This is a genomic window from Streptomyces sp. NPDC014907 (genome assembly GCF_055562975.1).
This window is the reverse complement of the sequence record NZ_JBVHEG010000004.1, coordinates 1-85,442: the sequence shown is the minus strand read 5'-3', so window position 1 is coordinate 85,442 and position 85,442 is coordinate 1. Positions and strand designations below refer to the sequence as shown.

Annotated in this window: 71 protein-coding genes and 1 pseudogene; 29 read left to right on the top strand and 43 right to left on the bottom strand. The window is 74.8% G+C overall.

Annotated features, from left to right (window positions below; genetic code table 11):
* The first annotated feature begins 204 nt into the window (after positions 1 to 204).
* Positions 205 to 1,152 (top strand): LysR family transcriptional regulator, encoded by a 948-nt coding sequence (locus ACZ3IL_RS12605; RefSeq protein ID WP_467389451.1) that lies wholly within the window; start codon positions 205 to 207, stop codon positions 1,150 to 1,152.
* A 161-nt stretch (positions 1,153 to 1,313) separates the two neighbouring features.
* The gene (locus ACZ3IL_RS12600; RefSeq protein ID WP_467389449.1) at positions 1,314 to 2,684 is read left to right on the top strand and encodes a carbohydrate-binding protein; all 1,371 of its coding nucleotides are present in this window, start codon (positions 1,314 to 1,316) and stop codon (positions 2,682 to 2,684) included.
* An 85-nt stretch (positions 2,685 to 2,769) separates the two neighbouring features.
* Here ACZ3IL_RS12600 and ACZ3IL_RS12595 read toward each other — a convergent pair whose 3' ends face one another.
* From ACZ3IL_RS12595 to ACZ3IL_RS12580, 4 genes are all read right to left on the bottom strand, one after another.
* On the bottom strand, positions 2,770 to 4,173 hold the full coding sequence (locus ACZ3IL_RS12595) for a GH1 family beta-glucosidase (protein WP_467389447.1): 1,404 nt from the start codon (positions 4,171 to 4,173) through the stop codon (positions 2,770 to 2,772).
* 54 nt (positions 4,174 to 4,227) lie between these two features.
* Complete coding sequence (locus tag ACZ3IL_RS12590) at positions 4,228 to 5,148, bottom strand: carbohydrate ABC transporter permease (RefSeq protein ID WP_467389445.1); 921 nt, start codon at positions 5,146 to 5,148, stop codon at positions 4,228 to 4,230.
* Complete coding sequence (locus ACZ3IL_RS12585; protein ID WP_467389443.1) at positions 5,145 to 6,110, bottom strand: carbohydrate ABC transporter permease; 966 nt, start codon at positions 6,108 to 6,110, stop codon at positions 5,145 to 5,147. The genes ACZ3IL_RS12590 and ACZ3IL_RS12585 overlap by 4 nt, the downstream gene beginning before the upstream one ends.
* Positions 6,111 to 6,192: 82 nt before the next feature.
* On the bottom strand, positions 6,193 to 7,497 hold the full coding sequence (locus ACZ3IL_RS12580; protein WP_467389440.1) for an ABC transporter substrate-binding protein: 1,305 nt from the start codon (positions 7,495 to 7,497) through the stop codon (positions 6,193 to 6,195).
* A 308-nt stretch (positions 7,498 to 7,805) separates the two neighbouring features.
* Between ACZ3IL_RS12580 and ACZ3IL_RS12575 the strand changes: the two genes are divergently transcribed.
* Positions 7,806 to 10,577 (top strand): glycosyl hydrolase, encoded by a 2,772-nt coding sequence (locus tag ACZ3IL_RS12575; protein WP_467389438.1) that lies wholly within the window; start codon positions 7,806 to 7,808, stop codon positions 10,575 to 10,577.
* Positions 10,578 to 10,643: 66 nt separating this feature from the next.
* On the opposite strand, the gene ACZ3IL_RS12570 is transcribed toward ACZ3IL_RS12575, so the two are convergent.
* The 3 genes from ACZ3IL_RS12570 to ACZ3IL_RS12560 form a co-directional block, all read right to left on the bottom strand.
* Complete coding sequence (locus ACZ3IL_RS12570) at positions 10,644 to 11,669, bottom strand: LacI family DNA-binding transcriptional regulator (RefSeq protein WP_467389436.1); 1,026 nt, start codon at positions 11,667 to 11,669, stop codon at positions 10,644 to 10,646.
* A gap of 779 nt (positions 11,670 to 12,448) precedes the next feature.
* Positions 12,449 to 13,273, bottom strand: coding sequence for a CbtA family protein (locus ACZ3IL_RS12565; protein WP_467389434.1), 825 nt, complete (start codon positions 13,271 to 13,273; stop codon positions 12,449 to 12,451).
* A 14-nt stretch (positions 13,274 to 13,287) separates the two neighbouring features.
* Positions 13,288 to 13,515, bottom strand: coding sequence for a CbtB domain-containing protein (locus ACZ3IL_RS12560; RefSeq protein ID WP_467389432.1), 228 nt, complete (start codon positions 13,513 to 13,515; stop codon positions 13,288 to 13,290).
* Positions 13,516 to 13,799: 284 nt separating this feature from the next.
* On the opposite strand from ACZ3IL_RS12560, the gene ACZ3IL_RS12555 reads away from it, so the two are divergent.
* A complete protein-coding gene (locus ACZ3IL_RS12555; RefSeq protein ID WP_467389430.1) occupies positions 13,800 to 14,390 on the top strand; it encodes a histidine phosphatase family protein in 591 nt (196 codons plus the stop codon).
* A 44-nt stretch (positions 14,391 to 14,434) separates the two neighbouring features.
* Here ACZ3IL_RS12555 and ACZ3IL_RS12550 read toward each other — a convergent pair whose 3' ends face one another.
* The 3 genes from ACZ3IL_RS12550 to ACZ3IL_RS12540 are packed head-to-tail and all read right to left on the bottom strand — an operon-like array spanning position 14,435 to position 17,612.
* Complete coding sequence (locus ACZ3IL_RS12550; protein WP_467389428.1) at positions 14,435 to 15,514, bottom strand: FecCD family ABC transporter permease; 1,080 nt, start codon at positions 15,512 to 15,514, stop codon at positions 14,435 to 14,437.
* Positions 15,511 to 16,545 (bottom strand): FecCD family ABC transporter permease, encoded by a 1,035-nt coding sequence (locus tag ACZ3IL_RS12545; RefSeq protein WP_467389427.1) that lies wholly within the window; start codon positions 16,543 to 16,545, stop codon positions 15,511 to 15,513. Before ACZ3IL_RS12545 ends, ACZ3IL_RS12550 begins: the two co-directional genes overlap by 4 nt.
* 14 nt (positions 16,546 to 16,559) lie before the next feature.
* Positions 16,560 to 17,612, bottom strand: a complete 1,053-nt coding sequence (locus ACZ3IL_RS12540) for an iron-siderophore ABC transporter substrate-binding protein (protein WP_467389426.1) — start codon at positions 17,610 to 17,612, stop codon at positions 16,560 to 16,562.
* 340 nt (positions 17,613 to 17,952) lie between these two features.
* On the opposite strand from ACZ3IL_RS12540, the gene ACZ3IL_RS12535 reads away from it, so the two are divergent.
* The gene (locus tag ACZ3IL_RS12535) at positions 17,953 to 19,941 is read left to right on the top strand and encodes a SpoIIE family protein phosphatase (RefSeq protein ID WP_467389424.1); all 1,989 of its coding nucleotides are present in this window, start codon (positions 17,953 to 17,955) and stop codon (positions 19,939 to 19,941) included.
* Positions 19,942 to 20,253: 312 nt separating this feature from the next.
* Positions 20,254 to 20,544, top strand: coding sequence for a hypothetical protein (locus ACZ3IL_RS12530; protein ID WP_467389423.1), 291 nt, complete (start codon positions 20,254 to 20,256; stop codon positions 20,542 to 20,544).
* A 20-nt stretch (positions 20,545 to 20,564) separates the two neighbouring features.
* On the opposite strand, the gene ACZ3IL_RS12525 is transcribed toward ACZ3IL_RS12530, so the two are convergent.
* Positions 20,565 to 21,323 carry a hypothetical protein gene (locus ACZ3IL_RS12525; RefSeq protein ID WP_467389421.1) on the bottom strand — a complete coding sequence of 253 codons (759 nt, stop codon included), beginning with the start codon at positions 21,321 to 21,323 and terminating at the stop codon, positions 20,565 to 20,567.
* 208 nt (positions 21,324 to 21,531) lie between these two features.
* Entirely contained in the window at positions 21,532 to 22,290 is a 759-nt protein-coding gene (locus ACZ3IL_RS12520; protein WP_467389419.1) for a beta-glucanase, read from the bottom strand.
* Positions 22,291 to 22,668: 378 nt separating this feature from the next.
* On the opposite strand from ACZ3IL_RS12520, the gene ACZ3IL_RS12515 reads away from it, so the two are divergent.
* From ACZ3IL_RS12515 to ACZ3IL_RS12500, 4 genes and pseudogenes are all read left to right on the top strand, one after another.
* Positions 22,669 to 23,709 carry an NAD(P)-dependent alcohol dehydrogenase gene (locus tag ACZ3IL_RS12515; protein WP_467389417.1) on the top strand — a complete coding sequence of 347 codons (1,041 nt, stop codon included), beginning with the start codon at positions 22,669 to 22,671 and terminating at the stop codon, positions 23,707 to 23,709.
* A gap of 98 nt (positions 23,710 to 23,807) precedes the next feature.
* Positions 23,808 to 24,052: pseudogene (locus ACZ3IL_RS12510) on the top strand (VOC family protein); the annotation flags it as partial.
* A 73-nt stretch (positions 24,053 to 24,125) separates the two neighbouring features.
* A complete protein-coding gene (locus ACZ3IL_RS12505) occupies positions 24,126 to 25,148 on the top strand; it encodes a phosphotransferase family protein (protein WP_467389415.1) in 1,023 nt (340 codons plus the stop codon).
* A gap of 238 nt (positions 25,149 to 25,386) precedes the next feature.
* A complete protein-coding gene (locus ACZ3IL_RS12500; RefSeq protein ID WP_467390452.1) occupies positions 25,387 to 27,048 on the top strand; it encodes a BCCT family transporter in 1,662 nt (553 codons plus the stop codon).
* 124 nt (positions 27,049 to 27,172) lie between these two features.
* Here ACZ3IL_RS12500 and trpS read toward each other — a convergent pair whose 3' ends face one another.
* The 9 genes from trpS to ACZ3IL_RS12455 all read right to left on the bottom strand — a co-directional run bounded on the left by trpS (position 27,173) and on the right by ACZ3IL_RS12455 (position 36,435).
* Positions 27,173 to 28,267: a tryptophan--tRNA ligase gene (gene trpS / locus ACZ3IL_RS12495; RefSeq protein ID WP_467389413.1), complete on the bottom strand. Its 1,095-nt coding sequence runs from the start codon at positions 28,265 to 28,267 to the stop codon at positions 27,173 to 27,175.
* A gap of 218 nt (positions 28,268 to 28,485) precedes the next feature.
* Positions 28,486 to 29,730: a cytochrome P450 family protein gene (locus ACZ3IL_RS12490; protein WP_467389411.1), complete on the bottom strand. Its 1,245-nt coding sequence runs from the start codon at positions 29,728 to 29,730 to the stop codon at positions 28,486 to 28,488.
* Positions 29,727 to 30,956 carry a cytochrome P450 gene (locus ACZ3IL_RS12485; RefSeq protein ID WP_467389409.1) on the bottom strand — a complete coding sequence of 410 codons (1,230 nt, stop codon included), beginning with the start codon at positions 30,954 to 30,956 and terminating at the stop codon, positions 29,727 to 29,729. Before ACZ3IL_RS12485 ends, ACZ3IL_RS12490 begins: the two co-directional genes overlap by 4 nt.
* Positions 30,953 to 31,576 carry a GTP-binding protein gene (locus ACZ3IL_RS12480; protein ID WP_467389407.1) on the bottom strand — a complete coding sequence of 208 codons (624 nt, stop codon included), beginning with the start codon at positions 31,574 to 31,576 and terminating at the stop codon, positions 30,953 to 30,955. The genes ACZ3IL_RS12485 and ACZ3IL_RS12480 overlap by 4 nt, the downstream gene beginning before the upstream one ends.
* On the bottom strand, positions 31,557 to 31,910 hold the full coding sequence (locus ACZ3IL_RS12475; protein WP_388695347.1) for a DUF742 domain-containing protein: 354 nt from the start codon (positions 31,908 to 31,910) through the stop codon (positions 31,557 to 31,559). Before ACZ3IL_RS12475 ends, ACZ3IL_RS12480 begins: the two co-directional genes overlap by 20 nt.
* Positions 31,907 to 32,308 carry a roadblock/LC7 domain-containing protein gene (locus tag ACZ3IL_RS12470; RefSeq protein ID WP_388695349.1) on the bottom strand — a complete coding sequence of 134 codons (402 nt, stop codon included), beginning with the start codon at positions 32,306 to 32,308 and terminating at the stop codon, positions 31,907 to 31,909. Before ACZ3IL_RS12470 ends, ACZ3IL_RS12475 begins: the two co-directional genes overlap by 4 nt.
* Positions 32,308 to 33,909, bottom strand: a complete 1,602-nt coding sequence (locus tag ACZ3IL_RS12465) for a sensor histidine kinase (protein ID WP_467389403.1) — start codon at positions 33,907 to 33,909, stop codon at positions 32,308 to 32,310. Before ACZ3IL_RS12465 ends, ACZ3IL_RS12470 begins: the two co-directional genes overlap by 1 nt.
* 472 nt (positions 33,910 to 34,381) lie before the next feature.
* On the bottom strand, positions 34,382 to 35,104 hold the full coding sequence (locus ACZ3IL_RS12460; protein ID WP_467389402.1) for a VOC family protein: 723 nt from the start codon (positions 35,102 to 35,104) through the stop codon (positions 34,382 to 34,384).
* Positions 35,105 to 35,262: 158 nt separating this feature from the next.
* On the bottom strand, positions 35,263 to 36,435 hold the full coding sequence (locus ACZ3IL_RS12455) for a PP2C family protein-serine/threonine phosphatase (protein WP_467389401.1): 1,173 nt from the start codon (positions 36,433 to 36,435) through the stop codon (positions 35,263 to 35,265).
* A 50-nt stretch (positions 36,436 to 36,485) separates the two neighbouring features.
* On the opposite strand from ACZ3IL_RS12455, the gene ACZ3IL_RS12450 reads away from it, so the two are divergent.
* Positions 36,486 to 36,995: a MarR family transcriptional regulator gene (locus tag ACZ3IL_RS12450; RefSeq protein ID WP_467389400.1), complete on the top strand. Its 510-nt coding sequence runs from the start codon at positions 36,486 to 36,488 to the stop codon at positions 36,993 to 36,995.
* Between the two features lie 583 nt (positions 36,996 to 37,578).
* Positions 37,579 to 39,345, top strand: coding sequence for a PP2C family protein-serine/threonine phosphatase (locus ACZ3IL_RS12445; protein WP_467389398.1), 1,767 nt, complete (start codon positions 37,579 to 37,581; stop codon positions 39,343 to 39,345).
* A gap of 124 nt (positions 39,346 to 39,469) precedes the next feature.
* On the opposite strand, the gene ACZ3IL_RS12440 is transcribed toward ACZ3IL_RS12445, so the two are convergent.
* From ACZ3IL_RS12440 to ACZ3IL_RS12425, 4 genes are all read right to left on the bottom strand, one after another.
* Positions 39,470 to 41,281, bottom strand: a complete 1,812-nt coding sequence (locus ACZ3IL_RS12440) for an ATP-binding SpoIIE family protein phosphatase (RefSeq protein WP_467389396.1) — start codon at positions 41,279 to 41,281, stop codon at positions 39,470 to 39,472.
* Between the two features lie 194 nt (positions 41,282 to 41,475).
* Positions 41,476 to 43,038 carry a mucoidy inhibitor MuiA family protein gene (locus ACZ3IL_RS12435; protein ID WP_467389394.1) on the bottom strand — a complete coding sequence of 521 codons (1,563 nt, stop codon included), beginning with the start codon at positions 43,036 to 43,038 and terminating at the stop codon, positions 41,476 to 41,478.
* A gap of 5 nt (positions 43,039 to 43,043) precedes the next feature.
* Positions 43,044 to 45,125: a DUF4139 domain-containing protein gene (locus ACZ3IL_RS12430; RefSeq protein WP_467389393.1), complete on the bottom strand. Its 2,082-nt coding sequence runs from the start codon at positions 45,123 to 45,125 to the stop codon at positions 43,044 to 43,046.
* Positions 45,126 to 45,205: 80 nt separating this feature from the next.
* Positions 45,206 to 47,425 (bottom strand): alpha-N-acetylglucosaminidase, encoded by a 2,220-nt coding sequence (locus ACZ3IL_RS12425; RefSeq protein ID WP_467389391.1) that lies wholly within the window; start codon positions 47,423 to 47,425, stop codon positions 45,206 to 45,208.
* Positions 47,426 to 47,806: 381 nt separating this feature from the next.
* Between ACZ3IL_RS12425 and ACZ3IL_RS12420 the strand changes: the two genes are divergently transcribed.
* Positions 47,807 to 48,928 carry a chitinase gene (locus ACZ3IL_RS12420; RefSeq protein WP_467389389.1) on the top strand — a complete coding sequence of 374 codons (1,122 nt, stop codon included), beginning with the start codon at positions 47,807 to 47,809 and terminating at the stop codon, positions 48,926 to 48,928.
* A gap of 747 nt (positions 48,929 to 49,675) precedes the next feature.
* Here ACZ3IL_RS12420 and crcB (ACZ3IL_RS12415) read toward each other — a convergent pair.
* The 6 genes from crcB (ACZ3IL_RS12415) to ACZ3IL_RS12390 form a co-directional block, all read right to left on the bottom strand.
* The gene (gene crcB / locus ACZ3IL_RS12415) at positions 49,676 to 50,053 is read right to left on the bottom strand and encodes a fluoride efflux transporter CrcB (RefSeq protein ID WP_467389387.1); all 378 of its coding nucleotides are present in this window, start codon (positions 50,051 to 50,053) and stop codon (positions 49,676 to 49,678) included.
* Between the two features lie 124 nt (positions 50,054 to 50,177).
* Entirely contained in the window at positions 50,178 to 50,672 is a 495-nt protein-coding gene (crcB, locus tag ACZ3IL_RS12410) for a fluoride efflux transporter CrcB (protein WP_467389385.1), read from the bottom strand.
* A gap of 204 nt (positions 50,673 to 50,876) precedes the next feature.
* Positions 50,877 to 52,031, bottom strand: coding sequence for a S1 family peptidase (locus ACZ3IL_RS12405; protein ID WP_467389383.1), 1,155 nt, complete (start codon positions 52,029 to 52,031; stop codon positions 50,877 to 50,879).
* 248 nt (positions 52,032 to 52,279) lie between these two features.
* A complete protein-coding gene (locus ACZ3IL_RS12400) occupies positions 52,280 to 53,308 on the bottom strand; it encodes a sporulation protein (RefSeq protein ID WP_467389381.1) in 1,029 nt (342 codons plus the stop codon).
* Positions 53,309 to 53,521: 213 nt separating this feature from the next.
* Entirely contained in the window at positions 53,522 to 55,114 is a 1,593-nt protein-coding gene (locus tag ACZ3IL_RS12395) for an MFS transporter (protein WP_467389379.1), read from the bottom strand.
* Between the two features lie 193 nt (positions 55,115 to 55,307).
* Positions 55,308 to 55,781: a MarR family winged helix-turn-helix transcriptional regulator gene (locus ACZ3IL_RS12390; RefSeq protein WP_467389377.1), complete on the bottom strand. Its 474-nt coding sequence runs from the start codon at positions 55,779 to 55,781 to the stop codon at positions 55,308 to 55,310.
* A gap of 426 nt (positions 55,782 to 56,207) precedes the next feature.
* On the opposite strand from ACZ3IL_RS12390, the gene ACZ3IL_RS12385 reads away from it, so the two are divergent.
* Complete coding sequence (locus ACZ3IL_RS12385; RefSeq protein ID WP_467389375.1) at positions 56,208 to 58,481, top strand: catalase; 2,274 nt, start codon at positions 56,208 to 56,210, stop codon at positions 58,479 to 58,481.
* A 428-nt stretch (positions 58,482 to 58,909) separates the two neighbouring features.
* A complete protein-coding gene (locus ACZ3IL_RS12380; RefSeq protein WP_467389373.1) occupies positions 58,910 to 60,124 on the top strand; it encodes a S8 family peptidase in 1,215 nt (404 codons plus the stop codon).
* 145 nt (positions 60,125 to 60,269) lie between these two features.
* On the opposite strand, the gene ACZ3IL_RS12375 is transcribed toward ACZ3IL_RS12380, so the two are convergent.
* Both ACZ3IL_RS12375 and ACZ3IL_RS12370 read right to left on the bottom strand, forming a co-directional pair.
* Entirely contained in the window at positions 60,270 to 61,355 is a 1,086-nt protein-coding gene (locus tag ACZ3IL_RS12375) for an SRPBCC family protein (protein WP_467389371.1), read from the bottom strand.
* A 3-nt stretch (positions 61,356 to 61,358) separates the two neighbouring features.
* Positions 61,359 to 62,297 (bottom strand): histone protein, encoded by a 939-nt coding sequence (locus tag ACZ3IL_RS12370; RefSeq protein ID WP_467389369.1) that lies wholly within the window; start codon positions 62,295 to 62,297, stop codon positions 61,359 to 61,361.
* A 204-nt stretch (positions 62,298 to 62,501) separates the two neighbouring features.
* On the opposite strand from ACZ3IL_RS12370, the gene ACZ3IL_RS12365 reads away from it, so the two are divergent.
* From ACZ3IL_RS12365 to ACZ3IL_RS12330, 8 genes are read left to right on the top strand one after another with little or no spacing between them, the layout of a single operon-like run.
* Positions 62,502 to 62,870: a gas vesicle protein GvpO gene (locus tag ACZ3IL_RS12365; protein ID WP_467389367.1), complete on the top strand. Its 369-nt coding sequence runs from the start codon at positions 62,502 to 62,504 to the stop codon at positions 62,868 to 62,870.
* 27 nt (positions 62,871 to 62,897) lie between these two features.
* Positions 62,898 to 63,368, top strand: a complete 471-nt coding sequence (locus ACZ3IL_RS12360; RefSeq protein ID WP_467389365.1) for a gas vesicle structural protein GvpA — start codon at positions 62,898 to 62,900, stop codon at positions 63,366 to 63,368.
* A gap of 5 nt (positions 63,369 to 63,373) precedes the next feature.
* Positions 63,374 to 64,090, top strand: a complete 717-nt coding sequence (locus ACZ3IL_RS12355) for a GvpL/GvpF family gas vesicle protein (protein WP_467389363.1) — start codon at positions 63,374 to 63,376, stop codon at positions 64,088 to 64,090.
* A 51-nt stretch (positions 64,091 to 64,141) separates the two neighbouring features.
* Positions 64,142 to 64,390: a gas vesicle protein GvpG gene (locus ACZ3IL_RS12350; protein WP_467389361.1), complete on the top strand. Its 249-nt coding sequence runs from the start codon at positions 64,142 to 64,144 to the stop codon at positions 64,388 to 64,390.
* A gap of 45 nt (positions 64,391 to 64,435) precedes the next feature.
* On the top strand, positions 64,436 to 64,861 hold the full coding sequence (locus ACZ3IL_RS12345; RefSeq protein WP_467389359.1) for a gas vesicle protein: 426 nt from the start codon (positions 64,436 to 64,438) through the stop codon (positions 64,859 to 64,861).
* Positions 64,858 to 65,829: a GvpL/GvpF family gas vesicle protein gene (locus ACZ3IL_RS12340; RefSeq protein WP_467389357.1), complete on the top strand. Its 972-nt coding sequence runs from the start codon at positions 64,858 to 64,860 to the stop codon at positions 65,827 to 65,829. Before ACZ3IL_RS12345 ends, ACZ3IL_RS12340 begins: the two co-directional genes overlap by 4 nt.
* Complete coding sequence (locus ACZ3IL_RS12335) at positions 65,826 to 66,041, top strand: gas vesicle protein (protein WP_467389355.1); 216 nt, start codon at positions 65,826 to 65,828, stop codon at positions 66,039 to 66,041. Before ACZ3IL_RS12340 ends, ACZ3IL_RS12335 begins: the two co-directional genes overlap by 4 nt.
* Positions 66,038 to 66,460, top strand: a complete 423-nt coding sequence (locus ACZ3IL_RS12330) for a gas vesicle protein K (RefSeq protein WP_467389353.1) — start codon at positions 66,038 to 66,040, stop codon at positions 66,458 to 66,460. Before ACZ3IL_RS12335 ends, ACZ3IL_RS12330 begins: the two co-directional genes overlap by 4 nt.
* Positions 66,461 to 66,779: 319 nt before the next feature.
* Here the strand turns inward: ACZ3IL_RS12330 and ACZ3IL_RS12325 are convergent, their stop codons facing one another.
* From ACZ3IL_RS12325 to ACZ3IL_RS12315, 3 genes are all read right to left on the bottom strand, one after another.
* Complete coding sequence (locus ACZ3IL_RS12325) at positions 66,780 to 67,331, bottom strand: YciI family protein (protein WP_467389351.1); 552 nt, start codon at positions 67,329 to 67,331, stop codon at positions 66,780 to 66,782.
* Between the two features lie 233 nt (positions 67,332 to 67,564).
* On the bottom strand, positions 67,565 to 68,353 hold the full coding sequence (locus ACZ3IL_RS12320; protein WP_467389349.1) for a PepSY domain-containing protein: 789 nt from the start codon (positions 68,351 to 68,353) through the stop codon (positions 67,565 to 67,567).
* A gap of 167 nt (positions 68,354 to 68,520) precedes the next feature.
* Positions 68,521 to 69,039: a DUF6328 family protein gene (locus ACZ3IL_RS12315; RefSeq protein ID WP_467389347.1), complete on the bottom strand. Its 519-nt coding sequence runs from the start codon at positions 69,037 to 69,039 to the stop codon at positions 68,521 to 68,523.
* 248 nt (positions 69,040 to 69,287) lie between these two features.
* On the opposite strand from ACZ3IL_RS12315, the gene ACZ3IL_RS12310 reads away from it, so the two are divergent.
* Entirely contained in the window at positions 69,288 to 70,514 is a 1,227-nt protein-coding gene (locus ACZ3IL_RS12310) for a PP2C family protein-serine/threonine phosphatase (protein ID WP_467389345.1), read from the top strand.
* A 320-nt stretch (positions 70,515 to 70,834) separates the two neighbouring features.
* Here the strand turns inward: ACZ3IL_RS12310 and ACZ3IL_RS12305 are convergent, their stop codons facing one another.
* Together ACZ3IL_RS12305 and ACZ3IL_RS12300 are read right to left on the bottom strand one after the other, a co-directional pair.
* Positions 70,835 to 71,821, bottom strand: a complete 987-nt coding sequence (locus ACZ3IL_RS12305; RefSeq protein ID WP_467389343.1) for a glutathione S-transferase family protein — start codon at positions 71,819 to 71,821, stop codon at positions 70,835 to 70,837.
* 79 nt (positions 71,822 to 71,900) lie between these two features.
* The gene (locus ACZ3IL_RS12300) at positions 71,901 to 72,707 is read right to left on the bottom strand and encodes an alpha/beta fold hydrolase (protein WP_467389341.1); all 807 of its coding nucleotides are present in this window, start codon (positions 72,705 to 72,707) and stop codon (positions 71,901 to 71,903) included.
* 172 nt (positions 72,708 to 72,879) lie between these two features.
* On the opposite strand from ACZ3IL_RS12300, the gene ACZ3IL_RS12295 reads away from it, so the two are divergent.
* Positions 72,880 to 73,710: a DUF1206 domain-containing protein gene (locus ACZ3IL_RS12295; RefSeq protein ID WP_467389339.1), complete on the top strand. Its 831-nt coding sequence runs from the start codon at positions 72,880 to 72,882 to the stop codon at positions 73,708 to 73,710.
* A 114-nt stretch (positions 73,711 to 73,824) separates the two neighbouring features.
* Here ACZ3IL_RS12295 and ACZ3IL_RS12290 read toward each other — a convergent pair whose 3' ends face one another.
* Entirely contained in the window at positions 73,825 to 74,778 is a 954-nt protein-coding gene (locus ACZ3IL_RS12290; protein WP_467389337.1) for a terpene synthase family protein, read from the bottom strand.
* Between the two features lie 715 nt (positions 74,779 to 75,493).
* On the opposite strand from ACZ3IL_RS12290, the gene ACZ3IL_RS12285 reads away from it, so the two are divergent.
* Positions 75,494 to 76,189, top strand: coding sequence for a hypothetical protein (locus ACZ3IL_RS12285; RefSeq protein ID WP_467389336.1), 696 nt, complete (start codon positions 75,494 to 75,496; stop codon positions 76,187 to 76,189).
* Here ACZ3IL_RS12285 and ACZ3IL_RS12280 read toward each other — a convergent pair.
* Both ACZ3IL_RS12280 and ACZ3IL_RS12275 read right to left on the bottom strand, forming a co-directional pair.
* Positions 76,182 to 77,501 carry an SWIM zinc finger family protein gene (locus ACZ3IL_RS12280; RefSeq protein ID WP_467389334.1) on the bottom strand — a complete coding sequence of 440 codons (1,320 nt, stop codon included), beginning with the start codon at positions 77,499 to 77,501 and terminating at the stop codon, positions 76,182 to 76,184. The two genes, ACZ3IL_RS12285 and ACZ3IL_RS12280, sit on opposite strands and share 8 nt — an antisense overlap.
* Complete coding sequence (locus ACZ3IL_RS12275; protein ID WP_467389332.1) at positions 77,498 to 80,515, bottom strand: SNF2-related protein; 3,018 nt, start codon at positions 80,513 to 80,515, stop codon at positions 77,498 to 77,500. The genes ACZ3IL_RS12280 and ACZ3IL_RS12275 overlap by 4 nt, the downstream gene beginning before the upstream one ends.
* Before the next feature lie 289 nt (positions 80,516 to 80,804).
* Between ACZ3IL_RS12275 and ACZ3IL_RS12270 the strand changes: the two genes are divergently transcribed.
* A complete protein-coding gene (locus ACZ3IL_RS12270; RefSeq protein ID WP_467389330.1) occupies positions 80,805 to 81,893 on the top strand; it encodes an acyl-CoA desaturase in 1,089 nt (362 codons plus the stop codon).
* Between the two features lie 87 nt (positions 81,894 to 81,980).
* Positions 81,981 to 82,526, top strand: coding sequence for an MOSC domain-containing protein (locus ACZ3IL_RS12265; RefSeq protein WP_467389328.1), 546 nt, complete (start codon positions 81,981 to 81,983; stop codon positions 82,524 to 82,526).
* Positions 82,527 to 82,538: 12 nt separating this feature from the next.
* On the opposite strand, the gene ACZ3IL_RS12260 is transcribed toward ACZ3IL_RS12265, so the two are convergent.
* Positions 82,539 to 83,909 carry a tannase/feruloyl esterase family alpha/beta hydrolase gene (locus tag ACZ3IL_RS12260; protein ID WP_467389326.1) on the bottom strand — a complete coding sequence of 457 codons (1,371 nt, stop codon included), beginning with the start codon at positions 83,907 to 83,909 and terminating at the stop codon, positions 82,539 to 82,541.
* Between the two features lie 185 nt (positions 83,910 to 84,094).
* Between ACZ3IL_RS12260 and ACZ3IL_RS12255 the strand changes: the two genes are divergently transcribed.
* Positions 84,095 to 84,691, top strand: coding sequence for an HD domain-containing protein (locus tag ACZ3IL_RS12255; protein ID WP_467389324.1), 597 nt, complete (start codon positions 84,095 to 84,097; stop codon positions 84,689 to 84,691).
* A gap of 329 nt (positions 84,692 to 85,020) precedes the next feature.
* Here ACZ3IL_RS12255 and ACZ3IL_RS12250 read toward each other — a convergent pair whose 3' ends face one another.
* Complete coding sequence (locus ACZ3IL_RS12250; protein WP_467389322.1) at positions 85,021 to 85,281, bottom strand: hypothetical protein; 261 nt, start codon at positions 85,279 to 85,281, stop codon at positions 85,021 to 85,023.
* Positions 85,282 to 85,442 lie beyond the last annotated feature (161 nt).

Below are 85,442 nucleotides of genomic sequence, written 5' to 3'. Positions count from 1 at the left end.
CGGGTCCCCGCCCGCCGGGCCCCGGCGGGCGGGGGGGGGGCGGGCCGCCGGCGGTGCGGGGGGGGGGGGGGGGGGGGGGCCCCCCCCCCCCCCCCCGGGCGGGGGGGCCCCCGCCCGGGGGAGCCGCGAAGCGGTCTTCCGTTCCGGGACGGCCGCACGGTCGCTGGTCTGGACCTCTCGCGCGCGGGACGCCAAGCTCTCCGTATGGACTTGGAGTTGAGGCACCTCAAGACGATCCGGGCCATCGCGGACGCGGGGAGTCTCACCCGTGCCGCCACCACGCTCGGACTCGCTCAGCCCGCCCTCAGCGCCCAGCTCAAGAGGATCGAACGCGCCCTGGGCGGAACGCTCTTCGAGCGGGGCCGGGAGGGCGTACGGACCACGGCCCTCGGGGACCTCGTCCTCGAACGCGCCCGTGTGGTGCTGCCCGCCGTGTGCGAACTCCAGGAGGAGGCCGTGCGGTTCGCGCGCGACGGCGCCGAGGGCTACCGGCTCGGCGGCACGCACGGACCGCTCCTCGGCGGCCTCGTCGACCGGCTCGCGCGCACCGACCCCGGCGCGTCCGTGACCACGTACACCTCCTGGTCGGAACGCGAGATCGCGGGCGGAGTGGCGGCGGGCCGGCTCGACTTCGCCCTGGTCGGGGTCTGCGGCGAGAGCGGCCCGCCCGAAGCGGGGCGGCTGGCCTGGACGGAGGTCGCCCGCGATCCCGTGTACGTGATGCTGGCGACCGGCCACCCGCTGGCCCCCCGCGCCGAGGTCGGCCTGGCCGAACTGGCGGCGGAGGCCTGGACCGACGTGCCCGGCGACGGCTGCTTCGGCGACTGCTTCGCCGCCGCGTGCGTACGGGCCGGCTTCACCCCGGCCCGCGTGTACGAGACGGACACCGCCTCCTGCGCGCACCTGGTGCGGGTCGGCCGGGCCGCCGGCCTGTGCCGGGCCACCTTCCCCGCGACCCCCGGCATCGTGACCCGCCCCCTCGCCGGTACGCCGCTGGTCTGGCGGCACCTGCTCGGCTGGCACCCCGAGGGGCGCGCGGCCGGCCGGGCCGCCGCCGTGCTCCACCACACCCGGGCCGCCCACGCGGAGGCCCTGGCCCACAGCGCGGGCCGCACACCGGCCCCGGCGCCCCGGGAGGACGGACCCCGCTGACGCGCCGGGGAGACCGGTCCAGCCCCTCCCGGCCCCCGCTCCTCCCGGCATCGGCCGGCCCGGCCATAACGCCGTGGCAGGGGCCGTCTGGCAACTGCCGCCCTCCCGGCGCGGTCCCTACGGTTTCGGCAGATCCCCACCGCCAACCGAGGAGACTCCCCATGCTCCGACGACACGCCCGCACGGCGTGTACCGTGCTGGCCGCCGCCGGCCTGGCACTGGCCGGCCTCCAGGCCGGTTCCGCCACCGCGGCCCCGCACGACGAGGACCGCGTCCCCACCGTCCGAACGGCCGCCGACGCCCTCGGTGCCGCCTCCGCGCAGCCCGAACTCCTCCACGCCATGCGGCGCGACCTGGGCCTCACCCGCGCCCAGGCCGAGAACCGCCTCGCCAACGAGGCCGAGGCCGGCGCCAGGGCCGCGGCGCTCCGCCAGGACCTGGGCACCGCCTTCGCCGGCGCCTGGGTGGAGGGCGCCGAGTCCGGCACCCTGACCGTGGCCACCACCCGCGCCGCCGACGCGGCCGCGATACGGGCCTCGGGCGCGAACGCCCGGGTCGTGACGCACGGACTGGCCGTCCTGGAGCGGGCCAAGGAGGCCCTGGACCGGGCCGCCACCGCCGACGCCCCGGTCCGCTACGTCGACGTCCGCGCCAACGTCCTCGTCGTCGAGGAGGCGCGGGCCGGAGCCGGTGCGCGGCTCGTCGCGGCCACCGGCGTCCCGCGCGGCCTGGTGAAGGTGGTCCGCACCGCCGGGGCGCCCCGCCCGCTGTACGACCTCCGGGGCGGCGACGCGTACTACATGAACGGCAGCGGGCGCTGCTCCGTCGGCTTCCCGGTCACCAAGGGCACCACGCAGGGCTTCGCCACGGCCGGCCACTGCGGCCGCGCCGGCACCACCACCAGCGGCTTCAACCAGGTCGCCCAGGGCACCTTCCAGGCGTCGGTCTTCCCCGGCAACGACATGGCCTGGGTCGCCGCCAACTCCAGCTGGACCGCCACCCCGTACGTGAAGGGCGCGGGCGGTGCCAACGTCCAGGTGACCGGTTCGGTCCTCCAGCCCGTCGGCTCCTCCGTGTGCCGCTCCGGGTCGACCACCGGCTGGCACTGCGGCACCGTGCAGCAGCACAACACCAGCGTCACCTACCCGGAGGGCACCATCTCCGGCGTCACCCGCACGACCGTCTGCGCCGAGCCTGGCGACTCCGGCGGCTCGTACATCTCCGGCAGCCAGGCGCAGGGCGTGACCTCGGGCGGCTCCGGCACCTGCTCCAGCGGCGGCACGACCTACTTCCAGCCGCTGAACCCGATCCTCCAGAACTACGGCCTGACCCTGAGGACCACCACCGACCCGGGCCCCGGCCCCGGTCCCGGCCCCGAGCCGGAGCCGGGCGGCACGTGGGCGGCGGGCAAGGTCTACGCGGCCGGTGACACCGTCACCTACGGCGGCGCCACCTACCGCTGCCTCCAGGGCCACCAGGCCCAGGCCGGCTGGGAGCCGTCCGGCGTCCCCGCCCTGTGGCAGCGCGTGTGACGGGGGAACCGCCCCCGCGGTGACCGGGGGTGCCACGGCTCCGAGGGGGCGCCGCGGCACCCCCTCCCGCCGTGCCCCGCGGCCGTCAGACCTCCGTGAGACCGCCCCGGGCGATCACCTCCGCGTACCAGCGGGCGCTGTCCTTCGGCGTCCGCCGCTGCGTCGCGAAGTCCACGTGGACGATGCCGAACCGCTTGCTGTAGCCGTACGCCCACTCGAAGTTGTCCAGGAGCGACCACAGGAAGTAGCCCCGCACGTCCGCCCCGCCCTCCAGGGCCCTGTGCACCGCCGTCAGGTGCGCGCGCAGGTACGCCACCCGCTCCGGGTCCTTCACGTTCCCCGACGGGTCGGCGTAGTCGTCGTACGCCGCGCCGTTCTCCGTGATCACCAGCGGCACGCCGGGCAGTTCGTCCCGCAGCCGGACGAGCAGCTCGTGCAGCCCGTCCGCGTCCACCGGCCAGTCCATGGCGGTGCGCGGCCCCGGCGCCGGCACGAAGCGCACGTGCCGCTCCGCGCCCGCCCACGGCGACGGCGACCCGGAGGTGCCCGCCGCGACCACGGACGGGGTGTAGTAGTTGATGCCCAGCGAGTCGAGCGGCGCCGCCGCCGTCTCCAGGTCGCCGTCCCGCACGAACGACCAGTCCGTGACCTCCGCCGTGTCGCGGACCAGGTCCTCCGGGAGCCGCCCGTGGAAGACCGGGTCCAGGAAGATCCGGTTGCCGACCGCGTCGATCCGCCGGGCCGCGTCCAGGTCCCCGGGCGTCTGCGTGAGGGCCCGTACGGCGTGCAGGTTGAGGGTCAGGGACACCTCGGCCGACCCGGGCAGCGCCCCGCGCAGGGCCCGCGCCCCCAGGCCGTGCGCCAGGTTGAGGTGGTGGGCGGCGCGCAGCGCGGCCAGGTCGTCGGTGCGGCCCGGGGCGTGCACGCCGTTGCCGTAGCCCAGGAAGGCGGCGCACCACGGCTCGTTGAGCGTGGTCCAGGTCGCCACCCGGTCGCCGAGGGCGTCCGCCATGATGCCCGCGTACTCGGCGAAGCGGTACGCGGTGTCCCGGTGCGGCCAGCCGCCCGCGTCCTCCAGCTCCTGCGGCAGGTCCCAGTGGTAGAGCGTCGCCACCGGCCGGATGCCGGCCTCCAGGAGGGCGTCGGTCAGCCGCCGGTAGAAGTCCAGGCCCTTGCGCACGGCCGGGCCCCGTCCGGTGGGCTGGACCCGGGGCCAGGCGATCGAGAAGCGGTAGTCGGTCACGCCGAGCCGGCGCATCAGGGCGACGTCCTCGTCGAGCCGGTGGTAGTGGTCGGCGGCGATGTCGCCGGTGTCGCCGTTGCGGACCTTGCCCGGCGTGCGGCTGAAGGTGTCCCAGATGGACGGCGTGCGGCCGTCCTCGGCGGCGGCCCCCTCGATCTGGTAGGCGGCCGTGGCGGTGCCCCAGCGGAAGCCCTCGGGGAAACGGAGCGTGGTCGTCGGTTCGGTGCGGGCGTCGAGCGCGGTCATGGGGTGGGAACTCCCTGGGGTGAGGCGTACGGAGGAGGAAGGGGGGAGGGGTGGTCAGCCCTTGACCGCGCCCTGCATGATGCCGCCGACGATCTGCCGGCCGAGCAGCCCGAAGACGAGGAGCACCGGCAGGGTGCCGAGCAGGGTGCCCGCCATGATCACGGACTGGTCGTGGACGTAGCCGCCGCCGAGCTGGCGCAGCGCGACCTGGACGGTGGGCTCGGAGGAGGTGAGGGCGACGACGGGCCAGAAGAAGTCGTTCCACGACGCCATGAAGGTCAGCAGGCCGAGCACGGCCATGCCGGGCCGGGCGACCGGCACGACGATCGACCGGAAGATCCTGGCGGTGGACGCGCCGTCGACCCGCGCCGCCTCGATCAGCTCGTCCGGCAGCGACTGCGCCAGGTACTGGCGCATGAAGAACACGCCGAACGCGGAGACCAGGCCCGGCAGGATCACCGACTGGAGCTGGTTCACCCAGCCGAGTTCGGCGATCAGCAGGAACAGCGGGATCACCCCCAGCTGCGGCGGGATCATCATGGTGCCGACGGTGATCGCGAGCAGCGCGCCCCGGCCCCTGAAACGGAGCTTGGCGAAGGCGAAACCGGCCAGGGTGCAGCACAGGACGGTGCCGAGGGTGACCGAACCGGAGACGATCAGCGAGTTGAGCAGCGCCCTGCCGATGTCCGCCTCTTCGAGGACCGCCCCGAAGTTCTCGATCAGGTTCGGCCCCGGCAGCAGCGCCGGGGGCACCTGGGCCAGTTCGGCGTTGGAGCGGCTCGCGGCGACGATCGTCCAGTAGAACGGGAACGCCGAGATCAGCACGGCGACGATCAGGACGCCGTACGCCAGCGGTCCGGCGTGCAGGGTGCGGCCCGCCCGCGGGGCTCCCCGGCGGGGCGCCCGGCCGGGGGCGGGGGCGGGAGGGACGGCCGGGGGCGCGGCGGACGCGGGCGGGGCGGTCGGCGCGGTCATCGGCCGGCCTCCTTGCGGGAACGGCGGCGCGCGATCAGGGCGTTGACCCCGACCAGCACCACGATGAGCAGGAACATCACCCAGGCGATGGCGGCGGCCCGGCCCAGGTGGAAGAAGCCCCAGCCCTGCTCGTACAGGTAGAGGCCGAGCGTCTGGTACTGGTGCGAGATGCCGCCCGAGACCGACCCCTCGAGCAGCAGCGGCTCGCCGAACAGCTGGGTCGCCCCGATCGTGGAGACGATGACGGTGAACACGATGGTGGGCCGCAGGCCGGGCAGCGTGACGTGGAGGAACTGGCGCCACCGCGAGGCGCCGTCCATCGCGGCCGCCTCGTACAGCTCGTCGGGGATCGACTGCATGCCGGCCAGGTAGATCAGCGCGTTGTAGCCGGTCCAGCGCCAGACGACGACCGTCGAGACGGCGATCTGCGAGGCCACCGTCCCGTTCTGCCAGTCGACGGGGTCGACGCCGACCAGGCCGAGCGCGTAGTTGACCAGTCCGAAGTCCCGCCCGAAGAGCTGGGCGAAGACGAGGGTGGCGGCGGCGACCGAGGTCGCGTACGGCAGGAGGACCGCCGTGCGCAGGAAGGTCCGGCCGCGCATCCGGTAGTTCAGCAGGTGGGCGAGGCCGAGGGCCATGACGAGCTGCGGCACGGTGGAGAGCAGGCCGATGGTGAAGGTGTTGCGCAGCGAGACCCAGAAGTACGCGTCCCCGAAGAGCGCGGTGTAGTTGCCCAGGCCGCGCCACTCCATGTCGCCGGGCGTCTGGAGCTCCACCCGGTACAGCGAGACGAAGGCCGTGTAGAGCAGCGGGAAGAGGCCGAAGGCGGCGAAGAGGGTGAAGAAGGGGGCGATGTAGGCGTACGGGGAGAGCTTCCGCCAGGTCCGCCGGGCGGGGCCCGGCCGCCGGGGCGGCGGGGGCGGTCCCGGCCGGGCCGGCGTCTCGGTTGCGGTGAGGGTCACGGTGCGGCCCTTCGGTGTGGGGTCGGGCGGGGAACGGGACCGCGCCGGACGGGCGCCCGGGGGCGCCCGTCCGCCGGCGGGGTCAGCCGATGGTGTTCTCCACGCCCTTCCGGGCGTTCTCCCAGGCCTTCTCGGGCGGGGTGCCCTTGCGCTCGACCTCGCTCAGCGCGTTGGTGATCTGCTGGGCGATGTTCTGGTCGTGGACGCCGAGCACCTGGACCGGGGCCGCCTTCGCCGCCTCGCCGAAGATCTTGCCGATGGGGGCGTCGGAGAAGAACGCGTCCTTCGCGCCGGCGACCTTCTCGATGGCGCCGGTGGAGGAGGGGAAGTTGCCCTGCTTCTGGAAGAGCCTGGTCTGCTGCTCGGGGGCGGTGAGCCACTTGACCAGCTCGTACGCCTCCTTCTTGTGCTTCGCGGCCTTCGGCACGGCCAGGTAGGAGCCGCCCCAGTTGCCGGCGCCGCCGGGCAGCTTGGCCACGTCCCACTTGCCCTTGCCGGCCTCACCGGCCTGGCCCTTGATGTAGCCGAGCATCCAGGCGGGGCACGGCATGGTGGCGAAGGAGCCGGCGGAGAAGGCCTGGTTCCACTGCGGGGACCACTGGTCGAGCTTGGCGCTCAGTCCGGCGTCCGCGGCCCGGACGGCGTGGTCCCAGGCGGAGCGCAGGGCGGGGTTCCGCTCCCAGATCAGCTTTCCGGAGGCGTCGTAGTAGCGCTCCTTCTCCTGGCCGATCATGATCGAGTAGAGGCTGCCGACGCTGTCGAGCCAGGCGCTCCTGGCGGGGGCCTTCGCCTTGTACTGCTTGCCGAGGTCCAGGTAGCCGTCCCAGGTGGCCCACTTCTTCGCGAGCTCCTCGCGGTCGGTGGGCAGCCCGGCCCGTTCGAAGAGGTCGGTGCGGTAGCACATGGCCTCCGGGCCGACGTCCGTGCCGAGGCCGAGGATCTCGCCCCCCTTGCCGGTCGCGGCGGCCCACTTGGCCGGGGCGAACTGCTCCTTCAGGGAGTCCGCCCCGTACTTCCTCAGGTCCTCGAAGCGGTCGGCCTGCTGCTGGGTGACGGAGGCGATGCGGCCCACCTCGATGCCCTGCACGTCGGCGAGGCCGGCGTTCCCGGCGAGCCGGGTCTGCAGGGACTTCCAGTAGTCGGCCTCGTCCTCGGTGTCCGTCTGCTTGACGGTCACGCCGGGGTGGAGCTTCTCGTACTCGGCGTAGAGCCCGGCCTCCTTGTACCCGAAGGAACCGAAGAGGTCGACGGTGATCGTGACCTTCCCTCCCGCGCCGTCCGAGGACGCGCCGTCCTTCGATCCGCCGCAGGCGGCGAGCAGGGCGCCGGCGAGTGTGACCGCGCCCAGGCGGACGACGGCTCTCTTGGCGGCTCGGGCGATGGGCATGGGAAGCCTCCCTTGGCTCCGGAACGGGTGACAGTGCTTGAGAGCGCTCTCACGCATGCGGAGGGAGCGTGCCCCCGGTCCGGTCCATCCGTCAAGCCTCGAAGGCGTAACGGACGAGAAGTGCCCTGACGGCGCGGCTGTGTTCAACCTCTTGACATGCCCGTTTCGCGGGTTCTACGTTTCCGACATTCTGAGAGCGCTCTCAGTCATTTCGGACCCTCGGCTCCCGACCTCTCGAACGCCGCCCTCCCCCCTCAGGGCGTCCCCCTCCGAGCTCCATCCGTCGCGACGACATGAGGTGCCCCTCCATGCCTTCCCCCCGCACCCGGCCCGCCGCAGTGCTGGCCCTGGTCACCGCCCTCGCCGCCGTGGGACTGGGCCCCGCCGCCGTCCCCGCGACCGCGGCCACCGTCCCGGCGGGCGCCGGAAGCTACTCCGACGTCCGCCCCGCCGGCACCTCCGGGCCCACCACCGACACCGGGACCCCGGTCACCCCCAAGGTCACCGCCGCCGCCCAGGGCAAGCCGGTCCCCACCAACGACTGGTGGTCCTCCCTCGCCTTCCAGCGCTACGGGGGCAACCCGTACTCCACCCCGATGTACGGCCACCCGCTCACCTATCAGGCCGTCGCCGGCGGCCTGGAGGTCGGCTACCCCACCAGCCCCGCGATCGTCGGCGACGGCCGCCAGTACGAGTTCGCCCACAAACGCGACCTCACCCTCGGCCTCACCGGCCTCAACTCGCCCGACACCAGGGCCGACGCCTGGTCCGACTGGACCGTCACCCCCTACTGGTCCGACGGCACCCGCACCCTGCGCACCACCATCGGCCACGGCCTCCCCTTCGTGTACGCCAGGGGCACCGGCGGCGACGCCCGGATCACCACCGCCCAGACGCCCACCGTCTTCGCCGACCAGGGCAACGTCCTCGGCATCACCGTCGCCGGCCACCACTACGCCCTCTTCGGGCCCACCGGCAGCGACTGGAACGTCTCCGGCACCACCGTCACCGCCGGGCTCGGCGGCCGGGACTACTTCTCCGTCGCCGTCCTGCCCTCCACCGACGCGCTCGCCACGTACCGCGCGTACGCCTACAGCTTCGTCACCGGCTCCACGGTGAACTGGAGCTACGACGCCGGCACCGTCCGCGCCACCTACAGCCTCACCACCGAGGCCAAGGAGGGCACCGAGCGCGGCACCCTCCAGGCGCTCTACCGCCACCAGTGGCTGCACACCACCGACCCGCTCACCCCCTACACGTACGTCTCGCCCCGGGGCACCATGAAGGTCCGCGCGGCGGCCTCCTTCACCACCGTCCAGAAGGCCGCCGCCACCCTCCCCGGCCTGCCCGGCGGCGGCATCGACCCGGCCCGCCTGCGCGGCCACCTCAACGAGGTCGCGAACTCCTCCGACCCGTTCTCCGGTGCCGTCGACACGTACTGGACCGGCAAGGCCCTGGGCAAACTCGCCCAGCTCGTGCCCCTCGCCGACCAGATCGGCGAGGGCGCGATCCGCGACAAGCTGCTCGGCCTCCTCAAGGGCCGGCTCCAGGAGTGGTTCACGGCGGGCGGTGCCAACGAGTTCTCGTACGACAGGGTCTGGAAGACCCTCACCGGCTACCCGGCCTCCTACGGCAGCGACACCGAACTCAACGACCACCACTTCCACTACGGCTACTACGTGTACGCGGCCGCGATCGTCGCCCAGTACGACCCGGCCTGGGCCGCCGACTCCGCCTGGGGCACCATGGTGAGGACCCTGGTCCGCGACACCGCCAACCCCAGCCGCACCGACGGCGCCTTCCCCTTCCTGCGCGGCTTCGACGTCTACGCCGGACACAGCTGGGCCAGCGGCCACCAGGGCTTCGCCGCCGGCAACAACCAGGAGTCCTCCTCCGAGTCGACCAACCTCAGCGCCGCCCTCGTCCTGTGGGGCTCCGCCACCGGCGACACCTCCCTGCGCGACCTCGGCACGTACCTCCTGACCACCGAGGCCGAGGCCGTCGCCCAGTACTGGTTCGACGCCGACCAGCAGGTCTTCCCCGGCTCCTTCGCGCACGACACCGTCGGCATGGTGTGGGGCAGCGGCGGCGCCTACTCCACCTGGTGGACCGCCAACCCCGAGGAGATCCACGGCATCAACGTCCTGCCCGTGACCAGCGGCGGTTCGCTCCACCTCGGCGGCCGCAAGGACGCGATCCGGCGCAACATCGCCGAGATGGAGCGCGAGAACGGCGGCCCCGCCGTCGAGTGGCGCGACGTCCTCTGGGAGTTCCAGTCCCTCGCCGACCCCGGCGCCGCCAAGGCCAAGTGGGACGCGGGCAACGCCGGATACACCCCGGAGGCGGGCGAGTCCAGGGCCCACACCTACCACTGGATCACCGCGCTCGACGCGCTCGGCGCCCCCGACGCCACCGTCACCGGATCGATCCCCACCTCCGCCGTCCTCGCCAAGGGCACCACGCGCACCTACGTGGCCCACAACTACGCTTCGACCGCCCGCACGGTGACCTTCTCCGACGGCAAGTCCCTGACCGTCCCGGCGCGTTCCACCGCCACCGGCAACGGGACGGGCGGCACCGACCCCGGCCCCGGACCGTCCACCGGCAACACCTTCCAGCTCCGCACCGGCGGCACGCTCACCACGGCCACCGGAGCCACCGAGAGCAGCGACACCATCGCCTCGGCCCAGGGCGCCAACCACGACGGCACCCCGTACCGGCCGCTCGTCTACGAGGCGAGGAACGTGAACGGCACGCTCCGGGCGGGCGGTTCGACCGCCTTCCGGCTCCAGGTGGACGCCGGCACCGCCGTCGGCCTCGGCCAGCAGGCCCGGATCAGCTACGACCTCACCGGCGACGGCACCTTCGACCGCACGGAGACGTACCAGTACTTCGCCACGGACCCGGTGACGGGCTGGGAGGAGTACGCCCAGACCCGGGGCCTGAAGTCCGCCACCGGCACCCTCGGCGACCTGCGGGGCGGGACGGTGCGCCTGGAGGTCTGGAGCGCCATCGGCAACGGCGACTCACGGCTCCGGACGGGCACGGACCGGTCCGTGGTGGTCATCCCGTACGACTGATCCCTCGGGGGCTGCGGCGGCGGGCCCGGGCGACGCGCCCGGGCCCGCCGTCTCCCGTGCGGGCGCTCAGGCGGACGCGCGGCGGACCAGCGAGGTCGGGGTGATCACCGAGCCCGGGATCTCGCGCCCCGTCCCGTCGAGCAGCCGCATCAGGAGCTTCACCATCAGCCGGCCCATGCCCTCGATGTCCTGGTGCACGGTGGTCAGGGCCGGGGAGGTGCTGCCGGCCACCGAGGCCATGTCGTCGAAGCCGACGACCGCCACGTCCTCCGGCACCCGCACCCCGCGCTCCCGCAGGGTGCGCAGGGCGCCCGACGCCATCAGGTCGTTGGCGACGAACACCCCGTCGACGTCCGGCCTCCGGTCGAGCAGCTCCGCCATGGCGCGCGCGCCGCTCTCCTCGGTGAAGTCGCCCGCGCACAGCAGCGCGGGGTCGGCGTCGATCAGGACGTCCCGGTAGCCGTTCATCCGGTCGATCGCCGAGGTCTGGTCGGCGGGGCCCGAGATGTGGGCGACGTTCCGGCGCCCGAGGCCCACCAGGTGGCGCACCGCCTCCCGGGCGCCGCCCCGGTTGTCGCAGTCGACGAAGGGCACGGCCGGATCGGTGCCCGGGGCGGGCCGCCCGCCGACGACCACCGGAATCCGCGCTCCCCCGATCACCGCCGGCAGGGCGTCGTCGCTGTGCAGCGAGAACGCGAGCGCGCCGTCGACGTGCCCCCCGCCCAGGTAACGGGCGATCCGCTCGTGGTCCCCCGGCCCCTCCACCCACAGCAGCACCAGCTGGGAATCGTGCGCCGTCAGCTCGCGGTTGATGCCCCGCACCTGCTGTTCGAAGAAGGGGTCGGAGAAGATCCGGAACTCGGGCTCCGCGATGATCACGGCGACGGCGCCGTTGCGCCGGGTGACCAGGGTGCGGGCCGCGTGGTTGGGGACGTAGCCGAGTTCCTCCACGGCCCTGCGCACCTTCTCGGCCAGGGGCGCGCGCACGCCCGCGCCCCCGTTGACGACCCGGGAGGCCGTGGCGCGGGACACGCCGGCGCGCGCGGCGACGGCTTCCAGCGTGGGGCGGGGCCCCGTGGTCTGCTCGGGCAAGGCGGGCGCTCCTCGGCTGGGTCGGCTGGGCGGGCGCGCGCGGCGTGCGGACGCGGGGCGCGCGAGGGGGAGTTCGGACGGGGCGTGCGGGGTGCCGGGCGGCGTGGTGCGGGGGTGGTGCGGGGGTGGTGCGGTGCGGGTGTGTGGGGTGCGGGACGTGTGGGGCCTGCGGGACGGGACGGGACGGGCGGTGCGGGTGTCCGCGGGGATCAGGATATCTGTAGCCCCCACCTTCTGAGAGCGCTCCCAAATCCGGGGGCGCCCCGCACGCCCGGAAAACCCCGTCGCCCCTCCTCGGCGCCCCGACCGCCGTCGGGCCCCGCGACGTGTGACTCAGCGACAGGGCACCGGGCCCGGGACCCGGGGGGCGGGGATGGAACCCGCCGCGCCGGCCGTGGACACGCACGCCGGCAAGCGGCCTCCGCCCGCGTCCGGTTCGTACGCCGGGGCCGACCGGCCCGCGCCTTCGTCGCCGCGCCCGCCCACGAGGACCCCGCCGCGCGGGGGCGTGCCGGGGAACGGGTCCGCGGGCCGGCGTGCGCTCCGCCCGCACGGTCGCGGAGAAAGGTGCGGAGAACGGCGCGGCGGACGGTACGGCGGACGGGGGCCGGGCCCGCGGGCCGGCCGGAGGGAGCGCGACGGGCCACCACCGGCTGTGCCGCGAACCGGACCCGGCCGGCCGTCGTCGGCCGGCCCCGGACCCGGCCGGACGGTCCCGGAACCGGTGAAGCCGGCGGTCCCCCTCCCCGCCGGGGAGGGGGACCGCCGGCCTCGGTGGTTCAGCCGGTGATCGTGGTACCGGCCCGGGACGGGACCTCCGCGCCGTCGGCGCGAACGGCGAGCGCCTTCTCGGCGAGGACGCCGAAGACGATCGCGAACGCCGTCCACAGCACGGCCTGGACGCCGAGCGACGCCATCCGGAACTCCCACAGCAGCTCGGCCGGGAAGGTCGCGGCGACCGCGTCGTCGTTCGCCGGCAGGACCACGAAGGCGATGCCCGTCACGGCGGCGAAGCCGAGCCCGGCCGCCAGGCTCGCGTTCCAGTTGCCCAGCCGTGGCGCGAGGCGACGCCCGGCGATCACCGCGGCGGTGCCGAGGAGCACGCTGAGCAGGATCATCAGGAAGAACAGGGCGGTGCGCTTCCCGATGGTGTCGGGGTTGCCGACGGCCGGCGGGGTCGCCGGGTACTTGAGGAACGGCACGAGGTAGACGGTGGTGAAGGCCGCGGCCGCCGTCAGGGCCGCGGTCGCCCGGGGACCGAACCGGCCGACGCGGCCGAGCGCGAAGGAGAACGCGAGCGCGGCGATGCCGCCCAGCGCGACCCCGTACACCAGGACGCCGGTGGCCAGGCCGAAGGTGGACTGCGCGGAACGGCCGATCCCCTCCTCCTCTTCCGCCGCGGCGGCTCCCGCGCCGCCGTGGTCACCGTGTCCGGTGTGCCCGGCGTGCGCCGCCTCCCGCGCGGCCTGCGCCTCCTCCACGGCGATGGAGCCGTTCACGGAGGGCTCACCGCCCACATAGGCGGCGGCGAAGGCGAACAGGGCGGCCACGAGCCCCGCGAGCATGCCGCGGACGAGCAGGGTCCTCACCGTCGAGGCGTGCACGCGCGCGTCGCCCCTCAGTGGCACGGGAAGCCGAGCAGGTGACGCCCGTCGTGCACCCACTCGTGCACGTCGGAGCCCGCGAAGAGGGAGGTGGCCCCCTGCTCCGCGCCCACGAAGTACAGCGCGATCAGCGCGAGGAGGCCGGCGAAGAAGGCCCAGGGCAGCACCGCCCGCACGGGCAGCGGGGCCGGTACGGCGGCGGAAGGGGGGGAGACGGCGGCGGAGACGGCGGCTTCGGCCATGGTGGAACCTCCTGAGGGAACTCGCGTCCCGGTCGGTGGTGCAGGACGACGGTCCACGGGTCTGACTCGCCGTGACGTCCCGGGGACGCCTCGGCATACAGTGGCGCGACCGTGCCGGGTTCCCACCGGGCTTCCGTATCGCCGTCGTCACGTTGTTCAGATGTCGCCCGACGGTACCGCGTGGCATGAACATTGTTAAGGGCGTGAGGCCCGGATCACTTCCGCGCCCCGCGCGGAACGGGACGCCCGCCCGCTCCGCGCCGCCCCCACCGGGAAGGAACCCGATGACAGTCCGGCTGACCCTGGTCCCGCCCGCCGCGAACGAGGCGCTGCGCGAGGTCCGGTTCGACGACGACGGCCCCCTCGACGCGGCGGGACTCGCCCGCGCCGAGGCCGCCGCGACCGCCGTCGGCCCCTCCCCGCGCGCGTACGCCTCGCCCTCCGCGCGCTGCCTCGCCACCGCGCGTGCCCTCGGCCTGCGGGCGGAACCGGTGGACGCCCTCGCCGGCTGCGCCGTGGGACGGTGGCGGGGACGGACCCTGGCGGACGTCGCCGCCACCGAGGGGGACGCGCTCGCCTCCTGGCTGTCCGACCCGGCGGCGGCGCCGCACGGCGGGGAGTCCCTGCGGGACCTGCGCGTCCGGGTCGGCGCCTGGCTCGACGCCCTCCGGGAGGGCACGGGACGCGTCACGGCCGTCGTCGAACCCGACGTCGTCCGCGCGGCGCTGGTCCACGCCCTCGGGGTGCCGGACGGAACGGCCCCGCGCCTGGACGTCCGCCCCCTGACGGCCGTGCACCTCAGCGGCCGGGGCGGGCGCTGGAACCTGCGGGTCGGGGAGCCCCTCGGACCGGGGACGCCCCCCGGACGGCGTTAGAGGGGACCGCCCGGCGGCCCCCTCCGGCGTCGCGCGCGTCCGTCTCAGACGGGCCGCTTCCACTCCCGCAGCAGCAGGTAGCCCAGGTACGCCCCTCCGACGGCCATCGTGTAGAGGCCGACCGGGAGGTCGTCGAAGAACGGCGACTGCTGGGCCGCGAGGTCCGCGAGCACCAGGAGCAGGGCGCCGAGCAGGGTCGACATGACCAGCTGCGGCCCGCCGCCGCGGGTGACCCGCTTGGCGATCTGCGGCGCCGTCAGGGAGACGAAGGCGATCGGCCCGGCCACGCCGACCGCGCCGGCGGACAGGACGATCGACAGGGCGACCGCCGCCGTCGCCGTCCTGGCGGGGCGGGCGCCCAGACCGGTGGAGAGGTCGTCGCCCATCTCGCCGACGCTCAGCGGCCGCGCCAGGAGCGCCGCGAGCGGCAGGCAGACGAGCAGGACGGCCCAGATGACCGTCGCGTCCTCCCAGGAGCGGGCGGAGAGGCTGCCGTTGATGTACGCGGTCAGGGCGCTCGCCTTGTCGCGCTCGACGGCGTAGACCACGTACTGGGTCAGGGCCGTCGACATCGCGGCCACGCCGATGCCGGCCACGACCAGACGTCCCGGGTGGCGGAACCCGGTCCCGGTGGAGACGTACACGAGCCCCATGGCGGCGACCGCGCCCAGCAGGGCGCCGGCGGGCACCGGCACGGTGCCGGGGAGGAAGAGCGCGGCGGCAGCGGCCCCCGCGCCGGAACCGGCGCCGAGCCCGATCACGTCGGGGCTGCCCAGCGGATTGCGGGTGACCGACTGGAACAGCGCCCCGGACAGGCCGAAGGCCGCGCCGGTGGCGACGGCCACCACGAGCCGGGGGCCGCGCAGCCGGTTCAGGACGAAGGCGTTCTTGCCCGTGGCCCCGCCCGTGAGCGCCGACGGCAGATCGGCCGGGTCGATGCCCAGCCTGCCCATCGAGAGCGTCGCCACGGCCGCCCCCAGGAGCAGCAGCACCGACACCGCGGCGGCGATCAGCGAGGAACGGCGCACGGGCATCGCGATCCGGGGGCCGATCCGCACGAGGACGCGCCCCGCCGGGCGCGACGGCGTCACGGCCGGGCTTCCGGCCCGTTCGGCGGTCTTCATGCCGCTCCCCTCATGCGACGGACGGCGAAGAGCAGGGCGGGCGCGCCCGTGAACGCGGTCACGACGCCGACCATCAGCTCCTGCGGGCGCAGCAGGACCCGGCCGGCGACGTCGGCGAAGAGCAGCAGCGTGGGCCCCGCGAGCGCGGTGAAGAGGATCTGCATCCGGAAGTCGGCGCCCACCAGGGCCCGGACCAGGTGCGGGACGGCGAGCCCGACGAAGGCGATGGGCCCCACCGCCGCCGTGGCGGCCGCGCTGAGCAGCGTCGCGGCGAGCAGGCCGGCGCCCTTGACCCGGGCGGGGCTGATGCCGAGCGAGGCGGCCTTGTCGTCGCCCAGCGCCATGGCGTTGAGGCCGGGAGCGAGGAGGACGGCGAGGAGGAGCCCGGCCGCGGCGAACGGCAGCACCGCCCAGAGGGCGTCGAAACCGCGCCCGCCGAGCGCGCCCACCACCCAGTAGCGGTACGTGTCGAAGACCTTCGGCCGGGACAGCGCGACGGCCTGGATGAACGCGGCGAGGACCGCGGAGAGCACCGCGCCGGCGAGCACGAGCCGCACCGGACTGCTCCCTCCGCCGGCCGTGCCGACGAGGTGGACGAGGACGCCGGTCGCCAGGGCGCCGGCGAGCGCCCACCAGATGGTCTCCCGCTGCCCGGACGCGCCGAGGAACGCGGTGGCGGCGACGATGCTCGCGGACGCGCCCGCGTTGATGCCGAGGAGCCCCGGCTCGGCGAGCGGATTGCGGGTGATGCCCTGCATCAGGGTGCCGGCCAGCCCGAGGCAGAGGCCCGCGAGCACACCGAGCGCGGTGCGCGGGAAGCGGCTCTCGACGACGGTACGGGTGTAGTCGTCGGCGTCGCCGGTGACGACCCGCAGGACGTCGGCCGCGGACGTCGGCCTGCTGCCGAACATCACGCTGGCGAGCAGGGCCAGGGCGAGCAGGACCAGGCACAGGACGGCGGCTGTGAGGTACCGGGCGGGACCCCGCCGTGCCGCGGCGGGGTCCTGTCCGGTCCGGGAGAGTGTGGTCACGCCGGAATCCGCTGTTACTTCCCGGCCTTGGCGACGGCCTTGTCGATCATCGGCAGGTAGCGCTCGATGCTGTACGGCACCGTCAGCGGGTTGATCATCGAGGAGGCGGTGACGAACGGGGTGTCATGGCTGTAGACCAGCGCGCCCTTCTTCACGGCGGGGATGGCCGCGTACAGCGGCTGGGCCTCGACCGTCTTGCGGGACTTCTCGTCCATGTAGAAGGTGAAGGCGATGTCGCTGTTCGCGAGCTTGTTGGCGTTCTCCAGGCCGATCAGGGCGGAGTCGGTGCCCTCGGTCTCCTTGAAGGTGTTCACCACCGGGTCGACCTTGAGGCCCAGCTTGGAGACCATCGCGACGCGCTGCTCCTCGGGCTTGAAGACGCCGAGGGTGCCGGGGCCGGTGTTGTAGATGTACGAGAACGTGACGTTCTTGTAGCCGGGGCGGGAGGCGGCCGCGTCGGCGAGCTGCTTGTCGATCTTCGCCTCCAGCTCCTTGGCCTTCTCCGGCAGGCCGAGCGCCTTCGAGACGATCTCGATCTGCTGGTCCCAGTTCGTGCTCCACGCCTTCTCGGGGTAGGCGACGGTCGGCGCGATGTCCTTGAGGATGTCGTACTGCTTCTGCGTGATGCCGGACCAGGGGGCCAGGATGACGTCGGGCTCGAGCTCGGTGATGGCCTCGATGTCGAGCTCCTCGCCGCCCTTGAACTGCTTGGGGAGCTTCGCGCCGGACTTCGTCACGGCCTCGTGGACCCAGGGGAGGTAGCCGGTCTTGTCGCTGCCCCAGGGGTACTCCTCGATGCCGACCGGGACGATGCCGAGGGCGATGGCGGTCTCCGCGGAGCCCTGGCCGAGGGTGACGACGCGCCGGGGCCTGTCCTTGATGACGGCCTCGCCGAGGGCGCTCTTGAGGGTGACGGGGAACGCGCCCGCGGAAGCGCCGGAGGCCGGGCCCGCGGCGTCGTCCTTCCCGGTGTCCGCACCGCACCCGGTCGCCATGAGGCCGAGCGAGACCGCGGCGGCGCCCGCCACGAGAACGCGGCGGCGGAGGGGGGTGAACAGAGAAGGCATGGTGGTTCCTTGTCTCCGGGCAGAGGTGTGCTGACGCCGCGTCCGGGCCCCTGGGCGTGGTCACACGGGGACGACGGCCGTCGCGAACGATTGTTAGGTGAGCCTAACCTATCTGTTTCGTGGCTGGTCGCCGGGGTCCGGGCATCTGGGGGCGCGGGGACGCCGGGTCCACGCGAACGGGGGAGCCGCCCGGGTGGCGCGCGTCCCCGCCGCGCGTTCCCCTGGAGGATGCGGAGAAGGTGCCGGAGAGACGAAAGGCGTACGGGGTGATCGCAGCGGAACGCCGGCGGACCGACGGAAGGCCGGGTCTTCCGCCGGTCCGCGCGGGAAGGGGCGCGCGATGAGCCCGGCCAGGGCCCTGGACCCGAAGCTGTTCGACGCCACCGTGGCGGCGGTCGCGCTGTTCTCGGGCCGCGACCACGTGCTGGTCTACATCAACGCGGCGTACGAGAGGATGCTCGGCGCCCGCCCCCTGAACAGGCCCGCCCGGGAGGCCTACCCGGAGCCGGCCTCCGAGCGCTTCCTGTCCGTCCTGGACGACGTCTTCACCACCGGGCGCCCCCGCCAGCTCACCGACTCCGTCCTGCCCGTCCCCGGCGGGACGGAAGGCGTCCGGCACTTCGTCTCCTCCTGCACCCCCGTCACCACCCCGGCCGGGGACGGAGTCCTGGTCGTGACGCTGGAGACCACCGCGGAGACCCGGGCGCTCCAGCGCTTCGAGGCCGTGGTGACGGCCGTCTCGCAGATGGTGTGGGTGGTGCACGCGGACGGCCCCGTCGAGGAGATCGTCCCGGGCTGGGAGAAGCTGACCGGAAGTCCTCTGCCCGAGCGGGAGGGCGAGGACATGTACTCCTACCTCCACCCCCGGGACCGGGAAGCGCTCATCCGCGGCTGGCGCGCGGCGGTCGTCCGGCGGCCTCCCGAGATCTACCAGAACACCTTCCGGCTCCGGACGGCCGACGGCTCCTACCGCCACATGGCCGTGCGCTGCGTCCCCATCGTGCGGGACGGCCGTGCCGAGGAATGGGTCGCCGCGATCGTCGACGTGGAGGACACCTGGGGTGTCGAGCTGCGCGAACACCTCCTCGCCCGGGTGGCACAGGCCTCGGGCGGAAGCCTGGACGCGGCGTTCGCCGTGGTGGTGGAGTCGGTCGTGCCCGAACTCGCCGACGCCTGCGTGATCCTGCTGCTCTCCCACGAGGAGTGGCCGCTGCCGGAGAACGCCACCGTCACGGCCCGGCGGATCGCCTCCGCCACCCGCCCGGGCCTCCCGCCCCCGCCCGCCCCGATGGGGCAGGCCGTCACGCTCACCCCGACCGTGCGGGAGGTGCTGGAGAGCCGCCGTCCGAAGACGTTCCGGTTGTCCCCGGCCGGCCGCGTGCCGGCCGGTCTGGTGCCGGAGGTCACCGAACGGTGGCTCACGGCGGTCGGCGCCACGAGCATGACGCTCGTGCCCCTGGCCGTCGACGACATCGTCCTCGGCTACGCCACCACCGCCACCAGCGGGGACACCCCCGTTCCCGGGCCCGCCGACACCGAACTGCTGCGCGAGGTCCTCCATTACGCCCAGCGGCCCGTCCGCAGGGTCCTCGACCTCCAGCAGGCCCGCCGCGCCGCGTTGCGCCTCCAGCGCGCCCAGCTCACCCGGCCGCCCTCCGTGCCCGGGGCGAGCCTGGTCGCCCGCTATCAGCCGGCCAGTTCGGCCAACGAGATCGGTGGCGACTGGTACGACGCCATCACGCTTCCCGACGGCACGCTCGTCCTCGACATCGGCGACGTCGCGGGCCACGACCTCACCGCCGCCACCGTCATGGGCCAGCTGCGCAGCATGCTGCGCGGTCTCGCCTGGAACAAGGGACCCGACTGCACGCCGGCGGCCGTGCTCTCCATGCTCGACGACGCCGCCGAAGGCCTCGACGTCGGCTCCTTCACCACCGCCGTCCACACCCATCTGCGCCGGCGGCCGGACGGCACCTGGCGGATGACCTGGTCCAACGCCGGGCACCCGCCGCCCCTGCTCGTGCCCGCCGACGGCGAGCCCCGTTTCCTCGTCGGCGGCGGGGAGGACCCGCCGCTCTGCGTGGTCCCGGAGGTCCCCCGGACGACCCACACGCACACCCTGGTCCCCGGCGACACCCTCCTGCACTACACCGACGGCCTCATCGAGACCCCGGGCACCTCGCTCGACGAGGGACAGGCGCGCCTCCTGGAGGCGGCGGCGCTCCACCGTGACGCCGGTCTGCCCGATCTGCTCCGCCTCCTGCAGGACCTCTCCGACCACCGCGACGACACCGCCATGATCGCCTTCCGCGCGGAACCGTCCGGCTGACCGGCGCACCGCGCCGGGGCCGGGCGGGCGGGGAGGGGCCGGACCGCGCCGGCGGTGGCGCGGAGTGTCCCCGACCCCGTGGGGCACCGGTCCTGTTTCCGCTGCGAGTCACCCGAATGCCGCGTTCCCCTTCGAGGGAAGGCGTCGTTGAGGGGATGTGACATCGGCAGTCCCCTTTTTATTCGAATGTGATGCCTTCGGGTTTCTGTCCGTGATGTCGCTTCCGTCTCGATCGAGTCCCACCCCGTGGCGGCTCTCCCCGGCGTGCCCCGCGGGCACGGCGGGAAGGGCCGTGGACAACAGGAGGAAAGCATGTACGAAGGAACTGTTCCTCTCGAGGACTTCCTCAACACCATGAACCGTTTGCAGGCCGACTTCGAGCGGCGCCTCGGGGGCATCGAGCGCGCCGTCCTGGCGGCGCCCCCGCGTCACGCGCGCGTGCGGGAAGGGGCGGCCTCCGCGCCGGCCTGGCGGGTGGCCGACGCGCACCGGCCCCTCGGTCTCGAAGCCATCTGGACCGACGCCCGCCGGGGTGCGACGGCGCGGGCCGGCGGCGCGGAGGAGTCGTTCCCCGGCACCCGCCCGGACGCCTTCGCCGACTAGCGGCGGTTCAGAGGAAACGTTCACCTGCGCCCGTCGGCCGGGGCGGGCCGGGCCTGCGCGTCCCAGGCCCTCGTCAGTCCGTCCAGCCACGCGGGCGGCAGTTCGGCGGCGTCCCACTCCTCGTGGAGGGCGGTGGGCGCCACCGCGAGCCGTTCCAGGACGGCGAGGCTGGTGGGGGAGTGGACGAGGGTGTACCGGCCGTGGATCGCGATGGCGCTGCCCGGACCGTACTCGGCGTACAGCCGTTCCAGGCGCTCCCGGTGGACGGTGGCGAACTCCGTCAACCGGCCGGCGTAACGGGACCGCTGACGGGGGCTCATCGTGCCGAGGACGGCGGTGAGCACCTGCTCGGAGACCTCCGGGTCGAGGTCGGAGACATCGGTGAAGGAGAGGTAGAGCGGAGTGACCGCCACCTTGGTCCGTTCCACCTCCGTCCGCCCCACGGGGGAACGGTCGTCGGGGGAGTCGGCGGCGGGACCGGCGGCGACGGCGTGCCGGAGGGCCCGTTCGGCGATGTCGCCGAGCTCGCCGGTCACGGCCCGGATCCCGTCGCGCCACCCGGCGGCATAGGACCCGTCCCTCCCGCCGGGAACGTCCCTCCCGGCTCCGGCGACCTCCTCGCACGCCAGGGCCAGGGCCCCCGCCTCGACGAACCCGATCAGCTCCTCCGCGTCGCCGGACCACACGCCCGCCCGGGCGAGGAGCTGGAGGAGCGTTCTCCTCGCGTTGAGGACGCTGACCGCGTCGAGTCGCTGCCGTCCTTCTTCGGCGGTGGTCATGGAGTCCTCCTCGTCGTACGGGCGGCGCGGTACGGGTGCGCGGAACGCTCCGTTCGAGCCTACGCAACTCCCGTCCCCCCGACGCGCGCCTACCCTCGGCGACGCGCCCCGACGCCCCGTCCGCCGTCCCCAGGAAGGCCGTCCGCCGTTCCGGGGGAAGGGCCCCGCCGCTCACCGGTCACCGCCCGCCGCGCGGTCCGGCGGCGTGTCAGCCGCGGTACACGCGCAACTCCGTCACCTCGTACGACATCTCCGACGCGCCGGGGTCGGGCGCCGGGTGATAACGGCCCGCGCAGACCGAGAGGTTCACGATGAGGTGGGCCCGCCAGGAACGCCCCACCCCGCGGCGGTCGTCGAAGACCCGGGCGCCGTTCACCCACCACACCACGGACCGGGCCCCGAACTCGACCCGGAGGTCGACCCACGCCCCCGGCCGGACGGCCGGGTCCCGGAAGTAGTGGTGGCGCCCCCGCACCCGGTTCGACAGCTCCAGCAGGTCCGGGTTGTCGGGGTGGTACTCGAAGACGTCGACCTCCTGGCCGCCGTCGAGCCACGTCCAGATCGCCGGCCAGGCGCCGGTCTCCTCCGGCAGCCGCACCCGCGCCTCCAGGACGTCGCCCGCCCGCAGGAGGAACCCCTCGGGGCTCCCCTCGGTCGTGAGCAGTCCGGAGTCCCAGTACCCGTCGGACCTGCGGGTCGCGCGGAAGAGCCCGCTGCGGCTGTACGCGGGATCGTCCGTGAGGTGGTCGAGCTTGTTGTCGCCCGGGTTGGTCGGTCCTCCGCCGGGATACGCCCACGAGCGGCCGGCGACCCACTGCTCGGTGGACGAGAAGTCCGCGTCCAGGACGAGGTTCCTGGGGGGCCGTGCCTGGCCGGGCACCCCCGCCCCCGGTTCCGCGGGCGGCCCCGTGCCGGGCCCGGACCCGCCACCGCGTCGCAGCAACCGGTCGAAGAAGTCGGACAGCATGGCTCACTCCCTTCGCTCGGGCACCCGTCGGCCCAGGGGTGATGTGCCCCGCCGGACCACGCGTAACCACGGAGAGTCACATCGTGGCGACAACTCGTCACCGCCGTCCGTCGTGTTTCGACGGGGCCGTCCGGTGGTTTCCGTGACGGGCCCGCCGGACCGTCGCCCGTGGAGGGGCTCCGCCGGGCCGCCCTCCAGGCCCCCGGCCGCCCACCCGGCCGCCCGCGTCGCGGCAGGGCACGGCGCTGTCGCTCTCACCGGGACGGCGGCGCTCGACCCGGCATCCCAGGGGGTAGGCATCGAGGCCGTCGGCCCCGGCCGCATCGACACCCCCTCCCCGCCGGACCACCGGAACGAACGAAGGACGAAGGCAACGTCATGAAGGCACTCCAGTACCGCGCGGTCGGCGCCCCGCCCGAGGTCGTCACCGTCCCCGACCCGGAGCCCGGCCCCGGGCAGGTGCTCCTGAAGGTCACCGCCGCCGGCGTCTGCCACTCCGACATCGCCGTCATGAGCTGGTCCGCCGGCCAACTGCCCTTCCCGCTGCCCCTGACCCTCGGGCACGAGGGCGTCGGGACCGTCGAGGCGCTGGGCGCCGGTGCCGAGGGGTTCGCCGTCGGCGACTCCGTCGCCGTCTACGGCCCCTGGGGCTGCGGCACCTGCCACACGTGCGCGCAGGGCAAGGAGAACTACTGTCTGCGGGCCGCCGGACTGGGCATCATGCCGCCCGGCCTGGGCGCCCCCGGCGCCATCGCCGAGTACATGGTCGTGGACAGCCCCCGCCACCTCGTCCCGCTGGGCGACCTCGACCCCGTGCGGGCCGCGCCGCTCACGGACGCCGGCCTCACCCCGTACCACGCCCTCAAGCGGTCGCTCCCGAAGCTGGTCCCCGGCAGCACCGCCGTCGTCATCGGCACGGGCGGGCTCGGTCACATCGCCATCCAGCTGCTGCGCGCCATGACCGCGGCCCGGGTCGTGGCCCTGGACGTCACCGAGGAGAAGCTGTCCCTCGCCCGCTCGGTCGGCGCGCACGAGACGGTGCTCTCCGACGCGTCGGCGGCCACCAGGGTCCGCGAACTGACCGGCGGCCGCGGCGCGGAGGTCGTCCTCGACTTCGTGGGCGCCGGGCCGACGGCGACCGCGGCGGGGGCGATGGCCGCGATCGAGGGCGACGTCACGATCGTCGGCCTCGGCGGAGGGTCCCTCCCCGTCGGCTTCGGCTCCCCGGCGTACGAGGTCTCCGTGGCCTCCCCGTACTGGGGCAGCCGGGCCGAGCTGATCGAAGTGCTCGACCTGGCCCGCGCCGGGGCCGTCGACGTCCACGTGGAGCGGTACGGCCTGGACGAGGCGCCCGAGGCGTACGAGAGGCTGCACGGGGGACGCGTCGACGGGCGGGCGGTCATCCTGCCCAACGGCTGACCGCACCGCTCCGCCGGCCGGGAGGGAGGGACCGCCGGCCGGCAGGGGCCGGTGCCGGGGCGCCGACGGGCACGGGACCGGGGAGGACACACCGCCCCGACGGCGTACTGATCCAGTTCGCCGGGCCCCGGTGGAGATCCAGGTGCAGCACTGCGCCTTCCTGGTCGACGACGAACTGTTCGACCGGGCGTACGGCCGCCTCCGCGAGCGGGGCGTCGAGCACCGGGCCGACCCGCGGATGCGGCGGCCCGGCGAGACGAACACCGGACACGGCGGCCGCGGTGTCTGCTTCAAGGACCCCGCGAGCCGCGCCGGGGAGCTGATCACCCGCCCCTACCTGTAGTCCCGCCGGCACCGGGGGCGCGCCCGCGCATATTCGGGTGCGTCCCTCCCGCCTCCGGTGGTGGGATCGGAGCATGCGACACGAGACATCCATGACCGTCGACCGGGGACAGTTCGCGGACGCGGTCACCCCCTGGGAGGAAGAGGACTGGCGCGCGGACGCCCTCGCGTGGGCGGAACGGGCGCTCGGCCGCCACGGCCTGCGCGAGACCGGCCCCCGCGAGGTCAGGGTCCGGCCCTGGTCGATCCTCGTCCGCTTCCGGACCGGGACGGGGGAGCGCGACGCGGTCTGGTTCAAGGCCGGGGCACCGGACAACGCCTTCGAGGCGGCCCTCGGCGACGCCCTCGCGCAGTGGGTCCCCGACCACGTCGTCACCCCGCTGGCGGTCGACGCCGAACGGGGCTGGTCCCTCCTCCCCGACGGAGGCCCCCTCTTCCGGCACGTCCTGGACGCGGGCGACGCCGGCCCGGACTCCTGGACCCGGGCGCTCGCCCAGTACGCGCGGATGCAGCGGGCGCTGACCCCGCACGCGGACCGCATGAGCGCCCTGGGCGTGCCCGGTGCCCGCACCGCCGAACTCCCGCGCCTCTTCGACGGCCTCGTCGCGGACAACCCCGCCCTGGCCCCCTCCGCCCGCCGCGCCCTCGTCGCCCGGCGCCCCCGCCTGCTCGACTGGTGCGCGGAGCTCGACGCGTACGGCATCCCGGACTCCCTCGACCACAGCGACCTCCACGACGGGCAGGTGCTCACCCCCGCCCCCGGCCGGTTCACCTTCTTCGACTGGGGGGACGCCGCCGTCGGCCACCCCTTCGGCAGCCTCCTGGTGCCGGCCCGGGCCGTCCGCGAGCGCTACGGCCCCGGGCACGCGGAGCGCCTGCGCGACGCCTATCTGGAAGCCTGGACCGGCCTGGGCCCGTCCCTGCCGGAGCTGCGCCGCGCCGCGACGCTCGCCGTCCGCCTCGCGGCCCTCGGCCGGGCCGTGTCGTGGTCCCGGCTCTTCCCCGGCGCCCCCGTCACCGGCTGCGCCGAGGCGAGCGCCCACTGGGTGAACGAACTCTTCGCCGCACCGCCGGTGTTCGAGGACACGGCGGACTGAGAACGACACGGGGAGACAGGGAGACGGGACGCGGCGGGAGGACGGGAGGACGGGAGTCCGGGTCCGCCGGGACGGCCTGTTGGTCCACCACCGGGAACGGCACCCGTGGTACTGCCTAGGGAGACGGCGTGACGCCCGTCACACCGTGCCACGAAAGGTGAGACCCGTGTCGAAGGAACAAGAGAGGCCGGAGAACCGGCGGAAGGGCGCCCGGCGGGCGAGAAGCCGGGGACTGCCGGTGCTGCCGCCCCTCGTCGGCCGCCCGGCGCCGCCCGACCGGGCCCGTACCGACCGGATCGTGTTCGGGGTCGCCGCCGTCCTCACCGTCGCCTTCGTCGTCTGGGGCGCCACCGCCACCAAGAGCCTGGAGGACGCCTCCGGCAGCCTCCTCGAAGGCCTGATCCGCGACGGTGGCTGGGCGTTCATGCTCGCCGCCTCCGGCTTCGTCGTCTTCGCGCTGTGGCTCGCCGTCAGCCGTTACGGCCGGATCACCCTCGGCCGCGAGGAGGAGGGCCCCGAGTTCCGGACCGTGTCGTGGATCGCCATGATGTTCAGCGCCGGCATGGGCATCGGCCTGATGTTCTACGGCGTGAGCGAACCGCTCGCCCACTACGCCGCCCCGCCGCCCGGCACCCGCCCCGCCGACCCGGCCGAGCGGATGCAGACCGCCATGGCCACCACGCTCTTCCACTGGACGCTCCACCCGTGGGCGATCTACGCCGTCGTCGGCCTCGCCATCGCCTACTCGACCTTCCGGCGCGGACGCCGCCAGACCATCAGCGCCGTCTTCGTCCCGCTGATGGGCGAACGGCGGGCGTACGGGGGCCCCGGCCGGTTCATCGACATCCTGGCCATCTTCGCCACCCTCTTCGGCTCCGCCGCCTCCCTCGGCCTCGGCGCGCTCCAGATCGGCAGCGGCTTCGAGGAACTGGACTGGATGGAAGAGACCGGCACCGGGCTGCTCGTCTCGATCATCGCCGTCCTGACCGTGTGCTTCGTCCTCTCCGCCGTCTCCGGCGTCGAGAAGGGCATCCAGTGGCTCTCCAACACCAACATGGTGCTCGCGGCCGTCCTCGCCCTCTTCGTCTTCGTGGCGGGCCCCACCGTCCTCATGCTCGACCTGCTGCCCACCTCCATCGCCGCCTACGTCGGCGACCTGCCGCAGCTGGCCGGCCGCACCGAGGCGACCAGCGGCGGGAACATCCACGACTGGCTGGGGAGCTGGACCGTCTTCTACTGGGCGTGGTGGATCTCCTGGACGCCCTTCGTCGGCATGTTCATCGCGCGCATCAGCCGGGGCAGGACCATCCGGCAGTTCGTCGGCGGCGTCATCCTCGTCCCCAGCGCCGTCAGCCTGGTCTGGTTCGCCGTCTTCGGCGGGGCGGCGATGAGGCTCGCCGAGCGGGGCGAACTGGCCGGGAGGACCACCCCCGAGGGGCAGCTCTTCGGCGTCCTCCGGGAGTTCCCGGTCGCCGGTGCCATGAGCCTCCTCGTGATGGTCCTCGTCGGGATCTTCTTCGTGTCCGGCGCGGACGCCGCCTCCATCGTCATGGGGACGCTCTCACAGCGCGGCACCTTCGAACCCACCCGGCCCGTGGTGGTCTTCTGGGGCGTGGTCACCGGCGCCGTCGCCGCGATCATGCTCCTCGTCGGGCACGGTCAGGGCGACGCCCTCGCGGGGCTGCAGAACCTCACCATCCTGGTGGCGGCGCCGTTCGTGCTCGTCATGATCGGCATGTGCGTGGCGCTCATGCGGGACCTGCGCCGGGACCCGCTCATCGTCCGGGGCGAGCTGGGGGAGGAGGCCGTCGAACTCGCCGTGATCGCCGGCCACAAGAAGTACGACGGGGACTTCGAGCTGAGGATCGGTCCCGGCGAACCGGGCCCGGAGGGCCCCTGACGGCGGGGCCGGGGGAGGGGCGCGGCCCCCGCCCCCGGTCCCACCGGGAGGCCCCGGCCGCACCGGGAGGCCCCGGCCGCCGGACCGTCCCGGCCCCGGGCGCAGGGCCGGACCCCGTTCCCGTTCAGTAGTCGCTCCCCATCACCGCGCGCACCTCCGCGAGGGTGGCGTCGGCCACCGCGCGGGCGCGCTCGTTGCCCTCCCGCAGGACCTCGCGCAGATGGGCCCGGTCCCGCGCGTACGCGGCGCGGCGGGCCCTGATCGGCGCCAGGTGCTCGTTGACCGCCTCCGTCACGGTCCGCTTCAGGGCGGCGGACCCCGCCGATCCGATGCCCGCCGCCACCTCCTCGGGCGCGACGCCCTGGCAGAGGGCCGCGAGGAGCAGCAGGGAGGACACCTCGGGCCGGCCCACCGGGTCGTACGCGATGTGGCGCTCGGAATCGGTCTTCGCGCCCCTGATCAGCCGCGCGGTCTCGTCCGCGCCGGCGGCCAGGGGCACGGCGTTGCCCCGGCTCTTGCTCATCTTGGTGCCGTCGGTGCCGAGCAGCAGCGGCGCGTCGGAGAGGAGCGCCTCGGGCTCGGGGAACACCCCCTCCCCGTACCGGGCGTTGAAGCGGCGGGCGATCGTCCGGGCGACCTCCAGGTGCGGCAGCTGGTCCTGGCCGACAGGGACCAGGTTCGCCTTGCAGAAGAGGATGTCGGCCGCCTGGTGGACGGGGTAGGTGAACATCAGGCCGCTGACGGCGGACTGCCGGGAGCGGGCGATCTCGTCCTTGACCGTGGGGTTGCGGTGCAGCTCGGCCACGGACACCAGACTGAGGAAGGGCAGCATCAGCTGGTTGAGGGCGGGGACGGCGCTGTGGGTGAAGAGCGTGCTCCGTGCCGGGTCCACCCCGATCGCGAGGTGGTCCAGGACCAGTTCCCCGACGTGTCCGGACAGGTCGTCCGCCACGTCCCGGTCGGTCAGGACCTGGTAGTCCGCGACGATCACGAACAGTTCCGCCCCGAGTTCCTGGAGCCGGACCCGGTTGCGGAGCGTGCCGAAGTAGTGCCCCAGGTGCAGCCGCCCCGTGGGGCGGTCGCCCGTCAGCACGCGGAAGCGGCCGGGGGAGCGGAGGATCTCCTCCTCCAGGACCGCGCCGCGGGCCCGGACGGCGGACGTTCCGAGCACGTCGGGGGAGGAAGGGGCGGTGACGGTGGCGGCGGTGGTGGTGTTCACGAGGTCTCCTGGTGGGTCGAGGACGCCGTCGGTACGAGCCGCCGGAACGACGGGACCCGTGATCCAGGAAACGCGAAAAGGGCCGTTCGTCCGAACGGCCCTTCGGTCATGCGCGAGTGGTGGCCGCTCCTACGGGGAGGGCCACCAGCTCGGGCGGGACGGAAGACGCATGCGCCCACCGTACAGCCCCGTACGGACTTCCGGGAGCGCGCCGCGCGTCAGGCCAGGACGACCGGGAGGTCGAAGAGGTCGTTCTGGGTGACGACCGGCTTGTTGCGCAGCTCCTCGCGCGGCACGGCGAGGCGCAGCTCCGGGAAGCGCGCGTACAGCGCGGGCAGCGCCACCGACGCCTCCAGGCGGGACAGCGCCGCACCCGGGCAGACGTGCGGTCCGTGGCCGAAGGAGATGTGACGGTTCGGCGTGCGGGTCATGTCGAAGTCGCCCGCCGTCGGGCCGAACTGCTCCTCGTCCCGGCCGATCGCGCCGTACGACACGATCAGTCCCTCGCCCTTGGGCAGGACCCGGTCGCCGACCTCGACGTCCTCGGTGGCGAACCGGAACAGGACGTGCGAGGTGGGCGTCGACCAGCGCAGGGTCTCCTCGATCACGTTCTCCCACGGCACCTCGCCCCCGAGGACGAGGGCGCGCTGCTCGGGGTGGGTCTCCAGGGCGACCACGGCGTTCACGATCAGGCTGATGGTCGTCTCGTGGCCGGCGGCCACCATCAGCTGGAGGGTGTTGGTGATCTCCTCCGTGGTGAGCCGGTCGCCGTCCTCCGACGCCTCGATCAGCGCGCTGGTGAGGTCGTCGCCCGGCGACTCCTTCCTGGCCGCCACGATCCCCGCGAACAGGGCGCCCAGGTCCGCCATCATCCGCGGCACCTCCTCGGGCGGGGTCTGCGTCGAGAAGAACTTGTCGAACAGCTCCTTCATCCGCGGCTGGTCGGCCCTGTCGACGCCCATCAGCTCGCAGACCACGTTCATCGGCAGCGGGTACGCGAACTCGGCCTTCAGGTCCACGACGTCGCCCGCCGGACGCGCGGCCAGCCGGTCCAGCATGTCCGTGGTGAGGGCCTCGATGCCGGCGCGCAGCCGCTCCACCCGCCGCGCGGTCAGCGCCTGCGCGACCAGGGTGCGCAGCCGCCGGTGCTCCTCGCCGTCCACGGTCAGCATCGACCTGCCCGGGTTGGCCAGGCCGATCAGCGGCCAGTCCAGGGGGATCTCACCGCGCTGCCAGGGCCCCCAGACCTCGATGTCCTTGACCAGCCGCGCGTCGGTGAGCAGCTTCCGGGCCTCCGCGTGACGGGTGACCGCCCAGCAGGGCACCCCGCCCGGCAGGACGACGCGGACCAGCGGACCGGCGGCGCGCAGCCGGGCGCTCTCGCCGTCGAGGTCGGTGACGAACGGGTCCAGCTCGATGACGTCGGTGCCGGACGCGGCGGTGTGGTCGTACGGGCAGCTCATCCGAGGGCTCCAAGGGCGGGGGTCGGGGTGTAGGTCACGGGAAGCGCGGTGAGGCCGCGCAGCCAGGGGGAGGGCCGGCGGGTGAGGGCCTCGGGGGCCACCGCCAGGTCCACGTCCGGCAACCGGTCGAGGAGCACCTCGATGCCCGTACGGGCGATGGTCTCGGCGACTTCCTGCGCCGGGAAGGGGCAGCGGTGCTCGCCGTGCCCGAAGGAGAGGTAGGCGTTGTTGCCGCCGGTGAGCGCGCCGGAGTCGGTCCGTACGTGCGGGTCGGAGTTGGCGGCGGCCAGACCGAGCAGCAGCAGGTCGCCGCGGCCGATCCGGCGTCCGCCGAGGTGCGTGTCGCGCGAGGCCCACCGCCCGGCGACGTTCTGGGTGGGGGTGTCCTCCCACAGCACCTCGTTCATCGCCTCGCCGACGCTGTGCCGGCCGCCGGACAGGGAGGCCGCGAACCGGTCGTCGGTGAGCATCAGGCGCAGCGAGTTGCCGATCCAGTCGGCGGTGGGCTGGTGGCCGGCCGCCAGCATCACCATGAGGTCCTGGCCGACCTCCTCGAGCGTGAAGCCGGAGGCGTTGGCGAGCATCCGCGAGGCGACGTCGTCGCCGGGCGTCTCCGACTTGGAGGTGAGCAGCGCGAACATGGACTCGCCCAGGTGGCGCTGGCCCTCCAGGGCGCCCTCCTGGCCGTTGATCATGTCGTTCAGGGCCTTGACGAGCCCGGGGCCCTGCTCGTCGGCGAAGCCGTAGACGCTGGCGAGGACCCGGACCGGCAGCAGCATCGCGTACTCGGCGATGATGTCGCACGAACCCTTGCCGCACAGCGCGTCGATGAGTTCGTCGGCGAACCGCTCGGCCCGCTCCCTGAGGACGAACGGGTCGATCGCCTCCAGGGCTCCGGAGATGACGTCAGCCCGCTCGCGGTGCCGCTCGCCGACGGTGTACAGGATGGACGGCTGCTTGCGGCCGATCATGGGCAGCAGGGGCCAGTCCGCCGGGATGTTCTCCCACTGGTTCCACAGGTCGGAGTCGCGGGAGAAGAGCACCGGGTCGCTGGTGACCTGGTGCAGCTCGCGGTAGCCGAGGACCAGCCAGGCGGGTACGTCCCCGTCCAGGAGGACCGGGGCGACCGCCCCGTGGTCACGGCGCATCTGCCGGTACAGCTCGGTGGGGTCGGTCTGGAACCGGGGCCCGCTCAGCGGGACGGGACGGGACACGGGGCAGGTCACGGGGCGGGCTCCGGTATCGGCTGCGAGGTCGGGTCCTGGACGAGGACGGACTGCAGGTGCTCGACGAGCGAGATCAGGACCTGCTTGCTGGACTCGCGCGACCGGGCGTCGCAGAAGACCAGCGGCACCCCGTCGGCGAGGTCGAGGGCCTCGCGGATCTGCTCGGTGGTGTGGGAGGGGCCGCCGAAGTCGTTGCAGGCGACGACGAACGGCGTGCCGTGGTGCTCCAGGCGGTCGATCGCGTACCAGGAGTCGGCGAGCCGGCGCGTGTCGACGAGGACGACCGCGCCGAGCGTCCCGGAGAACAGCCGGTCCCACAGGAACCAGAACCGCTCCTGGCCGGGCGCCCCGAACAGGTAGAGGATGTTGTGGGCGTCCAGCGAGATCCTGCCGAAGTCGAAGGCCACGGTGGTGGCCGTCTTCGCGGCGACGCCGACGGTGTCGTCGACGCCCTCGCCCGCCTGGGTCATGGTCTCCTCGGTGTTCAGCGGACGGATCTCGCTGACCGAGCGCACCAGGGTGGTCTTGCCCACGCCGAAACCGCCGACGACGACGATCTTCAGTCCGTTGTCGGCGGTGCTGTGCAGGGCCTGGCGCTGTTCAGAGATTACGGAGTCCAACGAGCACCTGCTCCAGGATGTCGTGATCGGGAAGGCTGTACGACGCACGCGGGTGCCGTGCGCTGATCCGGCCGGTGTCGTGGAGGTCGGCCAGCAGGATCCGCGTGATCGACACGGGCAGGCCGAGACCGGCCGCCACCTCCACCACCGCCGTGGGGAAACGGCACAGGCGCAGGATCGCGGCGTGCTCGGACTGCATGCCGGGGGACGGATCGCTCTCGGCGACCACGAGGGTCACCAGGTCGAAGGCGTCGGACCCGGCGCGGCTGCGGCCGCCGGTCAGGGTGTAGAGCCGGTCCGGGGAATCGTCCCTGCCCGGCCTGGAGCGGCTCATCCCCGGGGCCTCGCGACCAGGTGCTCGCCGAGCTGCTCGACCAGTTCGGACATGTTGTGGCCGATGAGCCCGGCGTCGGCGTCCTCGTCGGCGACCAGGGCGAGGTGGGCGCCCTCGCCGGCCTCCACGATGAACAGGATGCCGCCGTAGAACTCGGCCATCGCGGAGCGGACGCCGCCCGTGCCGTCGCCGAACTCCACGGAGGCACCGTGCGACAGGCTCTGGATGCCGGCGGCGATCGCGGCGAGCTGGTCGGCCTGGTCGACGGAGAGCTCGGGGGTACGGCAGAGCTTGAGGCCGTCACGGGAGAGCACCAGGGCGTGCCGGGTGCCCGGGGTGCGTTCCAGCAGGCCCTCCAGGAGCCAGCTGAGCTTCTCGTCGGTGGTGGTGCCGGTCATTACGGGGTGCCTTCCGGGTGCGGGGAGTTCGAGGACGGCGACGGCGTCCTGGGGGTGGACGTCCGGCCGTCCTGGTCGGACGGGGCGGCCGGGGGGCCGCCCGCCGGGGGGTGATCGGCTTCGGTCCCGGCGTCCGGCTGGGCGGAGCGGACCGCCCGGCGGAAGCTGCCGAAGCGGGTCGCCGCCCCGGCCGCCGCGCCGCTGCGCGGGCCCGCCGGGCGGGGCTTCGCGGCGGCGTCGGGGCCCTCCGGGTGGGCGGCGGCCAGGGCCCGGCCGCGGCGGCGGCGCGGGAGACCGCTCTCGCCGAACTGCGGGTGTTCGCCGGTGCCCTCGGCGCCGGTGCCGTGCGCCGCGCCGGGCTCGTGCACGGTCTCCGGTTCGGGGACCCGCGCGGCGGGCGCCCGGTCCGGTACGGACGGGGCCGGAACGCGGTCGGGCACGGCGGCCGGAGCGGCCGGCGCGGGCACGGCCGTGTGGCTGATCAGCTCCTGCGGCAGCATGAGGAGGGCGCCGGTGCCGCCGCGCGCCGAGGGGCGGAACGACACGGTCAGGCCGTGCTTGCGCGCCAGCCGGCCGACGACGGCCAGACCGAGCCGGGTGCCGGAAAGGCCGGCCAGGTCCTGCGTCTCCGCGCTCACGGCGGCCTCGGCACGGCGCAGCTGGACGTCGCTCATCACCAGGCCGCTGTCCTCCACCGCGATGATGACGCCGGCGGGGACCTCCTCCACGTAGACGTGCACCTCGGCGGTGGGGGGCGAGAAGTTGGCGGCGTTGTCCATGAGTTCGGCCAGGGCGTGCATGACGCCCTCGGCGGCGTGGCCCGCCACGGCCGCTTCGCTGCTGGAGTGCAGCCGCACCCGCTGGTAGCCGCTGATCCGGCCCATGGCGCCGCGCAGGATCGACTCCATGCCGATCGGGCGGGCCCAGCGCCGGCCGGAACGCGCCCCGGTCAGCACGGCGATGGAGTCCGCCAGCCGGCCCGCCTGGGCGGTGCGGTGGTCGAGGTGGAGGAGGTCGGTGAGGACGTCCTCGTCGGCGTGCCGGTGTTCCATGTCCCGCAGGTCGGCCAGCATGCTCGTGGCGAGGGCCTGCATGCGGCCGGCCGCGTTGGCGGCCGCGGCCATGGCGGCGGAGCGGCCCGACTCGGCACGGCGCAGCCGTTCTTCGAGGCGCGCCACGTCGGCGGCCCGGGCCCGGTTCAGCTCGGCGGTCTCCGCCGCGTGGGCGCGGACCAGCTCCTCGGCCCGTGCGGCGCGGGCCGCTTCGGAGGCGGCGGCCTCGGCGGCGTACCGCTCCCTCAGGGCGGCGCTCTCCCGTTCGGCGGCGGCCGAGTACCGCGCGATGTACGCGTCGCGGGAGGCGAGTTCGGCGGTGAGGCCGTCGACCCGTCTGCCGAGCGCACGCGAGGTGCGTCCGTACCAGGTGACGGCGAAGGCCGACGCGGCGAGCAGCAGGACGCCGCAGACGGCGAACCAGCCCAGCGGGGGGCGGACCTCGGCCGGTGCCGCGGCGGTCGCCGCCGCGGCGAGCGCACCACCTGCGGCGGCTGTCAGCGACGAGGCGAGCAGGGCGGGGCGGAAGGGGGTGGACGGCGCCGACATCAACCAGACTCTCAGGAACGGGCACACGGGGAAGGGAGTCGTAACGACGGCACTATAGATGTGTTCTTGATCAGTTAGGAACACTGTTGATTGGATTGGTGCATGACGGATGTTCGAAAACGACGTCCTGTGTGAGGGGTTTCGTTAACTCCTGATGGACGGAGCAGGGCGGGCGGATGACGGGACGGTGTCCGGGCGCCGGACCGGGCGGTCCGTCCGGAGGAAGGGGCGGACGGCGCGCGGCCGTCGGGAACGCCCGGACCGCTTGCTTTCGTGAACGAGGGGAGCGGCGCGCGCCCCGGAAGCGCGCGGCCGGCCGGTGAGGGCGGCGGACCCGCCCGTCCCGGGCGCCGGACGGCCCGGACGGGGCCCTTCCGGCGGGGTGGCCGGGCCGCCCGGCCCCGGCCGGGCGGGACGACGGCGTTCCACGGGCGAACGCCCGGGGAGCACGGCCCGCCCGGCGGCGGCCCCGTTACCGGGCCCTCCGCACGGAGAACTCGTTGCCGTCGGGATCGAACATCAGCACCCGGCCACTGTCTTCCCCGTCCGCGTCGGCGCGGGTCGCGCCGAGCGAGACCAGACGGTCGACCTCCGCGTCCCCGTCGGCACCGGCGGGGAGCGTCAGCTCGAAGTACAGCCGGTTCGCGCCCTTCTTCGGCGCCACCGGGGGACCGCCCCACGTGATCTTCGTACCGCCGGCCGGCGACTGGATCGCGGTCTCCTGGTCCTGGTCCCAGACCAGCGGCCACCGCAGCGCCTCGCTCCAGAAGTACCCGACCTCCTGCGTGCCGTCGCAGGCCAGGGCCCCGATGGTGCCGGTGTCGGCGAGGAACGCGTTGCCCGCCGCGATGACGCAGAACTCGTTGCCGTCCGGGTCGGCCAGGACCACGTGCCCCTCTTCCGGGCGCTGCCCCACGTCGAGGTGCCCGCCACCCAGCTCCAGCGCCCTGGCCACCGTCCGCCGCTGGTCCTCCGGGGAGGCGCTCGTCAGGTCGAAGTGCACCCTGTTCCGGCCGCCCTCCGGTTCCCGGCCCGGCAGGAAACGGAGGGGGAACCCGGTGCCGCCGGGGGCCCGGACCGTGACGCCGCCGTCCGGGTCGTCGGCCGGTTCCCAGCCCAGGACCCCCGACCAGAACCGTGCCATGCCGGACGGCCGGGGCGTGTCGAAGCAGATCGCGGAAAGCTGGCTGGTCATGGTTGCGTGGGTCTCCTGTCGCTCGGCGACCGGTACGGCGCTCCGCCCGGCGGGCGCAGCCTAGGGCGGCGGCACGGCCCGCGCATCCGGGTTTTCGCCGCGGGGGACCCGGCCGCCCCGGCGGGCGGCGCGCGGGAGCCGCGCCGGAGGGCGGTCGTTCAGGCGGTGGGCCGCCCGTGCCAGTCGAGGCAGACCACCATGGCGTCGTCCTCGGGGTCGATCACGCCGCGGTGGCCGGCCAGTTCCTGGAGGACGGCCCGGGGGACCTGGGAGGCGGGCAGGAGCTGGGTGCTGGTCAGCGCCCGGGCCAGGGCCCGGTCGCTGTACCGCTCGCCGGCCGGTGAGGCGACGTTGTAGACGCCGTCGCTGACGAAGACGAGACGGTCGCCCGGCTCGGTCCGGAAGTGTTCGGCCGTGTAGGAGGTGTCCTCGAACATGCCCAGGGGGAGCTGGGCGTTCAGCTCGATCTGCTCGGCCCTGCCCCGCCGTACGCGCCACATCTTCGGCGAGCCGGCGTCCACGATCTCCGTGTCGCCGGTGGCCAGGTCGAAGCGCAGCAGGAGGACCGACAGGTGCTGGGCCCCCCGGTGCTGCCCGTAGACGGCCTGGTCGGCGAGGTAGGCCTGGTCGACCAGGGACAGGCCGGCCCGCCGGGCGTTGCGCAGGGCGTTGACCGCGAGGTTGGTCAGCAGGGCCGCCTCGATGCCCTCGCCCATTCCGTTGGTCACGGTCAGGGTGAGGGCCCGGGCCGACGTCGACCAGTCGAAGTTGTCCCCGTAGATCGCGTAGGCGGGTTCGAGCTGCGCGCCGATCTCGTACTCGGGGCGGGTGCAGGAGCGTCCGGGGAGGAGCTGCCACTGCATCTCGGCGGCGAGGGTGAGGCGGTTGGCCCGCCGGGCCTGGAGGTAGAGGTCGGTGTCGCGCTCGCTGACGATGATCTCGTGGCCCAGGATCTCGGCGATCTCCGTCAGCTCGCGCGCGGTGTCCGAGTCCTCGTCCCAGGCGGGCAGGCGCAGGCTCAGGACCCCGATGCGGTCGCCGCGCACGCTCACCGGCAGGTGCACGACGACGGAGCCGTCCTCCCCGGGGGCCTCGGTGTGGGGCCGCTGCCAGTTGAACGCCTGGCCGGGGGCGCCGGTGTGGACGGGGACGGGCTCCATCGTGTAGGGGAGGGCGGCGACCGGTTGCAGTATGGTCATCGCGTAGTCGGCCATGAGCAGGATGACGTCCGCGGCGCCGTACTGTGCGGCCAGCGCTTCCTCCAGGGCCTGGAGGAGAGCGTCGGGAGTGGCGGAGCGCAGGGCGCGCTCGACCACGGTGAATCTGTCCATCGTTCGGTTACCGCCTAGTTTTAGAACGCATGCGAAAGGGAGCTTCTCTCATGTCTCGGCGACCGGAGGAAGCACTGCGGCAGGACGGCGCGGGGGCGTTCGTCGCCAGTATGGCGCGCGAGGTCCTGGAACTGATCGAGGTGCTGTGGTCCCAGGGGGAGACGGTCTCGACCGCCCCGGTGTCGCCGTCCCAGGTGCGCGTGCTCTACGTCCTCGAGCGCGAGGGAGTGGTGAACCTGCGCACCCTGGCCGAGAAGCTCGACTCCATGCCTCCGTCGGTCAGCCGGATGTGCGACCGGCTGCACGCGGTGGGATTCATCGATCGTAACCACAGTTCTTCCGACCGCCGGGAACTGGAGCTGCGCCTGTCACGCCGGGGCGCGAGCTACCTCGAAGCGCTTCGGGCCCGCCGTGAGGAAGTCCTGGGGGAACTGCTGGGGAGGATGACCGCCACGGAGCGGGCCATGCTGGCGCGGGGCCTGGTCGGGGTCCGGGCCGTCACCGACGACGCCGTGGCCGGTCGCGGTGGGCCGGAAGCCGTCGCGTCGGAGTCGGCCTGAGGCCGACGGCTGCGCCGGTGGGTTCACGATTCCGCCTTCCCGAGGCCGGTTCTCCGGCTCATGCTGCTGCGACAGATTCCTGCCTCCGGCGGATACTTGTCAAATGGCAAGTATTGCTTCAGGGCAACCGCGATCCGGAGGGGTTTCGTGACGGCGGCCCCCTCGTGAGCCGCGCGGGCTGACCGGCCCCGAGGGTGCTCTTCCCCGTTTCGCGTGCGTCGGACGCGCGGAGCGGGGAAGGAGGAGCGGGGCGGGAGGCGTGCCCGGCCCGCGCCGGGCGGGCTGTGCCGATCCCACGGGACTCGCCTATTGTTGCCATGCGGCAACTATTGTTGGTCGTTCATCATCCGCCGGTCCCTGCCGATACCCGGATGTCCGGCGACCCGGGAAGGGAGCGAGGGGGCATGGCGGTTCGGACACCGCACACCGGGGCGGACAGGAGCACGACCGCGTTCCCGGACCGGCCGGCACCGGCACCGGCCGCCGCGGCCGTCCTCCGTGACGCGCCCGGCCCCGCCCGCGACGGCGCCGCGCCCGCCGCGCTCACCCCCGCTGCCCTCTCCCCACCCCCGCGAGGACCGCGATGAACGCGATGAACGTGCCCCAGGTCAATCTGGTGATCAGGACGCCCGCCGACGCCCTGCGGGCGCGCCAGGACGTCCTCGTCCTCGCCTCGGCCGTTCCCGCCGAAACGCGCGTCCGCCTGATCACGGACCTCTTCGGCAGGATCGGGGCGGCGCTCGACGAAGGCGCCACGGCCCGTCTGCGGGTGGCCGTCCGCCCCGATCCCGCCACCGGCGCCCCCGCCGTCCACGCCGCCCTGCACACCCCCGACGAGGACACCGGGCCGACCGCCTCCGGGAACACGTGCGCCCCGGACGCCCCGGCGGCTTCCCGGCCCGGTGGCGAGGACCCCTGCTCCCGCCTCGTCCGCATGCTCGCGGACAGCGACGGCGACGTCCGCGCCCTGGTGGAACTGCTGGACTGGCACCGCGTCGAGCTGGAATCCACCAACCAGGGCGTCCTGGCCCTGCATGCCGAACTCGACGCCGCCCACCGTGCCCAGACCGAACTGCTGACCGCCGAACAGGCCGCGCGCGAACAGGCGGAGACCGCCCGCAAACGGCTGTCGTTCCTCTCCGCCGCCAGCGCCGCGCTCACCCGCACCCTGGACCACGAGAGGGTCCTGCGCGACCTGACCGGCATGCTCGTCCCCGAGTACGCCGCCACCGCCCACGTCTGGCTCCTCGACAACCGGCAGACGCTCACCGCGTCGACCGGGGACACCCCGGACGTCTCGGAGCTGCCGGCCGACCACCCCGTCCCCCTCACCGCCCGCACCGGACGGGTCCACCACCGCCCCGGACCGGACCGCCCAGCACCGGACCGTCCCGGAGGCGACCCGGGCCCGGAGCCCGCTCCCTCCCTGCTCTCCCTCCCCCTGACCACCGGCCGGACCACCCTGGGCGTCCTGGCCCTGACGCCCTCCGCGGACCGGTTCACCCCCGACGACGTCGTCATGCTCACCGAACTGGCCCGCCGCGCCGCCACCGCCCTGGACAACGCCCAGCGCTACGAACACGAACGCGACACCGCGGAGATCCTGCAACGCGCCATGCTCACCGACCTGCCCACGGTCCCCGGCCTGCGCATGGCGGCGTGCTACCTGCCCGCGGGCAAGGGCATGAACGTCGGCGGCGACTGGTACGACGCCTTCCTCCACCCCGACGGCACCCTGACCACCGTCATCGGCGACGTCACCGGCCACGGACTGGACGCCGCCGTCCTGATGAGCCAGCTCCGCCACGCCCTGCGCGCCTACGCCCTCCAGGGCCACTCCCCGGGCGTCCTGCTGACCCTCCTGCACGAGCTCATGCGCAGCCTGCAGCCCGGCCTCTACGCCACCGCCCTGGTCGCCCAGCTCCGCCCGTCGAGCCCCGAGGTCCTCTGGGCGACCGCCGGTCACCTGCCCCCGCTCCTGCGCACCCCCGACGGCGCCGTGCACGTCCTCCACGACCGCGGCGGTTCCCTCCTCGGGCTGCCCGTGGACCAGACCGTCCGCGACCACCGCCTCACCCTCGCCCCCGGCTCCACCCTGCTGCTCTACACCGACGGACTCGTCGAGCGCCGCGCCCAGGGCGTCGACCCCGGCATCCGGCGACTCGCCACCGCCCTGGCCGGTCTCACCCCCCAGGACGGCGGCACCGTCGAGGAGGACGCGGAGAAGCTCCTGGCCGACCTCCTGCGCGACACCCCCGGGGACGACGACACCTGTCTGCTCCTGTGCCACGCCGACCCGCCCCGTCCGTCGGCACCGGTCCGCAGGCCGGTGAGGTCCCGGACGCGGTGACGACCGCGCCGGGCGGCGCCGGGGCGCCCTTCCACGACGCGGCCGGGAACGGGCGGCCGCGGCGGACGGGCACCGGGTCCGGGGCGACCGGCACACCACCGCCGCCGGTGCCGTGCCCGCCCCGTCAGGCCCCCTGGCCGCCCGGCACGTTCTGCTCCGCCCAGACCACCTTGCCGGCGTCGGTGCGGCAGGAACCCCAGCGGCGGCAGAGCATGTTGATGAGCTGGAGCCCCCGGCCGCCCTCGTCGCTGAGGTCCGCGTGCTGGATCTGCGGCAGGTCGGGACCCGTGTCCGAGACCTCCACGACGAGCCGTTCGCCGTGCCACAGACGCAGCTCGCCGGGGCCGTTGCCATAACGCAGGGCGTTGCCCACCAGTTCGGAGACGACCAGCTCGCAGACGTCCGCCAGTTCCGTCAGGTCCCACTCCGCCAGCTGGGCGGTGACCAGGCCCCGGGCGACGGAGGCCGCCCGCCCGTCCTTCGGCAGCTCCCACACCCGCAGATCGGCCCGCGGGGACGGGGAGTCCGTCGCGACGAGGAGCACGGCCTCGTCGAACCGCGTCGCGCCGGCCGGAGCGCGGTCCACCAGGCCGCCCGCTTCGAGCGCCTCGGGGGTGAGCCCGAGCGCGGCCGACCGCAGCCGGGCCAGCTGGACGTCCAGGTCCTCGCTCCGGGACTTGACCAGCCCGTCGGTGTACATGACGAGGTGACCGCCCTCCGGGACCCGCAGCCGCAGCGGGTCGTACGGGATCACCCCCGCGCCCAGGGGCGCGCCGGCCGGCACCCGCACGAATTCGCCGTCCCCCCGCCCGTCCAGGAGCAGGGGCGGCAGGTGCCCGGCGCTGGCCAGCGTGTAGCTGGAGTCCGCCGGGTCGTGGACCACGCACAGACACGTGGCGACCTGCTCGTCCTCCAGGTCGCGGGTGGCCAGGTCGAGCCGCGCCAGGACCCGTTCCGGAGCCATGTCCAGGGTCATCAGGGTGCGGGCGACCGCCCGCAGACGGCCCATCGTGGCGGCGGCGGGCAGCCCGTGCCCCATGACGTCGCCCACCACCAGGGCCGTGCGCCCCCCGGGCAGCGCCACCACGTCGTACCAGTCCCCGCCCACCCCGTGGCCGGCCGCCGAGGGCGCGTACTCGGAGTGCACCCGCAGCCCCGGCGTCACCGGGGTCGCGCGCGGCAGCAGGCTGCGCTGGAGCGAGACCACGTGTTCGCGCTCGCGCCCGTACAGCCGGGCGTTGTCGATGAAGACGGCCGCCTTGGAGGCGAGCTGTTCCGCCAGGGCCAGGTCCGTGGGGGAGAACGGCGGCGTCCCGGGGCCCCGGACGAAGTCGGCGCTCCCGAGGAGCAGGCCGCGCGCGATCAGGGGCACGGCCAGATAGCTGTGCACGCCGGCGGCGCGCATCTGCGCCGCCGCGCTCGCCGTCGGCGCGACCCGGGTGAAGTCGTGGTCCCTCATCCGGCTCACCAGGACCGGTTTGCCCTGCCGGAGGCAGTACCGGTGGAGCAGCGTCTCGTGCTGCTCCTCGGTCCGCACGAAGGTCTCGCCCACCGGCGTCGGCTCCAGGGAGGACAGCTCCTCGATGGCGCACAGGGCCGTGGCGCGCAGGGCGGGGAGGCCCTTCCCCGTCCACCGCGCGCCCTCCTCGCCCCGCAGGACGCTCTCCAGGACGTCGACGGCGGCCCCGTCGGCGAACCGGGGCACGGTGAACTCGGCCAGCTCCTGCGCGGTGCGTTCCAGGTCCAGCGTCGTACCGATCCTGGAGGTGGCGGAATTCAGCCACGCCAGCTGACCACGGGTGGTGAACCGGTCCGGGGGCAGCAGCCCCCTGCTCCTGCGGAAGCGCGCCCCCGCGCCGGCCGGGCGGTGCGCCGGCGATCCGCCTCCGCTCCGGGCGCGGCCGGTCAGGCGCCGTCCGTCGCTGTCGCCGTTCACTCTTCCGGCCTCCAGACGGGATGTGACGCCACCTGCCGCACAGTCTGCACCGGAAGCGGCCCTCGTGCATCAGGCATGCGGAACCGATTCGCGCAAGTACGTCCACGGCCACGAAGGGTCACCCGGGGCGACCGTCCGTGATGGCGGACGGGCGCACGGGAACGCCCCCGGCCCCGCCGTCTCCCGACCCGCCCTCAGATCCCCGTGACCCTGGAGGCGGCCGACAGTTCGTACACGAGCGTGACCGTGCGGCGGCCGCCGGGCGGAACGGAGACGGTCCAGCGGGCGATGCCCTCGGCGTCCACCGCGTCCGGCACCGGGGAGCAGGCCTCCTCGCGCAGGCGCACCTCCACCGCCGAGACCTCGGACACGGGGAGCCGCTCCCGCAGGACCACCACCCGCCCCCCCTCCTCGCCCGGGGCGGAGAACCGGGACAGGCGCAGCCGGACCGTGCGGGTGACCACGGTCCGCTGCGCGAGCCCGGCGGTGTCGCGGGACTCCTCGGCGTGCCGCACGACCCGCAGGTCGTCACGGCTGCCGAAGGCCAGCTCCGCCGGGGCGCCGGGCGCGGTGAAGTCCAGCGTGCCGCGTCCGGTGAAGCCGCCGCCGCGCACCAGGTCCACCGGCCCGGCGAGCAGCGCGTGCCCGGCCAGGTTGTCGAACCGCACGACCTGGGTGACCAGGGGCGACAGTTCGGGGGAGCAGGCGTACTCGCTGCTCGCGTCCGTCGTGAAGGAGGAGAGCGGCACGCGGTGCGCGCGGCCGTCCGCGGGCACGGAGACCGCCGGGGGAGCGCTCAGGACGCGGACCTCGCCGCCGTCGTCCACGCCCGGCAGGCCGGTCACCCGCGCCGGTCCGAGGTCCCCGGTCTCCTCCTCGCGCGCCTCGACGTCGATCGCGCGGCGCTCGGCGGCGGAGCGGTCCCTGAGCGTGAGCCGGTCCTCGACCAGGCGCGGCGGATCGGAGGCCAGGGCCGAGCGGGCCGTCGACAGCGTCAGCCGCACGTCCGACCAGTCCTCGCCGGTGCGCTGCCAGACCACGGCCCCGGTCTCCAGGGTCAGGGAGTCCCCGTCGAGCACGGCCCGGTAGGCGGGCCGCCACAGGGCGCACGGCGTGAGGTGGCTCAGGCGCAGCCGCGCGGGCCCGGCGGCCCCCGCCTCCACGGTCAGTTCCACGTGACCGACCAGCTCGGCGGGCTCCTCCTCGGCGGCGCGCAGGGCCCGCCGGGTCTCGCCGGTCTCTTCGGCGAGGGCGGACAGCCGCGCCTCGGCGGCACGGAGCAGCTCGGCGTGCGTGTCGCGCTCGGCGTCCACGCGGTCCAGCTCACGGGCCCAGCGCTCCCCCTCGCTCTCCCCGGCGCCGGCGCCCTCGGAGATCTCCCGCAGCAGGTCGGCGGCGAGCCGGCCGAGCACGTCCAGGCGGGTCCGCAGACGGTCCCGCCGCTGTTCCACGGCGCGCCGTTCCTCCTCCAGGGCGTGCGCGCGCCGGCGCAGGGGGGAGTCGTCGTCGGGGGAGGGGAGGGGGCCGCGCGGCGTCCAGGTGCGGACGATCCGTACGTCGAGCACGGTGGCCGGGTGGTCGGAGACCAGCTCGGCGTGGAGGGTGCGGTCGACGGCGAGCGCGCCGACCGGGCCGAGACGCAGCCGCTGGACGCCGGCCGCCAGGTCGAGGACGGCGGTGCGCTCGACGTGGGCGCGGTCCTCCAGGCAGGTGACGGCGGTGACGGGGAGGGGGATCGGCGGGGGGTGTGGGGACATGGTGGTCAGCTCCTGCGGTTGCCGCCGGCCAGGGCCTTGCCGGCCGGGACGCGGATCTCGTAGCCGCCTTCGAGGACGGCGGTGCCCCCGGCGGGGAGGACGACCCGCCAGACGCGGGTGCCCTCGGCGTGTTCCCCGGGCCCCGCGCCGTCCGCGTCCCCGGGCTCGGACCAGTCGGCCCGCTCCTCGATCCGCACGTCCGGCTCGGAGGTGACCGGGACCCGCTCGTGGACCTCGACGGTGGCGGGCACCGCCAGGCGGTTGGCCAGCTCCACGTGGACGCGGTGGTCGAGCACGGTGACGTTGTTGCGCAGCCCCGCGGTCGATTCGAGGAGGTGGGTGCGGCGCGTCACGCGAAGGGCCTCGGCCGCCCCCAGGCCCAGCCGGCGGACAGCGCCGGGGGCGAGCGTGGGGAGCGCGGCCGTCAGCAGGAACGCGTCGTCCACGGTGACCTCCACCGGCCCGGCGAGCAGGGCCCGGTCGGTGGCGTTGGAGACCACGAGCGTCGCGTACACGGTCTGCTCCACGGACGGCACGCAGAGGTACTCCGTGCGCAGGCCGACCGCGATCTCGCCGACGGTGACGGTGTGCCAGGTTCCGTCCGAGGGGACGTCGGCGCGGGCGACGGCGTCGAAACGCTGGTCGAACGAACCCGCCGACTCGCGGGGGTGCACGGCGTGTTCGGGCAGCGGCAGCGCGGACACCCTTTCCGCGCGGCGGCGGTACTCGGCCGCCACGGCGTCGGGGGACGGGGCGGGGAACAGCCGGCCCCGGCGCGGTTCCGGCTCGTCGGGGCCGCACAGGACCAGGGAGGCGTAGTCGAGCTCGTCGCCGCCCGGCCGGGGCGGGCCGGCCGGGGGCGGCGCGGCCGCACCACCGTCACCGGCTCCCTTGCCCGCGCGCCGCGGTACGGCCGTGTCGTCGGCCCCGGGGGCGAAGCCGTACGCACCGCCGGGAGCCCGGGGCGGTCCGGCGGGCGGCGGTCCGGCGAAGCCCGGAGCCGCCGGAGCCGGTGCGGGCGCCGGGGGAGGCGGCGGGACGGGGCCGCCCGCTACGGGCACGGCCGCGGGGCCTCCCGCGACGGGCGCGGAATCGTCCGCCGGGCCGCCGAAACCGGCGACGGGCACGGAACCGCCCGCCGGGCCGCCGAAACCGGTGACGGGGCGGGGCCCGGCCGCCTCGTACCCGGCGAAGAGGCCGGCGAGGCCCGCCGGGGGCTCGCGCCAGCCGGACGGCGCGGGGGCCGCCTGGCGGCGCCCGATCCGCAGGGAGCGCAGTTTCGGCAGGTCGGTGCGCCGCCGCAGGTCGGCGGTGGCCAGGGCGACCCGCACCCCGGTCCAGTCCTCGCCGGTGCGCTGGGCGACCGAGGCGCGCAGCAGCAGCCGGCCGCTGTCCTCGCCCCCGCGGTGGGAGAGACGGTAGGCCGGCACCCAGACGGCGCCCGGCACGCCGTACTCCACCTCCACCTCGACCTCCCCGCCGGTGGCGCCGGCCAGGGAGAGCACGGCGTGGACGCCGGTCTCCACGTGGGCCGGAGGGACGTCGGTGGAGGCCCGGTCGCAGCGGTCCGCGGCGACGTCCAGCTCGTGTTCGAGCCGGAGGACCTCCTCCTCCAGCCCGGCGAGGCGGGCGTGCAGCCCGGTCAGCCGCTCGTCCACGAAGTCGGCGAGCCCGAGCCAGGCGTCGACCGGGGTGCGGCGGTGCGCCTCGTCGCGCCTGCGGGGCGGCGGGACGGGGCGCAGCCCCCGTACCTCCTCGATCAGGTCCCGCTGCCGGTCCCGGCGCGCCCGGGCCGCCGCGCACGCGTCCCGCAGCCGCTCGACCTCGCGCCGCGGCCCGTCGGGGGCGGAGCCGTCGCGCGGCGCGGCCTCGACCTCCATCCGCGCCTCGGTGACCCGGGCCCCGGCGGCGCCCAGGACCCGGGCCCGCAGCGAGTCCGGGTCCAGCGTGCGCGGCAGGCCCGTCACCCGCACCCGGCCGTCCTCCGGCACGCGGCCCCGGGCCAGGCGGCGGCAGAGCGCGCCCCGCGCGTACACCACGACCGAATCGAGGACCGAGTCCCACTTCGGCGTCGTCCCGTCCGGCATGCGCCCGCCCCCCTGCGTCTCCGTGTCGACCGAAGCCTACGACGGGACGCCCGTGCGCAGGCTCCCGGTCCCGGAAACCGTCAGGACGCCGCCAGGGCCGCCCGCACCTCCTCCGCCAGGGCGTAGGGGTCACCGGTCGGCGCGGTCGGGTGGGGCCGGTGGTCACGGGCCCAGGCGTCGTCCCGCGCGAACCAGTCGACGGCGGCCGGGGTCCCGCCGGTCACCAGGGCCTCGTCGAGGGTCGCGAAGTAGGCGGCCCAGCGCGGTGCGTAGACTTCCCGGACGAGCCCGTCCCACTCCCGGTTCGCGTAGTCGCGCAACCCCGCCTCGCTCGGCCCCCGGCCGCCCCAGGTGGTCAGGATCGAGCGGGCGTCGTACTCCAGGCGGTCGCGTTCGGCGGGATCGGCGCCCCAGGAGCGGGCGGCCTCCAGCCACGGGCCGAGCAGGAACCGCCGGTCGGAACCGACGAGCCGCCCGAGCAGGTCCTCGGCGGCGTTCCACTCCCGCACCAGCGCCCGGAAGCGCTCCAGGTCCCCGGCCTCGTAGGCGGCCCTGACGCGCGGCAGCAGCACGCGGCCGCGGTTGGTGAGCGCCTGCCGCGCCACGTCCACGAGGTCGTGGCGGTACGCGTCCGTGGTCCGCAGCGCGGGGGCGACCCGGAGCAGTTCGGACAGGGCCCGCTCCACCGTGGCGGCGTCGTACCGCATGGCGGCCGGGCTCCAGCGCGCCGCCTTGTCGGCCGTCAGGCTCGGGCGCGCGGTGAAGAGGCTGTCCTGCGGCTCGCTCCACGTCCCCGTGGGCATGCTGTACGGGCCGAGCCGCAGCTGCTCCCAGGCGGCGGCGGCGTGCGGGTCGGCGCCGCCGTAGCGCCGGGCCGCGTAGCCGGCGAACCAGGCCCGCTGGTCGATCCGGCCCGGCTGCCAGGCGAGTTCGGTGAACAGGTCGAACCCGGCGGGGTTGCCGCCGGTGCCCTCCGGCAGGTAGGCGATCCCGCGCAGCGCGGAGCCGGGCCCGGCCAGCCACGCGTGGAAGCGGTCCACCCAGGCACCGGTGTTGGCGCCCAGGCTGGTGTGGCCGCCGAAGTTGGCGATGGAGCCGAAGGCGTAGGGCGTGCCGCCCCACTCGGTCTCGCGGTCGAGGCCGTCGTAGCGGTCGGAGAGTCCGTCGACGATCAGCACCCGGGCGCGGTCCACCCCGCCGAGGAACGCGGCGGTCGGATTGCGCTGCCAGCCGAGCATGACCCAGGTGGCGCCGGGGTGCGCGGTGTCCAGGGCCCGCTGGACGGCCCCGGCCGCCGAGGCGACGTCGACCGGACCCGGGGTGCCGCCCTCGTGCAGCAGGTCCATCTTGAACATGCCGCTGTCACCGAACCGCTCCCGCTGGACGCGGTAGAAGGCGGCGGCCAGCCGGCCGAAGACCGGGCCGGTCGGGTCCAGCCAGTCCGGCCGGTCGAACCCCACCCACTTGCCCTGGGGGACGGTGACCGCGCCCGGGTTCCGCGCGGCGAACCCCGGCGGCACCGTGCCGAAGTAGCCCGGGAGGACGGGGGTCATGCCGAGGGAGCGCAGGTGCCCCGCGATCCGGGCGCCCAGGGCCGCGCGGGCCTCGATCAGCCGTTCGGACACCGGCCCGGCGAAGCCGGACATGTTCTGCAGCATCCACCAGGCCTGGTGGGCGGGGCCGGGGAGCCAGTTCCGCAGCTCGGCGGCGTCGTAGCCGAACTCCTGGAAGGTCCGGTGGTACACGTAGTCGGTGCCGGTCGGGACGAACACCTCGTTCACGCCGTGCAGCGCCATCAGGTCGATGTCGCGGCGGTACGCGTCGAAGTCCCGGTACGCGCCCGAGTAGCCCTCGTCCGTGTCGTTCAGGGCGTAGCGGTGGGGCACGTTCGCCGACCGGGTGAGGGTCCCGTCGACCCCGGGGAGCGTGGCGGGCAGCCGTCCGAGGCTGTCGCCGGGCCATCCGACGTCGACCCCGGCGACCCGCTCCAGGTACCAGCCCGCCCCGGCGAGCAGCGTGGCCGGGGAGGTGCCCCGGATCTCGATCCGGCCCGCCGTGCCGGAGACCGCGAAGTAGTCGCCGGAGTCCGGCCGCTCGACGGGGACCAGGGCGAACTGCCGGGCCCGGGCGGCGAGCAGCCGTTCCAGGCCCGCCCGCGCGGGTGCCGTGTCGAAGGCGGGCGGGGCGGCGGCGGCACGGCCGCCCCACCGGGGAGGCGCGCCGGGCAGGACCGTCGCCGCGGCGACGAGCAGCACGACGGCGAGGACGTGACGACATCGAAGGATCGGGTGACGGACCATCTGCTTTCCTGCCCTCTGGTTCCCCGCTCGGAGGAGCGGATCGTCCGACCACTCTCCGGCGTTCCCGCTCCCGGAGGACGCAGGCGGAGCCGGAACCGGCGGGTGCTCATCCGTGCGGGTGAACGGGGACGGCGCGACGGTGCCGGGCGCGCTCCCGGACGGGCCCGTCGTCCGCGCCGGTGCCCGTCCGCCCTCTCCGGGGCGGGCGGCGGGCGCCTCCGTCCGCCGGGCCGCGAACGGGTCCGGAACACCGCCGCCCACGGGGTGACGGTGGCCAACTCCTTTCCGCGTCACCTTGGTTGACGAATGGTCTGGACCAACCTACGGTCGGTGGGAGCGCGCGCCACGCCCAGGACTCCCCCCACGTCCCAAGGAGCACGCATGCCAGGCCCCCGGATCGCCCGCGTCCTCGGAGCGGGCCTCAGCGCCCTGCTCGCAGCCGCCGCCCTCGCCGCACCCGCCGCCGCCGAGGGCGCGAAGCCCGTACGGACGGCCGCGTCCGCCCCGCCCCTCTCCGCCGCTCCCGCCGCCTCCTCCGCGAACGCGGACACCTGCGCCCTCAAACCGAAGCCCGCCGGAAAGGTGCTGCAGGGGTACTGGGAGAACTGGGACGGCGCCTCCAACGGCGTCCACCCGCCCTTCGGCTGGGCCCCCGTCGACGACCCGCGCTTCGCCGCCCACGGCTACAACGTCCTCAACGCCGCCTTCCCCGTGATCCGTCCGGACGGGACGGCGCTGTGGGAGGACGGCATGGACAGCACCGTCCGCGTCCCCACCCCCGCCGAGATGTGCCGAGCCAAGGCGGCCGGGGCGACGATCCTGATGTCGATCGGCGGCGCCGCGGCGGGCATCGACCTGAACTCCGCCGCCGTCGCCGACCGGTTCGTCGACACCCTCGTCCCCATCCTGAAGAAGTACAACTTCGACGGCATCGACATCGACATCGAGACGGGTCTGGTCGGCAGCGGCACCTTCGGCACCCTCTCCACCTCCCAGGCCAACCTGATCCGCGTCATCGACGGCGTCCTCGCCCGCATGCCCGCCGGCTTCGGCCTGACGATGGCACCGGAGACCGCGTACGTCACCGGCGGCAGCGTGGTCTACGGGTCGATCTGGGGCGCGTACCTGCCGGTCATCAAGAAGTACGCGGACAACGGCCGGCTGTGGTGGCTCAACATGCAGTACTACAACGGCAGCATGTACGGCTGCGCGGGCGACTCCTACTCCGCCGGCACCGTCGCCGGGTTCGTCGCCCAGACCGACTGCCTGAACAGGGGGCTCGTGATCCAGGGCACCACCGTCAAGGTCCCGTACGACAAGCAGGTCCCCGGACTGCCCGCCCAGCCGGGCGCGGGCGGCGGTCACATGGCGCCGTCGGCCGTGGCCCAGGCGTGGAACCACTACGGCGGGGCGCTCAAGGGCCTGATGACCTGGTCGGCGAACTGGGACGGCGCGAAGGGCTGGACGTTCGGCGACAACGTCAAGGCGCTCCAGGGTCGTTAGGACCGCTCCGTGAGCGCCGTTCGCGGCCGTTCGCGGAGGCCGGCGCCCGCGGGGCCGGCCCGTCGAATCCGACGGACCGGCCCCACGGGTCGCAGCGTCTCGGCCTCCGGCGGGCACGCCCGGCAAGAAGCCGTTGTCCTCTCCGCCCCCTCCGCCCCGGCCGGGCCCGTACTGGCCCATCGACCAGACGACCTCGCCCGGGACGCCGGCCCGTCCGGGCGGGACGACGTCCACCGCTCCCGACGCCCAGCCGACCGGCACGCGGTCCCTCAGGCCGAGGAGACCGCGGACGCGGCCGGACTGCCCCTCGCGCATGGGCACGTCCCCGATCCCGGCGGCGCCCGCCACCGCCACGGCGATCAGCGTCGACACGAAGGCGACGAGGACGCTGCCCTCCCGGACCTCCACCGCGAGGGGGCGCGACACCACGGCGGCGACCAGCGCCACCCCCGCCACCGCCGTGAGGAGGGGCGGTGTGCCGCGCCGGGCCGTGAACGCCAGGACGATCAGCAGCGCGACCGGTTCGAAGGCGCCGTACGCCGTGGGCGCGCCGTGGCCGGCGCGCAGGTGCACCGCCACCGTGAGGACCGGCGACGCCGCGCCGGCCACGAGCCCCGCCGCGGCCGTGCCCCGCTCCGCCGCCGGCCGGCCGTTCCGGCGGTCGCCCGACCGGGAGGCCTCGCGGCCACCGGGGCCCCCGTGCCCGGCGCCGTCCGCCCGGCGGTGGGGGCCGGGGGACGGTCCGGTTCAGGGGAACAGGGCCCCGGCGACGGTGAGCCCGGCGAGGACCGCGCCGACCCCGGCGACCACGGAGGCGACGACGTTGGCCGCGGCGAGGAGCTTCGCACCGGTCTCCGCCAGCCGCAGCGTCTCGTAGGAGAACGTCGAGTACGTCGTCAGCGCGCCGCACAGGCCGGTTCCCAGGAGGAGCTGCGCGGTGTGCCCGGCCGCGCCGGACAGGGCGGCTCCCGTGAGGAGGCCGAGGACCAGGGAGCCCGTGACGTTCACGGTGAAGGTGCCCCACGGGAAGGCGGTGCCGTGGCGGGCCCGGACGGCGCGGTCGGTCAGGTGGCGCAGGAGTGCGCCGACGGCGCCGCCGACGGCCACGAGGAGGAGGTCGTTCACCGCCGGACCGCCGGGGGGCCGGTGCCGGACCGGACGGACCGGACTGACCGGACGGTCCCGCCCCGGACCGGCCGGTGCTGCCGTGTGCCGGCGGCCGGGCGCGCCGCCGCCCTGGTGCGGAAGGTCATGCCGTGCTCCGGTTCGCCAGGAGGCGGCGCGTGCCGGACGCGCCGGCGCTCACCGCCGCCATCGCGGCGACGACGGTCGCCGCCAGGTAGGCGAGCGCGACGGGGGCGCGCCCGTCGCCGGCGAGGCGCGCGACGTCCGCGCAGTACGTGGAGAAGGTGGTGAACCCGCCCAGCACCCCGGTCCCCAGGAACGGGCGCACCAGGGGGTGGGCGGTGAAGACCTCCGTGACGGCGACCAGGAGGACGCCGATCATCAGGCAGCCGGCGGCGTTCACCGCGAGGGTCGTCCAGGGAAAGTCCCCGGCGGCCGTGGGGTACAGCCGGGACGCCCCGAAACGGGCCAGGGCGCCGAGCGCGCCGCCCGCCGCGACGGCCGCGAGGACGCCGTGGCGGGTACGGGCCGTCTCCCGGGGCCGGGGGGCGGCCTCCGGCGCGGCGACGGAGCCGGCCGGCCCGGACGCCGTGGCTCCCGGGGTGTCGTCGGAACGCATGCCTCTCCCTACGCGTGGTCTCCCGCACGCGCGCGTGCGGGACCGGTCACGAGCAGGGACCGTCGGCGGTGTGTCACCGCGGTTCGGGTACGGCGGGCCCCACCGCCGCGCGACGGTCCGGGGACGGTCGCGTCTCCAGGATACCGGGCGGCGGCGGGGCGTCCGCGGCTCGGCCGGTGTGCAGGGTCCGGCCGGTGCGCGGGATCAGGCGGTGTGCAGGGTCAGGCCGTAGCGGCCCAGGATCTCGTTGACCGGCTGGAACCAGGTCTCGCCGCCGGAGGAGCAGTTGCCCCAGCCGCCGGAGGTGACGCCCTGCGCCTGGTCGCCGCTGATGAACGCGCCGCCGGAGTCGCCGCCCTCCGCGCAGACGCTGGTCTTCGTCATCTGCTGGACGGCGCCCTGGCTGTAGTTGACCGTCTCGTTCTTGGCCAGGACCGTGCCGCAGTGCCACTTGGTGGTGGAGCCCGAACGGCAGATGGACGCGCCCACGGGCGCCTCGGCGGAACCACGCACCAGCCGGTCCGGGACGGTGCCCCAGCCGAGGACGACCGGGACGGTCCACCAGCCGCTGTGGATGCTCACGTACGCGTAGTCGTTGCCGGGGAACGAGGAGCCCTGGAAGGTGCCCATGGCGGAGCCGTCCCAGCCGCGCACCGCCGCTCCGGCCTGTCCGCAGTGCCCGGCCGTCACGAATCCGCCGTGCACGGAGAAACCGATCGAACAGCGCACGTTGCCGGTGTAGTACGGATCGCCTCCGACGGTGCCCGCCGCGTACGTACGGGGTGCGGCGGCCGCCTCGGCGACGGTGACCGGGCCGCCGGCGCGGGCCTTCTCGACGAAGGCGCGCACGGCGGGCGCCTCCTTCTCGGCGCGGACCACCGTGACGACGACGCTGTTGCTCCTCGGGTCCACGTGCCATCCGGCCACGCCCGCCGGGGCGGGAAGCGCGTCCAGGCGGGACTTGGCGCGGTCGAGGGCGGCGGCGCTGTGGCGGACGATCCGGGTGTCGGCGCCGAGGGCGCGCACCCCGGCCTCCTCGGCGCGATCGGTGACGGCGACGACGAGCCGCCCCGTCGCGGGCTCGAACCACGACCCCCCGTACGCGTTCCCGGCGGCCTGCCGGGCGGCCTTCTCCACGGCCGTGGCGGTCTTCTCGGCGCGCAGCCGTTCCTCGGCCTGCGAGGGAGTCAGGCCGAGGTCCTGCCGCAGGGCGTCGAGCAGCCCGGCCGAGGCCGAGGGGGAGGACGGGGACGGATCGGGGAGCGGGGCGGCGTTCGCGGTCCCGGCGCGGGCGGCGCCGAGACCGAGCGTGAGCAACAGGGCCGCGAAGGCGGCGCCCAGGGAGGTGGTGCGTTTCACGAGGCCTCCTGACGAGGGGGAGTCGAACGCGTGAGAGCGCTCTCAGGGAGCGTCGGCCGCCACGCTAGCGGCATCCTCTTGTCAGGTCCATACCAAAAACGAGCCGCCGGGTCCCGCCCTCCCCGCCGTGCCCCGAGGCGGACACCGGCAGGCGGGGCGCGTAACGAAAAGCCCCGCCCTCCGGGGCGGACGACGGCACCGCCGGCATCCGCCCCGGGAGCGCGGCCCCGCCCCGCCGCCGCGAGGGGTCACTCCTCGTCGTCCCCTTCCTCGTCCTCGTCCTCGTCCTCGCCCTCGAAGAAGTCGCCCACCTCGTCCACGACTTCGGCGGCGACCATGCCCCCGGCCACGCCGACGGCGAGCCCGGCCGCGCCGGCCGCGATCGCCGTGCCCGCGCCCGCGCGGTGTCCGTCCCCGTGGGGGTGGACGCCGTACCCGCCCCCGTGGGCCCCCTGCCCGAAGGGCGTCCCGCCGTCTCCGTACGCGTCCTGGGGGCGGTACGAGGTGTGGTGGTCGAGGAGCCGGCCGATCCATTCCTCCACCCGCGCGTTCCAGTCGGTCCGCCCGGCCTCGTCGTGGCCCACGGTGAAACGGGTGAGCGCGTCGTGGCCTCCGGAGAACGGTCCCCCGTGCTTGTCGGCCTCCAGGACGACCTCCAGGCCCGCCGGCCCGGCCAGGAACGTCAGCTCGATCTCGCCGACCCGGTGTGCGTATCCGGGGGCCGGGGTCATCTCGATCTCCTGGTAGAACGGCAGTCGCTGGCCGGTCCCGTGGACGCGGCCCAGTTCCAGGTCCGCCGACCCGAAGCCGAAGCCCAGTTGGCCGAAGGCCTCCAGGATCGCCTCTTGTGCGGGCAGGGGACGGACCGCGAGCGGGTCCAGGTCGCCCTTGTCCCGGGCTCCGGCCACGCCCAGTTCGGTCCGCACCCCCAGGACGACGCCCAGGTTCTGCCCGTGCAGCTCGGTGACCGGCGTCTCCCACGGCAGCGGGAACGAGAAGGGCACGCTGCGCCGTTCGTGCTCCGCCAGGCGGAAGTTCCCGCCGGCGACGTGCCGGTGGAAGACGACCGTGCCCTCCGCCTCGCCGTCCTCGTGTTCCGCCTCGACGCGGGCCACCAGTTCCAGGGTGATGTGCTCGATCGTGAAGCCGGCGTCACCTCCCCGGAGGTGGACCTGCCCGCCGAGGGTGCCGCCCGGGGTCACTGCGCCCGGATCGAGCACGGTGTCCACCGAGGGGGCCCCTACGCCGAGCGAGCCGAGCAGACGCTTGAACACCATCGGGCGTTCACTCCTTCATCCCACGTGTGCGGAACGGCGCTCCGGACCGCGCCCCCCATCATCTACATCAGTGTAGAAGTATAGGGGGGAGTGATCACCGCCCGGAACCGTGACGCCGGGCCGTGCGCGGCCGGCGGATCCACCCGCGTCCGTACGGTGCCGTCGGCGTACGGCCGGCCCCGCACCGCCCGGCCGGGCCGCCGCCCGCACTCCTCAGTGCCGGGGGGCCTCGGGGGCGCGCCGTACGCCCACCACGGCCAGGACGGCGCCGACGGCGCACAGCGTTCCGGTGGCGAGCACGGCGGTGTGCACGCCGTTCATGAACGCCCGCGCGCTGCCCTCGGCGACGGCGGCCCCGAGCCGCGCGGACATGTCGCCGGAGACCGGCGCGACCCCCATCGCCACCGCGTCCCGGGCCCCGGCCAGGCCCTCCGCCACGGGGGCCGGCACCCCGGCGGCGGAGAGTTCACCGGTCAGCGTGGCCCCCACCCGGCTGCTGATCAGCGAGACGAGGACGGAGGTGCCGAGCGCGCCGCCGATCTGCAGGGCGGTGGCCTGCAGGCCACCCGCCACCCCGCCTTCCTCGACCGGCGCGTTGCCGACGACGGCCTCGGAGGAGGCGGACATCACCATGCCGACGCCCAGGCCGAGCGCGACGAACGGCGGCCACATCACGGCGGCGGAGGAGTGCGCGTCCCAGGCGGACATGCCGAAGCAGGCGGCCGCCTGGAGCGCCATGCCGAGCGGCATCGTGAACCGGGGGCCGAACCTCTCCGTGAGCTTCGCGCCCAGGGGCGACGCGGCCACCGAGGCGAGGCTGAGCGGCAGTGTGCGCACACCGGCCTCGACGGGGGTGAGCCCCCGTACGTTCTGCAGGTACAGCATCACGAAGAAGATCACGCCGAGCAGGGCGAAGAAGTTGATCGCGGTGGTGATCACCCCGATCGTCAGCGCCGGGCTGCGGAACAACCGCATGGGGAGCAGGGGATGGGCGGTGCGGGCCTCGTACCGGCCGAAGCAGAGCAGGATCACGACGCCCGCGACGACGGCACCCACGGTGCCGACGGAGGTCCAGCCCCACGTCTCGCCCTTGACGACGCCGAAGACGACGGCGAGCAGGCCGGCGGCCAGCAGGACGACGCCCGGGATGTCGAAGCGCTCGTCCGCCGCGGCGGCGTTCCTGCTCTGCGGCAGCACGACGGTGCTGAAGACGAGCGCGACGGCACCGATGGGGGCGTTGACGAAGAAGACCGATTCCCAGCCGACGTGCTCGACGAGCAGTCCGCCGACGATGGGGCCGAGCGCGGTGGACACGGAGGAGACCATGGCCCAGACGCCGACGGCCATGCCGAACTTCTTCGGGGGGAAGACCGCGCGCAGCAGCGCCAGCGTGTTGGGCATCAGGAGGGCGCCGAAGACCCCCTGGGCGGCACGGAAGGCGATGACGCCCCCGATCGAGCCGGCCAGTCCGATGGCGACCGAGGCGACGGTGAACCCGGCGACGCCGACCAGGTAGCAGGTGCGCCTGCCGAAGCGGTCGCCCAGCTTGCCGCCCAGGATCAGCACGGCCGCCAGGGCGAGGAGGTAGGCGTTGGTCACCCACTGCAGATCGGCGGTGGAGGCGTGCAGGTCCCGGCCGATCTCCGGGTTCGCGATCGACACGACGGAACCGTCGAGTCCCACCATGAACAGGCCGAAGGCGACGGCGACCAGCGTGAGCCAGGGGCGGGAGCGCGGACCGCCGGGAACGTCCCGGGAGGAGGGGGGCGCGGGCGGGGCGGAGCGGTCCACGGACGTGGAGGGCATGGGAATACCTTGTCTTGACGGAGTGTCGGGGAGTGCGTCGGCGGCGCGACGGACCGGCGGCCGCGACGGGCGGGCCGGTGTGTGGCGACGGGACGGAACGCCGGCGCGTGATGACGGCGCGCGGGGGAACGGCCGGTCCGTGCGGCGCGGGGCGCGGGCGGGAGGGAATCCCGCGCGCGGTCCTTCCGCCGGTTCAGCCGGTCGTGGGACGGAGGTGCCGCGCCAGTGAGTGGAGCGCGCCCAGGGCCGAGCCGAGGGCGTCCAGCTCGCCTTCGGTGAGCGCGCGCAGCGCGTCGGCGACGTACGTGCCCTTGAGGCGCTGGACCTCGGCCAGGCGCCGTCGCGCCGTGGCCGTCGGGTGCAGGTGCGCGACCCGCTTGTCCGCGCCGTCCCGCCTGCGCTCCAGCAGCCCCTCCTCGGTCAGCCGGGAGACCAGGGCGCTGACGTTGTTCGGCTTCATCAGCAGGGCGTCGGCGGCCGCGCGGACGGTGATCCCGTCGTGCTCGGCCGCGAGCCGCAGCAGTGCCAGTTGGCCCTCGGGGAGCCTGGGGTGCGGGAAGTCCTGTCCGACGCGCCGGTCGAGGGCCCGTTGCAGCGCGGGCAGGCACGCCGCGAGCCCGGAGGCCACGCGGTCGATGTCCTGGGCGGACGCGCTGGGAGTGGGCATTTCCGCATGCTAGGTATGCGTGCATACCTATGTCAACATGGCGAACTCGTCCCGTGAGGCCCCGCCTCCCGCCGGGCGCGCGAACGTCTCGCGCGGCGCGCGGCGGCCACGGGCGGACCTTCGCCTTCCGGTTTCCGGGGCCGTTCGCGCGCGAGGCCGGCACGGCAGGTGTGGAGCGCGAACGAAAGGGCAGGCGGGGTGGAGCGAGCGGCCCGTACGGACGGCCCCGCGGCCCCCGGCCGCGGGCGGCGGAACCGTCCCGGCCACCCGCGCCCGCCGGCCGCCCGGCCCGCCCGCGCCGCCACGACCGGACGGAACGCCGACACGCCGACGCTGTGCCGTTGGACGGAGATCGGGAGCGCATGCGTTACGGCACTCCCGCGACCGGTCATGGCTACGGAGTCCCCGCCCGACTACGGAGGAACGATGTCCCACGAGAACCCCCTCAAGGCAGCCGTCAAGAAACTGACCGAGCCGCTCAGGGAGGACGGGCCCGCGGAGGGGGTACCCGGCGCTCCCTCCCCGGCGCCGGCGTCCCTGGAGGAACCCACCACGCCGCACGGGCCGCTGCCGCCCAAACCCGACCAGAGCGGCCCCGAGACGGTGAGCCCCACCGGTCAGCCCACCGGAGCGGAGCAGGCGCGGGTGGCGCAGAGCGGCTCCTACCTCACCACCGCGCAGGGCACCCGTCTGTACGACACCGATCACTCGCTCAAGGCGGGTCCGCGCGGGCCGGTCCTGCTCCAGGACCACCACCTGCGCGAGAAGATCATGCACTTCGACCACGAGCGGATTCCGGAGCGCGTGGTCCACGCGCGCGGCGCCGGGGCGCACGGCGTCTTCCAGTCGTACGGCACGGCGGCGGGCGTGACGAAGGCGGCGTTCCTCGCCCCCGACGCCGAGACCCCCGTCTTCGTCCGGTTCTCGACCGTGCTCGGTTCGCGCGGCTCGGCCGACACGGTCCGGGACACCCGCGGCTTCGCGACGAAGTTCTACACCGAGGAAGGCGTCTTCGACCTCGTCGGGAACAACATCCCGGTCTTCTTCATCCAGGACGCCGTCAAGTTCCCCGACGTCATCCACGCCGGCAAGCCCCACCCCGACCGGGAGATCCCGCAGGCCCAGAGCGCCCACGACACCTTCTGGGACTTCGTGTCGCTCCACACCGAGGCCCAGCACCACGCCCTGTGGAACATGTCCGACCGGGGCATCCCCCGCTCCTACCGGATGATGGAGGGCTTCGGCGTCCACACCTTCCGGCTCGTCAACGCCGAGGGCGCCACGACGCTGGTGAAGTTCCACTGGAAGCCCAGGCTGGGCGTGCACTCCCAGGTCTGGGAGGAGGCGCAGATCACGAGCGGCGTCGACCCGGACTTCCACCGCAGGGACCTCGCCGACGCCATCGAGGCGGGCGCGTACCCGCAGTGGGAGCTGGGCATCCAGACCTTCCCCGACACCCCCGACCAGACCTTCGAGGGCATCGACCTGCTCGACGCGACGAAGATCGTCCCCGAGGAGCTCGCACCGGTCCGGCCGATCGGCCTGCTCACCCTCAACCGCAACCCCTCCAACTTCTTCGCCGAGACCGAGCAGGTCGCCTTCCACGTCGGCCACCTGGTCCCCGGCATCGACGTCACCGACGACCCGCTGCTGGCCGGACGTCTCTTCTCCTACCTGGACACCCAGATCACCCGGCTGGCGGGCCCCAACTTCAACCAGATCCCGATCAACCGGCCGCACGCCCCGGTCAACGACATGCTCCGCGACGGCTTCCACCAGCAGGCCGTGCACACCGGCGTCGCGCCCTACAAGCCGAACTCCCTGGACGGCGGCTGCCCGTTCTTCGCGGGCGCGGACACCGGCGCCTTCGTCGAGGTGCCGGTCGAGGTCCCGGCCGGGCGCAAGGTCCGCGAGGCGCCCGCCTCCTTCGCGGACCACTTCAGCCAGGCCCGGCTGTTCTGGCTGAGCATGAGCCCGGTGGAGCGCGAGCACATCATCGCCGCCTACACCTTCGAACTCGGCAAGTGCTGGGACAACGCCGTCAAGGAACGCCAGCTGCAGGCCCTCGCCAACATCGACTCCGACCTGTGCGCCCAGGTCGCCGCCGGGCTCGGGATGTCCGTCCCCGCCGCCACCGAACCGGCGCCGGACGTCCGGCCCAGCCCCGCCCTCTCGCAGGTCGGGCAGGAGTGGCCGGCCGACGGAAGGATCATCGGCATCGTCTCCGACGGGGCCACCGACGCCGACGGCGTGCGCGCCCTGCGCCGGGCGGTGCTGGACGCGGGCATGGTGCCGCTGGTCGTCGCGCCCGCCGGCGGGCGGATCGGCGGCGACGCCGACCCGATCACCGTCCAGCGCACCTTCGCCACCGCGCGCTCGGTCGAGTTCGACGCCGTCGTCGTCGCCGGCACCCCCGTCCCCGGCGCCGACTCCCTGGGAGCGCGGGACGCCAAGGCCGGCGAGCCCGGCCAGGGAGGGGCGTCCGTGGACCCGCGCCTGGCGCTCCTCCTCTCCGAGGCGTTCCGGCACGCCAAGGCCATCGGCGGCTGGGCGGGCGCGGAGGCCGTCCTCGAAGCGGCGTCGGTGCCCACCGGCGCCCCCGGCGTGGTGCTCGCGGACAGCGGCGAGGCGGTCCTGGCGGGGCTGACCCCGCTCCTGGCCAAGCACCGCGTCTGGGACCGCTTCCCCACCACGGTCTGACCCCTCCGCGTCACCGGTGCGACCGCCGTCCCGCACGGCGGTCGCACCCACGGGCGGCGGACGGCGTGGAGGCGGGCCTCCGCGCGGGTTCCCGGGGCGCGTCCCGTCCGGTCACGGACGGGACGCGCCCCTTTCGCGTGCCGGCGCGGCCCCGGACCCTCGCGCCCCCGCGGGGGGCCGGGGCGTCCCGCAGGGGTGCGGCCCTACCCGCGGTGGTGATCACCGCCCACCGCGACTCGCGGACGCGCCGGGGGAGTCGTGAGGAGTTGTCCCCCCGCTTTCCAAGAAGTCCTGTCGAGAAGGTCATAGGCCTGTGAAGGCTCTTTGATTTGCACTCGTCAATCGGTCAGGGTTTCGGGCAAGCCGCCGGAGAGTTTCCCTCCGCCGGCCCGCCCCCCCACGAATCCTGACGAGGAGAGCCCTCTTCCATGGCAACTCACCAGCGTGCCCGCACGTTCAGGACCCTCGCCGTAGCGACCGCGATCGCCGCGGCCGCCGGAATGGCCGTCGCCACCGGTCCGTTCGCCGGCGCGGCCCCCGCCCCCGCTGAGGGAACCGTCCACGGCCTCGGCGCGCGGAACGCCGTGGCGGGCAGCTACGTCGTCCTGCTCGGCGAGGAGGCCGGCAGGTCCGGCAAGGCCGGCAAGGCCGAACTCGCCCGGGAGTACGGCGGCACGCTGCGCCGCAGCTACGACTCGCGGATCAACGGCTTCGCCGTCGACGGCCTCACCGAGACCGCCGCCAAGCGCCTCGCCGCCGACCCGGCCGTCGCCGAGGTGGTCCAGAACCGCACCTTCACCGTCAACGCCACCCAGGAGAACCCGCCTTCCTGGGGCCTGGACCGGGTCGACCAGACGGACACCGCCGGCGACCGGAAGTACACCTACCCCGACACCGCCGGAGAGGGCGTCACCGCGTACGTCATCGACACCGGCGTGCGCGTCGGCCACGGCGACTTCGGCGGACGCGCCGCCAACGGCTACGACGCCGTCGACAACGACGACGTCGCCCAGGACGGCAACGGCCACGGCACCCACGTCGCCGGCACCATAGCCGGGGCCGCCCACGGCGTCGCCAAGAAGGCGAAGATCGTCGCCGTCCGCGTCCTCGACGACAACGGCTCCGGCACCACCGACCAGGTCGTCGCCGGAATCGACTGGGTCACCAAGAACCACCGGGGCCCCTCCGTCGCCAACATGAGCCTCGGCGGCAGCGCCGACCCGGCCCTCGACGAGGCGGTGAAGAAGGCCATCGCCTCCGGCGTCACCTTCGGCGTCGCCGCCGGCAACGAGTCCTCCGACGCGGGTCAGGGCTCCCCGGCCCGCGTGCCCGAGGCGATCACCGTCGCCTCCTCCACCAAGGACGACCGGCAGTCCGCCTTCTCCAACTTCGGTTCCGTCGTGGACCTCTACGCCCCCGGCTCGGACATCACCTCCGACTGGAACGACAGCGACACCAGGACCATCTCCGGCACGTCGATGGCCACCCCGCACGTCGTCGGCGCCGCCGCCGTCCACCTCGCCGCCCACCCCGGGGCGACCCCGGCCCAGGTCGCCGCCGCCCTGACCGCCGGGGCCACCCCCGGCAGGATCGGCGACGCCACCCCCGGAACCGCCAACAGGCTCCTGAGGATCGTCGAGTGACCGACCCCGTCCGGCCACGGCCCGCCGCGCCCTTCCCGAGGGCGCGGCGGGCCCGCTCCACGGCGGGCCGGCCCCGGCGGGGGCGGGGGGTCGCGGGGACCGGCAGGGCGCGCCGGAAACGCGAACGGAGCCCGTACGGGGCGGCTCAGCGCCGGCCCCGCCTCCGGCCCGCGGGCTCCTCGTACGCGTCCTCCTCCTCGCCTTCCCCCTCGTACCCGTCCTGGTACGCGTCGTCCTCCTCGCCCTCTTCGTATCCGTCCTCCTCCTCGTACCCGTCGTCCTCCCCGCCGGGTCCGGCGTCCTCGTACTCCTCGCCGTCGTCCTCCCCGTACTCCTCCTCGTCCTCCTCGGCGGGCTCCCGCCCCTCTCCCTCCTCGTCCTCCTCCTCGCCGGTCCCGTCCGCCTCCTGCTCCTCCTCCAGGGCCTCCTCGTGCGTACGGACCACCTCGCCGTCACGGATCTCACCGCGCCAGCCCTCCGGCTCGTCGTCGGTGAGGGCGACGTGCCGGCGGAAGTGCTTCAGGTCGAGCCGGAGACGGCGGCCCTGGGCGCGCCAGAGGTTGCCCGTCTTCTCGAAGAACCCGGAGGGGTAGTACTCCACGGTGACCAGGACCCGGGTGAGGGACGGCCCCAGCTCGTGGAAGCTGACGCAGCCCTTGGTCGACCCCTTGGCCCCCTCGGAGGTCCAGATGATGTGCTCGTCGGGGACCTGCTCCTGGACCGTCGCCTTCCAGCCGCGAGTGGAGGGACCCACCTTGACCTTCCAGTCGCTGGTGGTCTCGTCGCCCCGCGAGACGTCGCGGACGCCCTTCGTGAAGCCGCTGAAGTCCTCGTACTGGCTCCAGTGGTCGTAGACCCTCCGGAGCGGAGCGCCCACGTCGATCGTCTCGACGATGCTGGTGATCTTCTGGGTCCCGCTCTTGCGCTTGCCCTTGCCCTTGTCCTTGCCGAACAGGCCCGAGGCGGTGTCGGTGACCTTGTCCTTCAGGCCACCGAGCGAGTGGCCCACCATCGCCTTGACGGGGGAGTCCCCCTGGAGCATGCGTCCGCCGATGTCGGCGAGGCCGCCGCCGTTGTCGGCCACGTCCTGGAGCCGTTCGGTGAGGTCCCCGAGGCCGTCCGTGGCCTTCTCCGCCAACTGCCCGGTCCGGGCGGAGACGTAATCGCCCACCTCGCCGAGCAGCTTGTCCAGTCCGGAGCCGGACTCCCGGGGCCGGTCTTCGCGTGCCATGGTCTACCTCCGCGCCGACGGCCTGCGCGCGGCCGTCTTCTTCGCGGCGGTCTTCCCGGCCGCCGGTTCACGGGCCGTGCTCTTTCCGGCAGCGGTCTTTCGGGCGCCGGTCCCGCCGGCCGCCCCGCGCGCCGCGGTCTTCTTCGCCGCGGTCTTCTTCGCCGCGGTCTTCTTCGCGGCCGTCTTCTTCGCCGGCGGGGTCCCGGCCGTCTTCTTCGCCGGCCGGGTCCCGGTGGTCTTCTTCGCGGGCGCGGTCTTCTTCGCGGGCGCCCGGCCCGCCTTCCCCGTCCCGGCCCCCTTCTCCGGCGCGGCGCCCTTCGCAGACGTCTTCCCGGTGGCCGTCGCGGGCTTCCTCGCCGCGGCGGTCCCGCGCCGTGCGGGAGCCGCCCCGCGCGGACGGGCCGCCGGGCTCCCACCGCCCCGTGCGCGGCCCGCTGCGCGCGAGGGCCCGCGCGATCCCCCGCCCCCGGACTCCGCGGGCTCGTCCTCTTCCCGGGTGCCGCCGTCTTCTTCCTCCTCCTCCTCCTCTTCCTCCTCCTCGTACTCGTCGGGCTCCGTTCCGTCACCCTCGTACGTGTCGTCCTCGTCCTCGTACGCCTGCTCCTCGTACTCCTGCTCCTCGTCGTCGCGGTCACCGAGCGCCAGGGTCCGCTGGTGGAGCGTGTCCGCCAGATCGGAGAGCTTGCGGTCGGCCGCCGCCCTGAGGGCCCGGCGGCCGGCGTCGAGGGCCTCGCCCCTGAGCTGGTCGCTCATCTCCGCGACCTGGGGTACTTCCTTGAGCCTGGTCAGGCCCTCCGTCAGGAGCTGCCGGGGTTCGAGGCCGAAGCGCCGGCCGGCCAGGTAGGTCGCCGCGGTGAACGCGAGGCGGCCTTTCTTCGTACGTCCCAGTACGTAGCCTCCGGCCACCGCGGCGGCCAGAGCGATCTTGGACGTGTCCTCCATGATCTTCGTCCCTTCACCGGACGCCCGTGGCCTCGCCGTCGCCCGTGCGGAACCCTTCGTGTCGGGCCGCGCGTCGGCGTGTGCGCCGGCGGAGAACGCCCCGCGCGGGCGGTGGGGGACGAGCCTGCTCTCCCGGGCATGGCATTTGCCCCTATACCATGAAATTCTAGCCATAACTGGCTATACGTCCTCTGGAAGTGCCTCATGGCCTCAGCAGACCCGGACCGCCCCCGACGGACCGCCCCCCACACCGACGACGAGCGACGGGAGCGGCCTTCCGCCCGGCGGGGACCGGCGCCGCGCCGGGCGAAACCCGTCGACGCGGGCTCGGCGATGAGTTCGGCCGCCACCCAACTGGCGAAACTGCTCGGCAGACCACCCGAATCCGTCTCCTCGCTCCGGCCCACCGACTCGGGCTGGGAGGCGCAGGTGGAGGTGGTGGAGCTGGAGCGCATCCCCGACACGACCAGCGTGCTGGCCAGTTACAAGGTCTCGCTCGACGAAGAAGGTGCCTTGATCTCCTTCGAACGGACCCGTCGCTACAACCGCGGAACGATCGACCGGCCGTTCTGAATCGGTCCGGTCGCGAAGGGAGGCACCATGACCATGGTGCCGCAGGGCGGCAGCACCGCCGGGAGCACGGGCTCCACGGGCAGTCTCTACGACGTCCTGGAACTCATACTGGACCGGGGCCTCGTGATCGACGTCTTCGTCCGCGTCTCGCTGGTGGGGATCGAGATCCTCAAGATCGACGCCCGGGTCGTGGTGGCCAGCGTGGACACATACCTGCGCTTCGCCGAAGCCTGCAACAGACTCGACCTCGAATCCGGCCGCAAGGCTCCCGCCCAGCTCCCCGAGGTCGTCGGGGACATGATGGAGGGCGGAGCCCGCGGCAAGTCCAGGGGCGCCCTCGGCGGAGCGGTCGACGCGGTGACCGAGTCCCTGACCGGGAAGTCCCGTCGCGACGGGGAAACCGACGAGGAAACCGCGGAGGAGCCGTACGAGGAGGAGCCCGCTCCCCGGCGCCGGCGGCCCCCCGCCCGGCGTCCGGCACGCCGTGAGAAGGAGTGACCGAGATGGCCCTCTACGTCTACGCCGTCACGGCGAAGGACCGCCCCCTTCCCGTCACGGACCTCTCCGGCGTCGGTGCCGATCCGTCCCCCGTGCGCGTCCTCACGGCCGGACCGCTGTGCGCCGTGGTCAGCGACGTCTCCGAGGAGATCCGGCCCAAACGGCGCGACCTGCTGATCCACCAGCGGGTACAGGAACGCCTCATGGAGGACGGCCCCGTCCTGCCCCTGCAGTTCGGCTACACCGCCCCCGACGACGCGACGGTCGAGCGGGTGCTCCGCGAGAACGCCGACGGCTACCTCGCCGCTCTGGAGCGGCTGGAGGGCTGTGCCGAGTACCACGTCAGAGCGACCCGGAGCGAGGAGGGGCTGCTGCGGGAGATCCTGCGGGACATCCCCGAGGCCCGGGAACTCAACGAGCGGATTCGCGCCGGTGACCCGGACCCCCAGCTCCCGCCGGCCCTCGGGCAGCTCGTCGCCGCGCGGGTGCGGGAGCGGCAGGACGCGCTCGCGGCCGGGCTGGTCGACGCGCTCCTCCCGTACGCCCGGGAGCACAGCCTCCGGCCGCCGTCCGGCGACGACTTCCTCAACCTCTCGCTCCTGGTGCCCGACGACCGGAGGGAGGAGTTCCTCGCGGCCCGGTCGGATCTCGCCCGGTGGCTCGGGGACGGGGTGGATTTCCGGCTGAGCGGCCCCCTGCCGCCGTACAGCTTCGTCCGGTGACGGACCCGCCCCGCCCCCCGGCCCCCGGGCCCCGGAAGGAGGAGGAAGAGGATGGGACTGCTGACACAGCTGCTGACCCTCCCCGTCGCCCCGGTGCGCGGCGCCGTCTGGGTCGCCCGGAAGGTCGTCGAGGAGGCGGAGGCGGAGTACTACGACCCGGCCCCCGTACGGCGGGAACTCCGGGAACTGGAGGACCGGCTCGTACGGGGCGAGATCGGCCAGGACGCCTTCGACCGGCGCGAGGACGAACTGCTCGACCGGCTGGAGGAGATCGACATCCGCCGGCGGGGCACGCCGTGACCGGGAACGCGACAGGGAAGCGAGGCGGCCGCCGTGTCTGACTCCATGCCCGACCGATTCGGGTCCGCCCCCTCCCGGGCGGCGCCCGTGCCCTACGGACCGGGTTCGTCCGCCAGCCTCGCGGACATCCTGGAGCGGGTGCTCGACAAGGGCATCGTCATCGCCGGGGACATCCGCATCAACCTGCTCGACATCGAACTGCTGACGATCAAGCTGCGCATCCTGGTCGCCTCCGTCGACAAGGCGAAGGAGATGGGCATCGACTGGTGGGAGCACGACCCCTCCCTCTCCTCGAAGCACACCGGCGGTCCGCTCGCGGAGGAGAACCGCCGTCTCCGCGCGGAACTGGAGGCGCTGCGCCGTGACGCCCTCGGCACCGGGGAGCCCCGGAGCGCGCGGGACGCGGAGGAGACGGCGCCGGACGACGGGACGGCCCCCGGTCGCGGAGCGCCCGGAAGGCGCGGGAAATGAACGGCCACGAGGACCTCACCTACGTCTACGCCGCCGCTCCCGCCACCCGGGAGCTGAGCGCGTCCCTCCGGGACGTCCGGGGCGTCTCGGGCGCCCCCGTGTTCCTGCTCGGCGAACGCGGCCCGGACACCGGGGCCGTGACCGGTCCCGGCGACCCGGACGCCGTCGCGTTCGTCGTCAGCCGGGTCGCGCCCCACGAGTTCGACGAGCGGACCCTGAAGGACCGCTTCGAGGACCTGGAATGGCTGGAGGGCGTCGCCCGCGCCCACCACGAGGTCGTCCAGGCCGTCGGCCGTCACGGCACCGTCCTCCCGCTGCGCCTGGCGACCGTCTACCAGAACGACGAAAGGGCCCGCCGGGCCCTCGGATCCCAGCACAGCGTCCTCGCCCGGCGGATCGCCCTGCTCCGCGACCGGAGCGAATTCGGCGTCAAGCTGTACGTCGCCCCCGCCGGCCCCCCGGACGGCGGCGACGGGACCGTCGCCGCCGGAGGGGCGGACCCGTCCGGCCCCGGCAGGGCCTACCTGCGCCGCCGCCTGGCCCAGCACGACGCCCGGGAGGACCGCTACCGGCACGCCCGGGAGGCGGCCGGACGGATCGAGGAGCTGGCCTCCCGGTTCAGTACGCACCGGGTCCGCCATCCCGCGCAGCGGGGTGCCCTGGCGGGCCCGGAGGAGAACGTCCTCAACGACGCCTACCTCGTTCCGCACGACCGGGCCGAAGGGTTCCGCACCGCGCTCGCGGCGGTGGCGCGGGACCTCGACGGCGTACGCGTCGAGGTGACCGGGCCGTGGGCCCCCTACTCCTTCGCCACACCGTCCGAGCCGTCCGAGCCGTCCGAACTCTCCGCGTCGTCCGGGCCGTTCGAACCCTCCGGGCCGTCCGCGCTCTCCGGGCTCCCCGGACCGTCCGGAGCGTCCCGGGCCCCCGAACCGCCGGCTCCGGGCCCGGACGGGAGGACGTCATGACCGTCGCCCGGCCCACCGAAACCCTGCCCGCCCGCCAGGTCGCCCTGGTCGACCTGCTGGACAGACTGCTCAGCGGGGGAGTGGTCCTCTCCGGCGACATCGTGCTGTCGATCGCGGACATCGACCTCGTCCGCGTCTCGCTCCGCGCCCTGATCGTGTCCGTCGACTCCGGATCGGACCCGCTGAAGCCCTTCGGACGGGAGCGGACGTGAGCGAGGAGGCCCCGGCCCCCGGGGAGCGGGACGCCCGCCCCGCGCGGGAGTCCGCCCCGCCGCGCGAGGTCGGGGACGCCCTGGGGAGCGCCTTCCGCCTCCTGCGGGCGCCGCCCGCCCCGGCCGACGGGGCCGCGCGTCCCGCGCGCAGAATCCGGGCCGACCGCGAGACCGTGGAGGAGGACCTGCTCAAACTGGTCCTCACGGTCGTGGAACTCCTGCGCCAGCTCATCGAACGGCAGGCGCTGCGGCGCGTCGACGCCGGCGATCTCACCGACGACCAGGAGGAGGAGCTGGGCGCGACCCTCATGGCCCTGCACGACGCCCTGGCCGACCTCTGCGCCGAACACGGCTACACGCTCCAGGACCTCAACCTGGACCTCGGCCCCCTCGGACCGCTGCTGCCGAGGGAGGACTGAGGGCCGGGGAGGAATCCCGCGCCGTCGCGGGACCGTCCCCGCCGTCCGCGAGGGCATATGCCCGAGGCTCTTCCGTGCAGACCCCTGGCGCACACCCGGGCGCCGGTGGCAGGGTGGTCGGCACGCGGTCCCCGCGCCCACCTCCGGAGGGACCGCCCCACGGGCCCGTCCGTCCCCCCGAACCGGCGGGTCCGCGCCCCCCTTCCCGCCTCCCCACGGGAAGGGGTCAGGCGTGTGCGCGGACCGGAACGGCCCGGGGTCACCCGGCGCTCCCGGGGGCGACCGCCCGCCGCGCGGCGCCTTCCGCCGGGGCGGGAGGTCAGGACGGACGGCCGCCGAACTGCCAGGCGTGCACCTCGACGCCGGCGTAGCGGTCCCGGGTGAGCACGGCGCCCGCGGCCTCCGGGTCCGGCGCCCGCAGCAGCGCCGCCGTGCCCAGCCACGCGGCGCCGTCGTCGGACAGCAGCGGCCCGTACGCGATCAGTTCGTCCCCGCCGCGCGGTACGGCGAGGTCGACCGCCTCCCCCGCTCCGAGGCCGAGCACCAGGTACCGGTCGTCGCCGTCGCGGCCCCCGGGGAAGTCCCACATGGTCCGCCCCAGCAGGTTGCGCCACCGGCGCACCATGACGTCCCGGTAGACGCCGGCCTGGTAACCGGGTTCCTCGAAGGCGAACGCGCGGGCGGCGGCCGCGTCGGGCAGGTCCACGATGTGCACGCTGCCCGTGGGCGTCTCGCGGTCGCCGGTGAGGGTCGGCCCCCGGGCGATCATCTCCGCCGCGTACGCGTCCATGTAGGACCAGTGCCGTTCCAGCAGTTCGAAGCGCAGTCCTTCGGAGCCGGCGCGGTCACGGTGGTGACAGAAGAATTCCATGCCCGCAGTCTGCAGGGGCGAACGCCTGTGCGGAAATCGTTCACGGCCGGGGCCGCGCACCCCGGTTCCCCTCCGTTCCGGTCCGTGGTCGTCCACGGCGCCCGGCGGAGCCGGGGTGGCGTCGCCGCGCCCGCGGGGACCCTCGCGGGACCTCCGGAGCCTCGGCGGACGGAACGCCCGCTCCGGCCGGGCGGGCCGGAACGGGCGGAGGGGGCGGGAGGAGCGACGGACGGTCAGTCGCGGTCGACTTCCTGACGGAGGACCTTCTGCTCGGTCAGGGAGACCTCGTACGTGGTCTTGTACCAGGTCTTGGTGTCGACGACGTCCACCGACCAGGCCTTGTCGTCCAGCTCCACGGCCGTGACCGTGCCCTTCTTGTTCTTCGCGTCCTTCATGGCCGTCTGGACGGCCTGCTGCGGCGTGACCGTGGTCTTCTTCAGCAGGGCGACCAGCTCGCGCTTGTCCTCGGCGTCCTGGTCCGCGTCCCGCTTGTCGCTGATGATCTTGCCGTTGACGCCGTCGACCCAGATGTCGTGGAGGGTGCCGTCCTCCGCGGCGACACTGGCGTGCCACGCCGGAGTCCGCGCGCCGGCGCTCCGCGAGGGGCTCGCCCCGGGCGACGTGCTCGTGCTCGGGGACGCGCTCGCCCCGGGCGACGTGCTCGCGCTCGGGGACGCGCCGGCATTCGGCGGCGCCCAGTCGAGTTCGTTCTCGACCAGCTTCCCCCGGGTGACGGCGGCCACGGCGGTCTGCGTCGCCCTGTCCCAGGTGATCTTCGTGGCCGGTACGATCCGCTGACGCTCCGCCTGGTCGTCGGTGAGCCGCGGCGACGCGGTCGCGGAGGGGGAGGCGGACGCCGGAGTGCTCGCGCCGGCGGTTCCGGTCCGGGTCGGCGCGACGCGGCCGGAGGTGGTCGTGGTCTCCTCCTGCCCGGACCCGCAGGCGGCGAGGAGGAGTGCGCAGGAAGCGGCGAGGCCGGCGACGGCCGTGCCGCGCAGTCGATGTCGCGGAGAAGTACTCATGCGCGTATCCCTGACCCGGGCCCCCGGCCCCATGACACGGCGGTCCGCACAACCACCCGATCGCGGTCCTCCTCCGGTCCGGACGGGGGAAGCGCCGGGCGGTCGGTCGACCACCCGGCGCGCGTCCGGCGAAGGAACGTTTCCTCACGAACTGGGCCCACCCGGGGTCATTCGGCCGGGTCGTTGTCCCCCTTCGTGTAGCGGAACCGCGCCCACAGGGGCAGGCCGAACCAGCAGACCAGGTACCAGGCGAGGACCCCGGACACCAGCCAGGGGACGTAACCGTCGTGCGTGGCCACGCGCAGGATCAGGAAGAGCGCGAAGGTCAGGGTCGCGAGGAGCAGGACGAGGCCGAGGAACGTGAGCCGGGACGCCCAGACGACCGCCTGCGGTTTGATGCGCCGTCCCGACACGATGCGGTGGAAGGCCACGGGGCCTATGAGGGCGCCGGTGGCCAGCGAGCCGAGGACGACGGTGATGATGTAGATGGTCTTGTCGGTCTGCTCCAGGTCCTGGAAATGCGGTGTGAACACCACGGTGAGCAGGAAGCCCAGGAGGATCTGCACGCCGGTCTGGGCGACCCTGATCTCCTGGATGAGTTCGGTCCAGCGCCGGTCGGCACGCTCCTCGGGCGTCTCGTTCCTCCGCGTCCGCTGTTCCCGGTCGGGTCTCACGTCCTCAGTCATGGCGACCTCTTTCCCGCAGGCCGGCATCCCATCCGCCCCGAGTCCTGCTTACCAGGGTGCGCGCCGTTCCTCGTTCCGGCCCGGTGGGGCCGGGCGGGGACCGGCGCGGGCGACACGCCCGTGACGCCCGCGCCCGGCGAAGGGTGCGATCACCTGAGGGTCTGCGTAGCCTGGGGGCCATCCCGGGGGCGTCCGGGAGGACGGCCGCTCCACGCCGCCGAGCGCCGGAGGAGAGCCGCGGAGGCCGTGTGTCGACGTACGAGGATGTCCTGACCGACCTGCTGACCCGTTCCCGCCTGCGGGCCGGGCGGGAACTCGCGGACCTCGTCCAGGAGGCGGGCCGGCGCCTGGGGTTCCGGGGAACGGCCATGTACGTCACGGACCTCCAGCAGATCCGGCTGATCGCCCTGCCCCAGTCCGACGGCGCCGGACAGCCCGCGCTCGACGTCGACGCGTCCCTCGCCGGCCTGGCCTACCGCACGGAGCGGACACAGCGGTCGCGGGACGGCCGCACCGCCTGGCTCCCGATGATCGACGCGGTCGAGCGCCTCGGCGTCCTGATGGTGACCGCGCCCGACCTCGACGACGTCCTGCTCGGGCGCGGCGAGGCGCTCGCCGGCGTGGCCGCCCTGCTCGTGGTGTCGAAGTCCTCCCACAGCGACCTGCTGGTCGAGGCGGAACGCGCGCGGGCGATGACGGTGCAGGCCGAACTGCTCTGGGCCTTCCTGCCGCCGCGGACCATCGGCACGGCGGACGTGACCTCCTCGGCGGTCCTGGAACCCGCGTACGACATCGGGGGCGACACCTTCGACCACACCCTGGACGAGCGTGGCCTGCACCTGACCGTCATCGACTCCATGGGCCACGACCTGGCCTCGGGCGGCGCCGGCGCGGCCGGGCTCGCCGCCTGCCGCGCGACCCGCCGCTCCGGCGGTTCGCTGACCGACATCGTCACCTCGATCGACCGCATCCTCGACCAGTGGTTCACCGACCGGCTGATGACCGCCGTCGTCGCCCACCTGGACACCTCCGACGGCCGGCTGACCTGGATCAACTGCGGACACCCGCCGCCCCTGCTGATCCGCGGCGGAAGGGTGCTCCCGCAGATGCTGGCGCGCGAGCCCGACCTGCCGCTCGGATGGGGGTTCCTCGCCGGATCGCCGCCCACCGAACACACCGAGCGCCTCCAGCCCGGCGACCGGGTCCTCCTCTACAGCGACGGGGTCACCGAGGCCCGCTCGCCCGGGGGCGACCTCTACGGCGAGGAACGGCTGGCCGACACCGTCATCCGCGCCACCGCGGCGGGCGCGCCCGCCCCCGAGGCCCTCCGGCGCCTGGTCCAGGGCCTGCGGCAGCACCAGGAGCACAAGTTCCGCGACGACGCCACCATCCTGCTCCTCGAATGGCACCCGAGCGACCGGAACGCGGCGCGCGGGCGGACCGGGGAGACGAGTGACCGCCCCGGGCGCGGGTAGGCGACGGACCGACAGCGCGACCACGGCGAACCGTCAGGAGGGTTCATGAGCACGCCCCCGAACGACCCCGTCCCGCCGAGCCCCACGCCCGCGCCGGGACCCGGCCCGGCGCCCGGACCGCTCCCGGGGCCGGTCCCCGGACCGGGCGGGCCGGACCCCGTTCCGCCGGCGCCGCCCCGTCCCGAGCCGGACCCGCCGGCCCCCGTACCGTCCCCGGAGCCGGGCCCGCTGCCCCCGCCGGGGCCCGGCCCCGAACCGGTGACCTGAGCGTCCCGCGCGGCCCCCGCCCTCCCCGGGCGGGGGCCGTCGCGCGTCCGGCCTCAGCCGGGCGGCGGGACCCGCTCGGACGGGGGCGGGGGTCCGGGCGGCGTGCCGTCGCCGAACGGCCGCCCGCCGAGCTCCTCCCGCCCGTGCGGCGAGAGCCAGTTCCGGGTGTCCGGGCCCAGGGGGACGATCCCGGTCGGGTTGATGTCGCGGTGGACGCGGTAGTAGTGCGCCTTGATCTGGCCGAAGTCGATCGTGTCGCCGAAGCCGGGCGTCTGGAACAGGTCCCGCGCGTACCCCCACAGGGCCGGGAGTTCGGTCAGCTTCTGGCGGTTGCACTTGAAGTGGCCGTGGTAGACGGCGTCGAAGCGCACGAGGGTCGTGAAGAGGCGGACGTCCGCCTCGGTCAGGGTGTCACCGACCAGGTAGCGCCGGCCCCGGAGCCGTTCCTCCAGCTGGTCCAGCCGCTTCCAGAGCCTGCGGTACGCCGTGTCGTACGCCTCCTGGCTGTGCGCGAAGCCGCACTGGTAGACGCCGTTGTTGACGTCCCGGAACACCTTCTCGGCCACGTCGTCGATCTCGTCGCGCCACTTCTCCGGATAGAGGTCCGGGGCGCCGTCCCGCTGGTACGCCGTCCACTCGCCGCCCAGGTCCAGCGTGATGCGCGCGAAGTCGTTGGTCACCACCGCCCCGGTGGGGACGTCGACGATCGCGGGCACGGTGATGCCGCGCGAGTAGCCGGGATCGCGGCGGAAGAAGGCCTCCTGGAGCCGTTCGATGCCGAGGACGGGGTCCCTGCCGCCCGGGTCCAGGTCGAAGGACCAGCTGCGCTCGTCGTGCACGGGCCCGGCGATGCCCATCGACAGCACGTCCTCCAGGCCCATGAGCCGCCGCACGATCGCGGCCCGGTTCGCCCACGGGCAGGCCCGGGCGATGATCAGCCGGTAGCGTCCGGGCTCCACCGGGTAGCCGTCCCGGCCGTCGGCCGTGATCCGCGTCGTGATGTAGTTCTGGTCGCGTTCGTACTCGCCGTCACCCGCCATGGTGCCGAGCCTAGCCCGCCGCGCGCGTCCCCGCCGGGCGCGGCGGTGCCGGCGGGGACGCGCGGGCCGGGAGCCGCCGTCAGCCGGCGGAGCCGCCCGGCGTCCCGGCCGCCGCGCGCCGGATCGGCAGCATCGTCTCGACGGCGTCCCGCGTCAGGTGGTCGAGGATCATCCGGTTGACCCGGTCCGGCTGTTCCAGCGGCACCAGGTGGGACGCGCCGGGCACCACGGCGAGCTGGGACTCCGGGATCGCGCGGTAGAGGGCGGCGGTGTGCTCGAGGGTCACCATGTCGTCGTCGCCGGTCATGACCAGGGTGGACGCCCGGACGCGCGCCAGGTCCCCGGCGGGGAGCGTCGGCTGGGTCCGCCACATGTCGATCATCCTGGTCGCCACCACCGGCCAGTGGTCCGCGCCGTCCGGCGAGACGGCCTCGTACATCTTCCGGAAGAACTCCAGTTCCGGGCCGTCGGGCGTCATCGCGTCGAGCATCGCCGGCTCCGCGAAGCACTCCGGGGCGGGGCGGAAGTTCGCCCCGATCACCACGACCTTGCGGACCAGGTCGGGACGGGCCGCGGCGACGAGCAGGGCGACGACGCCGCCGTCGCTCCAGCCGACCAGATGCGCCGGGCCCCCGACCACCCGTTCCAGGAACGCCACCGTGTCGTCCGCCATGTCCCGGTACGTCAGCGGACCCGCCACGTCCGGCGTGTGTCCGTGCGCGCGCCGCTCGGGCAGGAAGAGGCGGTACGCGCCGGAGAGGCCCGCCCGCTGGGGACCCCACGTCTCGTTGGTGCAGAAGCCTCCGTGCAGCAGGAGCAGCGGCTCGCCGCTCCCCTCCGTCTCGTACCAGGTCCTGACCCCGGGAAGGTCGGCGTACTCGCCCATCGCTCCAGCTCCCTCTCCATGCCGTCGGCGCGTCGGCCCAGTCTCCGCCGGACGCCGGGCGACCGCAAACGACCGGCCGACCGCCGCGCCGGCCGCCGTACGAAGGCCCGCCGGGATTCGAACGGGGAGGACGGGGCATCCGGAGATTCCGATCCGAGAGGGGTGCATGGACATGAGCGCAGGGGGGACGACCGCGGCCGCGGCGAGGAGAACGGCCCGTGGGGACGTGGTGCGGGCGGGCGCCCGCGCGGGCTTCGTCGCCCGGGGAGTGCTGTACCTGCTCGTCGGTGTCCTGGCCGTACGCATCGGCCTGACGGGCACGAACGAGCAGGCCGACAAGGGCGGTGCCCTCGGGCAGGTCGCCGCGACGCCCTTCGGGGCGGTGATCCTCTGGGCCCTGGGCATCGGGCTCGTCGGGATGGCGCTGTGGCGTCTGACGGAGGCCCTCTTCGGCTCCGCCGGACCGAAGGGCGACAAGGCGGGCAAGCGGGCCGGGTCCGGGGCCCGGTTCGTCTTCTACGCCGTCTCGTCCTTCTTCGTCCTGTCCTTCGCGACGGGGAACCGGGGCAGCGGAGCGGGCTCGACCGACCGGCAGAGCCACGACGTCACCGGCCGTCTGCTGGCCCTGCCGGGCGGTCAGTGGTGGGTCGGCGCGGTGGCCGCGGGCTTCCTGGCCGCGGGGCTGTGGATCGCCGGCCGGGCCGTGACGCGGAAGTACCGCAAGCGCCTGAAGTGGGACCGGATGTCGGTGAAGGAACGGCGCTTCATGGACGTGACGGGCATCGCGGGCGGTGTCGGGCGTGGGCTCGTCTTCGCCGCGGCGGGTTTCTTCGGCCTGAAGGCGGCGGTCGCGTTCGACCCCAACGAGGCCAAGGGCATGGACGACACGATTCGTTCGTTCGCGCAGACCCCGGCGGGTCCGTGGCTCCTGGTCGTCGTGGCGCTCGGACTGGTGCTCTTCGGGGTCTTCTCCTTCGGCCAGGCCAAGTGGCGCGACGTCTGACCCGCCGTACGCGCCCTCCGGCGGCGGCCGGGTGGGCGGCGCCTCCGGTTCCTTCCCGGCCCGGTGCCCGGCACCGGACCGGGAAGGAACCGGGCGCGGAGCCGTGACGTTTCCTCAGCCGCCGTAGCGGCCGGTGTCGATCTCCCACCGGTGGTAGCCCGCGATCCAGGAGGCGAGGCCGTCGACGTACCGGCGGGTGGCCTCGCGCCCGGCCGGGTCCAGGCCGAGGAGGTCGCAGATCCCGGGTACCTCGTCGGACAGCTCCACGAAGCGGTCGACCATCGCCTGGGCCTCGCGCATCACCTCGGCGGCGGCCTCCTCGACGACGCCGCCGCGCTCCTCGCGGACGATCATCACCAGGTTGGCGACGTCCCCCCGCGCGAGTTCCTGGGCGTAGGAGTGCACGTCATTGGTGAACGACGGTATGTCGGCCGCCAGTTGGCGCATCCTGCGGAGGGTCGGGTGGTGCAGCACCTCCTGCGGCAGCTCGAACCGGTTGAGCCGTTCGACCATGTCGAAGAGGGTCTCCATGGCGGCCGTGCCCCGGCGGAGCGCCAGATACCCCTCCCGGTCGGGGAAGCGGCCGGACACGCGGCCGGCGGCCTCGGCGGGGTGGCAGGCGAAGTACCACTCCCAGTTGTAGGCGCTCCTGGCCCGCCACCGGGCGGACATGCCCTCCGCGCTGCGTTCCCAGAGGTCGGCGAAGGCGCGCTCGACGGGGGTGCGGACGGCGGGCGCGGGGCCGTCCCCGTGCAGAAGGGCCGTCAGCCGGGCGCAGATCTCCGCCACCTGTGCCGGAGACCGGCCGAGGGTGGTGTCGAAACCGTCGTCGAAGAGGAAGTAGAAGCCGAGCAGGTCCGAGGCGAGGACGAGGTCGTCGGCGGAGCAGTCGGGGCTGGTGAGCGCGGCGAGCCGGGGTACGTCCCACTTGTCGTACGCCTGCGGGGCCAGGGCCCCGGCGAGCCCTTCGTGACGGTCCAGCCACGCCCGGTGGCGCCGTGCCGCGGGTTCCCGGTCCGGATGGGCCCGGGACGGGAACGGCAGGTCGAGTACTGCGGCCTTGAACACTGGCACCCTCCAGGCGCTGAGCCCGGGTGCCCCCAACGCCCCGCGGCGCGATCGAAGAGTACTTGAATCGATCACTAACTGCCAGAAACGCAAGGAGGTTTACTTTCGGACGGAAGGGAATCCGGCATTCGGGCGGGTGGTAATGGCATATGCCCGCCGGAGATGACCGTCCGGACCTGCCGTCCGGCTCCCGGTGCCGCGCCGTCGGGCGGCCGGCGGAGCCCCGGGCGGCCCGGCCCGCCCCCTGTCCGGAACCGGCCCCCGGGCCCTCACGCAGCGTGGTGCCCGGACGTCACCGTCGCCGTGCTCCCCGCCCGGGCGGCCGGGACGGCGGAACGGCCGCCCGGCCCGTGGGACTGCCGCGGGGCGGCGCGGAGAGCCGCGCGTACTCCCGGGAACGGTCACGATTCCGTACGAACCGCGTCCGGCCGGCACGGAACACTGGCCCCGCGGCCGCCGACCGGCGACCCTGGACCACGTGCCCCACCCGCCCCTCCCCGCCCCGCCGCCGGACCACCGGCCGGACGCGCCCGGACCCCCCGGCCCGTCGAGCGGCTCCGGCGCGAGCCCCTCCCCCCGCCGCCCGGCCGCACCCCTCGCGGCCGGAACCGGATTCCCGGGGCCGTCCCGGTCCGGCGCGCCACGGCCGGAACCGGCGGCACGGCGCGCCCGCCGGTTCGGCACACCGCTCGTCCCGCTGCTCACGGCGGCCCTGGTGACGACCGCCCTCCTGATCGCCGGAGGCGGCCCGGAGAACGGCGGGGCCCCGGCCGGCGGTCCCGCCGCTCCGCCGTCCCCCGCCGTCGCCGGGGGCCCCGGCCCGGCCGTTCCCCCTCCCGCGACCGGCGCCCGCGCGTCCGGCACGGCGGGCGCCCGGACCACCGCCCCGCCGGCGCCCCGCGCCACGCCGGACGACGTGACGGCCCCCACGACGCCGGCGGGGAGGGCTTCCCGGGCGAGCACACCACCGGCACCGCCCCGCGCCGGGCTCACCGCTTCCCCGGAGACCGCCCCCGCGACCGGGCGGTCCCCCTCCCGGGGGCCGGCGAAGACCCCGCCCCCCGCCCGGCCCGTCCCCTTCGAAGAACTGCGCGTGGGCGACTGCTTCGACATCGACCGCGCCGCGCCCGGCACCGCCGTCCCGCGTTCCTGCGACACGCCGCACTCCGCCGAACTCGTCGCCCGGCCCCGCCTGACCGGCCGCTACGCCACGGACCGGGCGGTGCGCGAGGCGGCCGCGGTCCTGTGCCGCGAGCCCTTGCGCGCCAAGGCCGCCCGGCAGCCGCTCGGCACGCGCTGGACGACCTTCGTCCAGTACCCGTACCGGACGAGCCACCTCCTCGGCGCGGACGCCGTGGCCTGCAGCCTGGCCGCCCCCGCCGACGGCAGGATCGGCCGGCGCCTCAGGTAGCGTCCGCCGCGAGGGCCGTCGCCAGGGCCGCCGCCGGGTCCCGGTCCGGCGGCCCCGCCGGGGACCGGCGTCCGCCGGACCTGACGTACGGCCACCAGCGGCCGTCCTCACCGAGCCGGAGCTGGACCTCCGTGCCCACGACCGCCCACCGGGCGCCGCCCGTCCGGCGGAGGGCCGGCCGCTCGTCGTCCTCCCAGGCCGCCGCGAGCCGCTCCCCGGCGCGGTCCAGCGCGGCGGCGTCCGGGGTCCACTCCTCCTCCAGTACGGCGAGGGCGGCGGCGCCCCCGAACCGCCACGCGCGCACGGCGAGGTCCATGTCCGTCCGCGACCGGCCCGAGCCGGAGGCGAGCCGCGCCGCGATCCGGGGAGCGGGGGAGCGCGCGGCGAGCCGCACCGCGTCCTGGGCGACCGTCAGCCGCGCGTCCCCGTCCGCCGGGCCGTCCGCCTCCGTCCCCAGTGCCCCGGCCAGCAGCCGGTGCGCGCGTGCCGCCGCGTCCGCCGCCAGGAACTCGAGGGCCGCCGGGTCCACCCCGGGCCCCGGTCCGGTGTCCGTGTCCAGGGACGGCGGCCGGCCGGGCGCGGCCGGGACGGCCGGAGGGGCCGGCAGCGGCGGCAGGAGGAAGGCCGACCCGTACGCCTCCCCGGCCGGCACGCCGGGCATCCCGCCGGCGTCCCCGGACGCGCCGCCGCCCCCCGCTCCGTCCCCGCCGGACGCCGGGACGGCGGCGGCGCGCGAGGCGCTGCGCGCCTGCAACTGGTCCAGCAGGGTCCGCTCGCCGCGCCCCCGCATCAGGAGCAGCACGAAGGGGTCCTCGTCGAGCAGGCGCGCCACCTGGTAGCAGAGCGCCGCCGTGTGCGCGCAGTGGTCCCAGAGATCGCAGTCGCACTCCGGTTCGAGGTCCCCGATGCCCGGCAGCAGATCGAGCCCGGCCGCCGCCGCGTCCTCCACCAGGTGCGGCGGCATCTCGCGGTCGAGGAGCGCCGCGATGTGTCCCGCGCTGTCCGCGGCGAGGCCGAGGAGGCGGTCCCACTCCTCCTCGGAGAACTCCCGCACCAGTACGTCGCTCCGGCACGCCGTGCCGTCGCGGTCCTTGACCACCGCCGTGATCCGGCCGGGCCGCACCGACACGGCGCCCACCGCCCCCGCGCGCGCGTGGCGCCGCCCCGCCTTGAGCTGCTGGCCGTCGAGCGCCGTGTCCTCCAGGGCCTTGAGCCACGCCCGGCCCCACCAGGTCCGGGTGAAACCCCCGCCCCGTGCCGGCGGCAGCGCCGCGAACGTCCGCTCCTCGCCCCCGCGTCCGTACCCGCTCATCGTCCGTCCCCCCGCAGTCGCACCAGCTCCGCCAGTTCGGCGTCGGTCAGTTCGGTCAGCTCCGGCGGCACGTCCCCGCCGGTGCCGAGGACGGAGTCCGCCAGCTCCCGCTTCCGGTCGAGCATCGCGGCGATCCGGTCCTCGATCGTGCCCTCGGCGATCAGCCGGTGGACCTGCACCGGCCGGTCCTGCCCGATCCGGTACGCGCGGTCGGTGGCCTGGGCCTCGACCGCCGGGTTCCACCAGCGGTCGTAGTGCACGACGTGTTCGGCGCGGGTGAGGTTGAGGCCCGTGCCGGCGGCCTTCAGGGACAGCAGGAAGACCGGGACCCCGCCGTCCTGGAAGCGGGCGACCATCGCCTCCCGTTCCGCGACCGGGGTGCCGCCGTGCAGGAACCGCGTCCCCACGCCCCGCGCCGCGAGATGGGTCTCCAGGAGCCGGGCCATCCCCACGTACTGGGTGAAGACCAGGGTGCGGGCGCCCTCCGCGAGGATGGTGTCGAGGAGTTCGTCGAGCAGCTCCAGCTTGCCCGAACGGCCCGCGATCCTCGGTTCCTTCTCCTTGAGGTACTGCGCGGGGTGGTTGCAGATCTGCTTGAGCCCGGTCAGGAGCTTCACGACGAGTCCCCGGCGCGCCATGCCGTCGGCCTCGGCGATCGCCGCCAGCGTCTCCCGCACCACCGCCTCGTACAGCCCGGCCTGTTCGGGCGTCAGCGGGACGGACCGGTCGGTCTCCGTCTTCGGGGGCAGTTCGGGCGCGATGCCGGGGTCCGACTTGCGGCGGCGCAGCAGGAACGGCCGGACGAGCGCGGCCAGCCGCTCGGCGGCGGCGGGGTCCCCGCCCCCCTCGACGGCGGCGGCGAACCGGCGGCGGAAGGCGCCCAGGCCGCCCAGGAGCCCCGGGGTGGTCCAGTCGAGGATCGCCCACAGCTCGGAGAGGTTGTTCTCCACGGGCGTGCCGGACAGCGCCACGCGCGCGCGTGCCCCGATGGTCCGCAGCCGCCGCGCCGTCGCCGCGTACGGGTTCTTCACGTGCTGCGCCTCGTCCGCGACGAGGAGCCCCCAGTCCCGCGCGGCGAGCCGTTCGGCGTCGAGCCGCATGGTGCCGTACGTGGTCAGGACGAAACCGCCCCCGGCGAGCCCCTCCAGGTCGCGGGCGGCGCCGTGGAAGCGGCGCACCGGCGTGCCGGGCGCGAACTTCTCCACCTCCCGCTGCCAGTTGCCCAGGAGCGAGGCCGGGCAGACCACGAGGGTGGGTCCCGCCGTCGCCGGATCGGTCTGCCGGTGCAGGTGCAGGGCGATGACCGTGATCGTCTTGCCGAGTCCCATGTCGTCGGCGAGGCAGCCGCCGAGGCCGAGCGAGGTCATCCGGTGCAGCCAGTCGAGTCCGCGCAGCTGGTAGTCGCGCAGGGTCGCGGCGAGCGCGGCGGGCTGCGGCACGCCGGGGCGGCCGCCCCCGGGCTCGGCGAGCCGCTCCCGCAGCCGCTCCACCCACCCCGTCGCCGCCACCTCGACGGGCCGTCCGTCGACCTCGGTCGTGCCGGTGAGGACGGCCGGGAGCGCCTCCACGGCGGTCACCTCGCGGTCCCGGTGGGTCCTGGCACGGCGCACCTCGGCCGGATCGACCAGCACCCACCGGTCGCGCAGCCGCACCAGGGGGCGCCCCGCCTCGGCGAGCCGGTCGAGTTCGGCGCGGGTCAGTTCGTGGTCGCCGACGGCGAAGCGCCAGTTGAAGGCGAGCAGGGAGCCGGCGCCGAGGAGGGAGGGCCCGGAGGAGGACCCCGTGGAGCCGCCGGCGGCCTCGGGACCGTACGGGGCGTGCGGGTCGTGCGCGTGGGGGTCCCGCGCCGCGCCCCCCGCCCCCGGAGCGTCCCCGTCCGCCGGTCCGATCTCCGCCCGGGCGGTCAGCCGGTCGGTGAGTTCGGGCGGCCAGTGGATCCGGACGCCCAGCGCCGCGAGGGCGTCGGCCGCCGGGCCCAGGAGCTCCGCGACCTCCTCGTCGGCGAGTTCGACGGCGTCGGGCACGGCCGCCGACAGGAGCGGGGAGAGCGGGGGCCAGGCGCGGGCGGCGCGCCGCAGGGCGAGCAGGGCGTCCATGGGGGCGCGCGGGCCGAACGCCGCCGCGGCCGGCCCGGAGCCCGACCACACCTCGGCCGCGTCCGCCACCAGGGCGGGGTCGGCGGCAGCGTGCAGCCGGAGCACCGCCCGGAAGCCGGGGGCCTCCCGCGATTCGGCGGTGAAACCGGGCAGTTCGAGACGGAGGGACAGCCGGACCCCCGCGTCGTACACGGCCGCCACACCGGCCGCCCAGGCCCGCTGCTCGGGGACGCGCCGGGGCTCGCCGGCGGCGAAGGCGGGACCGCCGGCCGCGAGCGGGGCCGCCGGGGAGCGGGGCAGCGTGTCCGCCACGGCGTCGGCGAAGGCCCGCAGCAGCGCCTCGGGTTCGGGCAGCAGCGGTCCCCCGGAAGGGGCCGGGGAGCCGGGGCGGCCGGAGGGGGCGGGGAGCGGGACGGCGTGGGCGGTGGGCGGCATCGACGCGGCGAGCGCGCGGAGTTCCGCCAGCTCTCCGGGGCCGAGCGGCCCCGCTCGCCACGCGTCGTGGTCGCCGGGCGTGAGGCCGGGCAGGAGCAGGCCGCGGGCCACCAGGCCGAGGGCGAGCAGCGCGGCGGCGCCCCAGAAGGCGGTGGCGGGGGAGGCCGCGTCCGCGTGCCGGGCGCGGGCGAGCAGCGGCAGGGCGTCCCGTACGGGGAGGGTCAGGGCGGGGACGGTCACGGGCCGGAGGGTGTCGCCGTCCACGACCGTGATCCCCGTGCCGGACGCGGGTGTGCCCGCGGGGTCGGGGAGCGGGTCGCCGCCGGGCGACCAGAAGGCGACCCGTCCGGCACGGGGCGGGTCGGCGGGAAGGAAGACGGCGGAGTACCGGGGGAGCGTGCGGGTGATGCCGGATGGGGTCGCGGGGGCGGGTTCCCGGACGGGTCCGCGAGCCGGGTCATCGGGTCCGTGCGGCAGCGACAACGCATTCCTCAAATTTGACTACTGGGGGTTCGAACGGCCGAGGATACTCCACGTCTCCCGCCGGAGCGCACCGGTCCGCCGTGTTCCGCGCCACATCCGCCGTCTTCCCTCCGGAGGGGGGCCCGCCCCACCCCGGCCCCCCGGCACGCCCCCCGCGGAGGGTGGGTGGTGACGCCATGGCCCCGGACGGGAGCGGGTCCGTACGTTCGTGACAGGCGCCCGGCGGCCGAACACCGGCCCCTCCGCCCGCCTCCCGTCCGCACACCGCCCCGAAGAAACCGGAGCCGCCATGTCCCGGGCCACCGTCCTCCCGCCGGCCCCCGCGCCCCCCGCCGCGCCCGTCCGCCCCCGGAGCGGCAGCGAGTTCGCGCCGCTCCTGCGAACGGTCAGGGAGCAGGGCCTCCTCGCACACCGCCCCGGCTGGTACGCCCGCCGCATCGTCCTCAACCTCCTCGCCCTGGCCGCCGTGGCCGCCGGACTCGCCCTCGTCGGCCCCTCCTGGTGGGCGCTCCCGCTCGCCGTCCCCCTCGCCCTGTTCTCCGCCCGCGCCGCCTTCGTCGGCCACGACGCCGGGCACGCCCAGATCACCGCCGACCGCAGGACGAGCCGGATCATCCAGCTCGTCCACGCCAACCTCCTCCTCGGCATGAGCCGGGAGTGGTGGAACGACAAGCACAACCGCCACCACGCGAACCCCAACCACCTCGACAAGGACCCGGACGTCGCGGCCGACGTCCTCGTCTTCGCCGAGCACCAGGCGGCGGGCCGCACGGGGCCGCGCGGCTTCCTCACCCGGCACCAGGCCGCGCTCTTCTTCCCGCTGACGACCCTGGAGGGCATCGCGCTCAAGGTGTACGGGGTCAGGGCGCTCCTCGCGGGGGACGGCCCCTGCCGGACCCGGCGCGAACGGCTCGTCGAGGGCGCCCTGCTCCTCGCCCACTTCGCCGGGTACGCGACCCTCCTCCTGGCCCTCCTCACCCCGCTCCAGGCCCTGGTCTTCGCCCTGCTCCACCAGATGCTCCTCGGCGTCCACCTCGGCATGGCCTTCGCCCCCAACCACAAGGGCATGGAGCGGCCGGACGAACACGCGGACGGCGACAGCTGGGGCCATCTGCGCCGCCAGGTGCTCACCTCGCGCAACATCCGGGGCGGCGCCCTGATTGACTGGTTCCTCGGCGGGCTCAACCACCAGATCGAGCACCACCTCTTCCCGAGCATGCCGCGGCCGAACCTCCGGCTCGCCCGGCCCGCCGTCCGGGCCCACTGCGCCGCACTGGGCGTGCCGTACACGGAGACCGGCTTCGTGGACTCGTACCGCCAGGCGCTCGGCCACCTGCGCGAGGTGGGCGCGCCGCTGCGCTCCGGGGCCGCCGAGTAGGGTCGGGCCCGTCCACACGCGATGTGATCACCGGCTCGCCGGGCCGGCCCGCCGGCTCCCGGGACGCCGGGAAGGGGAGTCCTCGTCATGAGCAGCGGCACCGTCACGGCGGTCAGCAGCAACGGCACGTACGCGTTCAGCAAGCCCAACAGGGAGGAGATCACCCTCCTCGCCGGACTCGGCGTGGAGGGCGACGTCCACGCGGGTGTGACGGTGAAGCACCGGTCCCGCGTCGCGCAGGACCCCACCCGGCCCAATCTGCGGCAGGTCCACCTCATCCACGCCGAACTCTTCGACGAGGTGGGCGAAGCCGGTTTCGAGGTCGCTCCCGGCGACCTCGGCGAGAACGTCACGACCCGGGGGATCGACCTCCTGGGCCTGCCCGCCGGCACCCTCCTGCGCCTCGGCGCCGAGGCCGTGGTCGAGGTCACCGGCCTGCGGAACCCCTGTGCCCAGATCGACGCCTTCCGGCACGGCCTGCTCAAGCTGCTCGTCGGCCGCGACGAGAACGGCGGGATCGTGCGCAGGGCGGGGATCATGGGCGTCGTGCTGACCGGTGGGACGGTGCGGCCCGGCGACCCGGTCGTGGCCGAACTGCCGGAGGGACCGCACCGCCCGCTGGACCGGGTCTGACGCCCGGCGCCGTCAGCGCCCCAGGGCGCAGGAGTTGACCACGTCACCGTCCGCCGGCCGCGCGATCGTACGGTCCGGCGGCGGGGCCGCGCCCTCCTCGACCCAGCGCGTCAGCGCGTCGAACGCCGACCGGTAGCACGGCAGGATCGGCCGCAGCCGGTCCGGGTGCGCGTCGTACAGGCCGTCGGCGTGCGTCCCGTCCTGCACCGTGTAGAAGCGGTGCAGCCGGCCCCGCCCCCGGTCGTCGACCATCCGCGCGTAGACGTCGGAGTCCGTCGCGAGGGGCAGCAGGGCGTCCAGGTCGCCGTGGAGGGTGATCAGGGGCTTGCCGATCCGCCCGGTGAGCGCGACCCTCGCGACGGCGCGGTGGACGGACGCGGGCCGGGAGGCGTAGTCGTACGAGGCGTCCGAGGCGCACGGCGCGAGGATCTCCCGCGCGGTCCCGCCCGCGGTGGAGCCGGGGCAGACCGGATCGTACGAGGGGTCGAACTCGGTCCGGAAGATCTTCTGCGTCAGCCCCCAGTACACCCGCTCGTGGTACGGCCAGAGGAAGCGCGAGTCCGGTGCGAAACCGGCCCCGATCAGGTCCTCGTCCGTGGCCCGGCCCAGGGATCGGGCCACGGTGACGGGCAGGCTCGTCAGCGGGTTGGGACCGTGCGCGGTCCACAGCACGCCCTCCCAGTCCACCCCGCCGTCGTACAGGCCGGGACGGTTCTCCAGCTGCCAGCGCGTCAGGTATCCGGCGTTCGAGATGCCGGTCATGTACGTGCGTTCCGGGGCCCGGCCGTACCGCTGCCGCACGGCCTGCTTGGCGGCGAGCGTCAGCTCGGTCACCCGCCGGTTCCACTCGGCCACCGCGTCACCCGGCTCGCGTCCGTCGGTGAAGAAGTCCGGGCCGGTGTTGCCCTTGTCGGTGGCGGCGTAGGCGAAGCCCCGCGCGAGCACCTGGTCGGAGATGAGGGCGTCCGTGGAGTACTGGCGGCGGGTGCCGGGCGCGCCGGTGACGACGAGGCCGCCGTTCCAGCGGTCGGGCAGACGGACGACGAACTGCGCGTCGTGGGCCCAGCCGTGCGTGGTGTTGAGCCGGGAGTCGTCGGGGAAGTAGCCGTCGATCTGGACGCCCGGCACCCCCGAGGGGTTGCGGGTCCCCCCGGCGGCGAGCCCGGCCTGGTCCGCCATGTCGGTGTACGGCGTGCCGGCGAGCCCCGCGGTCGTCAGGTCGTCCAGACAGGCGGACCGCTGGTGCGCGGCGCCCGGCACGTGGAGCCGTTCCCGACGGGAGCAGTGCGCGGCGGCCTCCGCCCCGGCGGGGCTCGCGGGGGCGAGGACGGTGACTCCGGTCAGGAGCGCGGTGAACAGGGAGACGCCCGGGAACAGGCGCATGGCGGGCCTCCGGTGGGACGGCGGAAAGGAGTGCGGCGGCACATCCTGCGACGCGCGCCTCCCGCCGGACCATGGGCGGGGACCACATCCCGGGCCCCCGCCCTGTGGGGTGCGCCCCGGTCCGGGCACCCGCCCTGTGGGGTTGCGGCCCCGGGCCAGGGCCCGCGACTCACTACGCTGCGGGGATGGACATTCCCTCGGTCGACGAGATACGCGCGCTGCACAGGAAGTACGCCCCCGACGAGGAGGCGTTCCGGCTCGTCTTCACGCACTGCGAGATCGTGTGGCGGATCGCCGAGAGCCTGATGCCCCGCCAGGACGGGCAGGTGAACCCCGCACTCGTGCGCGCGGGGTGCCTGCTGCACGACATCGGGGTGTACCGGCTCTACGACTCCGAAGGACGCCTCGACGGTCGGAACTACATCCGGCACGGAATCCTGGGACACGAGATCCTCGCGGCCGAAGGCCTGCCGGAGGCGGTGTGCCGGTTCTGCTCGCACCACACGGGGGTCGGGCTCACCGAGGAGGACGTCCTCGTCCAGGGGCTTCCGCTGCCGCCCGCCGACTACCTGGCGGTCACCCCGGAGGAGCGGCTGGTCATGTACGCGGACAAGTTCCACAGCAAGAGCACGCCGCCGAGGTTCCTGGCCCCGGACACCTACGCGGTGTCCGTGAGCCGGTTCGGCCGGGAGAAGGTCGCGGCGTTCGGCGCGCTGCGCGCGGAGTTCGGCGATCCCCGGCTCGACGGGCTGTCCGCCGCGTACGGACACGCCCTGACGTGAGGTCCCGCCCCGGAGGACCGGGCCGGGGCCACGGACTCCCGCCCCCGAGCGGTCGTCCCCACCGGATCGCCCTTGGATCGCTCTCGGATCACCCTCGGGCTCGATCAGGGCCAGAAAGCCGCGGCCCCCGTCGAGCCGAAAGGTCTCGTAACGCAGGCCACGCGGACGGACCCGTTCAAGGTCCGCGCAGACGGCGCGCGGCAACGCCGGGCTCTGCTCCACGGCCCCCGCCCCACCGGCTCGGGCCCTGCGTACGGCGGGGACCCGCGTCACCCCCGGAGGACTTCCGGAGCCGACCGCCGAGGCGGTCCGGCCTGCGGGCCCCGCCGTCAGGACGGGCGCACGGCCAGGGCGTCGAGGGCTTCGAGGAGCGCGGGGAGCCTCGGTCCCCGCGCCACCGGCATCACCTTGCGCGGAACCTCGTCCAGGAGGACGAAGGCCATGTCGCCTACCCCGGCCACGAACGACCAGCCGGGGCCGTCCGCGCGCAGCACCCGCGCGTCGCCCGCCGTGCCGGGGACGGCCCGCACCCGCCCCACGGGCGGCGGTTCCTCCAGATAGCCGCGCAGCTCGTCCAGGGCCTTCCTCACCCCGTCGTACGGGTCGTCCCCGGCCGGTGCGGAGGCGGCGGGCGTGGGAGTGGCGGGCGTGGGGGTGGTGGACCCGGGGGGGCCGGGCGCGGGGGGGGGGGGGGGGGCCCCCGCCCCCCCGGCCCCGGCCCCCCGGGGCCCCCCCCCCCGGGCCCCCGCGG

Bases quoted from the DNA above. Each gene is read 5' to 3' on its own strand.
- ACZ3IL_RS12385 (WP_467389375.1), top strand. From the start codon at position 56,208: ATGTCCCACGAGAACCCCCTCAAGGCAGCCGTCAAGAAACTGACCGAG.
- ACZ3IL_RS12515 (WP_467389417.1), top strand. From the start codon at position 22,669: ATGAAGGCACTCCAGTACCGCGCGGTCGGCGCCCCGCCCGAGGTCGTC.
- ACZ3IL_RS12260 (WP_467389326.1), bottom strand. From the start codon at position 83,909: ATGCGCCTGTTCCCGGGCGTCTCCCTGTTCACCGCGCTCCTGACCGGA.
- ACZ3IL_RS12305 (WP_467389343.1), bottom strand. From the start codon at position 71,821: ATGGCGGGTGACGGCGAGTACGAACGCGACCAGAACTACATCACGACG.
- ACZ3IL_RS12380 (WP_467389373.1), top strand. From the start codon at position 58,910: ATGGCAACTCACCAGCGTGCCCGCACGTTCAGGACCCTCGCCGTAGCG.
- ACZ3IL_RS12530 (WP_467389423.1), top strand. From the start codon at position 20,254: ATGTACGAAGGAACTGTTCCTCTCGAGGACTTCCTCAACACCATGAAC.
- ACZ3IL_RS12450 (WP_467389400.1), top strand. From the start codon at position 36,486: ATGTCTCGGCGACCGGAGGAAGCACTGCGGCAGGACGGCGCGGGGGCG.
- ACZ3IL_RS12430 (WP_467389393.1), bottom strand. From the start codon at position 45,125: ATGCCGGACGGGACGACGCCGAAGTGGGACTCGGTCCTCGATTCGGTC.
- ACZ3IL_RS12460 (WP_467389402.1), bottom strand. From the start codon at position 35,104: ATGACCAGCCAGCTTTCCGCGATCTGCTTCGACACGCCCCGGCCGTCC.
- ACZ3IL_RS12295 (WP_467389339.1), top strand. From the start codon at position 72,880: ATGAGCGCAGGGGGGACGACCGCGGCCGCGGCGAGGAGAACGGCCCGT.
- ACZ3IL_RS12555 (WP_467389430.1), top strand. From the start codon at position 13,800: ATGACAGTCCGGCTGACCCTGGTCCCGCCCGCCGCGAACGAGGCGCTG.
- ACZ3IL_RS12445 (WP_467389398.1), top strand. From the start codon at position 37,579: ATGAACGCGATGAACGTGCCCCAGGTCAATCTGGTGATCAGGACGCCC.
- ACZ3IL_RS12315 (WP_467389347.1), bottom strand. From the start codon at position 69,039: ATGACTGAGGACGTGAGACCCGACCGGGAACAGCGGACGCGGAGGAAC.
- ACZ3IL_RS12560 (WP_467389432.1), bottom strand. From the start codon at position 13,515: ATGGCCGAAGCCGCCGTCTCCGCCGCCGTCTCCCCCCCTTCCGCCGCC.
- ACZ3IL_RS12400 (WP_467389381.1), bottom strand. From the start codon at position 53,308: ATGGTGTTCAAGCGTCTGCTCGGCTCGCTCGGCGTAGGGGCCCCCTCG.
- ACZ3IL_RS12575 (WP_467389438.1), top strand. From the start codon at position 7,806: ATGCCTTCCCCCCGCACCCGGCCCGCCGCAGTGCTGGCCCTGGTCACC.
- ACZ3IL_RS12420 (WP_467389389.1), top strand. From the start codon at position 47,807: ATGCCAGGCCCCCGGATCGCCCGCGTCCTCGGAGCGGGCCTCAGCGCC.
- ACZ3IL_RS12300 (WP_467389341.1), bottom strand. From the start codon at position 72,707: ATGGGCGAGTACGCCGACCTTCCCGGGGTCAGGACCTGGTACGAGACG.
- ACZ3IL_RS12605 (WP_467389451.1), top strand. From the start codon at position 205: ATGGACTTGGAGTTGAGGCACCTCAAGACGATCCGGGCCATCGCGGAC.
- ACZ3IL_RS12335 (WP_467389355.1), top strand. From the start codon at position 65,826: ATGACCGTCGCCCGGCCCACCGAAACCCTGCCCGCCCGCCAGGTCGCC.
- ACZ3IL_RS12365 (WP_467389367.1), top strand. From the start codon at position 62,502: ATGGCCTCAGCAGACCCGGACCGCCCCCGACGGACCGCCCCCCACACC.
- ACZ3IL_RS12590 (WP_467389445.1), bottom strand. From the start codon at position 5,148: ATGACCGCGCCGACCGCCCCGCCCGCGTCCGCCGCGCCCCCGGCCGTC.
- ACZ3IL_RS12470 (WP_388695349.1), bottom strand. From the start codon at position 32,308: ATGACCGGCACCACCACCGACGAGAAGCTCAGCTGGCTCCTGGAGGGC.
- ACZ3IL_RS12320 (WP_467389349.1), bottom strand. From the start codon at position 68,353: ATGAGTACTTCTCCGCGACATCGACTGCGCGGCACGGCCGTCGCCGGC.
- ACZ3IL_RS12550 (WP_467389428.1), bottom strand. From the start codon at position 15,514: ATGAAGACCGCCGAACGGGCCGGAAGCCCGGCCGTGACGCCGTCGCGC.
- ACZ3IL_RS12490 (WP_467389411.1), bottom strand. From the start codon at position 29,730: ATGAGCTGCCCGTACGACCACACCGCCGCGTCCGGCACCGACGTCATC.
- ACZ3IL_RS12325 (WP_467389351.1), bottom strand. From the start codon at position 67,331: ATGGAATTCTTCTGTCACCACCGTGACCGCGCCGGCTCCGAAGGACTG.
- ACZ3IL_RS12375 (WP_467389371.1), bottom strand. From the start codon at position 61,355: ATGGCACGCGAAGACCGGCCCCGGGAGTCCGGCTCCGGACTGGACAAG.
- ACZ3IL_RS12270 (WP_467389330.1), top strand. From the start codon at position 80,805: ATGTCCCGGGCCACCGTCCTCCCGCCGGCCCCCGCGCCCCCCGCCGCG.
- ACZ3IL_RS12370 (WP_467389369.1), bottom strand. From the start codon at position 62,297: ATGGAGGACACGTCCAAGATCGCTCTGGCCGCCGCGGTGGCCGGAGGC.
- ACZ3IL_RS12425 (WP_467389391.1), bottom strand. From the start codon at position 47,425: ATGGTCCGTCACCCGATCCTTCGATGTCGTCACGTCCTCGCCGTCGTG.
- ACZ3IL_RS12350 (WP_467389361.1), top strand. From the start codon at position 64,142: ATGGGACTGCTGACACAGCTGCTGACCCTCCCCGTCGCCCCGGTGCGC.
- ACZ3IL_RS12580 (WP_467389440.1), bottom strand. From the start codon at position 7,497: ATGCCCATCGCCCGAGCCGCCAAGAGAGCCGTCGTCCGCCTGGGCGCG.
- ACZ3IL_RS12340 (WP_467389357.1), top strand. From the start codon at position 64,858: ATGAACGGCCACGAGGACCTCACCTACGTCTACGCCGCCGCTCCCGCC.
- ACZ3IL_RS12535 (WP_467389424.1), top strand. From the start codon at position 17,953: ATGAGCCCGGCCAGGGCCCTGGACCCGAAGCTGTTCGACGCCACCGTG.
- ACZ3IL_RS12600 (WP_467389449.1), top strand. From the start codon at position 1,314: ATGCTCCGACGACACGCCCGCACGGCGTGTACCGTGCTGGCCGCCGCC.
- ACZ3IL_RS12255 (WP_467389324.1), top strand. From the start codon at position 84,095: ATGGACATTCCCTCGGTCGACGAGATACGCGCGCTGCACAGGAAGTAC.
- ACZ3IL_RS12475 (WP_388695347.1), bottom strand. From the start codon at position 31,910: ATGAGCCGCTCCAGGCCGGGCAGGGACGATTCCCCGGACCGGCTCTAC.
- ACZ3IL_RS12360 (WP_467389365.1), top strand. From the start codon at position 62,898: ATGACCATGGTGCCGCAGGGCGGCAGCACCGCCGGGAGCACGGGCTCC.
- ACZ3IL_RS12525 (WP_467389421.1), bottom strand. From the start codon at position 21,323: ATGACCACCGCCGAAGAAGGACGGCAGCGACTCGACGCGGTCAGCGTC.
- ACZ3IL_RS12595 (WP_467389447.1), bottom strand. From the start codon at position 4,173: ATGACCGCGCTCGACGCCCGCACCGAACCGACGACCACGCTCCGTTTC.
- ACZ3IL_RS12280 (WP_467389334.1), bottom strand. From the start codon at position 77,501: ATGAGCGGGTACGGACGCGGGGGCGAGGAGCGGACGTTCGCGGCGCTG.
- ACZ3IL_RS12265 (WP_467389328.1), top strand. From the start codon at position 81,981: ATGAGCAGCGGCACCGTCACGGCGGTCAGCAGCAACGGCACGTACGCG.
- crcB (WP_467389385.1), bottom strand. From the start codon at position 50,672: ATGCGTTCCGACGACACCCCGGGAGCCACGGCGTCCGGGCCGGCCGGC.
- ACZ3IL_RS12520 (WP_467389419.1), bottom strand. From the start codon at position 22,290: ATGCTGTCCGACTTCTTCGACCGGTTGCTGCGACGCGGTGGCGGGTCC.
- ACZ3IL_RS12505 (WP_467389415.1), top strand. From the start codon at position 24,126: ATGCGACACGAGACATCCATGACCGTCGACCGGGGACAGTTCGCGGAC.
- ACZ3IL_RS12345 (WP_467389359.1), top strand. From the start codon at position 64,436: ATGCCCGACCGATTCGGGTCCGCCCCCTCCCGGGCGGCGCCCGTGCCC.
- ACZ3IL_RS12355 (WP_467389363.1), top strand. From the start codon at position 63,374: ATGGCCCTCTACGTCTACGCCGTCACGGCGAAGGACCGCCCCCTTCCC.
- ACZ3IL_RS12465 (WP_467389403.1), bottom strand. From the start codon at position 33,909: ATGTCGGCGCCGTCCACCCCCTTCCGCCCCGCCCTGCTCGCCTCGTCG.
- ACZ3IL_RS12435 (WP_467389394.1), bottom strand. From the start codon at position 43,038: ATGTCCCCACACCCCCCGCCGATCCCCCTCCCCGTCACCGCCGTCACC.
- ACZ3IL_RS12540 (WP_467389426.1), bottom strand. From the start codon at position 17,612: ATGCCTTCTCTGTTCACCCCCCTCCGCCGCCGCGTTCTCGTGGCGGGC.
- ACZ3IL_RS12395 (WP_467389379.1), bottom strand. From the start codon at position 55,114: ATGCCCTCCACGTCCGTGGACCGCTCCGCCCCGCCCGCGCCCCCCTCC.
- ACZ3IL_RS12390 (WP_467389377.1), bottom strand. From the start codon at position 55,781: ATGCCCACTCCCAGCGCGTCCGCCCAGGACATCGACCGCGTGGCCTCC.
- ACZ3IL_RS12455 (WP_467389401.1), bottom strand. From the start codon at position 36,435: ATGGACAGATTCACCGTGGTCGAGCGCGCCCTGCGCTCCGCCACTCCC.